Annotated in this window: 122 protein-coding genes and 2 tRNA genes (1 of these 124 running past the window's edge); 65 read left to right on the top strand and 59 right to left on the bottom strand. The window is 57.1% G+C overall.

Annotation, left to right across the window (positions count from 1 at the left end; genetic code table 11):
* Positions 1-528 (top strand): hypothetical protein (locus tag ACR0D7_RS13765; RefSeq protein WP_480679517.1); only part of this gene is annotated, 528 nt, incomplete at its 5' end.
* 167 nt (positions 529-695) lie between these two features.
* Here ACR0D7_RS13765 and ACR0D7_RS13770 read toward each other — a convergent pair.
* From ACR0D7_RS13770 to ACR0D7_RS13795, 6 genes are all read right to left on the bottom strand, one after another.
* Positions 696-772 (bottom strand) — tRNA-Met (locus ACR0D7_RS13770).
* Positions 773-855: 83 nt separating this feature from the next.
* Entirely contained in the window at positions 856-1,824 is a 969-nt protein-coding gene (locus ACR0D7_RS13775) for an alpha/beta fold hydrolase (RefSeq protein ID WP_480679518.1), read from the bottom strand.
* A 1-nt stretch (position 1,825) separates the two neighbouring features.
* Positions 1,826-3,298, bottom strand: coding sequence for a flavin-containing monooxygenase (locus ACR0D7_RS13780; RefSeq protein WP_480679519.1), 1,473 nt, complete (start codon positions 3,296-3,298; stop codon positions 1,826-1,828).
* Positions 3,299-3,440: 142 nt separating this feature from the next.
* Entirely contained in the window at positions 3,441-3,680 is a 240-nt protein-coding gene (locus ACR0D7_RS13785; protein ID WP_480679520.1) for a hypothetical protein, read from the bottom strand.
* Between the two features lie 48 nt (positions 3,681-3,728).
* Complete coding sequence (locus ACR0D7_RS13790) at positions 3,729-4,880, bottom strand: aromatic ring-hydroxylating oxygenase subunit alpha (protein ID WP_480679521.1); 1,152 nt, start codon at positions 4,878-4,880, stop codon at positions 3,729-3,731.
* A gap of 99 nt (positions 4,881-4,979) precedes the next feature.
* The gene (locus ACR0D7_RS13795) at positions 4,980-5,885 is read right to left on the bottom strand and encodes a LysR substrate-binding domain-containing protein (RefSeq protein WP_480679522.1); all 906 of its coding nucleotides are present in this window, start codon (positions 5,883-5,885) and stop codon (positions 4,980-4,982) included.
* 372 nt (positions 5,886-6,257) lie between these two features.
* Between ACR0D7_RS13795 and ACR0D7_RS13800 the strand changes: the two genes are divergently transcribed.
* The 5 genes from ACR0D7_RS13800 to ACR0D7_RS13820 all read left to right on the top strand — a co-directional run bounded on the left by ACR0D7_RS13800 (position 6,258) and on the right by ACR0D7_RS13820 (position 12,444).
* Positions 6,258-8,081, top strand: a complete 1,824-nt coding sequence (locus ACR0D7_RS13800) for a BCCT family transporter (RefSeq protein WP_480679523.1) — start codon at positions 6,258-6,260, stop codon at positions 8,079-8,081.
* Between the two features lie 164 nt (positions 8,082-8,245).
* Complete coding sequence (locus tag ACR0D7_RS13805; RefSeq protein ID WP_480679524.1) at positions 8,246-9,793, top strand: trimethylamine methyltransferase family protein; 1,548 nt, start codon at positions 8,246-8,248, stop codon at positions 9,791-9,793.
* Between the two features lie 73 nt (positions 9,794-9,866).
* A complete protein-coding gene (locus ACR0D7_RS13810; protein WP_480679525.1) occupies positions 9,867-10,970 on the top strand; it encodes a mandelate racemase/muconate lactonizing enzyme family protein in 1,104 nt (367 codons plus the stop codon).
* Positions 10,971-10,981: 11 nt separating this feature from the next.
* Positions 10,982-11,713, top strand: a complete 732-nt coding sequence (locus ACR0D7_RS13815) for an SDR family NAD(P)-dependent oxidoreductase (protein WP_480679526.1) — start codon at positions 10,982-10,984, stop codon at positions 11,711-11,713.
* Complete coding sequence (locus ACR0D7_RS13820; protein ID WP_480679527.1) at positions 11,710-12,444, top strand: SDR family NAD(P)-dependent oxidoreductase; 735 nt, start codon at positions 11,710-11,712, stop codon at positions 12,442-12,444. Before ACR0D7_RS13815 ends, ACR0D7_RS13820 begins: the two co-directional genes overlap by 4 nt.
* Before the next feature lie 9 nt (positions 12,445-12,453).
* Here ACR0D7_RS13820 and ACR0D7_RS13825 read toward each other — a convergent pair whose 3' ends face one another.
* The 4 genes from ACR0D7_RS13825 to ACR0D7_RS13840 are packed head-to-tail and all read right to left on the bottom strand — an operon-like array spanning position 12,454 to position 16,928.
* Complete coding sequence (locus tag ACR0D7_RS13825; RefSeq protein WP_480679528.1) at positions 12,454-13,794, bottom strand: NAD(P)/FAD-dependent oxidoreductase; 1,341 nt, start codon at positions 13,792-13,794, stop codon at positions 12,454-12,456.
* Positions 13,791-15,287, bottom strand: a complete 1,497-nt coding sequence (locus ACR0D7_RS13830; protein ID WP_480679529.1) for an aldehyde dehydrogenase — start codon at positions 15,285-15,287, stop codon at positions 13,791-13,793. The genes ACR0D7_RS13825 and ACR0D7_RS13830 overlap by 4 nt, the downstream gene beginning before the upstream one ends.
* Positions 15,288-15,292: 5 nt before the next feature.
* Positions 15,293-16,210 (bottom strand): dihydrodipicolinate synthase family protein, encoded by a 918-nt coding sequence (locus ACR0D7_RS13835; protein ID WP_480679530.1) that lies wholly within the window; start codon positions 16,208-16,210, stop codon positions 15,293-15,295.
* 7 nt (positions 16,211-16,217) lie between these two features.
* Entirely contained in the window at positions 16,218-16,928 is a 711-nt protein-coding gene (locus tag ACR0D7_RS13840) for a GntR family transcriptional regulator (RefSeq protein WP_480679531.1), read from the bottom strand.
* Positions 16,929-17,065: 137 nt separating this feature from the next.
* Here ACR0D7_RS13840 and ACR0D7_RS13845 point away from each other — a divergent pair, with 137 nt between their 5' ends.
* Both ACR0D7_RS13845 and ACR0D7_RS13850 read left to right on the top strand, forming a co-directional pair.
* The gene (locus ACR0D7_RS13845; protein WP_480679532.1) at positions 17,066-18,016 is read left to right on the top strand and encodes a GlxA family transcriptional regulator; all 951 of its coding nucleotides are present in this window, start codon (positions 17,066-17,068) and stop codon (positions 18,014-18,016) included.
* Positions 18,017-18,426: 410 nt separating this feature from the next.
* Entirely contained in the window at positions 18,427-18,933 is a 507-nt protein-coding gene (locus tag ACR0D7_RS13850) for a hypothetical protein (RefSeq protein ID WP_480679533.1), read from the top strand.
* A gap of 183 nt (positions 18,934-19,116) precedes the next feature.
* Here ACR0D7_RS13850 and ACR0D7_RS13855 read toward each other — a convergent pair whose 3' ends face one another.
* Entirely contained in the window at positions 19,117-19,683 is a 567-nt protein-coding gene (locus ACR0D7_RS13855; protein ID WP_480679534.1) for a cupin domain-containing protein, read from the bottom strand.
* 144 nt (positions 19,684-19,827) lie between these two features.
* On the opposite strand from ACR0D7_RS13855, the gene aptA reads away from it, so the two are divergent.
* The 8 genes from aptA to ACR0D7_RS13895 all read left to right on the top strand — a co-directional run bounded on the left by aptA (position 19,828) and on the right by ACR0D7_RS13895 (position 29,269).
* The gene (gene aptA / locus ACR0D7_RS13860; RefSeq protein ID WP_480679535.1) at positions 19,828-21,150 is read left to right on the top strand and encodes an omega-aminotransferase AptA; all 1,323 of its coding nucleotides are present in this window, start codon (positions 19,828-19,830) and stop codon (positions 21,148-21,150) included.
* A gap of 34 nt (positions 21,151-21,184) precedes the next feature.
* Positions 21,185-22,696, top strand: coding sequence for a CoA-acylating methylmalonate-semialdehyde dehydrogenase (locus ACR0D7_RS13865; RefSeq protein WP_480679536.1), 1,512 nt, complete (start codon positions 21,185-21,187; stop codon positions 22,694-22,696).
* Between the two features lie 25 nt (positions 22,697-22,721).
* On the top strand, positions 22,722-23,831 hold the full coding sequence (gene ald / locus ACR0D7_RS13870) for an alanine dehydrogenase (RefSeq protein ID WP_170387884.1): 1,110 nt from the start codon (positions 22,722-22,724) through the stop codon (positions 23,829-23,831).
* Between the two features lie 72 nt (positions 23,832-23,903).
* Positions 23,904-24,914 (top strand): TRAP transporter substrate-binding protein DctP, encoded by a 1,011-nt coding sequence (gene dctP / locus ACR0D7_RS13875; protein WP_480679537.1) that lies wholly within the window; start codon positions 23,904-23,906, stop codon positions 24,912-24,914.
* Positions 24,915-24,985: 71 nt separating this feature from the next.
* Positions 24,986-25,600 carry a TRAP transporter small permease gene (locus tag ACR0D7_RS13880; protein ID WP_480679538.1) on the top strand — a complete coding sequence of 205 codons (615 nt, stop codon included), beginning with the start codon at positions 24,986-24,988 and terminating at the stop codon, positions 25,598-25,600.
* Entirely contained in the window at positions 25,597-26,889 is a 1,293-nt protein-coding gene (locus ACR0D7_RS13885; protein ID WP_480679539.1) for a TRAP transporter large permease, read from the top strand. Before ACR0D7_RS13880 ends, ACR0D7_RS13885 begins: the two co-directional genes overlap by 4 nt.
* A gap of 144 nt (positions 26,890-27,033) precedes the next feature.
* Entirely contained in the window at positions 27,034-27,444 is a 411-nt protein-coding gene (locus tag ACR0D7_RS13890; protein ID WP_480679540.1) for a universal stress protein, read from the top strand.
* Positions 27,445-27,937: 493 nt separating this feature from the next.
* Positions 27,938-29,269 (top strand): NAD(P)/FAD-dependent oxidoreductase, encoded by a 1,332-nt coding sequence (locus tag ACR0D7_RS13895; RefSeq protein ID WP_480679541.1) that lies wholly within the window; start codon positions 27,938-27,940, stop codon positions 29,267-29,269.
* Positions 29,270-29,367: 98 nt separating this feature from the next.
* Here the strand turns inward: ACR0D7_RS13895 and ACR0D7_RS13900 are convergent.
* Positions 29,368-29,443 (bottom strand) — tRNA-Ala (locus tag ACR0D7_RS13900).
* Between the two features lie 141 nt (positions 29,444-29,584).
* Positions 29,585-29,911, bottom strand: a complete 327-nt coding sequence (locus tag ACR0D7_RS13905; RefSeq protein WP_480679542.1) for a TIGR02300 family protein — start codon at positions 29,909-29,911, stop codon at positions 29,585-29,587.
* A 100-nt stretch (positions 29,912-30,011) separates the two neighbouring features.
* Between ACR0D7_RS13905 and ACR0D7_RS13910 the strand changes: the two genes are divergently transcribed.
* The 3 genes from ACR0D7_RS13910 to ACR0D7_RS13920 all read left to right on the top strand — a co-directional run bounded on the left by ACR0D7_RS13910 (position 30,012) and on the right by ACR0D7_RS13920 (position 32,624).
* Positions 30,012-30,707 carry a M48 family metallopeptidase gene (locus tag ACR0D7_RS13910; protein ID WP_480679543.1) on the top strand — a complete coding sequence of 232 codons (696 nt, stop codon included), beginning with the start codon at positions 30,012-30,014 and terminating at the stop codon, positions 30,705-30,707.
* A 30-nt stretch (positions 30,708-30,737) separates the two neighbouring features.
* The gene (locus tag ACR0D7_RS13915) at positions 30,738-31,385 is read left to right on the top strand and encodes a GntR family transcriptional regulator (RefSeq protein ID WP_170387074.1); all 648 of its coding nucleotides are present in this window, start codon (positions 30,738-30,740) and stop codon (positions 31,383-31,385) included.
* A gap of 111 nt (positions 31,386-31,496) precedes the next feature.
* Positions 31,497-32,624, top strand: coding sequence for a lytic murein transglycosylase (locus tag ACR0D7_RS13920; RefSeq protein WP_480679544.1), 1,128 nt, complete (start codon positions 31,497-31,499; stop codon positions 32,622-32,624).
* Between the two features lie 3 nt (positions 32,625-32,627).
* On the opposite strand, the gene ACR0D7_RS13925 is transcribed toward ACR0D7_RS13920, so the two are convergent.
* Both ACR0D7_RS13925 and ACR0D7_RS13930 read right to left on the bottom strand, forming a co-directional pair.
* On the bottom strand, positions 32,628-33,590 hold the full coding sequence (locus ACR0D7_RS13925) for an acetyl-CoA carboxylase carboxyltransferase subunit alpha (protein ID WP_170575607.1): 963 nt from the start codon (positions 33,588-33,590) through the stop codon (positions 32,628-32,630).
* A 146-nt stretch (positions 33,591-33,736) separates the two neighbouring features.
* The gene (locus ACR0D7_RS13930; protein WP_480679628.1) at positions 33,737-34,333 is read right to left on the bottom strand and encodes a LysE family translocator; all 597 of its coding nucleotides are present in this window, start codon (positions 34,331-34,333) and stop codon (positions 33,737-33,739) included.
* A 73-nt stretch (positions 34,334-34,406) separates the two neighbouring features.
* Between ACR0D7_RS13930 and ACR0D7_RS13935 the strand changes: the two genes are divergently transcribed.
* The gene (locus ACR0D7_RS13935; protein ID WP_480679545.1) at positions 34,407-34,859 is read left to right on the top strand and encodes an Lrp/AsnC family transcriptional regulator; all 453 of its coding nucleotides are present in this window, start codon (positions 34,407-34,409) and stop codon (positions 34,857-34,859) included.
* A 117-nt stretch (positions 34,860-34,976) separates the two neighbouring features.
* On the top strand, positions 34,977-35,555 hold the full coding sequence (locus tag ACR0D7_RS13940) for a PA14 domain-containing protein (RefSeq protein WP_480679546.1): 579 nt from the start codon (positions 34,977-34,979) through the stop codon (positions 35,553-35,555).
* A gap of 33 nt (positions 35,556-35,588) precedes the next feature.
* On the opposite strand, the gene ACR0D7_RS13945 is transcribed toward ACR0D7_RS13940, so the two are convergent.
* Positions 35,589-36,551 carry an L-malyl-CoA/beta-methylmalyl-CoA lyase gene (locus ACR0D7_RS13945; RefSeq protein ID WP_170387085.1) on the bottom strand — a complete coding sequence of 321 codons (963 nt, stop codon included), beginning with the start codon at positions 36,549-36,551 and terminating at the stop codon, positions 35,589-35,591.
* Between the two features lie 295 nt (positions 36,552-36,846).
* Here ACR0D7_RS13945 and dgcN point away from each other — a divergent pair, with 295 nt between their 5' ends.
* The 3 genes from dgcN (at position 36,847) to ACR0D7_RS13960 (ending at position 39,751) form a co-directional block, all read left to right on the top strand.
* Entirely contained in the window at positions 36,847-37,848 is a 1,002-nt protein-coding gene (gene dgcN, locus ACR0D7_RS13950) for an N-acetyltransferase DgcN (protein WP_480679547.1), read from the top strand.
* Positions 37,849-37,913: 65 nt separating this feature from the next.
* Positions 37,914-38,879 carry an N-acetyl-D-Glu racemase DgcA gene (gene dgcA, locus ACR0D7_RS13955; RefSeq protein ID WP_480679548.1) on the top strand — a complete coding sequence of 322 codons (966 nt, stop codon included), beginning with the start codon at positions 37,914-37,916 and terminating at the stop codon, positions 38,877-38,879.
* Between the two features lie 11 nt (positions 38,880-38,890).
* Positions 38,891-39,751, top strand: coding sequence for a D-amino-acid transaminase (locus ACR0D7_RS13960; RefSeq protein ID WP_480679549.1), 861 nt, complete (start codon positions 38,891-38,893; stop codon positions 39,749-39,751).
* A gap of 44 nt (positions 39,752-39,795) precedes the next feature.
* Here ACR0D7_RS13960 and ACR0D7_RS13965 read toward each other — a convergent pair whose 3' ends face one another.
* The 3 genes from ACR0D7_RS13965 to ACR0D7_RS13975 all read right to left on the bottom strand — a co-directional run bounded on the left by ACR0D7_RS13965 (position 39,796) and on the right by ACR0D7_RS13975 (position 41,287).
* The gene (locus ACR0D7_RS13965) at positions 39,796-40,110 is read right to left on the bottom strand and encodes a DUF1244 domain-containing protein (RefSeq protein WP_480679550.1); all 315 of its coding nucleotides are present in this window, start codon (positions 40,108-40,110) and stop codon (positions 39,796-39,798) included.
* A 112-nt stretch (positions 40,111-40,222) separates the two neighbouring features.
* A complete protein-coding gene (locus ACR0D7_RS13970; protein WP_480679551.1) occupies positions 40,223-40,462 on the bottom strand; it encodes a DUF6868 family protein in 240 nt (79 codons plus the stop codon).
* A gap of 87 nt (positions 40,463-40,549) precedes the next feature.
* The gene (locus ACR0D7_RS13975) at positions 40,550-41,287 is read right to left on the bottom strand and encodes an N-formylglutamate amidohydrolase (protein ID WP_480679552.1); all 738 of its coding nucleotides are present in this window, start codon (positions 41,285-41,287) and stop codon (positions 40,550-40,552) included.
* 133 nt (positions 41,288-41,420) lie between these two features.
* Here ACR0D7_RS13975 and pyk point away from each other — a divergent pair, with 133 nt between their 5' ends.
* From pyk to rplT, 5 genes are all read left to right on the top strand, one after another.
* Complete coding sequence (gene pyk / locus ACR0D7_RS13980) at positions 41,421-42,866, top strand: pyruvate kinase (protein WP_170387099.1); 1,446 nt, start codon at positions 41,421-41,423, stop codon at positions 42,864-42,866.
* A 244-nt stretch (positions 42,867-43,110) separates the two neighbouring features.
* A complete protein-coding gene (locus tag ACR0D7_RS13985) occupies positions 43,111-43,548 on the top strand; it encodes a universal stress protein (protein ID WP_480679553.1) in 438 nt (145 codons plus the stop codon).
* A gap of 14 nt (positions 43,549-43,562) precedes the next feature.
* Positions 43,563-45,113, top strand: coding sequence for an alanine/glycine:cation symporter family protein (locus ACR0D7_RS13990; protein WP_170387103.1), 1,551 nt, complete (start codon positions 43,563-43,565; stop codon positions 45,111-45,113).
* 181 nt (positions 45,114-45,294) lie between these two features.
* Positions 45,295-45,495: a 50S ribosomal protein L35 gene (rpmI, locus tag ACR0D7_RS13995; RefSeq protein ID WP_010443552.1), complete on the top strand. Its 201-nt coding sequence runs from the start codon at positions 45,295-45,297 to the stop codon at positions 45,493-45,495.
* Between the two features lie 14 nt (positions 45,496-45,509).
* Complete coding sequence (rplT, locus tag ACR0D7_RS14000) at positions 45,510-45,875, top strand: 50S ribosomal protein L20 (RefSeq protein WP_008756009.1); 366 nt, start codon at positions 45,510-45,512, stop codon at positions 45,873-45,875.
* Between the two features lie 91 nt (positions 45,876-45,966).
* Here rplT and gntH read toward each other — a convergent pair whose 3' ends face one another.
* Together gntH and ACR0D7_RS14010 are read right to left on the bottom strand one after the other, a co-directional pair.
* The gene (gene gntH, locus ACR0D7_RS14005) at positions 45,967-47,310 is read right to left on the bottom strand and encodes a guanitoxin biosynthesis MBL fold metallo-hydrolase GntH (protein WP_480679554.1); all 1,344 of its coding nucleotides are present in this window, start codon (positions 47,308-47,310) and stop codon (positions 45,967-45,969) included.
* Between the two features lie 252 nt (positions 47,311-47,562).
* A complete protein-coding gene (locus tag ACR0D7_RS14010) occupies positions 47,563-48,954 on the bottom strand; it encodes an aminotransferase family protein (RefSeq protein WP_170575585.1) in 1,392 nt (463 codons plus the stop codon).
* Positions 48,955-49,174: 220 nt separating this feature from the next.
* On the opposite strand from ACR0D7_RS14010, the gene ACR0D7_RS14015 reads away from it, so the two are divergent.
* Positions 49,175-50,803, top strand: a complete 1,629-nt coding sequence (locus ACR0D7_RS14015; protein WP_480679555.1) for an acyl-CoA synthetase — start codon at positions 49,175-49,177, stop codon at positions 50,801-50,803.
* Here ACR0D7_RS14015 and ACR0D7_RS14020 read toward each other — a convergent pair.
* From ACR0D7_RS14020 to hmgA, 7 genes are all read right to left on the bottom strand, one after another.
* Positions 50,800-51,141, bottom strand: coding sequence for a DOPA 4,5-dioxygenase family protein (locus ACR0D7_RS14020; RefSeq protein ID WP_480679556.1), 342 nt, complete (start codon positions 51,139-51,141; stop codon positions 50,800-50,802). The genes ACR0D7_RS14015 and ACR0D7_RS14020 overlap by 4 nt on opposite strands.
* Positions 51,142-51,239: 98 nt before the next feature.
* The gene (locus tag ACR0D7_RS14025) at positions 51,240-51,437 is read right to left on the bottom strand and encodes a DUF2783 domain-containing protein (RefSeq protein ID WP_480679557.1); all 198 of its coding nucleotides are present in this window, start codon (positions 51,435-51,437) and stop codon (positions 51,240-51,242) included.
* 5 nt (positions 51,438-51,442) lie between these two features.
* On the bottom strand, positions 51,443-53,053 hold the full coding sequence (locus ACR0D7_RS14030; RefSeq protein WP_480679558.1) for an FAD-dependent oxidoreductase: 1,611 nt from the start codon (positions 53,051-53,053) through the stop codon (positions 51,443-51,445).
* Between the two features lie 133 nt (positions 53,054-53,186).
* Positions 53,187-54,137, bottom strand: a complete 951-nt coding sequence (locus ACR0D7_RS14035) for an MBL fold metallo-hydrolase (RefSeq protein WP_480679559.1) — start codon at positions 54,135-54,137, stop codon at positions 53,187-53,189.
* 10 nt (positions 54,138-54,147) lie between these two features.
* Positions 54,148-55,404 (bottom strand): fumarylacetoacetase, encoded by a 1,257-nt coding sequence (gene fahA, locus ACR0D7_RS14040; protein WP_480679560.1) that lies wholly within the window; start codon positions 55,402-55,404, stop codon positions 54,148-54,150.
* Positions 55,405-55,483: 79 nt separating this feature from the next.
* Positions 55,484-55,651 carry a hypothetical protein gene (locus ACR0D7_RS14045; RefSeq protein WP_480679561.1) on the bottom strand — a complete coding sequence of 56 codons (168 nt, stop codon included), beginning with the start codon at positions 55,649-55,651 and terminating at the stop codon, positions 55,484-55,486.
* Positions 55,651-57,006: a homogentisate 1,2-dioxygenase gene (gene hmgA / locus ACR0D7_RS14050; protein WP_480679562.1), complete on the bottom strand. Its 1,356-nt coding sequence runs from the start codon at positions 57,004-57,006 to the stop codon at positions 55,651-55,653. The genes ACR0D7_RS14045 and hmgA overlap by 1 nt, the downstream gene beginning before the upstream one ends.
* A gap of 57 nt (positions 57,007-57,063) precedes the next feature.
* Here hmgA and ACR0D7_RS14055 point away from each other — a divergent pair, with 57 nt between their 5' ends.
* The 3 genes from ACR0D7_RS14055 to ACR0D7_RS14065 all read left to right on the top strand — a co-directional run bounded on the left by ACR0D7_RS14055 (position 57,064) and on the right by ACR0D7_RS14065 (position 59,928).
* Positions 57,064-57,516: a MarR family winged helix-turn-helix transcriptional regulator gene (locus ACR0D7_RS14055; protein ID WP_480679563.1), complete on the top strand. Its 453-nt coding sequence runs from the start codon at positions 57,064-57,066 to the stop codon at positions 57,514-57,516.
* Between the two features lie 49 nt (positions 57,517-57,565).
* The gene (locus ACR0D7_RS14060) at positions 57,566-58,801 is read left to right on the top strand and encodes an adenylate/guanylate cyclase domain-containing protein (RefSeq protein WP_480679564.1); all 1,236 of its coding nucleotides are present in this window, start codon (positions 57,566-57,568) and stop codon (positions 58,799-58,801) included.
* A gap of 179 nt (positions 58,802-58,980) precedes the next feature.
* Positions 58,981-59,928 carry an AEC family transporter gene (locus ACR0D7_RS14065; RefSeq protein ID WP_170387125.1) on the top strand — a complete coding sequence of 316 codons (948 nt, stop codon included), beginning with the start codon at positions 58,981-58,983 and terminating at the stop codon, positions 59,926-59,928.
* Between the two features lie 19 nt (positions 59,929-59,947).
* Here ACR0D7_RS14065 and ACR0D7_RS14070 read toward each other — a convergent pair whose 3' ends face one another.
* The gene (locus ACR0D7_RS14070; RefSeq protein WP_170387127.1) at positions 59,948-60,757 is read right to left on the bottom strand and encodes a division plane positioning ATPase MipZ; all 810 of its coding nucleotides are present in this window, start codon (positions 60,755-60,757) and stop codon (positions 59,948-59,950) included.
* 217 nt (positions 60,758-60,974) lie between these two features.
* On the opposite strand from ACR0D7_RS14070, the gene ACR0D7_RS14075 reads away from it, so the two are divergent.
* Both ACR0D7_RS14075 and ACR0D7_RS14080 read left to right on the top strand, forming a co-directional pair.
* Entirely contained in the window at positions 60,975-61,862 is an 888-nt protein-coding gene (locus tag ACR0D7_RS14075; RefSeq protein ID WP_480679565.1) for an AEC family transporter, read from the top strand.
* Positions 61,863-61,942: 80 nt separating this feature from the next.
* Positions 61,943-63,538 (top strand): MFS transporter, encoded by a 1,596-nt coding sequence (locus tag ACR0D7_RS14080; RefSeq protein WP_480679566.1) that lies wholly within the window; start codon positions 61,943-61,945, stop codon positions 63,536-63,538.
* Between the two features lie 34 nt (positions 63,539-63,572).
* On the opposite strand, the gene ACR0D7_RS14085 is transcribed toward ACR0D7_RS14080, so the two are convergent.
* The 3 genes from ACR0D7_RS14085 to rplS form a co-directional block, all read right to left on the bottom strand.
* Positions 63,573-63,800 carry a hypothetical protein gene (locus ACR0D7_RS14085; protein WP_170387134.1) on the bottom strand — a complete coding sequence of 76 codons (228 nt, stop codon included), beginning with the start codon at positions 63,798-63,800 and terminating at the stop codon, positions 63,573-63,575.
* A gap of 302 nt (positions 63,801-64,102) precedes the next feature.
* On the bottom strand, positions 64,103-64,324 hold the full coding sequence (rpmE, locus tag ACR0D7_RS14090; RefSeq protein ID WP_480679567.1) for a 50S ribosomal protein L31: 222 nt from the start codon (positions 64,322-64,324) through the stop codon (positions 64,103-64,105).
* An 11-nt stretch (positions 64,325-64,335) separates the two neighbouring features.
* On the bottom strand, positions 64,336-64,719 hold the full coding sequence (rplS, locus tag ACR0D7_RS14095; protein WP_170328369.1) for a 50S ribosomal protein L19: 384 nt from the start codon (positions 64,717-64,719) through the stop codon (positions 64,336-64,338).
* Between the two features lie 379 nt (positions 64,720-65,098).
* Between rplS and ACR0D7_RS14100 the strand changes: the two genes are divergently transcribed.
* Positions 65,099-65,899 carry a glycoside hydrolase family 25 protein gene (locus ACR0D7_RS14100; protein WP_480679568.1) on the top strand — a complete coding sequence of 267 codons (801 nt, stop codon included), beginning with the start codon at positions 65,099-65,101 and terminating at the stop codon, positions 65,897-65,899.
* Here the strand turns inward: ACR0D7_RS14100 and trmD are convergent.
* The 10 genes from trmD to ACR0D7_RS14150 all read right to left on the bottom strand — a co-directional run bounded on the left by trmD (position 65,896) and on the right by ACR0D7_RS14150 (position 72,302).
* Positions 65,896-66,693, bottom strand: a complete 798-nt coding sequence (gene trmD, locus ACR0D7_RS14105; protein WP_480679569.1) for a tRNA (guanosine(37)-N1)-methyltransferase TrmD — start codon at positions 66,691-66,693, stop codon at positions 65,896-65,898. The genes ACR0D7_RS14100 and trmD overlap by 4 nt on opposite strands.
* The gene (locus ACR0D7_RS14110; protein ID WP_480679570.1) at positions 66,690-67,505 is read right to left on the bottom strand and encodes a hypothetical protein; all 816 of its coding nucleotides are present in this window, start codon (positions 67,503-67,505) and stop codon (positions 66,690-66,692) included. Before ACR0D7_RS14110 ends, trmD begins: the two co-directional genes overlap by 4 nt.
* Positions 67,505-68,008, bottom strand: coding sequence for a ribosome maturation factor RimM (rimM, locus tag ACR0D7_RS14115; RefSeq protein WP_480679571.1), 504 nt, complete (start codon positions 68,006-68,008; stop codon positions 67,505-67,507). The genes ACR0D7_RS14110 and rimM overlap by 1 nt, the downstream gene beginning before the upstream one ends.
* On the bottom strand, positions 68,001-68,150 hold the full coding sequence (locus ACR0D7_RS14120) for a hypothetical protein (protein WP_480679572.1): 150 nt from the start codon (positions 68,148-68,150) through the stop codon (positions 68,001-68,003). The genes rimM and ACR0D7_RS14120 overlap by 8 nt, the downstream gene beginning before the upstream one ends.
* Positions 68,151-68,154: 4 nt before the next feature.
* Positions 68,155-68,790, bottom strand: a complete 636-nt coding sequence (bluB, locus tag ACR0D7_RS14125) for a 5,6-dimethylbenzimidazole synthase (protein ID WP_480679573.1) — start codon at positions 68,788-68,790, stop codon at positions 68,155-68,157.
* Between the two features lie 12 nt (positions 68,791-68,802).
* On the bottom strand, positions 68,803-69,192 hold the full coding sequence (gene rpsP, locus ACR0D7_RS14130) for a 30S ribosomal protein S16 (protein WP_170575548.1): 390 nt from the start codon (positions 69,190-69,192) through the stop codon (positions 68,803-68,805).
* A 43-nt stretch (positions 69,193-69,235) separates the two neighbouring features.
* Complete coding sequence (locus tag ACR0D7_RS14135; RefSeq protein ID WP_170387153.1) at positions 69,236-69,532, bottom strand: chorismate mutase; 297 nt, start codon at positions 69,530-69,532, stop codon at positions 69,236-69,238.
* A 34-nt stretch (positions 69,533-69,566) separates the two neighbouring features.
* A complete protein-coding gene (locus tag ACR0D7_RS14140) occupies positions 69,567-70,121 on the bottom strand; it encodes a GNAT family N-acetyltransferase (protein ID WP_480679574.1) in 555 nt (184 codons plus the stop codon).
* Entirely contained in the window at positions 70,118-71,623 is a 1,506-nt protein-coding gene (ffh, locus tag ACR0D7_RS14145) for a signal recognition particle protein (protein WP_480679575.1), read from the bottom strand. The genes ACR0D7_RS14140 and ffh overlap by 4 nt, the downstream gene beginning before the upstream one ends.
* 160 nt (positions 71,624-71,783) lie before the next feature.
* Positions 71,784-72,302: a hypothetical protein gene (locus ACR0D7_RS14150; RefSeq protein ID WP_480679576.1), complete on the bottom strand. Its 519-nt coding sequence runs from the start codon at positions 72,300-72,302 to the stop codon at positions 71,784-71,786.
* An 88-nt stretch (positions 72,303-72,390) separates the two neighbouring features.
* Here ACR0D7_RS14150 and ACR0D7_RS14155 point away from each other — a divergent pair, with 88 nt between their 5' ends.
* Positions 72,391-72,921 carry a prolyl-tRNA synthetase associated domain-containing protein gene (locus ACR0D7_RS14155; RefSeq protein ID WP_480679577.1) on the top strand — a complete coding sequence of 177 codons (531 nt, stop codon included), beginning with the start codon at positions 72,391-72,393 and terminating at the stop codon, positions 72,919-72,921.
* Here ACR0D7_RS14155 and ACR0D7_RS14160 read toward each other — a convergent pair whose 3' ends face one another.
* Both ACR0D7_RS14160 and ACR0D7_RS14165 read right to left on the bottom strand, forming a co-directional pair.
* Positions 72,922-73,662, bottom strand: a complete 741-nt coding sequence (locus tag ACR0D7_RS14160) for an aspartate/glutamate racemase family protein (RefSeq protein ID WP_480679578.1) — start codon at positions 73,660-73,662, stop codon at positions 72,922-72,924.
* A 66-nt stretch (positions 73,663-73,728) separates the two neighbouring features.
* A complete protein-coding gene (locus tag ACR0D7_RS14165) occupies positions 73,729-74,310 on the bottom strand; it encodes an FMN-dependent NADH-azoreductase (RefSeq protein WP_480679579.1) in 582 nt (193 codons plus the stop codon).
* 117 nt (positions 74,311-74,427) lie between these two features.
* On the opposite strand from ACR0D7_RS14165, the gene ACR0D7_RS14170 reads away from it, so the two are divergent.
* The 3 genes from ACR0D7_RS14170 to ACR0D7_RS14180 all read left to right on the top strand — a co-directional run bounded on the left by ACR0D7_RS14170 (position 74,428) and on the right by ACR0D7_RS14180 (position 76,844).
* Entirely contained in the window at positions 74,428-75,306 is an 879-nt protein-coding gene (locus tag ACR0D7_RS14170) for a LysR family transcriptional regulator (protein WP_480679580.1), read from the top strand.
* On the top strand, positions 75,303-76,217 hold the full coding sequence (locus tag ACR0D7_RS14175; protein ID WP_480679581.1) for a DMT family transporter: 915 nt from the start codon (positions 75,303-75,305) through the stop codon (positions 76,215-76,217). Before ACR0D7_RS14170 ends, ACR0D7_RS14175 begins: the two co-directional genes overlap by 4 nt.
* Positions 76,218-76,430: 213 nt before the next feature.
* Complete coding sequence (locus ACR0D7_RS14180; protein ID WP_480679582.1) at positions 76,431-76,844, top strand: universal stress protein; 414 nt, start codon at positions 76,431-76,433, stop codon at positions 76,842-76,844.
* A gap of 6 nt (positions 76,845-76,850) precedes the next feature.
* On the opposite strand, the gene ACR0D7_RS14185 is transcribed toward ACR0D7_RS14180, so the two are convergent.
* Entirely contained in the window at positions 76,851-77,186 is a 336-nt protein-coding gene (locus ACR0D7_RS14185; RefSeq protein ID WP_170387171.1) for an ArsR/SmtB family transcription factor, read from the bottom strand.
* A gap of 231 nt (positions 77,187-77,417) precedes the next feature.
* Here ACR0D7_RS14185 and ACR0D7_RS14190 point away from each other — a divergent pair, with 231 nt between their 5' ends.
* The 5 genes from ACR0D7_RS14190 (at position 77,418) to ACR0D7_RS14210 (ending at position 79,988) form a co-directional block, all read left to right on the top strand.
* A complete protein-coding gene (locus ACR0D7_RS14190) occupies positions 77,418-77,750 on the top strand; it encodes an AtpZ/AtpI family protein (protein ID WP_480430820.1) in 333 nt (110 codons plus the stop codon).
* A gap of 2 nt (positions 77,751-77,752) precedes the next feature.
* Positions 77,753-78,511 carry a F0F1 ATP synthase subunit A gene (locus ACR0D7_RS14195; protein ID WP_170575535.1) on the top strand — a complete coding sequence of 253 codons (759 nt, stop codon included), beginning with the start codon at positions 77,753-77,755 and terminating at the stop codon, positions 78,509-78,511.
* Between the two features lie 48 nt (positions 78,512-78,559).
* Positions 78,560-78,784, top strand: coding sequence for a F0F1 ATP synthase subunit C (locus tag ACR0D7_RS14200; protein WP_005981269.1), 225 nt, complete (start codon positions 78,560-78,562; stop codon positions 78,782-78,784).
* An 86-nt stretch (positions 78,785-78,870) separates the two neighbouring features.
* Positions 78,871-79,422: a F0F1 ATP synthase subunit B' gene (locus tag ACR0D7_RS14205; protein ID WP_480679583.1), complete on the top strand. Its 552-nt coding sequence runs from the start codon at positions 78,871-78,873 to the stop codon at positions 79,420-79,422.
* Positions 79,423-79,427: 5 nt separating this feature from the next.
* Complete coding sequence (locus ACR0D7_RS14210; RefSeq protein WP_480679584.1) at positions 79,428-79,988, top strand: F0F1 ATP synthase subunit B; 561 nt, start codon at positions 79,428-79,430, stop codon at positions 79,986-79,988.
* A gap of 21 nt (positions 79,989-80,009) precedes the next feature.
* Here the strand turns inward: ACR0D7_RS14210 and ACR0D7_RS14215 are convergent, their stop codons facing one another.
* Together ACR0D7_RS14215 and ACR0D7_RS14220 are read right to left on the bottom strand one after the other, a co-directional pair.
* On the bottom strand, positions 80,010-80,510 hold the full coding sequence (locus ACR0D7_RS14215) for a metal-dependent hydrolase (protein ID WP_480679585.1): 501 nt from the start codon (positions 80,508-80,510) through the stop codon (positions 80,010-80,012).
* A complete protein-coding gene (locus tag ACR0D7_RS14220) occupies positions 80,510-81,280 on the bottom strand; it encodes an FCD domain-containing protein (protein WP_480679586.1) in 771 nt (256 codons plus the stop codon). The genes ACR0D7_RS14215 and ACR0D7_RS14220 overlap by 1 nt, the downstream gene beginning before the upstream one ends.
* A 151-nt stretch (positions 81,281-81,431) precedes the next feature.
* Between ACR0D7_RS14220 and ACR0D7_RS14225 the strand changes: the two genes are divergently transcribed.
* The 5 genes from ACR0D7_RS14225 (at position 81,432) to ACR0D7_RS14245 (ending at position 87,672) form a co-directional block, all read left to right on the top strand.
* Positions 81,432-82,631 (top strand): aminotransferase-like domain-containing protein, encoded by a 1,200-nt coding sequence (locus ACR0D7_RS14225; protein WP_480679587.1) that lies wholly within the window; start codon positions 81,432-81,434, stop codon positions 82,629-82,631.
* Between the two features lie 45 nt (positions 82,632-82,676).
* A complete protein-coding gene (locus ACR0D7_RS14230; protein ID WP_480679588.1) occupies positions 82,677-83,087 on the top strand; it encodes a hypothetical protein in 411 nt (136 codons plus the stop codon).
* 140 nt (positions 83,088-83,227) lie between these two features.
* Positions 83,228-86,683 (top strand): chromosome segregation SMC family protein, encoded by a 3,456-nt coding sequence (locus ACR0D7_RS14235; protein ID WP_480679589.1) that lies wholly within the window; start codon positions 83,228-83,230, stop codon positions 86,681-86,683.
* 54 nt (positions 86,684-86,737) lie between these two features.
* Entirely contained in the window at positions 86,738-87,088 is a 351-nt protein-coding gene (locus ACR0D7_RS14240) for a hypothetical protein (protein ID WP_480679590.1), read from the top strand.
* 245 nt (positions 87,089-87,333) lie between these two features.
* Positions 87,334-87,672 (top strand): acyl-CoA thioesterase, encoded by a 339-nt coding sequence (locus tag ACR0D7_RS14245; RefSeq protein WP_254445078.1) that lies wholly within the window; start codon positions 87,334-87,336, stop codon positions 87,670-87,672.
* A 166-nt stretch (positions 87,673-87,838) separates the two neighbouring features.
* Here the strand turns inward: ACR0D7_RS14245 and ACR0D7_RS14250 are convergent, their stop codons facing one another.
* The 4 genes from ACR0D7_RS14250 to cobD form a co-directional block, all read right to left on the bottom strand.
* A complete protein-coding gene (locus ACR0D7_RS14250) occupies positions 87,839-89,608 on the bottom strand; it encodes a TadE/TadG family type IV pilus assembly protein (protein ID WP_480679591.1) in 1,770 nt (589 codons plus the stop codon).
* Positions 89,609-89,880: 272 nt separating this feature from the next.
* Positions 89,881-91,044: a lytic murein transglycosylase gene (locus ACR0D7_RS14255; protein ID WP_480679592.1), complete on the bottom strand. Its 1,164-nt coding sequence runs from the start codon at positions 91,042-91,044 to the stop codon at positions 89,881-89,883.
* An 11-nt stretch (positions 91,045-91,055) separates the two neighbouring features.
* On the bottom strand, positions 91,056-91,976 hold the full coding sequence (gene cbiB, locus ACR0D7_RS14260; RefSeq protein WP_480679593.1) for an adenosylcobinamide-phosphate synthase CbiB: 921 nt from the start codon (positions 91,974-91,976) through the stop codon (positions 91,056-91,058).
* Positions 91,973-92,938: a threonine-phosphate decarboxylase CobD gene (cobD, locus tag ACR0D7_RS14265; RefSeq protein ID WP_480679594.1), complete on the bottom strand. Its 966-nt coding sequence runs from the start codon at positions 92,936-92,938 to the stop codon at positions 91,973-91,975. Before cobD ends, cbiB begins: the two co-directional genes overlap by 4 nt.
* Before the next feature lie 182 nt (positions 92,939-93,120).
* Here cobD and ACR0D7_RS14270 point away from each other — a divergent pair, with 182 nt between their 5' ends.
* Positions 93,121-93,483: a response regulator transcription factor gene (locus tag ACR0D7_RS14270; protein ID WP_170387200.1), complete on the top strand. Its 363-nt coding sequence runs from the start codon at positions 93,121-93,123 to the stop codon at positions 93,481-93,483.
* Here the strand turns inward: ACR0D7_RS14270 and ACR0D7_RS14275 are convergent.
* Positions 93,465-94,454 carry a glutathione S-transferase family protein gene (locus ACR0D7_RS14275; protein WP_480679595.1) on the bottom strand — a complete coding sequence of 330 codons (990 nt, stop codon included), beginning with the start codon at positions 94,452-94,454 and terminating at the stop codon, positions 93,465-93,467. The genes ACR0D7_RS14270 and ACR0D7_RS14275 overlap by 19 nt on opposite strands.
* A 211-nt stretch (positions 94,455-94,665) precedes the next feature.
* Between ACR0D7_RS14275 and ACR0D7_RS14280 the strand changes: the two genes are divergently transcribed.
* On the top strand, positions 94,666-95,019 hold the full coding sequence (locus tag ACR0D7_RS14280; protein ID WP_480679596.1) for a hypothetical protein: 354 nt from the start codon (positions 94,666-94,668) through the stop codon (positions 95,017-95,019).
* A gap of 100 nt (positions 95,020-95,119) precedes the next feature.
* Here the strand turns inward: ACR0D7_RS14280 and ACR0D7_RS14285 are convergent, their stop codons facing one another.
* Positions 95,120-96,292 carry a MalY/PatB family protein gene (locus ACR0D7_RS14285; RefSeq protein ID WP_480679597.1) on the bottom strand — a complete coding sequence of 391 codons (1,173 nt, stop codon included), beginning with the start codon at positions 96,290-96,292 and terminating at the stop codon, positions 95,120-95,122.
* A gap of 94 nt (positions 96,293-96,386) precedes the next feature.
* Between ACR0D7_RS14285 and def (ACR0D7_RS14290) the strand changes: the two genes are divergently transcribed.
* From def (ACR0D7_RS14290) to speB, 6 genes are all read left to right on the top strand, one after another.
* On the top strand, positions 96,387-96,905 hold the full coding sequence (gene def / locus ACR0D7_RS14290) for a peptide deformylase (protein WP_480679598.1): 519 nt from the start codon (positions 96,387-96,389) through the stop codon (positions 96,903-96,905).
* A complete protein-coding gene (def, locus tag ACR0D7_RS14295) occupies positions 96,902-97,396 on the top strand; it encodes a peptide deformylase (protein ID WP_480679599.1) in 495 nt (164 codons plus the stop codon). The genes def (ACR0D7_RS14290) and def (ACR0D7_RS14295) overlap by 4 nt, the downstream gene beginning before the upstream one ends.
* Positions 97,397-97,398: 2 nt before the next feature.
* A complete protein-coding gene (gene fmt, locus ACR0D7_RS14300) occupies positions 97,399-98,313 on the top strand; it encodes a methionyl-tRNA formyltransferase (protein ID WP_480679600.1) in 915 nt (304 codons plus the stop codon).
* A gap of 4 nt (positions 98,314-98,317) precedes the next feature.
* Positions 98,318-98,554, top strand: coding sequence for a hypothetical protein (locus ACR0D7_RS14305; protein WP_170387214.1), 237 nt, complete (start codon positions 98,318-98,320; stop codon positions 98,552-98,554).
* 1 nt (position 98,555) lies between these two features.
* On the top strand, positions 98,556-98,792 hold the full coding sequence (locus ACR0D7_RS14310; protein ID WP_170575501.1) for a GlsB/YeaQ/YmgE family stress response membrane protein: 237 nt from the start codon (positions 98,556-98,558) through the stop codon (positions 98,790-98,792).
* 63 nt (positions 98,793-98,855) lie between these two features.
* Positions 98,856-99,677, top strand: a complete 822-nt coding sequence (gene speB, locus ACR0D7_RS14315; protein ID WP_480679601.1) for an agmatinase — start codon at positions 98,856-98,858, stop codon at positions 99,675-99,677.
* Here speB and ACR0D7_RS14320 read toward each other — a convergent pair.
* The 6 genes from ACR0D7_RS14320 to ACR0D7_RS14345 form a co-directional block, all read right to left on the bottom strand.
* Positions 99,674-100,297 (bottom strand): trimeric intracellular cation channel family protein, encoded by a 624-nt coding sequence (locus tag ACR0D7_RS14320; RefSeq protein ID WP_170387220.1) that lies wholly within the window; start codon positions 100,295-100,297, stop codon positions 99,674-99,676. The two genes, speB and ACR0D7_RS14320, sit on opposite strands and share 4 nt — an antisense overlap.
* Positions 100,294-100,761: a ribonuclease HI gene (gene rnhA, locus ACR0D7_RS14325; protein WP_480679602.1), complete on the bottom strand. Its 468-nt coding sequence runs from the start codon at positions 100,759-100,761 to the stop codon at positions 100,294-100,296. The genes ACR0D7_RS14320 and rnhA overlap by 4 nt, the downstream gene beginning before the upstream one ends.
* Positions 100,754-101,338, bottom strand: a complete 585-nt coding sequence (locus tag ACR0D7_RS14330; protein WP_480679603.1) for a class I SAM-dependent DNA methyltransferase — start codon at positions 101,336-101,338, stop codon at positions 100,754-100,756. The genes rnhA and ACR0D7_RS14330 overlap by 8 nt, the downstream gene beginning before the upstream one ends.
* On the bottom strand, positions 101,335-101,787 hold the full coding sequence (locus tag ACR0D7_RS14335; protein WP_480679604.1) for a DUF3429 domain-containing protein: 453 nt from the start codon (positions 101,785-101,787) through the stop codon (positions 101,335-101,337). The genes ACR0D7_RS14330 and ACR0D7_RS14335 overlap by 4 nt, the downstream gene beginning before the upstream one ends.
* The gene (gene ispH / locus ACR0D7_RS14340; RefSeq protein WP_480679605.1) at positions 101,784-102,734 is read right to left on the bottom strand and encodes a 4-hydroxy-3-methylbut-2-enyl diphosphate reductase; all 951 of its coding nucleotides are present in this window, start codon (positions 102,732-102,734) and stop codon (positions 101,784-101,786) included. The genes ACR0D7_RS14335 and ispH overlap by 4 nt, the downstream gene beginning before the upstream one ends.
* Positions 102,735-102,923: 189 nt before the next feature.
* Entirely contained in the window at positions 102,924-103,496 is a 573-nt protein-coding gene (locus ACR0D7_RS14345; protein WP_170387230.1) for a LabA-like NYN domain-containing protein, read from the bottom strand.
* Positions 103,497-103,635: 139 nt separating this feature from the next.
* Between ACR0D7_RS14345 and folK the strand changes: the two genes are divergently transcribed.
* The 7 genes from folK to acpS form a co-directional block, all read left to right on the top strand.
* A complete protein-coding gene (folK, locus tag ACR0D7_RS14350) occupies positions 103,636-104,205 on the top strand; it encodes a 2-amino-4-hydroxy-6-hydroxymethyldihydropteridine diphosphokinase (protein ID WP_480679606.1) in 570 nt (189 codons plus the stop codon).
* 95 nt (positions 104,206-104,300) lie between these two features.
* Positions 104,301-104,654 carry a DNA-directed RNA polymerase subunit omega gene (rpoZ, locus tag ACR0D7_RS14355; protein ID WP_170333724.1) on the top strand — a complete coding sequence of 118 codons (354 nt, stop codon included), beginning with the start codon at positions 104,301-104,303 and terminating at the stop codon, positions 104,652-104,654.
* A 26-nt stretch (positions 104,655-104,680) separates the two neighbouring features.
* The gene (locus tag ACR0D7_RS14360; protein ID WP_480679607.1) at positions 104,681-106,813 is read left to right on the top strand and encodes a RelA/SpoT family protein; all 2,133 of its coding nucleotides are present in this window, start codon (positions 104,681-104,683) and stop codon (positions 106,811-106,813) included.
* A 16-nt stretch (positions 106,814-106,829) separates the two neighbouring features.
* Positions 106,830-107,528, top strand: coding sequence for a DUF2062 domain-containing protein (locus ACR0D7_RS14365; protein WP_170387237.1), 699 nt, complete (start codon positions 106,830-106,832; stop codon positions 107,526-107,528).
* Complete coding sequence (locus tag ACR0D7_RS14370; protein ID WP_480679608.1) at positions 107,521-108,267, top strand: pyridoxine 5'-phosphate synthase; 747 nt, start codon at positions 107,521-107,523, stop codon at positions 108,265-108,267. Before ACR0D7_RS14365 ends, ACR0D7_RS14370 begins: the two co-directional genes overlap by 8 nt.
* A gap of 3 nt (positions 108,268-108,270) precedes the next feature.
* Entirely contained in the window at positions 108,271-108,747 is a 477-nt protein-coding gene (locus ACR0D7_RS14375; protein ID WP_480679609.1) for a hypothetical protein, read from the top strand.
* A protein-coding gene (acpS, locus tag ACR0D7_RS14380) for a holo-ACP synthase (protein WP_480679610.1) crosses the window boundary here: on the top strand, positions 108,744-108,815 show its start. It continues 348 nt past the right edge of the window; 72 of the gene's 420 nt are visible here — the first part of the coding sequence; it begins with the start codon at positions 108,744-108,746; its stop codon lies beyond the right edge, outside the window. Before ACR0D7_RS14375 ends, acpS begins: the two co-directional genes overlap by 4 nt.

The raw sequence follows: 108,815 nt of genomic DNA on the forward strand, positions 1-108,815 counted from the left end.
GGCGCCTATACCGTTGCCCTGCTGGCGGACGAGGTTTTTGACACCGGCGGCAATGCGGTGGCCGAAGATCCCGCCCTTGCCGGGTTTGCCGCCGATACCGCTGGCCCGCCGCCATCCTTCAGAGTTGAAGCCGAGACTTTTCAGATCGTTAGCGGGTTCAAAATTAAAAATAACAATGTTGCATCCGGCGATCAGTATCTTCAGGCGGGTGGGAACGGCGAACAGAGAGCGTCTTATACCTTTTCTGGTGCCGAAGGGGTGTATGATCTGAACTTGGGATACTTTGATGAAAACGATGGCCAATCACAGATGAGTCTGTTGGTAAATGGGGTCGAGGTCGATAATTTCATCTGGAATGTGGATGCTGGCGGTAAGCTTGCTAACAACACATCTTTCGTGGAGCGTACCATTGCAAATGTATCTCTTTCCAGCGGTGATGAGATCGAAATCGTAGGAACAAAAGACGGTAACGAGCCGCTACGGACAGACTATCTGGATTTCGAATTTGTCGACTGGCTTCTAGTTTGACGACTTCGTCAGCACGACCATCGTATTTTAATGTGGCCAACTGTGGACGTGTCGCGACTTGATCTCGGAGATTGTTGTGTCGCAAACCGAGGAAGACGGCATGCCGGTTGAGATCCAAGGCCACTTCAACGCCTTAGTATCAAGCCGTTCCAAAAAGGTGTGGGTTATGGTAGCGGAGGAGGGACTTGAACCCCCGACACGCGGATTATGATTCCGCTGCTCTAACCAACTGAGCTACTCCGCCATGAGTGAAAGGCGATTTAAGGGAGGGGTTGATGAGGGTCAAGAGGGAAAACACGGTCAAAGTCGGATTCTTTGCTGCACTCGTCAAACCGTTTTGTTGGTTGCGTCGACGCGTGCAGCTTCGGTGATCCGCCGGATGAAGGCGGCGCAGGCATCGGGCGCAGTGATCAGGATCATGTGACCGGCCTGGTCGATGGTGTTGTTGGTCAGGCCAAAGAGTTTCATGGGTTCCCCCTGCTTTTGCGGAGACAGGATTGCGTCCTGAGCGCCGTACAGAATTCCTCCGGGTACGGTTAGCTCAGCGTATCTGGCCATCTGCGCGTCGATGCTTTCGTCGATGCCGACAACATCCTGCGAGCCGGTGATGAAGGCCGAGGGGCGCAGACCAAGTGCGCCACCGGCGCGATCCAGAAAATCGGCCGGTGCGGGTTCGGGGGAGAATGCAACCCCCAATGCATATGGCGCAGTTTTGGCGGCCAGTGGCACGGCAATTGTGTTGCCCATCAAGCTGCGCAGCCATTCGATGCGAATCCCAAGTGGTTTGAAGACCTGTGGTGGGGTAGCCATTTTCTGCGTCAAAGGTGCCAGCAAGGCCAGCGCTTTGGTCTTATCTGGATGCTCCAGCGCCATAGCCAGCGAGACGGCGCCCCCCAACGAGTGACCAACCAGAACTGCGTCAGATATGTCCTTGGTGTCCAGAAACTCCTGTATCATCCGTGCTTGTTCGGGCAGACTGCCCAGATCGGCGCTGTCACGGGTCGAGTATCCGCAGCCTGGCCTGTCGACGGCAATGATGTGGTAGTCATCAGCCAGAATATCGACCAGAGCATAGGTGAAATGCTGCAATTGCCCGGTCAGCCCGTGGATCATAACGATGGTCTGTTTCGACGGGTCACCTTTCTCGACATAATGAATGCTACCGCCCTTCACGGGCATGATGTCTCCAAGTTGCGGCACCCGTTTGAGCCCATCGCGGGTGAGTTTGCGGGTCCACAGGTTCATGCCGACAAAAAATGCGGTGATGAGCAGGACGATGGTCAGAAGAGCGGTCATTTCAGCGGTCTCCGCCTTGTGATGGGGCAGGGGTGTATTGTTCCAGCCCGGATCGAGCCATGCGTTTTTCATATTCCGACACGGTGCCTGGCCACAGGGTTGTGTTGCGACCTTTGGCATCCTGATACCAGGAGGTACAACCGCCCGCTTGCCAGACACTGTCTGAATGGCGGTCCTGTATCTCTTGCGTGAATGCCGTTTGCTTGGCGGCGTCGGCCGTGATGGCCTGTATTCCGTCGCGTTTCATCTGATCCAGTACGCGGCCGATATGGCGGACCTGCGCCTCGATCATCAGTACGACCGAGTTGTGACCCAACCCGGTATGCGGCCCCAAAAGGATAAAGAAGTTCGGGAACCCGGCTATTGCAGTCCCCAAATTGGCTTGCATCCCGTTAGCCCACGCATCACGCAGGGTCAGTCCGTCAATGCCGGTGATGTCGAGGCGCTCGATCACGTCGGTCACGCGAAACCCTGTGCCCCAGATCAGAATATCGGCCTGCGCGTGACTACCGTCTAAAGCTATTACTTGGTTCCCCTTAATCGAGGTTGCCCCGTAGGGGATCACCGACACGTTCTTTCGCGCCAGAGCCGGATACCAGTCGTTTGAACTGAGGATGCGTTTGCAGCCGATCCGGTAGTCGGGTGTCAGACGCTTGCGTTCTTCGGGGTCGGAAATCGCTTTCTCCAACCCTCTACGCCACATTTTCATGGCAAAATTCACCATCCGCTCTTCTCCGCGAAAGACGCGGTGGCGGTATTCGAAAACTATATAAATCAGCTTGCGTCGCAATCGTGGCAGGATCGGGATGAGCCGGTACAACCTGCGAAACCACGGTGCAATCGGGCCGTCAGGACGGGGCAGGACGTACGGTGCGGTACGCTGAAAGATGATGACATGGGCAGCTGTCTTGGCAATCTCGGGCACGAACTGCACGGCCGACGCTCCGGTGCCGAGCACAGCGATGCGTTTTCCTGCAAACTCCGTATCGTGATCCCACTCGGCAGAGTGGAATTTGGGGCCGGGAAAGCTGTCGGTGCCCGGTATATCAGGAATGCTGGGCAGGTGCAGTGCGCCGATGGCCGAGATTAGAAACCGCGCCGACCAACGCTGCCCATCCTCTGTTGCCACCTGCCATCGGGTGCCGTCCCAGTGGGCGGACTTGAATTGCTGGTTGAAGTGGCACAGATCATACAAGCCCTCATCCCGGCAGACTTTTTGCAGATAGGCCTGAATCTCAGGACCTTCGGCATAGGCTCGGCTCCAATCCGGGTTCAGATGTGTGGCCATCGAATACAGGTGCGAGGGGATATCGCAGGCCACGCCGGGATAGGTATTCTCGCGCCAGGTGCCGCCGATATCCCCTGCTTTTTCAAGGATGGCGATATCACGGATGCCGCGCTTGCGGGCCTCGATCGCCATGGTCAGGCCTGAAAACCCGGCGCCGACAATCAGCATGTCCGTGCAATGCTCCATGCACTCGACCCTCCCAAAACGACCGTGACGGTCCGGTTTGAGTATAGTCAGAGAGGCGCATGTGAACAGCCTGCCTTTGGGTCAGGGACTGATCACGGTATGTTCAGGCGAATAGGGGAGGGTATGGATTTCCGGAGCAATCCTAGAACTCTAGCCGATGCGCCCGATCATGAGCGGCCAGCCTGGCGTTCAGCGTGTCTGCTTCGGGCGCGCCAGCTTCCAGCGCAAACACAAAGGCATGGGTCAGATAGAAACAGGTCGCGTCGATGTCCTGAGAGGCTTCGCATTCATCCGCGGCGATGGTGTAATAGCGGATCAGGGCCGCATGGTCGTCTCGATCATGGGCCTCAAGCAGCAGGCGATCCAACTCATCTTTGCCCATTATATCTCTCGTCCGAAGCGGCCAGCCGAGGGGGCTGGCCTGATTTTACTATGCGCGACCGTTTTCGATTTGGGTTGCAACCCAGTGGTGGAAGTTGTGCGTCGGCCCGTCCATTGCCGGCGAAAACCGCCCACCATCAAACAGCACCCCGTGGCGGCCCTTCTGCATGCCTTCGACCACAAATACATCTTCTTCGAACACGGTTTTCCAAAGTTGCGCGTTCGAGGCCCGCAAACCATCATGCTGGGGCGTGTCTTCAACGCTTTGGGCGTAGTACAGCTCGATATGCTCGACGGTATTTTCGTGGTCCACCGGTTCCAAAACGATGGCAAAAGCATGGTCACGCTGCACACCGAGCAGGACATTGGGGTAAAGCGCCACATATTCCGCACCTTCGTCCCACTTGTCGCTTAGCCCGTCGAAATCCGGAAATGTTGCGCCGTCCTGATCGGTAAGCTGACGATAGACCAGTGAGCCCTGACCCGAGTAATGCCCGCGGGCTTCGATGTTATAGTGATCTTCCAGCCGGGAATAGCTGTTCAGGCCAGGATGGACCCAGGGCAGGTGGTAGCTTTCACAGTAATTCTCGACCGCCAGTTTCCAGTTGGTTTTGACCTCCAGCTTGAATGAGGACGTTTCGCCGCCGTGATGCAGGGGCTTGTCGAATTCCTTCCAGCGCTCCAGCAAGGCGCCGTGGGCGTCTTCGAACTCTGGCGCATTGCCATCGACGTTCACAAAGATCACATCACGCCAGACATGCGAGCGGATGCGGACGAGGCCAAGATCGTCGCGGTTTACGTCTTCGTGCTTGTTCTGACCCGGACCGCCGACATGCGGGGTCGCGCGCAACTCACCTTTCAGGCTGTAGCACCAGCTGTGATAGGGGCAGCGAATGGCGCCGCCTATCTTACGTGGCGTGTCGACCAGGATCATTCCGCGATGGCGGCAGGTATTTTGAAACACGCCAATCTCACCATCACGGTCGCGGACGATAAGTAGCGGCATGCCCAGAAAATCGACCGGTTTTGCGTCGCCTTCCTCGGGCACATCCTTGCCAAAGCCAATGCCGGACCAATTGGCATAAAGCACCGATCGTTTTTCCTCGGCAAAAATGACCGGATCAACGTAATGTTCGTTCGGCAGGCCGTTGGCGACAGTCACATCGGCCAATACGGAAGACAGCGTACTGTGCTTGTTCATCGGGCTCTCCTGAAGGTTGCTGGATGCGTTCCTTTTCCTATTGGCGAGTAGCGCCGCCTCTACTCAATATCAGAAATCTTCACCAGAGGGTGATCTGATCTAAACCGAACTGTCATGAACTTCTTGAATGATCCAATCCTTCAGGGCACGAGCGCTGTCCGTAAGCTCCTCGTCCGGGCGGCCAACAAGGTAGAACTGGTTCGGTGCGCTCAGATGATGTGGGCCGATTACTACCAGCTTGCCTGATTGGAGCATTGGTTGGATCAGGCGTTGCCAGCCAAGTGCCAGCCCAGCACCCTTGCGCGCCAGCTGCAGCGCCACCGAATAGCTGTTGACGCGTGATTCAATCGGAATGGAGCCCGTATACCCCAATTGTTGGAACCACTCCGGCCATGTTGTCCAACTGCGATCCTCCGAGGCTAGATGAATTAGCCGCTCTGCCGCTAGTTCCTGCAGGCTGGCACCTGTTAGCCTGTTGGCAACTTCGGGGCTGGCAACCGGAACAAGGTGGTCGCGAAACAAGGACGTGTGAGACAGGGTCGGGTCGCTATCGCGCCCGTAGCGTATAAAGAAATCTACATCTGGGCGATCTCGGAACGGGCGGTCTTGTGATAGCTGATCCACGTTGACGTCCGGCATCTCGCGCCAGAACCGGATCACTGCCGGAGACAGCCACAACGCCGCAACTGCCGTCGTTGACCCGACCGTGACCTTGCCACCTGACTTGCGGTCTCGGATCGAAGACAGCACTTTCGAAATGCGCCCGAAGGAGGATGACAGAGCTTCGTGCAGCGCTGTGCCGTCTTCAGTCAAGGTAACGCCGCGGTGCTTGCGCAGGAACAATGTTGTGTCCAGGTCGCCCTCCAGTGCCTTGATCTGGTGGCTGACCGCACCGGGTGTGACTGAAAGTTCTTCGGCCGCGTTCTTGAAGCTAAGGTGTCGGGCGGCGGCTTCGAACGCAGACAGCGTGGTCAATGGCGGAAGGTTGTAATGACGTCTAGACATGGTTCTTCAGGAATCGCTGCAGGGTTACGGGTGAGCTTGGTTCACTTGAATATTAGGATTTTTGCGGTTGAAAGCCAGCGCTGGTTGCTCAGAAGGTGCATTTGCAAGTAACGTTTCAGGGTTGTGTCGTAAAACAACAAAAACTGTCGGTTTTGGCTGGATGATCGCTGTTCTGCTGGGTTACGCAAACTGACAAAAATCTGTCGCTTTTTAAAGCGGCCTTGGGCTTAGCGCCCAAAAACCTTTCAGTGACCTGCTCCGACGGAGGAATGGTGCGGCGCACCACAGGACCGGGTTGAAGGAAAGATCAGAATTGGGACCTCGCAAGACAGCGAGCTTAACCCAACGCATACCGCCAACACGGAGGACAAGATGTCGGTACCCGAACCATTTACGGATGTTGAGATAGAAACGGCAGACGCCGGTTTCTATGAAAACTACAGCGTTCCCATTGCATTGATCAGTAAGGCCATCATGGTCGGCTTGGTGCTGTGGGCGCTGGTATTTCCTGCCAACGCGAACAGCACGCTGGGCAGCCTGAACGGCCAGTTGCTTGAGGTTTTCAACAGCTTCTACGTTGTTATCGTAGGCCTGTTTTTCTTTTTCCTGGCCATAGTCGCCATCATCCCCGCCACTGGGCGCCGGATCATGGGGGCACCCGGAGAAAAGCCCGAGTTTTCGAATTTCTCCTGGTTCTCGATGATGTTTGGCGCTGGTCTGGGCGTCGGTCTAATGGTTTTTGCCACCGCCGAGCCGTTAGGTTTGTGGGGGTCGAACCCCGTGGTTCTGTCGGGCGATGTTTCTGGTAACGACCCCGAGTCCGTTCAGTCGGCGTATCGGTTCACCTTTCTACACTACGGTTTCCACGCCTGGGCAATCTATGTCGTGACTGGTCTTTCACTGGCCTATTATGCCTATACCCGCGGGATGCCGCTGACCATCCGCTCGGCGCTGACCCCTCTGTTTGGTCGTTTCGTCAATGGCTTCTTCGGCCATGTGGTCGACGTTCTGGGCGTTGTCGCAACGATCCTCGGTGTGTCCGTCACCATTGGCTATGGCGTCAGCCAGTTCATTGATGGGCTCTATGCCATTACCGGGATGGGTTGGGTTATGGATCTGGGTGGCGAAGTTCCAACCCCCAGCAAAGTTGGTCTGATCTCGGGCCTCGTCGTCATCATGGGCCTGTCGATCATTTCGGCGGTTTCTGGTGTTGGCCGTGGTGTTAAGTATCTGTCCAACCTGAACCTGGTGCTATCGATCATTTTGCTGGGCACCTTCGTGGTGTTTGGTTCGTTTGTCTTTGCGTTGACGACTTACGGCACGGCCATGATCGACTATATCCTGCACTTCATCTCGCTTAGCTTTAACGCCTATGGTCCGCTATCGGCCGAAGCCTTCGCGGCGGCTCTGCCGACCGAAGCACAGGCGCATGCCGCTGATCTTATGGGTGGCGCAACCAATGCCTGGGGCAGCTTTGACGGCTTCAAGGGCGGTCTGGAAGGCGCAGCTGCCGAACTGGACGAAGCTACTCTGACCGCGGCCTATGCGGCAGGTGAGCAGGGGCGTCAGTTCGGTTGGCAGGCTGGTTGGACCACGTTCTACTGGGCTTGGTGGATCGCGTTCTCGCCCTTCGTGGGTCTGTTCCTGGCGCGTATCTCCAAGGGTCGTACGGTGCGTGAGTTCATCTTGGGCTGCGTGTTCGCGCCCGCACTGGTCTGCTTTGCCTGGATGACCGTTCTGGGTGGCACCGCGATTGATCTGGAACTGGCCGGTGCTGCCGAAGGCGCGATCATTGGCGCCTCGAACACCAACAAGCTGTTTGTAACGCTGTCCTACATGATTGACGGTGGGCTTCTGTCGATGCTGAACGTCATGTGCGTGATCCTGATCATGACCTTCCTGGTGACTTCGGCGGACTCGGGCATTCTGGTGATGAACACCATCATGTCTGGCGGTAGCCAGGAAACCGGCATCAAGCACCGTATCATCTGGGGTGTAATCCTGACGGCAGTGATCGGCGCGCTGATTCTGGCCGCGGGTGAAAACAACCCGATGGATGCGCTGCGCAATGCCATGATCATCGGAGCCTTGCCCTTTACCATGGTCATGGGGCTTATGATGGTTTCTTTGGCCAAGGCACTGTTCCGTGACAGCCAGCGCGATAAGCACGGCGTTGCGACGCAGGCCGCTGAATAAGCGTTCAGCCTAACTACTACTTCCAAGACATGCGCCGCCCCCAGATCGGGGCGGCGCTTTTTGTTTTGAGTAAAGGGTCGCTTCTTGCAAGCAGATATCGCAATCAGTGAGGCAGCAGTGTTCCGAATCCCCCAATTTGATACTTAAGATTGGAGGATTGCCCCATGAACATCCGAACCGCGTCCCGTGCAGGCGGACGCTCTGCCCGCCGCGCTTTACGCTCGGCCCCGAATTTTGAAATGCTGCCGGGCCTGACCCGCGGCATTCCCTTGTGCGAGGTAATGGACGCTGCACAAGTTGAACGCATCGACAACGCTTCGATGAATATTCTCGAAAATGTTGGTGTCCAGTTCCGCGACCCCATTGCTTTGGAGGACTGGAAACGGGTTGGAGCCAAGGTCGAAGGTGAATTGGTCTATCTGGACCGTGGACTGGTGCGCGAACTGATTGCCACCATTCCAAGCGACTTTACCTATCACGCGCGCGATCCGAAAAAGAATGTGCGACTGGGTGGCAAGCACTCGATCTTCGTGCCGATGACAGGTGCGCCCTTCCTGCGTGATCTGGACGATGTGCGCCGCAACCCGACGCTGGACGATCTGGCGATGTTCCACAAGCTGAGCCACATGATGCCCGCGCTGCATTCTTCGGCGCATCATATCGTAGAACCCTATGATCACCCGATCAGCCAGCGCCACCTGCGCATCACATATTCGTCGATGAAACACTCGGACAAGACGTTCATGGGCATGACCACCAGCCCCAAAAACGCCGAGGACGTGATGGATATGTGTGCGATCCTGTTTGGGGAAGAATTCCTTGAGGATCACCCTGTCACCACAGGCAATTGCAATGGTAACTCGCCCTTGGTGTGGGATGAAACCATGCTGGGCGCGATGCGGGCCTTCTGCCGCCGTAAGCAACCGGTGCTGTGCTCACCCTTTGTGCTGGGTGGTGCCAATACGCCCGCGTCTGTTCCGGCTACTGTGGCACAGCTGAATGCCGAGGCGCTGAGCGCGCTGGCCTATACTCAGGTAATCCGCAAGGGGGCTCCGGCGATCTATGGCCACTACCTTTCGACCGTGTCGATGAAGTCCGGCGCGCCGATGGCGGGCACGCCCGAGATCAGCCTGATGAACTTCATGATTGGTCAAATGGCCCGATATTACGATGTGCCGTGGCGCACGTCGAACACGTTGGGCGGGGCTAAGACGTTTGATGCACAGGCGGGATATGAATCTGCGACCACGCTTCAGGCAGTTGTCCATGCAGGGGCCAACTACATCTGGCACAGCGCGGGGTGGAATGAAGCCGGGATGCATTGTTCTGTCGCCAAGTTCATCGTTGATGCCGAGCAATGCGCCATGGCTTATCGCATGGCCGAGGGGCCGAAATGGCATGACTTCGATCAGGCCATTGCCGCGGTGCCGGATGTCGGGCCGGGCGGGCACTATCTGGGCCACCCGCACACGCAGGACAACTTCCAAAGTGCCTTCTTCATGCCAGAACTGTTCGACAATAACTCGATCGAACAATGGCAGGCCGAGGGCAGTGTCGAGATCACTGAACGCGCCCTGAACCGTGCCCGGTCTTTGCTGGCGGAATACGAGGAACCCAAACTCGATGAAGCCAAGAATGAAGCCTTGCTGGATTACATCGCGCGGCGAGAACGGGAAATTCCTGCAGCTGATGAATTGAATCAGAGCTACTAGAATAAACTCCCCGCAACTCACCCGCCCGGGCTACGGGCGGGCTTTTTCTTTCATAAACTAGCGGAAACGCGCAGTGAAAATCGCAGAAATACACATCTACAGCCACAACCTGCCGGTTCGGAATGGTCCATATACCATGGCACGGGCACAGGTTTGGTCTTTGGACACGACTTTGGTCAAACTGGTGGCTGAAAATGGCCTGATTGGCTGGGGCGAAACCTGCCCTGTTGGTCCAACTTATGCCGAGGCACACGCCACAGGTGCCCGCGCTGCGCTGGCGTTGATGGCACCTGACCTGATCGGGACCGAGTTGTTGCCCGTGACCTTGCATCGTCAGATGGACAGCCTGCTGAACGGCCATAACTATGCCAAGGCCGCCATTGATACTGCTGTGCATGATCTGCTGGGCAAGCAATATGGTGTCAGTGTTTCGAACCTGCTGGGCGGAGCTGTAACGGACAGGGTGCCATCTTATTATGCGACCGGGGTGGGTGCCCCAGACGATATTGCGCGTCTGGCGGCCGAAAAGCTGGCCGAGGGTTACCCTCGTTTGCAGATTAAGGTCGGCGGGCGTCCGGTCGAGATTGACATCGAAACGATCCGTAAGGTCTGGGAGGTCGTGCGCGGATCAGGGATGCGTCTTGCCGTGGACGGCAACCGTGGTTGGACTACGCGGGATGCGCTACGGGTCAGCCGCGAATGCCCGGATATTCCCTTCGTGATGGAGCAGCCCTGCAACACGACCGAAGATTTGCAGAAAATTCGCCCGCAGGTGTCGCATCCGATCTACATGGATGAAAGCAGCACCAGCCTCAATACGGTCATCACCGCCGCAGGCACCGGTCTGGTGGATGGGTTCGGCATGAAGGTCACACGGATTGGCGGGTTGCACCCAATGCGCGCATTTCGCGATCTGTGTGAGGCCCGTAACTTGCCTCATACATGCGATGACAGTTGGGGAGGAGATATCATCGCCGCGGCCTGCACGCATATCGGAGCGACAGTGCGGTCCGATCTGTGTGAGGGCGTCTGGTTGGCCGCGCCTTATATCGAGGGGCATTATGACCTCGAGAACGGAATTCAGATTGAAGGTGGCCACATTCAGGTGCCGACCGGGCCGGGGTTGGGCGTTGTGCCCGACGAAAGCCGTTTCGGCACACCAGTGGCATCTTTTTGATGGGAGATTGCATGAAATTCGAAGGGAAAACAGCGTTGGTCACCGGTGCCGCTGGCGGCATAGGTGCATCTCTGGTGCAGCGTCTGCGAGCGGAGGGTGCCCGTGTGGCCGTCGCAGATCGCTCGGTCGACGGTATTGAGGCGGACGCACATCTGCCGGGGGATCTGCTAGACGCTTCTTATGCGGACGAGTTGCCCCGGGCCGCCGCGGATGCGCTGGGCAGGCTGGATATCGTGGTCAATAACGCCGGGGTCATCTCGCGCGGGGCGGTGACTGAAACGACGGACCAAGATTGGGCGCTGTCGCTAGGCGTGAATGTCGAGGCCCCTTTCCGTATTTGCCGTGCCGCAATCCCGATCATGGCCGAAAACGGTGGGGGCGCCATCGTCAACACAGCCTCTTGCTGGGGTCTGCGGCCCGGTCCGAACCATGCTGTCTATTGCATGACCAAGGCCGCGATTGCTTCGCTAACCCAATGCATGGGTATGGACCACGCCCATCAAGGCATCCGCATCAACGCCGTCTGCCCGAATGAGGTGAACACGCCGATGCTGCGGTCGGGTTTCGCCAAACGCGGGTTTGATCCTGATACGGCGGTGGCGGAACTGGGCCAGACGGTCCCGCTGGGGCGTATTGCTGAGCCCGAGGATATTGCTGAAGTGGTGATGTTTCTTGTGTCGGACGCCTCACGTTATATCTGTGGTGCGTTGCTGGAAGTGAACGGAGGCAAACCTGTCTCATGACCCGATTTGAAGGCAAAACCGCCCTTGTTACCGGAGGGCGAAGCGGTATCGGTCGCGCCATTGCGCAGCGGCTTCGAGATGACGGTGCGCAGGTGTTCACCGCCCAACGCGGAGCAGACCCTGATTTTGATGGGATCGAGGCTGATTTCACCTCTCCCGACAGCCCGCTATCTGTTGTCGATCAGGTTGTCGACCAAGCAGGGCGGCTTGATATCCTGGTCAACAACGCGGGTATGATGCAGGAAGCCTCGGTCGAAGAGATGAGCCTGATAGATTGGCACCGCAACCTGACCGTCAATCTTACTGCGCCATTCCTTTTAATTAAGGCAGCACTGCCTCATCTGCGGCAGGTAGGCGGGTCGATCGTCAATATAGGCTCCATCGAAGGGCTGGGCAGTAATCCCGGCCACGCTGCCTATTGCGCATCGAAGGCCGGGTTGCACGGTCTGACGCGCGCAGTGGCCGTGGATCACGGGGTCGACGGGGTACGCTGCAACGCGGTCGCGCCGGGCTGGATTGATACCGGGCTGAACCTAGATTTCATCGCGTCGATGCCGGACCCACAAGCGTTTCAGGAAGACATCAAACGCATACATCCGATCGCCCGAACCGGCGCACCGGAAGAAGTAGCGGCGTTGGTGGCCTTTCTCGCCTCGGATGATGCCAGCTTCATTACCGGACAGGTCTACACTGTGGATGGAGGCCGCATGGCCAAACTGAGCCTGCCCTGAAGGGCGGGTTCACTCCTTGCCCGAGCGCCACTCTTTCCAGATCAGATAGCTGTTCGCGCCCAGCGACGCGAAAGGTTCGGGTGGAAGGCGCGGCGGCAATGGCTGTGCCAGGAAGTGACTGGCAATATTGGATTCGCCCTGAACCACCAGTTCAGCAACACCCATGCCCTGCAAGGTGCCACGGGCAATGCCCAGACCATTCTGACAGCAGGCCGAAAATACACCATCATCTATTTCGCCGAACGCGGCCGAGCCATTCCTGCTAAGGCACAGCATCCCAGCCCAGCGGTGTTCCATGCGCACGTTTGACAGATGCGGGAACCGCTCGCGGAATTTGCGGTCGTGCACCCAGCCTGCATTGCGCAGGCGCATCGGGCTGGTCTCAATCGTCGGGTGGAAGCTGGAGCATGTACGGATCAGGATGCGATCTCCATAGCTGCCCGAGATGCGTCGGACCGACGTGCCCATGGGGTTTGCGGGGGTCACGGACCAGCGCGACTGACCACCCAGCGTTGTGATTTGTTCGGGCGTCAGCGGTTCAGTCATCGACGCATAGAGACAGATATGCATCAGCCGTCGCTGGTAGAACCCAAAGCTTTCGAGGTGTCCGTTATTGGCCAGAATGATGCGTCCGGTCGTCACCTTGGCCTTGGCCGCCTTGACGACCCATCCGCGCCCCTGACGCTCAAAGCCCGTGACGGGGGAATTTTCGTAGACACCGATATTCTGTTCCATCCGCGACGAGAGGGCCCGGACATAGGCGGCAGGCTGGATCATTACCGTACCCGGCGCATAGAGGCCCGACGTATAATGAGGGCTGCCAGTGATCTCCTGCATTTGCTGCCGATCATACAGCGTGTGCGGCTCGCCCAGTCGGTCGAGATGCGCGGCAAAGTCTCGGTTATGGCGGTCGCCCAAACGCGTCGCGGCGGCGTTGAACTTGCCGCAAGGGTCGAACATCTCTTGCGGCAGATCACATTCCGAAGCGACGTCTGAAGCAAATGCGATGGCTTGGCGGTTCAGCGCAATCGCGGCGCGGTCCGCCTCCAGCCCAGCCCCGGCGTAATTGTCCGAAGACAAATCATGCGGCAGGTCGATCATGAACCCCGAGTTGCGCCCGGCAGAGCTTTCGGCGAACGGCCCGGCCTCCAGCAGGGTGATCTGCAGGTTGGGATCCAATTGCATCAGCCGTCGCGCGGCGGACAGGCCAGCAAAGCCACCGCCGATGATGGTGACATCAGCGGTGTGATCCTCGGTCAGTTCGGGCAGGGCCTGCTGAGGCGGCAGGATGGCGTTCCACCCTGCTGCACCTGTCTGCCGAGGCAGGCGTTTTGCTGTGTAGGCCGTCAATCGACGGCCTCATCGGCGTCGTCGGCGAGGTCGATCCAGATGGTTTTCAGCTGAGTGTACTGGTCGTGGGCGTGGACGGAGTTGTCGCGGCCGCCAAAGCCCGACTGTTTGTAGCCGCCGAAAGGTGTGGTGATGTCGCCCTCGCCAAAGCTGTTGACCGTCACGGTCCCCGCCCGGATGGCGCGGGCGCCGCGGATGGCGCGTTTGGCATTGGCGGTGAAGATCGAGGCACACAGACCATAATCGGTGTCATTGGCGATCCTGATGGCCTCGTCAAAGCCCGAGACTTCGATCACCGACAGGACGGGACCAAAGATTTCCTCTCGTGCCAAGGTGGCGTCGTTGCCGGGGACTTCGACCACAGTGGCCTCGATGAACCCGTTTTCGGCCTTGCCGCCGATCACGACATTCTCGGCCAGATCCAGATAGCTGCAGACCTTGTTATAGTGACCTTCACTGACCAACGCGCCCATGCGGGTTTCCGGGTCCAGCGGATCACCGATGTTCCATTGCTTGGCATGATGGGCGATGCGTTCCAGCAGTTCCGTCTTAACGTCCTTATGCACGATCAGGCGGGACGAGGCCGAGCAGTTCTCGCCCATATTCCAGAACGCGCCATTGACCACATGCGATGCGACGCGGTCTAGGTTCTCGGCATCGTCCATCACGATGGCGGGGTTCTTTCCGCCCATCTCAAGCACGACCTCTTTGGCGTTGCTTTCGGCAGAGTAGGTCAGGAACCGTTTGCCGGTCACCGTCGAGCCGGTGAACGACACCATGTCGATATCAATATGACGCCCGATGGGCTCGCCCACGTCGGCCCCGCCGCCGGGAACGATGTTCAGCACGCCGCGCGGCAGGCCAGCCTCCATCGCTAGTTCGGCCAGGCGCAAGGCTGTCAGCGTGGTCTCCGCCGCCGGTTTCACCACCACCGAACACCCAGCCGCGAGGGCTGGCCCGATCTTCCACGCCAGCATCAGCAGCGGGAAGTTCCACGGCAGCACCAGACCGACAACGCCAATCGGTTCGCGCACCACCATGGCGATGTGTTCATCGCTGGCAGGGCTCACCTGATCATAGATCTTGTCGATCGCCTCGGCGTGCCATTTCAGGCAGTGGATGGTCTCGGGTACGTCCACGGTTTCGCAATCATAGATGGTCTTGCCGCTGTCGATGCTCTCCATCACGGCCAGTTCCCGCGCGTTGCGGGTCATCAGCTTGCACAGCCGGATCAAAACATCCTTGCGGTCCGAAGGGTGCAGTTTCGACCAACGGCCATCGTCAAACGCCTCACGCGCCTTTTCGACGGCAAAGTCCACATCCGCCGCGCCGCAAGCGGCGATATCGGCCAGCTTGTCGCCGGTGGCTGGGTTTACCGTTTCGAACGTCTGACCTGAGATCGTCGGGCGGAACGCGCCGTCAATGAAGGCACCTGTGGGCAGGGTCAGGCCTGCGGCGATGGATTTGTATTCGTCCTGTGTCAGCAGATCCATGTTTCTTACCCTTCCGCCACAATATCTGCGATTGTCTTCTTCAGCACACTCGTCACCTGTTCCAACGCACGCTTGTCGTCCTTGTTCAGACCTTTCAGCGGAGGCCGCATGGCGCCCGCGTCGATCCCATTCATGGTCACGCCATGTTTGATGGTCTGGATGAACTTACCGCCCTGTTCCAGCACCCGCATCAGCGGCATCATCGCGCTCATGATCCGGCGGCCCTTGGCAAAATTGCCTTCGATCACGCAGGCGTTGTACAGCGCCACATGCTCTGCCGGCAGGAAGTTCGACCCGCCGCAAACCCAGAAAGGTGCGCCCCAGGCAAAAAACTCCAGCGCCTGATCGTCCATGCCACAGCCCAGTTGGATATGCGGATAGTCGCGGGCCAGCAGGTGCACCCGGTTGATATCGCCCGAGCTTTCCTTGATGCCGCAGAAGTTGCGGCTGCGACCCACACGATCCAGAAATTCTTCGCCCATCATCGTACCGGTGCGGTGCGGATAGTTGTACAGCATCACCGGCAGATCGGCTGCCTTGTCGATGGCCAGCGCATTCAAGGCATTTTCCCGATCAGTTGGTACCGAATAGGGCGGGCTGGCCAGCAGGATCGCATCCGCGCCGATTTCGCGCGCGCCGGAGGCCAACGCAATCGAGTCCGGCGTAAGCATCGCGCCAGTACCTACAACCAGGGGCAGGCGCCCCTTCAATCGTTCATGAGTGAACTTCGCCAGATCCAGCCGTTCCTCAACGGTCTGGGCATAGTTTTCACCGGTTGAACCGCCTGAGATCAGGCCATGCACGCCATTCTCGATCAGGTATTCGATCACGTCAGACAATGCGTCCCAGTTCACGCTGCCATCGTCATGATGGGGTGTAACCACGGGGGTATAGATTCCCTCAAATCTGAAAATCGGGTTCATTCTGTCCTCATGCGGGTTTCGAAAGGGGCAGGGTGCCCATAGGGACATTCAACGCGTCAGGCATTACGAACAGCTCGATCTGATCGCGTGACAGGTTCCAGTGGTCCTCGGCCAGCTGCGCAGCAGCTGCCTCATCGCCCGCCTCGATGGCAGCAATGATGGCGTCATGCTGAAGGCTGGCTTCGGACAGTTTATCGGCCATCTTCGCCGTTTGCGGATGATAGAAGGTCATGCCGATCCGCGCGTGATCAATCAGTAGCCGATTGAACGACGGCAGAAGGTAGACATTTCCCGACATCTCGCCAGTCACGTCATGGAAGCGATTGTTCGCCAGTGCACGATCCTCGGCTGACCCAGTCCGCAATGCCGCCTTGAACGCCTGTTGCGCGTCTTTCAGGTCATCAATCTGGGCACGCGTAGAGTTCTGTGCCGCCAGCCGCAGAATTGCGCTGTAGACCATCGGCGCAGCCAGAAAGAAATCGCGCAGGGTGGTATAGGACATTTCAGATACCCGCGCGCTGCGGTTGGTGCGCAGGTCCAGATAACCTTCGCCTGCCAACTGACGAAACACTTCACGCAGGGGAGTCCGAGACAAGCCGAAAGCGTCAGAAAGGTGCGCCTCGTCCAAATCGGTGCCGGGTTGCAATCGCAGGGTCAGGATCGACGCCCGCAGGTGATCCCTGAACGCATCTTTGCGGGATTTGGTGTCGTCTTTCATCCTATCTCCTTTGCTGCACTGGCACGAATCGCAAGGGCACCATGCAATCTTTCTGTACGTTAAAAAAATACAACTTGTATACAGTAAAGAATCGTGCAGCATAGATCATCGACCACGCCAAGCTGAATGGGACACCCATGCGCCAACCGCGCCACATTACTTTCATCCTGATCGAGGAATTCTCGCACCTTGCCTTTTCCTGCGCAGTCGAGCCGCTTCGGATTGCAAATCTGGTTAGTGGGGAAGATCTGTATGAGTGGACGTTCCTCTCGGAACATGGCGAGCAGGCAGTGTGTTCGAATGGCTCGATCACCTTGGTGCACGGCGGGTTGGACGCCCTGCCGAAAACCGATCAGTTGTTTGTGCTGTCGGGTATCCATATGCGAAGCCATGTTACGCGGCCGCTGCTTGCCATGTTGCGTCGTGAGCGGGCAAGGGGCACCCCCATCGGTGCGCTGTGCTCGGGTGCATGGCTTTTGGCCGAAGCGGGATTTCTGGTTGGGATGCAGGCCGCGATCCATTGGGAATACCACGACGCTTTCATGGAGGCCTTCCCAGAGGTGAATCTTGTCCGTAGCGTCTTTGTAGCTGATGAAAAACACATCACGGCTTCGGGCGGTACGGCCACAGCCGACCTTATGCTGCACCTGATCGAACGTGATCACGGTGAAGAGCTGGCCATCGCAGTGGCCGATCAGATGGTTTACAACGCTGTGCGCAATGCCACTGCCAAACAGCGAGTATCGCTGCAATCGCGCAATGGGATGCGAAATGCGCATCTGGCCAGCGCGATCCAAATTATGCGGGACTGCATCGAGGCACCCGTATCCCCATCGAAAATCGCTGACGATCTGGGAATATCGACCCGACAGCTGGAGCGGTTGTTTGGCAAATACCTGAACACGTCCCCCAAAAAGTACTTCATGGAGCTGCGCCTGGAGCGCGCCCAAAAGCTGTTATTGCAGACCGAGTCCTCGGTGACCGAAGTTGCGATGGCTTGTGGATTTGAAAGCCCGGGTCATTTTTCGCGGGTGTATCGGTCCAGTTTTGGCGTTACGCCGCACGCGCAAAAAAGCAAGATAGACTGAGTAATAGCGACGGGGGGAGCTGCTCTGAACCTCGGCGAGCCCGGTTGGTCAGGCGCTCACCCCCATATTCCCGCTCGTACCCCCTCGTTAAATTCAAACTCGTAAACTGATCAGCAGGATTAGGTATTGATAGGCGACAAAAGGGGCATAACTTCTGCGAGAACGTGTCAGATATATGTATCTTTTGGTCGAAAACTGTTGGCTTTGCCCTATTTGAGATGGCTCCTAACTGCATCAGATAGGTAAAAATGTATGCTATAGATCGATTATGTTTGCGTTTAATGTAAGTTTGTGGGCTTTTTTGTTGCGCCAATAAAGGACGTTTTCTGCAAAAAAATGGCGCTAAATCGCAACCAAATTTTATTAAGAGTTTCCATGTCCTCATCAGTTGTAAGACTTGGAGGACGGATATGAATTTGGAATCTCACGAAGCCGCAGTCGAATTTGCGCCGCGTGTGATCTCGATCGCCAAGCGTGAGCAGCAGATTTGCCAAGCATCCAAAGCTGCCGAGGCGGCATTCGAGCGAATTTCTTGTATGGCCACGGATAGCCTCCCGGTCCGCGGCGAATTGCAGGGTCGAGTGTTTTCCATTTTCCGCTGGTATTTCCTGTCGGCCTTTTGCACGCGCCTTCTTACCGACGCCGCGCATCGGCTTGAGCATCAGACCCTGCAGGTATCCGTAGACATTTTCAGTGCAGTTAAAATGGTTCTGACAGACAGCGAAATCGAACGGTCAATGGCCTTGGTCGGTGCAGAGCGAACATCTCCTGCGCTGGCGAGAGCGAACGACATTGGGTGCAGGGGGCACACGGTGGGCTGGGTCGCCGCCGGGTTGCACGAAAAGGGCCATGATCTCCCGCCGGAGATTCAGAATGCGCTGGCTGGTGCGCTCGCGGCTTCGGCGAGGATCAACTGATTGGCAAAGTGCAATGCATCTTCGGGGGCTCGCGACAAGCCTCAAGAGTCCGCAATTCCCTTCACTCGAACGCAATCTGCGTCTTTTGCTGGTTGCCAATGGTGGGTTCCGCCCGAAACAGAGGGAAGTTCAGGGCCGCAGGACAGTAAATGATGCACCTTCAGATAGAAATCTCGCGATGCTTCAGAACGACGATGGAGTACATGCGCTTATAACTTTGCAAGGCGTGTCTCCGGCATTCCGAAATCTGTGTGGCAGAATGCTGGAAAAATAATACGCATCTCCGGGGCCCAGCACCCTGGACTGCCCGTCTACGGTAACTTCTAGTCGGCCTTCGACGACAACTGCGCATTCCTCACCTTCGTGAGATAGGTCAGATCGACCTGAGTCGGCACCAACGTCATACTCTTCGATTAACATCTGCAGCTTTCGGTCTCGGCGCTCACCCGCGACAAGCAGGTAGGAAACGCCGGGTGATCCAAGATCACGCATGCTGCTGTGGGGGAAATAGAAGCTATCCTCGTTTTTGAGTTCAAAGCTGAAAAAGAACCCCAGATTGATATCGACCCCCGCGAGAATTTTCTTTAATAATGCAACAGAAGGTTGAGTCGATCCACTTTCAATTTGGGAGATCGTACCGCTACCTACTCCTGCTCGTTTGGCCATCTCGCGCTGACTGAGTCCTTTGGACGTTCGAATCAATCGTAGTCGCCTTGCGGTTTCCAGATCAGATTTTGAAGAGTTGCTCATGGTGATTTCCTGCTTGTGATCGAAAGCACTTTAAGCAGCCACGGACTGTTTTTCAATAACTTACAGATTTCCATAAAGCCGGGTGTGCGTGATGCGCTAACTCTGCAAGTATCTTACATCTAATGAAATTCTGCTTCATGGGGAATGGACGTGCTCGATCAAGCCAACACAATGTCATCTTTCTGGATGCCGTTTTCGGCTAATCGCGATTTCCTTCGTGAACCAAGAATGATTCAGTCGGCTGACGGGATGTACTACACCAGTTCCGATGGCCGCAAGGTCATGGATGGTACGGCCGGGCTGTGGTGCGTCAACGCAGGCCACCGTGACCCGCTTATCGTTGAGGCAGTTCAAAAACAGGTCCATGAACTGGACTACGCACCTAACTTTCAGTTCTCCCACCCTCAGGCGTTTGAGTTGTCGACGAAACTGACAGCGATGATGCCTGAGGGATTAAACCACGCCTTCTTCACCAACTCGGGTTCCGAGTCCGTGGATACGGCACTCAAAATTGCGCTGCATTACCACCGGATGCGCGGTGATGGCGCACGCACACGTCTGATTGGGCGTGAGCGCGGGTACCATGGGACCGGCTTTGGCGGTATCTCCGTCGGTGGCATCGTGAAGAACCGCATGCATTTCGGCACACTTCTGACCGGTGTCGATCATCTCCGCCATACGCATGATCTGGAGAGAAACGCATTCTCACGCGGTTGCCCGAAACACGGTGCCGAGCTGGCAGATGATCTGGAGCGGTTGGTCGCACTGCATGACGCGTCAACCATTGCGGCCGTCATCGTTGAGCCGATGGCCGGGTCTACCGGTGTGCTTCTGCCACCGAAGGGATACCTGCAACGGCTTCGTGAAATCTGCGACCGACATGGCATCCTGCTGATCTTTGACGAGGTTATTACCGCGTTCGGACGTTTGGGTGCGGCGACAGCTTCTGAGTATTTCGAAGTTAAGCCAGACATCATCACAACAGCCAAAGGTCTGACCAACGGGGTTATTCCGATGGGTGCGGTTATTGTGTCCGACGCGATCTATGACTCGGCGATGGAAAACGCCGATGCGCCTATCGAGTTGTTCCATGGATACACATATTCAGCCAACCCGGTGTCGTGTGCTGCGGCCCTGGCGACGCTGGAAAGCTACGAGAAGAACGATCTGTTCCGCCGCGCTGCTTTGCTGTCGCAGCCCTGGGAGGATCAGCTTCACAGCCTCAAAGACCTGCCGAATGTCATCGATATTCGTAATCTGGGCCTGGTGGGCGCAATCGAACTTGCACCGCGTGACGGTGCGCCGGGTGCGCGGGGCTATGACGCGATGAAGCGCGCCTGGGATGCTGGAATAATGATCCGCGTCACCGGCGATATCATCGCCTTGTCGCCGCCGCTGATCATCTCGGAACCAGAAATAAACAAACTATGCCAAACACTTGGAGAGGTACTGGCGGACTTGCCATAACTCTTGACTTACAACTCCTAAAAGGACTGAGATCATGAAAGACGCATCCCCGATCACATTGATCGGTCATTACATCAATGGCCAAATTACCGCTCCTTCCGGCGAAACCACGCAGCCGGTGTACAACCCTGCAACCGGTGCTCAGACCGGCGAGGTTTCTCTGGCAACCGTCGAAACGGTTGACGCTGCAGTGGCCGCTGCTAAAGCAGCATTCCCAAAGTGGTCGAACACTCCCCCAATCCGTCGCGCCCGCCTGATGAACAATTTCCTGGCTCTGGTGCGCGAGCATAAGGACGAATTGGCCCGTGCCATTACCGTCGAGCACGGCAAGGTTTTCACCGACGCTCAGGGCGAAGTTGAGCGCGGTATTGATATCATCGAGTTTGCCTGCGGCATTCCGCAACTCCTCAAGGGCGATTACACGGAACAGGTGTCTACTGGTATGGACAACTGGACTACGCGCCAGGCATTGGGTGTAGTGGCCGGGATCACTCCCTTCAACTTCCCGGTCATGGTTCCGATGTGGATGTTCCCAATCGCCATCGCCGCAGGCAATACCTTTATCCTGAAGCCGTCGCCGACCGATCCGTCTGCTTCGCTGCTGTACGCCGATCTGATGAAAAAGGCTGGCTTCCCCGACGGTGTGTTCAACGTCGTGCAGGGTGACAAGGTTTCCGTGGATGCGCTTTTGGATAACGACGACGTGAAGGCGGTGTCCTTCGTCGGTTCGACCCCGATCGCGAACTACATCTACGAAGTGGGCGCGCGTAACGGTAAACGTGTTCAGGCTCTGGGTGGCGCAAAGAACCACATGCTGGTTATGCCCGATGCGGACATGAACAAAGCAGCGGACGCGCTGATCGGTGCAGCTTATGGTTCGGCTGGCGAGCGCTGCATGGCGATCTCGGTTGCCCTGCTGGTGGGCGATGCCGCTGATAAACTGATCCCGGTTCTGAAAGAGCGTGCCGAAACACTGAAAGTCAAAAACGGTATCGAGCTTGACGCTGAGATGGGCCCGATCGTCACTGCTGCTGCACGCGAGCGGATCAAGGGTTACATCGACTCGGGCGTTGAAGAAGGCGCGGATCTGCTGGTCGATGGCCGTGATTACACGGTCGAAGGACATGAGGAAGGCTTCTTCCTGGGCGGCACCCTGTTTGACAACGTCACCACTGACATGAAGATCTACAAGGAAGAGATCTTTGGCCCGGTTCTGTCCTGCGTTCGCGTTTCGAGCTTCGCTGAGGGCCTGCAGCTGATCAACGATCATGAATTCGGCAACGGCGTGTCCCTGTTCACCCGTGACGGTAACGCTGCACGTGAATTCGGCAAGCAGGTTCAGGTCGGTATGGTCGGTGTGAACGTTCCGATCCCGGTTCCGATGGCTTGGCACGGATTTGGCGGCTGGAAGAAGAGCTTGTTCGGCGACATGCACGCCTATGGCGAAGAGGGTGTTCGTTTCTACACCAAGCAGAAATCCATCATGCAGCGCTGGCCTGAAAGCATCTCGGAAGGTGCCGAGTTCGTCATGCCGACGGCTAAGTGATCATCCTGTCTAAGGAGTGAAGAAAATGTTCATTGGTGTTCCCAAGGAAATCAAGAACCACGAGTACCGCGTTGGCCTGACGCCCGAGAGCGTCGCCGAGCTGGTGTCGCACGGCCACAACGTTCTTGTTGAAACCAATGCCGGTATCGGCATTGGGGCTGATGATGATGCCTATCGTGCCGCTGGTGCCGAGATTGCCGAAACCGCAGCCGACATCTTTGCCAATGCAGAGATGGTAGTGAAGGTGAAGGAACCTCAGGCCGTAGAGCGCGCCATGCTGCGCGAAGGTCAAATCCTCTATACATATCTGCACTTGGCTCCCGATCCAGAGCAGACCAAAGATCTGGTCGACTCGGGCGCGGTTTGCATCGCCTATGAAACTGTGACCGACGACAATGGCGGCCTGCCATTGCTGAAGCCGATGAGCCAGGTTGCAGGACGTATGTCGATCCAGGCTGGTGCGAGCGCTTTGGAAAAAGCCAAAGGCGGTCTAGGTGTGTTGCTTGGCGGCGTACCCGGCGTGAAGCCTGGCAAGGTTGTGGTTATCGGCGGTGGCGTCGTTGGCTTCAACGCAGCCCAAATGGCTGTCGGCTTGCATGCGGACGTGACCATTCTGGATCGCAGCCCTGCAGTTCTGGAAAAGCTGGAAAACCATTTCGAGGCATCGGCTAAGGTTGTCTACTCGACCAAAGCTGCGCTGGAGGAAGAGGTTATCAATGCTGATCTGGTTGTTGGTGCGGTTCTGATCCCGGGTGCTGCTGCGCCCAAGCTGGTCACGCGCGAACTGATCTCAAAAATGAAACCCGGTGCGGTCGTCGTGGATGTGGCGATCGACCAGGGGGGCTGCTTTGAAACATCCAAAGCCACCACTCACGCAGACCCCACTTATGTTGTCGACGATGTAGTTCACTACTGTGTCGCCAACATGCCCGGCGCTGTTGCGCGCACGTCTACCTACGCGCTCAACAACGTCACCCTGCCGCATGCACTGGCCATCGCCAATAATGGCTGGAAGCAGGCGCTTGCGGACAATCGTCACCTTATGAACGGCCTGAACGTGGCCCATGGTAAGGTGACATACAAGGCTGTGGCAGATGATCTCGGATATGAGTTCGTTGCCCCGGAACTTTGCTGACATCAGCAAATAAACGCCCGCTTCAGCATGCTGCTGGGCGGGCGTTACTCGTCAACTAGGAGGAGATACTCGATGAGTTTCAATAAATTTACAACAGGCATGGCAGCTGGCGCACTGAGCGTACTGATGTCGACGGCTGCATTTGCAGAAGACATGACTCTGCGTTTTGCAGGCGTGTTCCCGATCGATCACCAGGGCACCAAAATGATGGAGCAGGTCGCAGCAGACGTTGCAGCTGCTGACGTTGGCCTGAAGATCGAAGTTTTCCCGGCCAACCAGCTGGGTTCGGGCGAGGCGCTGTTCGAAGATGTCGCACGCGGCAACATCGATCTGGCATCGGCCTTTATCTATGCAGACACTGACCCCCGTCTGGAATTCCTGTCGATGCCGTTCCTGCTGGGCGGTTGGGATGACATGGAAAGCACCTTGCTGAACATGGATTCCGAGTTCAACACCATCCTGCAAGAGATCACCGACGAATACGGTGTCCGAGTGATGGCACAGAACCCCGAAGGGTTCATCGGTATCGTTGCTTCGCAAGAGCCAGACAACTGGAACAACTTTGACGACAAAGGCATGAACATTCGTGTTTGGTCGTCCAGCGTTGTGAAGTCGATGGTTGAAGAGCTGGGCTTCCAGGCAACCACCATGGCATGGGGTGACATCTTCCCGGCGCTTCAAGCCGGTATCGTTGATGGCGCGATCTGCTGCACCAAGACCGCAACCTACTCGATCTTCGCCAAGTCGGATGTTGGTACCCACTTCGTCGAGTACAACTCGATCTCGGAACTGACAACCTTCTACGCGTCGCAGCGTACACTGGACAAGCTGAACGAAGAACAGGCTGCCGCACTGCAGGCAGCATTGACCAAAGCTTCGGAAGACTTCTTTGCGTATAACCGCGAGAATGACGAAGTATTCGGTCAGAAACTGCTGGACAAAGGCTACACCATCCTGCGCCTGAATGACGAAGAGCAGGCTGCGATGGCCAAACACGTTCAAGAGACTGTCTGGCCTGCAATGGCCCAAAGCGTTGGTCAGGACATCATCGACCGCCTGCTGGCAGCTAAAGCACAACAATAAGAAATAAGAAAAGGGCCAGCAAATCAGTTGGCCCTTTTTCGATCTTTAGCTCAACAGAGGGAGGGAGAAAGATGTCTAGCTCACCAGCTGAGCACACAGTGGTCATTGAAAGCGCAGAAAACAAAACCTCGCAAAAGATCACTGATGAGCTGCCAGTTGCTATCGGATACCCGTTGAAAGCAGTGGCATTCGTCATGAGACAGATTGTTACGTTTGCCGGTTTCCTGATGGCATTCACATTTGGCGCCGTTGTTGTCATCCGCTATGGATTTGGTGGAGACCTTTTTGCCTACGAAGAATGGCTTCTCGGCATCAGCATCATTGGCTTTTTCGCAGGTGCTGTTCTGGCCTCTGCCCGCAACTTGCACATCAACGCGGATATTCTTGGGATTGTGATTCAAAACCCCCGGCTCATCTGGTGGCGTGGCTTTGTCGTCCTGACAGTTGAGGTGCTTGTGATCCTGTTCCTCATGTACGCGTGCTATGTCTCGCTGCTTGATGACTTCTCATTCCCCCGGCTGCGCGCGACCCCGGTGCTGCGTATTCCATTCGTAACCTGGCGGATTTTCATCATGGTGGCCTTTGGCTTTATGGCTACGTTCACGGCTGCATATTTGTACGTGCATATCCGTAAGGGGCTGGGTCTGCCCCTGAGATCAGAAATGCAAAAAGGAGAAGCCCAATGATCATCGGAGGAAGTCTTCTTATTGTCTGCTTTATGCTGCTGTTGGGCGTTAGCGTCTATGTAGCATTCGGATCGGTTTTGATTTTCATCGCCCTTGTTGGTGATCAATCCATCACCGGCTACTTGCCGACCGGTTCTACCGGAATTCGCTCACTGGTGCTTCTGGCGATTCCGCTCTTCATGATCGCAGGCGGCATCATGGAAAAAGGTAAGATTGCTGCACCACTCGTCTCGCTGGCTGAGATGTTCATTGGACATGTCAAAGGTGGACTGAGCGCTGCGGGCGTCTTGGCCTGCGGTGTGTTCGGCTCCATTTCCGGCAGTGCGAACGCGACACTGACCTGTATTGGCGGCATTATGATGCCTCACCTTAAAAAGGCCAACTATCCGGGTGGGCAATCGGCTGCGCTGATCGTGGCGGCAAGCCCGCTGGGTTTGTTGATCCCGCCAAGCTCGTCGCACATCCTGTATGGCTGGGTTGCGCAACAACACGTGCTGAAATGCTTCTTGTCCACTGTCATTCCCGCGATGATCCTGATCACGCTTTTGATTGTGGTCAATCAGTTCATGCTGCGGAAGTATGACAACATCAACCTGACGGAACGTCCCAAGCCGTTTCTGCCAACCTTCGGTGTACAGGCACGCCTGGCCGGACCGGCGCTGATGATGCCGCTGATCATTCTGGGCGGGATCTATGGCGGCATCATGACGCCAACCGAAGCCGCCGGTATCGCCGTGGTTTACTCGATCCCGATCGCGATCTACTTCTACCGTGGCCTGACCTGGAAGACGCTGGCTCAGACCATCCAGAATTCGGGCGTTACGATTGGTGTGGTCATGGTCATGATCTTCATGGTTCTGATCGTGTCGGACAACCTGATCTCGCAAGGCGCACCTCAGCTGGCCAAAGATATGGTTTACTCGGTGTCGGACAATCCGATTGTGATCCTTCTTATGATCAACGTCGTGATGATCCTGATCGGGATGCTGATGGACGATATTTCGGGTCTGCTGCTGGCAACACCGATCTTGCTGCCCATCGCCCAGAGCACCGGCATGGATCCGATCCATTTCGCGGCCGTAATCGGTGTGAACCTGGGTATGGCGAATATCACACCTCCTACAGCGCCATTGCTGTATCTTGGTGCTCAGGTCTGTGATGAGCCGGTTTCGCGTATGCTGTGGCCAACCTTGGTCTTCATCGTATTCGCTTGGCTTCCGACCCTGATGCTGACCACTTTCGTGCCAGAGCTCGCGCTCTTCCTGCCTGACCTTCTGCTGGGTCGGTAACTGCGCGAAAGTGTAAATACCACGTCTTGTATCGATGGACGCACCCCAAGTTTAGGTTTGGGGTGCGTGTTATCTCCCTTAAAAACAAGGTAGGGGAGACAAGTCTAAAACAGAAATGTGGAAACCTTTAACAAGAGGTTAGAAATGTACAGCAATATCTTAGTAGCGCTCTCTCTTGAGCATGGCATCAGTGAACCTGCTCTTGCGGCAGCGCGCGCCCTGCTCTCGGAAGGCGGAAAAATCACCGCGGCCCATATTCATGAACCTCCAAATAGACAGATCATGTACTACATGGATGAAGGGATCGCTGAAAAATCTCTCGAGAAGGCGAAGGCGAGCTTGGCTGAACGCCTGAAAGACGAAGCCGAAGTCTCTTCTGTCTTGATCGAAAGCCAATCGGCAGGCCGCGCAATTACGGAATACGCCAACAAACACGGCATCGACTGCATTGTACTCGCGTCGCACAAACCCGGAATGAAAGACTTCTTCCTAGGTTCAACAGCCGCTCTCGTCGTGCGCCACGCTCGGTGCTCAGTGCATGTGCTCCGCGTGTAAACCTTACCAACGTATAAAGTTGCCCAAATCGCCCTGTGAATATCTTCTGTGATAGTCACGGGGCTGGCAAACGCCCCAGGAAAATAGCAGCAACCTGTCAATTCAACCTAACTCTTGCGGGTTCTGGAAATATAGGTGAGGCCGTGCCCGCACGGTAATTTTCGTGCTCGCCTGTCACTCGCGACCCTGCGAGGACAATACGCCCGATAGGGTGCCTTCACTCGCTGCACAGCTAGAAGTCGCAAAAACGCCCCTTCGTTGATGTTTCGGCTTTAAAACTCCAATGCTTAGTTCTGAGCGTTCTGCTTTTGGTCCGAATGCTGGCTGGGATTGGCTGACCATTCTGCGCATTGGTTTTACCCGGACTGATGGCAAGTTCTACACCAACCTCCCAGGTTTTATATTGAACGGCAAAGAATGCCTTTGTCGCCGACACTTGTAAGTATAACAGATTATACAGAGATTCTGCGAGCCGAACGGAATGACAGCGACTATGCCACTACATGAATCTGGGGCTGCTCATCCTCAAGATAAAGCCGAAGGGGTGTATTGGCTTCAGGATTTGCCTTCGCCCAGTGCGCGCCCAGAAGTCCCTTTGCAGAAGGTCGATGTCGCCATTGTCGGATCTGGATATACCGGACTGAATGCGGCATTGGTGACGGCCCGGGCGGGAAGATCGACGTTGGTTCTTGATGCAAACGACGTTGGTTGGGGCTGCAGTACAAGAAACGGTGGCCAGATCAGCACCAGTATCAAGCCTGATTTTGAGAAACTCAGCGCGCGTTACGGGCCAGAGAGAGCCAGAGGTATTCGCCAAGAAGGCATTAATGCTCTGAACTGGATTGATGATTTCCTTCGAACTGAGCGGATCAATTGCGGTTTCGTGCGATGCGGACGGTATCACGCGGCTCATACGCCTAAGCATTATGAAGGGCTGGTGCGTCTTGCGGAAAAGCTGAACAAGACCGAAGGTGCGGATGCTTATGCGGTTCCGCGAGACGATCAGCATGGTGAACTGGGCTCGGACGCCTACTTTGGCGGAGTCGTCTACCCGCATCATGCTTCCCTGGATCCTGCGAGGTATCACCGTGGCTTGTTGGAAAAAGCGATAGAGGCTGGTGTACATGTCACAGGCAATTGCCGGGTCGATACGGTAGAGAAAAACCCCAATGGATTCCTTTTGCAAACATCGAAAGGCGTGGTGCAAACACGAGATGTAGTGGTCGCCACTGGCGGCTACAGCGGGCCACTTTGCAAATGGTTGCAGCGCCGCATTATTCCGATCGGCAGCTATATCATTGCAACCGACCCTCTGCCCGCGCACTTGATGGATGAATTGTTGCCAACGAACCGCATCGTCAACGACACCTGCAAGGTTGTCTATTATTACCGAACCTCTCCTGACAGGACGCGTATTCTGTTTGGGGGGCGTGTCTCAGCCAAGGAAACCGACCCATCCGTCAGTGGCCCGAAACTACATGCTGATATGTGCCGGATTTTCCCGCAGCTGGCCTCTTACGGATTCTCAAATTCTTGGACTGGTACTGTGGGATATACCTTTGATGAGTTGCCTCATATCGGGGTTCATGACGGCATGCACTATGCGATGGGGTATTGTGGTACAGGTGTGTCTTTGGCCAGCTACTTGGGTATGCGGGTTGGACAGAAAATTCTTGGCAAGGCTGCGGGTAAAACTGCCTTGGACGGGTTACCCTTTCCCACCCGACCGCTTTATCGCGGTAATCCATGGTTTCTGCCCGCTGCCGTGACCTGGTACAGGTGGATTGATAAAATCCAATACAGGCAAGCCAGCCGCATGAAATGACGGTCGTCGGCAAGCAGTCGGCGTATTTACCCAAACTTCGGCAATATGGAGCCAATCGAGAAGAACGTTCTCTTATAAAGCTTTTGGGAAAGGTGAGATGGTGGAGCCTAGGGGAGTCGAACCCCTGACCTCTTGCATGCCATGCAAGCGCTCTCCCAACTGAGCTAAGGCCCCATCAAGGTACTGCCGAAGCAGTGGACGGACGTTTATGAGACGACGGCGGTTAGTGCAAGTCCAAAAAATGGAAAATGCTAAAAACTTTCCAACCTACGTCCAGGTCGACATGAGGCGGCGGCAAGCCGCCTCTTGCCGGTTTTAGTTTTCGTCTTCCGACGACATGTCAGTGATATCGTCCAACGAGACCTTGTCATTGTCTTCGTCATCATCGTCCAACAGATCATCATCCAGATCGACATCGACATTGTCGTCATCATCCAGAACCAGATCGTCCTCCGACGCGTTCTCACGCGCTTTGGCCGAGGCTGCATCTTCTGCATCCGCAGCGATCATTCGGCTTTTGCCGGTCTCAAGCTCCACGATCTCGCCAGTGTAGGGGCTAACGATCGGGTCCTTGTTCAGGTCATAAAACCGCTTGCCAGTGGTCGGGCAAACGCGCTTTACACCCCATTCTTCCTTGGGCATCTCAAATCCCCTTGATATCAGGTGAGTCGTAGTAATGATTCAGGTCACGTGCCACATGCAGCGGGCACTGTCAAAGCCTTTGAGCAGGAGAAACAGGCATATGGGAGATCACGCACTGCCCGGCAGGCCTCCGGTGGCGCTGACGCTGCGAAAATCGGCGCGGGCACGGCGGATCAGCCTGCGAATTTCGCAATTGGATGGACGGGTTACACTGACTTACCCTCAGGGTGTGCCCGAGGCCGAAGCGCTGAGTTTCGCCCGAACGAAAGAGGGCTGGATACGCCAACACCTGCAGGATCGTCCCGACCCGGCGGTGGTTCAATTCGGTCGGTCCATACCCGTCGAGGGGGTCGAGCGACGAATCGTTCCAGCGCCTGGCCGACGGGTCCAACTGCGTGGCGATGAGATCGCAGTTCCCGAGGGGGCGGAGGCAAGGCGTCTTGCCCGATTTCTTAAAGAGTTGGCGCGGGATCGTTTGACCGGAGCCTGCGACGATTACGCGGCGATGCTGGGTTGGTCTTATTCCAGCCTGACGATCCGCGATACCAGATCCCGCTGGGGATCGTGCAGTTCTGCCGGGGGTCTTATGTTTTCATGGCGGTTGATCCTCGCCCCACCAGAAATCCTGCACTATGTGGCCGCGCATGAGGTGGCACATCTGGTCGAGATGAACCATTCACCGGCCTTTTGGGAACAGGTGGAACGGATATTCGGGGACTACCATACGCAACGGCGCTGGTTGCGCGACAACGGAGCGTTACTGCATCAGTACCGATTTGACGCAGCAGTGAGTTGACCCAGCGCATATTTGTGATCACATGAGAGTATGTTGACTGCACGTCCTTCAGAATCGCAGACTGCCACGCATGACAAGGTCTACCGCGCCTTGCGTTCACGTATCATGCACGGAGAAATGGCACCGGGGCAGGCGTTGACTCTGCGGGGGATTGGCAAGGAATTCGGTGTTTCGATGACCCCCGCGCGTGAGGCCGTACGGCGATTGGCAGCAGAAGGGGCGTTGTTCCTGTCGACCTCGGGCCGTGTCTCAACACCCGAGTTGACCAATGACCGGATCGAGGAACTGGCAGCCCTGCGCGCATTGCTAGAGGTCGAGCTGGCTAGCCGGGCGTTGCCGAGGGCACATATGGCACTGATCGACCGGCTGCAGAGCATCAACATGAACGTGGCCGAGATGGTCACCAAGCGGGATGCTGTCGGCTATATCCGTACCAATCTGGAATTTCACCGCACGCTGTATCTGCGGGCGCAGGCCCCGGCCATGCTGGCGATTGCTGAAACCGTTTGGTTGCAACTTGGCCCCACCATGCGTGCGCTCTACGGGCGATTGCGGCGCACCGATCCGCCGCATAACCACAAGCTGATCATCGCAGCTTTGCAAGCCGGGGACGAACCCGGATTGCGGCTGGCCGTTCGCTCGGACGTGACGCAGGGCCTGCGGCTGCTGGTAAGCTGAGCGGCTTGTTGCCGAAGCCCTGAAATTGCGTCTGAACGGCTTTGTCGTAGTGGCTTGGAGGTTAGGTCTGGGTTACTCTGGACCAAATCACAACAAGAGCAGATTTCAGTCATGATCAATCGACGGACATTTTCCTTAGGGCTCGGGGCGACCCTTTTCTCCGCCTGTTCCACTGGTGCCCCCACAAGCGCCCCAGCCACGCGGATGCGGGCGGTGCCCAATGCAGGATGGGATGCTTGGGTGGCCGGGTTCAAAGGGCGCGCGGCGTCGCAGGGTATTTCGCAGAACACTCTGAATCGCGCCTTTCAGGGGGCAGGGTATTTGCCCGATGTAATCGAGCGCGACCGCAATCAGGTCGAATTCAAACGCTCGCTTGAAGATTACCTGGCGATTGCGGCGTCGGATGAGCGGATCGAGACCGGCAAGCAGATGCTGGTGCGCCACGCAGGTACTCTGTCGCAGATCGAGGCGAAGTATGGCGTCGATAAAGAGGTCGTAGTGGCGGTTTGGGGTCTGGAAAGCCGTTATGGCGCGCGGCGCGGCGATGTGCCGGTGGTTTCGGCCGTATCAACCTTGGCCTATGATGGGCGACGCGGTGCGTTTTTCGAGAAGCAATTGATCGCAGCCCTAAAGATCATTCAAGAGGGCGACACGACGCCCGACAAAATGACCGGCAGCTGGGCCGGAGCGATGGGGCACACCCAGTTCATTCCTACATCATACCTTGCTTATGCGGTGGATTTCACCGGTGACGGGCGTCGCGATATATGGTCGGATGACCCCGCGGATTCCTTGGCGTCAACCGCGGCTTATCTGGCGCGTGCAGGTTGGGTGCGGGGACAGCCTTGGGGTGGAGAGGTGGGAACCGTGTCGGGTACACCTGTCGCGCTGTTGCAACCGCAAAAGCCCGGGCCGCGCATTGCTGTGTTCCGCAATTTTCAGGTGATCAAGCGCTACAATAACTCAGACAGTTACGCGATTGGCGTCGGGCATTTGTCTGATCGAATTGCGGGTGGTGCACCGTTCAAGGCATCCTTCGGACCGGATGCCACGGGTCTGACGCTGGAAGATCGTAAGGAGCTACAGCGTCGTCTGACCTCGGCGGGGTACGACACACAGGGTGCGGATGGGGTGATCGGCAACAACACCAAATCCGCCATCAGCGCCTATCAGCGCGCCAATGGGCTGCCGGTGACCGGTGAACCCTCTGTCGCGCTTTTACGGCAATTGGGTGGCTGACGGTTACGCCGCCAACCCTTTTGAACCGATATCCAGGAATTTCTGACGGCGGTCCTTGATCAGGGCCGCCGCATCTTTGCCATCCAGCTCTTTCAGCATGGCGGTAATTGCCTCGCGGACCGATTCAACCGTAGCAGGACGATCGCGGTGCGCACCGCCTTTGGGCTCGGCGATGATCTGATCGCAAACGCCCAACTTGTGTAGGTCTTGCGCGGTCAGGCGTAGCGCCTCGGCGGCTTCGCGCATCTTCTCGGCATCTTTCCACAGGATCGAGGCGCAGCCTTCGGGCGAGATCACCGAATAGACCGAATGTTCCAGCATCGCGACACGGTTTGCCGTCGCAAAGGCAACGGCCCCACCCGAGCCACCTTCGCCGATGATGACTGACACAAGTGGTACACCAATCTTTAGGCACATCTCGGTTGACCGCGCGATAGCCTCGGACTGGCCGCGTTCCTCGGCCCCTTTGCCGGGATAAGCGCCGGCTGTGTCAATCAGGGTGATCACCGGCAGGCCAAATCGCCCGGCCATCTCCATCAGGCGCACAGCCTTTCGATACCCCTCGGGGCGGGCCATGCCGAAATTGCGCTCAATCCGGGATTTGGTGTCGGATCCCTTTTCGTGGCCGATCACCATCACCGGCTGGTCGTTAAAACGGGCCAGGCCGCCGATAACTGCCAGATCGTCTGCAAAGTTTCGGTCACCGGCCAGTGGGGTGAACTCTGTGAACAGCGCCTCGACATAATCCTGGCAATGGGGGCGTTCAGGATGGCGTGCCACCTGACATTTCCGCCAGGGGGTCAGATCGTCATAAAGCTCTTCCAATAGTTTGGCGGCTTTAGCATCCAGCGCGGCGGCTTCTTCGGCCACGTCCATCTCTTCGTTGGCACGGGCAAGCGCTCGCAATTCCTCGGCTTTGCCTTCGATTTCGGCCAGCGGTTTTTCGAAATCCAGATACTGGGTCATGACGCCTCTCAACGCGGAAGTTCTCTGCTATATGACCTGTGGCCGCCCGGGATGCAACTCAGCATGATTTGCGGATGTGGAATATGACCACCCGAAAGGGCAAAGAGAATGGAAGGATGCCAAAATCAGCCTTCCGCCGAAGCAGCTCAATTTGACAGCAGGACCGGATAAAGCGAGGCGACCAGTAGCGCCGCCATGGTCCAATTGAACATAACCAATCGGCGCGGGTTGGTCAGAATTCGTGCCATTTGCTGCCCTAGCACGGTCCATGTGCTGACCGATGGCAGGTTCACTGCACCGAATACCACAGCCACGATCACAATGGCCTGCAACGTATGGTCTGGCGTATAGACCGTGGTGGCCGTTAGGGCCATTGTCCAGGCCTTGGGGTTGACCCATTGAAAGGCGGCGGCCTGCAAAAAGGTCATGGGGTCGCCTTTGGCCTTCGCGCCCGACGCGGGGGCCGCATGCGCAATCTTCCACGCGAGGTACAGCAGGTAAAGCACCGAGGCTGCCTTCAGAATTGTATGGCTTATCGGATACCGTTCAAACATCTGCGCCAGACCAGCACCGACCAGCAGAACCATGACCGTGAACCCCAGACCGATTCCCAGCATATGCGGGATCGTACGGCGAAATCCAAAATTGGCGCCCGATGCCATCAGCATCAAGTTGTTCGGTCCCGGCGTGATGGACGACACAAAGGCAAAGGCGATCAGGGCCAGAAGAATGTCATAGGTCATGCGGCGCATAATTACCGCGCAAGGGGCAAATGAAATTGCGTTCTGATGCGTAGCTATAGTATTTTCACAATTAATGACGAAGATTGATCAAATAAATCATCAAATATTGCGGGAATTGTCCCGTGATGGCCGTATCAGCAATCTGGAACTGGCAGATCGGGTCGGTTTATCCCCCTCGGCTTGCCTACGTCGGGTGCAAGAGCTGGAGCGTGCAGGTGTGATTTCGGGCTATCGTGCGGTGCTGAATCCCGCTGCGCTGGGGGTGGGTTTTGTCGCTTATATCGGTGTTGGTTTGGGAGAGCACACCAAAGCAGCCCAAGAAGGTTTCGAACGCGCCTTGCAAAATGCATCAGAGGTTGTGGAATGCCACAATATTACCGGCACTATTGAATATCTGTTGCGTGTCGAATGCACGGATCTTACCGCATACAAAACCTTTCATACCGAGGTATTGGGAACTCTGCCGCATGTAACTTCGATCACGTCTTACGTGGTAATGGGATCGCCCAAGGACATGCGCGCCTAATGGTCGAGAATGTGATCGTTTGCCGTCTTGCCCGGTAAATTCTCAGGTCTTACTGTCATCACAAAGGTCAATCAAATGGGGATCAACCCCATCAGGACCAAACTCAGGGAGATGACCATGACATTCATCCGAACCGGAGCGCTTGCCTCAGCCTTGGCGTTGATCGCTGGGGTAGCCATGTCTGCACCGCTGAAACTGCAACCCGCCAACCCGCAACCCAGCCCGCAGGCCGGGTTGAATGTGAAATACTTCGGTACCGGCAATCAGCACAAGAAGATCCGGGACCTGAGCCAGGCAAAAAGCCTACTGTCTCAAGCACAGCCCGGAACACCGTTGCGGGGGCTGGATTACAGGGACACCAGCAAGGGTGAGGATGTTATGACATTCGACGGCGCTTATAATGTTGCCGCTGAAGTCACGGGGTATATGCGTTTTGATTCACCCGGAATTTACGAGCTCGAAACATGGTCGAACGACGGGATAGAAGCTTGGGTTGGGGGACAAGAGATTGGCCGCGTGAACGGTGTTCAGGGTTGTGAAGCCAATCAACGAACCGAGGTGGAAGTGCCGCAAGCCGGGTGGTATCCGTTGAAAATCTATTATTACCAGAAACTCGGAACGTCCTGCCTGATGATGAAGTCGGGCAAACAGGGTGAGCGGTTCACCTGGACACCCAACGACGTTTTCGGCCGGTAAAGCAAAGGCGCCCCGCAGGGCGCCTTTTTAGTGTCAGCCGTTGGCGGCGATCAATTCGGCCTGCGCCACGATGACCTCAGCCTGTTTGATCGAGGCGATATCGACCAGGCGGCCTTTATAAACGGTGGCACCCTCGCCATTGGCTTTGGCCTGTTCCATCGCGGCCAGAATTTCGCGTGCCTCTGATACAGCTTCGTCCGAGGGGGTAAAGACCTGATTGGCCAGCGCGATCTGCTTTGGGTGAATTGCCCATTTGCCAACCATACCCAGCGTGGCCGAGCGTTTGGCTTGTGCGATGTACCCTTCATCATCCGAGAAATCGCCAAATGGCCCGTCGACCGGCAGCACACCATGAGTACGGCAGGCTGCGACGATGGCGGCTTGCGCCCAGTGCCAAGGGTCGGACCAGTGCTTTTCACCTTCGCGCAGCATATAGTAGTTTTCCTGCGTGCCGCCGATACCGGTGGTCTGCATTCCCATCGAGGCTGCAAAGTCTGCTGCACCCAAGCTCATTGCTTGCATCCGTGGCGACGAAGCTGCGATTTCCTCGACATGCGCGATGCCAGCGGCGGATTCGATGATGACCTCGAAGGAAACCGGTTTTGTGCGGCCCTTTGCACGCTCGATGGCAGTCACCAGCGCGTCCACGGCATAGACATCTTCTGCGCAACCGACCTTTGGGATCATGATCTGATCCAGACGGTCTCCGGCTTGTTCAAGCAGATCGACCACGTCACGATACCAATAAGGTGTATCCAGGCCGTTGATCCGCACCGACATGTATTTGCTGCCCCAATCGACCGTATTCAGCGCCTCGATCACATTGGCGCGGGCGACGTCCTTGTCCGAGGGCGCAACCGAGTCTTCAAGATCCAGGTTGATTACATCTGCTGCCGATGCAGCCATTTTCGGGAACAGCTTGGTATTTGACCCCGGCCCGAACAGCTGACAACGGTTGGGGCGCGCAGGGGCGGCGGGTTGAAGGCGAAAGCTCATCTGGACCTCGTGCGAGTAAGGAAATTACAATTTTCTTGCGTGTTGAGGTATTAAATTGCGCAACTATACGCAAGTATCTTTGTGCAGATGCGGCATTGCGTTCGCAGCATCTGCTGCAGGAAGCCTCCAGTTCGGTGATTAAATAATAATCACTGTGAAAACTTGAAAGATAATTGCAGCATTTTGCGATAATGCGGGAAAATTTCCCATTCGTCCGAATGATGTCGGATGAAAACGCGAAGCACTCGTCGGACACGTCCCATAGGCTGGCTCGGAATCAAAGGAGTAAACCGCAATGATCGAGACACCGTACCTGCTGTTTCTGGGCGATGCGCCCGACCAATTGGCGGCCAAAGTGGCCATCGGCATCCGGGATTGGCGTCCTGAAAATGCCGTGGGCCAGTTTCGGATGGAAGGCTGCAAGGCTGACCTGGGCCTGACCGACATGACCCTGGCCGAGGCCAAAGAGGCTGGTGCCAAGACATTGGTCATCGGCGTGGCCAACCGTGGCGGCTTTATCAGTCAAGCCTGGAAAGAGGTTCTGATTGCCGCGCTGGATATGGGGTATGACGTGGCATCGGGCTTGCACAACCTGCTGCGGGACGAAGGTGATCTGGTCGCTGCTGCACAGACGCATGGTGGCACCCTGCACGACGTGCGTGTTCCGACCGTTGGTTACCCGATTGCCAATGGTAAAAAGCGCAGCGGCAAACGCTGTCTGGCCGTCGGAACCGATTGCTCGGCCGGCAAAATGTATACGGCGATGTCCATGGACGCCGAAATGCGCAAGCGTGGCATGAAGTCGACCTTCCGCGCGACAGGCCAGACTGGCATTCTTATTACCGGGCACGGCGTGCCGCTGGACGCGGTGATTGCGGATTTCATGGCGGGATCGATTGAGTACCTGACACCTGACAACGATGCGGATCACTGGGATCACATCGAAGGGCAGGGGTCGCTGTTCCACGTTTCCTATTCTGGTGTAACCATGGCTCTGATCCATGGCGGCCAGCCGGACGCGCTGATCCTGTGCCACGAGCCGACCCGCACGCATATGCGTGGTCTGCCAGAGTTTTCGCTGCCGACCCTCGAGCAGTTGCGTGATACGGCGCTGCCGCTGGCGCGGGTTGCCAACCCGGATTGTCAGGTCGCTGGTATTTCGATCAACACGCAGCATCTGAGCGAGGACGAGGCGAAGGACTATATCGCCAAGGTCGAAGCCGAAATGGGTCTGCCCGCAACCGATCCGTATCGCTTTGGCGCAGGTAAACTGGTCGACGCGCTGGCTGCAATGTGATCAAAGGACCCCGCCGGAGGATGCCTCCGGCGGGAGTATTTTCAAAAAGATGAAGGAGCGGGCGCGTGCAGATTGAAGTCTCTCGTGATGTATTCCGGCTGGCGCAGGTCTTTACCATTTCGCGCGGGTCGCGGACCGAGGCCAAGGTGCTGACCGTGCGTGTGACGGATGGGGCGTATGAGGGCTGGGGCGAATGCGTTCCCTATGCGCGCTATGACGAGACGCTGGAGTCGGTTGAGGCCGAGATTGCTGGGCTGCCCGACACCTTTGATCGTGCTGCTTTGATGGAACTGTTGCCCGCAGGCGCCGCCCGCAATGCGGTGGATTGCGCGTTGTGGGATCTGGAGGCCAAGCGCGCTGGTAAACCCGCTTGGGAACTGGCCGGGCTACCGCTGCCGGGCCCCGAGATCACTGCCTATACCCTATCGCTGGATACGCCCGAGGCGATGCAGGCGCAGGCCGCCGCAAATGCGCATCGTCCGCTGCTGAAGATCAAGCTGGGCACGCCGGATGACATGCCACGTCTGGAAGCCGTCCGGGCCGGAGCGCCCAATTCCAAGATCATCGTTGACGCCAATGAAGGTTGGTCCGCCGAGGTTTACGCAGATCTTGCACCGCATCTGGTGCGATTGGGTGTGGCGCTGGTTGAACAGCCTTTGCCTGCCGGGGAAGATGATGCGCTGATTGGAATGGAGCGCCCGGTGCCGGTGTGTGCCGACGAGTCCTGCCATGACCGCAGCAGCCTGCCCAAGCTGAAAGGCAAGTATGATGTGGTCAACATCAAGCTGGACAAAACCGGCGGTCTGACCGAGGCGCTGGCCCTGCGTGAACAGGCCCTGGCCGAGGGCTATCGCGTGATGGTTGGCTGCATGGTCGGCAGCTCGCTTGCCATGGCACCTGCGACACTTCTGGCGCAAGGCGCGATGGTTACAGACCTTGACGGCCCGCTTCTTCTGGCTGAAGACCGCGACAACCCGCTGATTTTTGATGACGCCGGAGTGCACCCGCCGAAAGCGGAACTCTGGGGCTGAGGAGACAAGACATGACCCGCACCGTATATGTAAATGGCGAATACCTGCCCGAGACCGAAGCCAAGGTTTCTATCTTTGACCGTGGTTTTCTGTTTGCAGACGCTGTCTACGAAGTCACCAGCGTTCTGGATGGCAAGCTGATTGACTTCGAAGGCCATGCTGTGCGCCTGAAACGCTCGCTGGACGAGCTGGAGATGGCTGAGCCCTGCACCAAGGACGAATTGTTGGAAATTCACCGCAAGCTGGTGGAGATGAACGGCATCGTAGAAGGTCTTGTGTACCTTCAGGTGAGCCGTGGCTCGGATGGCGACCGGGACTTTGTGTTCCCTTCGGCCGATACTAAGCCCAGCCTCGTTCTGTTCACACAGAACAAACCGGGCCTCGCCGACAGCCCTGCGGCCAAGAAAGGCGCCAGTGTCATCTCGATCGAGGATATCCGCTGGGGTCGCCGCGACATCAAGACAGTGCAGCTGCTGTACCCGTCGATGGGCAAGATGATGGCCAAGAATGCAGGTTGTGACGATGCGTGGCTGATTGAAGACGGCTATGTGACCGAAGGCACCAGCAACAACGCGTATTTCGTCAAGGACGGTAAGATTGTTACCCGTCCGCTGTCCAGGGACATCCTGCACGGGATCACTCGCAAAGCCGTCCTGCGTATGGCGGCCGAGGCGCAGATGGAAATCGAAGAGCGCCTGTTCACCATTGATGAGGCCAAAGAGGCGGATGAGGCCTTCACGACTTCAGCCAGTGCCTTTGTTATGCCGGTTGTCGAGATTGATGGCGTAACACTGGGCGACGGAACACCCGGCCCGATTGCCAAGCGCCTGCGTGAGATTTATCTGGATGAAAGCCGCAAGGCAGCGATCTAAAGAAAAGGCCCGCCAACTCGGCGGGCCTTTTGCATTTCGGGGCGTCAGTCCTGTTTGCCGACATTTTCTTCAAACGCGACCTTGAAGGCGGCCTGTTTCTCGGGGCTGGCATCGGTCTGATAGTTGGCCTTCCACTCATCCATGGTCATGCCGTAGAAAATCTGACGGGCCTCGTCTTTGCCCATCTCGATGCCTTTTTCATTGGCGGCTTCCTGATACCAGCGGGACAGGCAGTTGCGGCAGAACCCGGCCAGATTCATCATGTCGATGTTTTGAACGTCCGTGCGGTCTTCCATCAGGTGCTTCTGCAACCGGCGGAAAGCGGCGGCCTGAAGTTCGATTTCGGTTTGCTTCTCCATGGTCTGGCTCCGAACGGTTTTCTGGTGTGTAGTGTCTGACCTAACAATCCAATCGTGGTCTTACAACAATCACGAAGGGCCATAAGGCCCTTCGCAGCTTTGGATGTCAGTGTTATGCCAGTTTGAGCGCCAGCCAGGGCATCAGGCAGAACACGATCGTCAGGATCTTGTAGTTGGCAAGATACCTAAAATAGGCCCTTTTCACGTCGGCCCGCTCCATCTGGAACATTCTGCCGTGAATGCCCGCTATCCAGTCCTGCAAGGCAAGGATCATCAGCGTGGTAAAGCCCAAAAGGGCGATGTTCAGGACCGTCATCCAACCGAAGACGGTCGTCAGGAATTCCTGAGTCATGGTCGTCTCCTTTCCTCCAATATATGGGGTGCAAGGAAAACACTCACAATAACGTGAGGCCTGAAAACAACCTCGGATGACCCAACGTCACAAGCCGCTGTCGACCAATGCGTCCCGCAAGATCACGGCAAGCCGCTCGGCCCAGTCGCGCTGTCCCGCGTGATCGGCAATCAGGTCGTTGCGCAGTTCGATCAGGGCATTCGGACGGCCATGAACTGTGCAATGCCGGTCAATCGCGTCGCCCGGCAGCACGCCGGTATACGGTTCGTTGACGCCGACACACAGATCGTCTTCCGCCTCAAGTCGGTCGATGAGTGGGCGCGAGAACCGTTCGTCCGGGGTATGCAGCACACCTATATGCCACGGGCGCGGGTCGCGGCCACGCAATTGGCGCGTAAACGAATGCATTGAAACGATCACCGCATGGGGCAGGCCGGCCAAACGCTCCAGCGCCTCATGATAGGGGCGGTAGCACATGTTCAGACGCCGCTCCCGCTCGGCCGCATCAGCATTGCGATTGCCGGGGATGATCGAACCGTCATAGAGCTTCATCAGCAGGGTCGGGTCATCCTCACCCCGGTTTGGGTCGATCACCAGGCGCGAGAAGTTGGCCGCAATCACGGGGGCGTTCAGGATCTCTCCCAGATGTTTTGACACCTCATAGGCACCCACGTCATAGGCGATGTGACGTTCCATGTCTTCGCGCGGAAGGCCGAGGTCACCGCCATTGATTTCGGGCGGTACTGTATTGGTCGCGTGGTCGCATGTGATCAACCAGCGCGAGGGGCGATCAGCGCCGTGGATAAAAAACGGAGAGTACGTCATAAGCCTGTCATCTAGTTTGTCGCAGGTGTAGGGCAGTTGCTTCGGAAAGGGAATTGCGCAATAAGCGGCTTGAAGCAATGTTTGCGGTAACATTTTTGCGGAACTGAACAGGGACCTGAGGAGAGCGCCACCAATGCGACGCCTGAGAAATGTAAAAATTGTGGCGACGCTGGGACCGGCGTCCAATGATTATGATACAATCCGTGCACTGCACGAGGCAGGTGCGGATGTGTTCCGCCTCAACATGAGCCACGGTAGCCACGACGAAATCCGCGAGCGGCACAGGATCATCCGGCAGGTGGAAAAGGATCTGGACAGTCCGATTGCCATCCTGGCCGATCTGCAGGGCCCAAAGTTGCGGGTGGGTGAGTTCGCCAACGGCGCGGAAGAACTGGAAGAGGGCGCTGCGTTTCGTTTGGATCTTGACGCCGCGCTGGGCGATGGCAGCCGCGTATGCCTACCACATCCTGAAATATTCGCCGCATTGGAACCGGGCGCGCGCCTGTTGGTCAACGATGGTAAAATCCGCCTGATCGTTCAGGACTGTGGTCAGAACTTTGCCAATTGCACTGTCGAGGTTGGTGGAACGATTTCTAACCGTAAGGGGGTGAACGTGCCTGACGTGGTTCTGCCACTGGCGGCGCTGTCGGCCAAGGACCGTGACGATCTGGAATTTGTTTGCCAATTGGGTGTCGATTGGCTGGCACTTAGCTTTGTGCAGCGCGCCAAGGACGTGTTCGAAGCGCGTGCGTTGGCCGACGGGCGTGCCTCGATCCTGTCAAAGATCGAAAAACCTGCGGCGGTTGAGGCATTTGAAGATATCCTGGATGCCTCGGACGGAATCATGGTCGCACGGGGCGATTTGGGTGTTGAGCTGCCCGTTTCTGCCGTGCCACCGATCCAGAAACGGCTGGTACGGAAATGTCGCAGTGCGGCCAAGCCGGTGATCGTGGCAACTCAGATGCTGGAGAGCATGATCGAAAGCCCGATGCCGACACGGGCCGAAGTCTCGGATGTGGCCACTGCGATTTATGAAGGCACTGACGCCATCATGCTCAGCGCGGAATCGGCGGCTGGCTCGTACCCGATCGAGGCCGTGCAAACCATGAACAAGGTTGCAATCGAGGTTGAGGCTGATCCGACCTACACGCAGATCATCGCGGCGTCGCGCACCGCCAAAGGTACAACGATCGCCGATGGTATCGTGGCCGCTGCGCGTGAGATTGCGGAAAAGACCGACATCAAGGCCATCTGTTGCTTCACCCAAAGTGGCACCACGGCGCTGCTTACAGCTCGGGAACGCCCTGGAGTTCCGATCATTGCAATGACGCCTGCGACAGGAACCGCGCGACGCTTGTGCCTGACCTGGGGGTGCCATTGCGTGATGACGCCCGAACTTGAGCGTTTTAAAGGCGCCGTTGTTAACGCCGCCCGCGCTGCTCGCTCTGGTGGGTTCGCCACAGAGACAGACCAGATCGTGGTGACTGCTGGCGTGCCGTTTAACGTGCCCGGAACCACTAATATCCTGCGGATTGCACCCTGTGATGAACGTCTGATCTATAACACCGATCCGGGTTGAACGGGGTGCTGAGATAGATCCGCGCGATACTGCAATCTGGATTTGCCTATATTTTAGGCGGTAAAAGAACAATGAAATCAATGAAAAGCCGGACTTAAGGTTGATTCCGGCAATTTCCCCTCTGTTTTTTGGTGTTTTTCACGGATACTTGCCCGTAGGGGCGGTCTACTCAGAAAGTTCCAAGTTCCGGCCGCTCTGCCGGGGGCACGGGCCTCGGTAAAATCAACGATAACGGAGGGACGTCATGACAACGAAAATTGTCATAGGACTGGACGGGACAAAAACCGGGGAACGCGCAATCGCCTTTGCCAAGGACTTGGCGGGGCGGATCGGATCATGTGAGTTGCTTGTAGTTTATGTGATTGAATGGTCTCCATTTACTTTTCAGACACCTGAAGAAAACGCTTTGCGGCACAAACGGCGCGAGGAAGAGATTGAACTAGCTACCTCACGCATTGTCACCCCGGCAGTGGACGCGCTGAATACCGCTGGTTTTACGGCGAAAGGCATTGTTCGACATGGCGACGTGGCGGAGACACTGAATGCCATCACGGTCGAAAATGATGGAACGCAGATCATCGTCGGTCGCGCCTCGGCAGATGGCTTCAAGAAACGGCTGTTTGGCAGTTCGACCCAGAATTTGGTGATGCATGCCGACGTGCCGGTCACGGTCGTGAACTGAGGGGAGTGATGAAAATGAATATGCTTCAAAAACTATGCCTCGGTACTGTCGCGGCTTTGTTCGCCAATCCGGCAATCGCGCAAGAGGCGCCTGGTCTGGACGACAAGATCAATCAGGCGTTTGCTGATTTCACGGGGCCTTTTGTCAGCTTTATTTTTGCTCCATTTCCGGGCACGGGATTCCCATGGATCGTGGGGTGGCTTGTGATCGCGGCAACAGTTTTCACACTGTATTTTGCCTTTGTGCAGCTTCGTTTCTTTGGGCATTCGATCAGCTTGGTCAAAGGTGATTATTCTGATCCAAACGATGCCGGTGAGGTCAGCCATTTCCAAGCGCTGGCGACGGCGCTTTCCGGCACAGTCGGCCTTGGTAACATTGCCGGTGTGGCCGTGGCTGTCGGGATCGGCGGGCCGGGTGCCACCTTTTGGATGATCGTCGCGGGCCTTCTGGGAATGGCGTCGAAATTCACCGAATGTACGCTGGGCGTTAAATACCGCAATGAGTACGAAGACGGCACCGTTTCCGGTGGTCCGATGTATTACATGTCCAAAGGGTTCGCTGAATTGGGCTTGCCTGGCGGTAAGATTCTGGCCGTTCTGTTCTCGATCTTCTGTATTCTAGGCGCGCTGGGTGGGGGCAATATGTTCCAGGCCAATCAGGCGCATCAGCAAATCGCAGGTATAACCGGAGATTATCCTGGATGGATTACCGGTCTGGTCTTCGCAGGCATTGTCTTTGCGGTGATTGTCGGTGGTCTGAAATCCATCGCGCGCGTGACCGAGAAAGTCGTGCCGTTCATGGGTGTGATGTATGTGGCAGCTGCGCTTGTGATCATCATCATGCATGCAGACCAAATAGGCTGGGCCTTCGGCCAGATATTCGCAGGTGCCTTTACTGGTCTTGGTGTGGCGGGTGGCATGGTCGGTGCGCTGATCCAGGGTTTCCGCCGTGCGGCGTTCTCGAACGAGGCGGGCGTTGGTTCTGCGGCCATTGCACACTCGGCTGTTCGGACCAAAGAACCAATCACCGAGGGCTTTGTCTCGCTGCTGGAACCGTTCATCGACACAGTTGTGATCTGCACCATGACCGCGCTTGTGATCATCATCACCCAGCAGCTGATCATTGACCCGGAAACCGGCAAGTACATGCTGAACGAAGCGGGTAACGCGATTGCCACAGTCGATGGCAACTCGGGCGTCAGCCTGACCTCGGCCGCCTTTGGCAGTGCGTTTGGCTGGTTCCCCTATGTACTGGCGATCGCGGTGGTGCTGTTTGCCTTCTCGACCATGATCAGCTGGTCCTACTATGGCCTCAAGGCTTGGACCTACCTGTTCGGCGAAGGCCACACCAAGGAATTGGTGTTCAAGGTCATCTTCTGCATCTTCGTGGTGATCGGTGCGGCGGCCAACCTTGGTCCGGTTATCGACTTCTCGGATGCGGCGATCTTTGCGATGGCGGTTGTGAACGTCTTTGCATTGTACTTCCTGATGAAGGTTGTGCGTGAAGAACTGGCCAGCTACGCGGCCCGGTTGAAGAGCGGCGAGATTCGCAAGTTCGAGCACTAATCCATCCTATCGGGGCGGCCTGCGCCGCCCCGGTACATGACCACCCTGAGAATCGCGAGATTCTGCTCCAAACCCCCTTGCCAGTATGACAAAACTTGCGTAAACGGCGCTTCTGATCGCGTGACCGGCCGAGATGGCATGCCGAGTCGCGTTTAGTACCGAACCCTGAAAGGAGACGGAAATGCCTAAGATGAAGACCAAGTCGAGCGCCAAGAAGCGCTTTAAGGTGACTGCGACCGGTAAGGTCCTTGCTGGCCAGGCCGGCAAACGGCACGGCATGATCAAGCGGACCAAAAAGTTCATCCGCGACGCCCGTGGCAACACCACCCTGTCCGCCCCCGACGCCAAGATCGTCAAGGGCTACATGCCCTACGACCGCTAAGAGGAGATTAAGAGATGTCCCGCGTTAAAGGTGGAACCGTAACTCACGCCCGTCACAAGAAGGTCATCAAGGCCGCCAAAGGTTACTATGGTCGCCGCAAGAGCACCTTCAAGGTTGCCCGTCAGGCCGTCGACAAGGCCAACCAGTACGCAACCCGCGACCGTAAGAACCGCAAGCGCAACTTCCGCGCGCTGTGGATCCAGCGTATCAACGCTGCTGTGCGTTCGCATGACGAAGCACTGACATATTCCCGCTTCATCAACGGCCTGAACCTGGCCGGTATCGAAGTGGACCGCAAAGTTCTGGCCGACCTGGCCGTGCACGAACCGGAAGCGTTCGGCGCGATCGTCGCCAAAGCTCAGGCCGCTCTGGCAGCCTGATCCTCTTTTAGAGAGACAGTGAACAAGAGGGTCGCTCTGGATAGAGCGACCCTTTTTTGTCAGGGTAGGTGGTGTTTGTTTGATCGCGTGTTTAATCACCCGGATAGGGGAATTCGCGGCCAAGCGCTTCGCTGGCTTGTTCGTAGATTGGCCGCAGCGCATCGTCCACGTCCCATTTTCCCCCCTCTATAAACTCCGAAAAGCCCACGGACTCCACTGGAATACCTTGGTTTTTTGCGAAAGTTTCTCGGTCATTTTCACCCGGTGGTATTGGCGGCTCCGAGAGAGGAGGCGACCAAGTGTGTTCTTCGGTAACGGCCATGCGCACTCGGATATCGTCTTTGGTGACATTCCAAACCATGAAGTCTTCGGCCAAACTTAGCGGTCCATCATAGGTCGTGCGAATGCGCTCTTCGACTCCTCCTGCCGTGTCGAAGTCATTAAAGAAATGGTAAGCTACAGCAATCCGCGGCTTTATTTCTGACATGACTTTACCAAAGGCTTCGGGGGCAGTGTGAATTTGCGTTCCCACTTGAAGTGCTGATTCAGGCGTGAAACCGAGTTTTCCAACAATGTCTGGTACAGTGATGAAGCATTCGTGGATCGCGATATCCGCGTCTTTGGCGTATTCTATGAACCACTTATTCGGGTAAGTGTCGGAGCTGTAGACAAACTTCAACCCATTCCATTCCAGTGAGAAACTGACGGCCCCGTCGATCCCATGAATTGCCGGAAATGTTCGGACAACGACACCGTTCTCGTCGTAGATCACTGCATTTTCTCCTTTGTAGTCGAACTCGGTTACATCCATTTGATACCCACGAGGATCAGTTGCGCCGACCCGCGCACTTAGGTCCCACAGCAACATGTCCTTCATGCTATCCGTGGCTGCTTTTGTACCAAGTTCAGGAACTGAGCCGCTGGGTCCCCAGACGCGAAGGGGTCTGTTTCGCCCCATTAATGCGCCCCCAATGAAGAGTTCGTGTAAGGCCCCGAAATGATCTGTGTGCAGGTGCCCTATGAACACCTTGTCCAGATAATTATAGGGAATCTGAAGTGACGAAATTCGTTCTGAAGACCCCGAGCCGATGTCGAAAAAAAACTTATCCCCATTCCCGAGTTCGACAAGGAAGCAAGCGGCTGCTTGAGCCGCCCGTGTGGTTGGCATACCTGTTCCGCAGGCGACCACGCGCATTTCGTCAGGCGTCAAGTCCTCTGTATTGGGGTAATACGCATCGCGCGGGCGATCCCGAACCGCAGTAGGAGAGATATCGGGTTTGGCCTCCTGAGCGGAAGCTATCTTCGGACCGATGGCGTCGAGGGTATCGCGCAAAGCAGTTTCCGGAGTAGTGCCATTTCGCTCCATCCATGTCCCGGTAACTACACCAATGCCTAGCAAAGATATTATGGCTGTAGTCCTCACCAAACCCTTCATCTGACGTTCCCCTCATTTTTTTTACTTAAGAAAATCCTGTGTGTCTCTGCTCCATTCCCGGCAGTAATATATTCACATCTGAATATAGCATATTTTGGATAATGTCGCGAGGCAGGAACCTTGGGTTACCCGCAGGTATCGCGTCCACAGGTTAACAGGCTCAATCTGGAACGAAAAAAACCGGCGCATCCAATGCGCCGGTTCTTATTGTACTTTCTTCAGCTTTAGTGTGTCGGGTAGGGCTAATACCCTTTAGCCGAAAACACGACCCAGTGCGCCGTCGACTGCGTCGGTGATTTGGTCGATGTCATCCGCCGTCGCAATCAGCGCAGGCGAGAAGCACAGCGTGTTGTTGCGGCTTGGGATCGAGCGGTTGGTCGCGCCGATGATGACGCCCTGCGCCATACAGTCGGCCACAACCGCCTGAACCTTCTTCTCGTCCATCGGCTCTTTGGTTGACCGGTCTGCGACCAGTTCTGCGCCCAGGAACAGGCCCTTGCCGCGGACGTCGCCGATCACTTTGTGCTTTTCCATCAGCGCCTGTAGGTTACCCAGCATACGGTCGCCCATGTCGGTGCAGTTCTGAAGCAGGTTCTCGTCTTCGATGATGCGCATGTTCTCGATAGCCGCTGCCGGACCGGCGGTGCAGCCGCCAAAGGTCGAAATGTCGCGGAAGTAGCCCATCGGATCAGATGCGTCGTCCTTGAACATATCAAAGACTTCTTCGGTGGTGACCATGCAGGCAATCGCCGCATAACCCGAGGCAACGCCTTTGGCCATGGTTACGAAGTCCGGCTTGATGCCGTATTGCTGATAGCCGAACCAGGTGCCGGTACGGCCAACGCCGCAAACCACTTCGTCGATATGCAGCAGCACGTCGTACTTCTTGCAGATTTCCTGCACACGCTGCCAATAGCCCTCGGGTGCTTCGATCACGCCGCCACCTGCGGTTACCGGCTCAAGGCACAGTGCGCCGACGGTCTCGGGGCCTTCGCGCAGGATGACCTCTTCGATCTGATTGGCGGCCCATTCACCAAAGTTCTCAACAGGTGCGCCGTCCAGTTCGTGCTTGCGGTATTCCATGCAGTGCGGCACGCGCACGAAATCCGGCGCGAAGGGGCCGTATTGCGCGGTGCGCTCGTCCTGACCACCTGCCGACATGGTTGCCAGCGTCGAGCCGTGATAGTCGCGATCACGATACAGAATCTTGGTTTTCTTGCCGCCGTATTTCTTGTGCGCGATCTGACGGACAATTTTGAAGGCCTTCTCGTTCGCTTCCGAGCCCGAGTTGGTGTAGTAGACGCGGCTCATGCCCGGCATTTTGTCGATCAGCATTTCAGCAAAGTTCGAACCGGGGATCGAGCCGGCGGAATTGGCGAAATAGCAGATTTTCATCAGCTGGTCGTAAACCGCCTTACAGATCGATTCGCGGCCATAGCCGACGTTGACGGTCCAGACGCCACCCGAAACCGCGTCCAGATGCTCTTTGCCCTTCTGGTCCCAAACGCGCATGCCTTTGCCTTCGACAATGATGCGTGGGTCATTGGTTTCAAACTGTTTATGCTGGATCAGGTGATGCCAGAGATGGGCGCGGTCGGCCTCGACTACGCGGGAAAGATCGTTTTCGTTGAACGTGCCGTCCATGACATGTCCTTTCAGTCAGATGCGGAAGGCGGAATACGGGAATGGTCCCGATCCGACAGATGTTTGTGATAGTGCAGATCACCCAAAATGGCCTGCCAGAGATAGGGCCAGATAGCATTATCCCATATCGCCAGTTCATCCTAACATAGTATTTTTGCGGATTTTCAGGCGCGCATCTTTATGCTCAAGTCTGGCAATCGCGATTTGGGAGGATCGGCGGATGGGAGCCACACAAATTTACGAATATCATCTGGACAAATGCCGGGCGAATTATACGCCCTTGTCCCCGCTGAGTTTCATTGAACGCACGGCGCAGGTTTATCCGGATTACCCGTCGGTCGTATATGGCGAACGCCGTTACAATTGGGCTGAGACCTACGCGCGTTGCCGCCGTTTAGCGGGCGCACTCGCCGGACGCGGTATCGGTTCGGGCGATACTGTCTCAATCATCGCCGCCAATATTCCAGAGATGTATGAGGCGCATTTTGGCATTCCTATGGCCGGGGCTGTTCTGAATGCGATCAACACCCGGTTGGATGCACCGATCATAGCCTTCATCCTGAACCACGCTGAAACCAAAGTGCTTCTGGTTGATCCCGAGTTTGCGGGCGTTGTGAAAGAGGCGCTGAAGGAGGTCGATCATGACCTTCTGGTGATCGACATCGAAGACCCCAGCTTTGACGGCGGCGAAAAGCTGGGCAGCCTGACCTATGATGCGCTGCTGGCTGAGGGCGATCCGGAATACGCATGGTCCTTGCCCGGTGATGAGTGGGACGCGATCACGCTGAACTATACCTCGGGCACCACAGGCAACCCCAAAGGGGTGGTCTATCACCACCGAGGAGCGGCACTGAACGCACAGTCCGACCTGTTGGATTGGGATATGCCCAAACATTCCACTTATCTGTGGACCTTGCCGATGTTCCACTGCAACGGCTGGTGTTTCCCTTGGGCGATGGCCGCCAATGCAGGCGTTTCAGTCTGCCTGCGCGCGGTGCGGGCCGAGCCGATCTATGCCGCCTTCCGCGATGAAAAGGTCACGCATTTTTGTGGTGCACCCATTGTGCTGAACATGCTGGCCCATGCGCCTGACGAGCTGAAGGATTTCGACCATCAGATCAAGGTGATGACCGCCGGCGCCCCGCCACCTGCCGCCGTGATCGAGGCGATGGAGGCGATGGGGGTCGAGGTGACCCACGTGTATGGACTTACTGAGACATACGGCCCCTCCGTCGTCTGTGCATGGAAGGATGAATGGAATGCCAAGGATGCGCAGGAACGCGCCGCGTTGAAGGTGCGGCAAGGGGTACGCTATTCGGCCCTGTCCGGGCTGATGGTGGCTGATCCCGAGACGCTGGAGCCTGTGCCTGCAGATGGTGAAACCATGGGTGAAATCTTTATGCAGGGCAATGTCGTGATGAAAGGCTATCTGAAGAACCCTGATGCGACGGACAAAGCTTTTAATGGCGGCTGGTTCACCTCGGGCGATTTGGGGGTGATGTATCCCGACGGCTATATCGCGCTCAAGGATCGGTCCAAGGACATCATCATCTCGGGCGGCGAGAATATCTCATCCGTCGAGGTTGAGGGAATCCTGTATCAACACCCTGCGGTGATGGAGGCCGCGGTGGTGGCTCGCCCCGATGAGAAATGGGGGGAAACGCCTTGTGCCTTCGTCGAGTTGAAACCCGACGCTACGGCGACCGAGGCGGAATTGATCGCGTTTTGCCGGGACAATATGGCCCACTTCAAGGCGCCAAAGACCGTGGTGTTCGGAACTCTGCCGAAGACATCGACAGGCAAGGTACAGAAGTTCGTACTGCGGGATCAGGCGCGGGTTTTGTCTTAAGAACCGGCCTTGTCGAACATGGAAAGGTTCAGATCCAGCATCTCGCCCATCCAGATGGCCCGGTCGCGATGGTCCTCAAGATGCTGGCCGGTCTCGGGATGGGTGAAGATGGTCAGCCCTTGTCGGTTTAGCATCAGCCAGGGAATGACTTGAGCGAAGGCATCGGCTGCAAAGCCGAGTTGGCAGCTCCAACGGGGGTGCGGGCCAACGGGGCGCGTGTGCATGTGACCCATCGCAACGGGAAAAAGGCGGGCAGCTTCTTCACAGATTTGTTTTGCTGTGTCTTGGGTGTCTGCGTCGAAATAGACATGGGCGTGATAGCCTAAGATTTCTGGCATGGCGTCCTCATTTCTCAGATGAGACCAACCTAAGGCGACCCGACACCCATTCCTACCTGCGGCCACACACAAATTATGTGCGCGGGCTTAGACCTTCTTCAGGTCGAATACCCTGCCGCCGTTTTCACGGCCTCCGACAGTACGTCGGCATCTCCGATATGGTTGGCTAGTACAAGAATCAGCCGCGCGTTCAACGCATCGCTGGCAGGTTTGTCCAACCCATCATACGCAGCCAGCAAACTGGCATAAAAATCATCGGCGTCGTCGAGGTTGGGGGTGAGGATCAGATCGGCCATCTTACTTACTCCTTACCTGTGGCCCGGCGGATCGCCTGCCGGAATGTGTTTTCTTCGTAGCTGTCTCGCCGGGCAGCAACATGTTGGTCGGGGCGGATCAGATAGACTGCACTGGACGCATCGCCCAGATAGCGGCGCTTGAGCTCCAGCGTGAGGTCATCCTTGACCGACAGCGCGAGCCGCGTGGCTTCGACACCGCCCTCTTCGATCCGTTCAGGCGCGTCAGCGTCGATGGTTAACAGGGTAAACTTGCCCGCCAGCTTCGGCAGCAGGAATTCGCCTCCCAGAGGCGCATCAGGGCAGGCTGAACCGGGCCGGGTTATGTTCGGTCCATTCAGCGCGTCGGCCGAGCTTAGCGAGGACCTCTCATAGGTGCACGGTGTGCTCAGCCGTCCGGAATTGACCAGCGGACGCGCGAATTCATGCTTTTCGCTCAGGTCCAGAACAGCGTCCCGCAACAGGCGTGACATTTCGGATTTCGGCGTGATGAAATCGGTCGAGCGGCTGGACTTGGTAATGTTTTCGTCCGCTGCCTGCACCCGCTCTCGACTGTAGCTATCCAGCAGAAGTTCGGGTGCTTTGCCGTCGATCACCAGTTTCAGCTTCCAGCAAAGGTTGTCGGCGTCCTGCATTCCGGCATTCGCACCCAGTGCTCCGAACGGGCTGACCTGATGGGCGCTGTCGCCGGCAAACAGCACACGATCGTAGCGGAAGCGCTCCATCCGGCGGCACTGGAACGTATAGATCGATACCCATTCCAGATCGAACTCAACATCCTCGCCCAGCATCGCCTTGAGGCGCGGAATGACGTTCTCGGGCTGTTTCTCTCGGTCCTTGTCGATGTCCCGGCCCAACTGCAGGTCAATGCGCCAGACGTTGTCGGGTTGTTTGTGCAACAGCGCCGATTGACCACGATTGAAGGGAGGATCAAACCAAAACCAACGCTCCGACGGGAAATCAGCCTCCATCACCACATCGGCGATCAGGAAATTGTCCTCGAACACGCGGCCTTCGAAATCCAGCCCTAGCATCCGGCGGGTCGGAGAACTTGCCCCGTCGCAGGCGATTAACCATTCGGCTTCGACATTATAGGGCCCTTCGGGGGTTTCAACCTCAAGCGTGACATGAGTGTCATGGGTGCCAATGGCTTCGACTTTGTTGCGCCCGCGGATTTCGATGGGCGCGCCGTCAGACTGCAATTCCCGTACGCGGTCGACCAGGGCGTTCTCAAAATAGTATTGTTGCAGATTTATGAAGGCTGGGTTCGCATAGCCAGCGTCGGGCTGAAGATTGAACTCATAGACCTGGCGATCGTTGAAAAAGACCTTGCCCGTGTCCCATTGCACGCCTTTTTCCACCATAGGACGGCTTGCCCCCAGACGGTCGGCGATATCAAGGGTGCGCTGAGAAAAACAAATGGCGCGGCTGCCGAAACTAACCTTGTCATTGTCGTCCAACACCACGACTTCGACCCCTTGCTGCGCCAGATCAATGGCTGTCGCCAGGCCGATTGGTCCAGCACCGATCACGATCACCTTGTGGCGGACGGCGATGGTTGCATCCTGATCCGGGCTGCGCTGATAAGCGTAGAGTGGGATCTCGAAAATCTTGTTCATGATCTCTCCCCGATGTACCGGCGCGGATGTGCGCAGGATTTCGTGCTCCGGGCGTGTGTCCAGAGGCTTGAGACAATGGTTTCACCGAAAAAACCGCGGTAAAACGATCTGGATCAAATGCGACGGTATGTCCCTAACCTTGCAGAGCCGCCCACATGTCCAGATCGCGCTGAGCTGTCCATATGCGCGGAGTGTCAATGCCACGTGCCTCGTCATAGGCACGTGAGACGTTGAACGGCAGGCAGTGCTCATAGATCGCATAGTCGGCGAATTTCGGGTCGCATTCGGCGCGCACCGCGAGCCATGCGTCTTTCAGCGAACCGCCGCGCGCTGCGACCTGGGCCGCCGGACGATAGGTGCTATCGACGAAATCGCGAGTGCTTTTTATCGCGGCGTTCACCATATCCTGCCCGATCAAAGCATCTCCGCGCCCGGGGGCGATGGCGTCCAGGTCAAACCCTTCGATTGCATCCAGGGTACCGCCCCAATCCGCGAAATGGCCATCCCCGCAATAACAGGCCGAGCGGTACTCGACGATGTCACCAGTAAACATCACGTTTTGATCGGGCACGTGGACGACAATATCGCCGGCGGTGTGAGCGCGGCCCAGGTGCATCAAGTCGACCCGGCGATTGCCCAGATAGACCGTCATTCTGTCTCGGAAAGTGGTAGTTGGCCACGTCAGGCCGGGGATGCTTTCGTAGCCTTCGAATAGGCGGGGAAAGCGCTGAAACTCGCTGTCCCAATCTTCTTGCCCGCGTTCTGCTACCATTGCGCGGGCGTTGTCGGACATGATGATCTGTTGCGCGTCATAGGCGCTGGCGCCCAACACCCGAACGGCGTGATAATGGGTCAGAGCAAGATGGGTGATCGGTTTGTCGGTAACCGAGCGCACGCAGTCGATTACCTTTTGGGCCAGACGAGGGGTGGCTTGCGCCTCGACAATCATCACGCTGTCATCGCCGATGATCACGCCGGAATTTGGGTCGCCCTCGGCCGTGAAGGCGTTTAGGCCTTCTCCGATCTCAGTAAAAGCAATGTTCTTCTGTGACGTGTCGCCTTGCGAAGCAAAAGCTTTTGTCATTTCGTACTCCTCACCGGGCGAAAGGGTCTTCGAGAGCAGGCAGAACGGTGCCAGTGCAGTCGCCGAACCCGATAGTATAGCCTTTGCCTTTGGCCGTGCCTTTCAGGGTCAAAGTGTCCCCATCCTCGATGAAACTGCGCGTCTCGCCGCTGTCCAATGTCAGCGGTTCCTTTCCGCCCCAGCTGAGCTCCAGCCACGAGCCGCGTTCGGATTTGTTCGGGCCAGAGATGGTGCCAGAGCCCAGCAGGTCTCCGGTATTCATTGGGCAGCCGGATGTCGCATGATGCGCCAGTTGTTGCGCGGCCGAGAAATACATCTGGTTGTAGTTTGTCCGGGCAATGGTGGTGGCCTGCTTGCCATGTGGTGCCATCGTGATTTCCAGATCAATATCGTACAGCATGGGGCCGCAATCCTTAAGGTGATCCAGCAGCTCGACCTCTCGCGCAGGGGCGTCACAGCGAAACGGCTCCAATGCGGCTTTGGTCACGATCCACGGGCTGATCGAGGTGGCTGTTGCCTTGGATTGGAAGGGGCCCAGCGGTTGATACTCCCACGCCTGAATGTCGCGGGCAGACCAGTCGTTCAGCAGGACATAGCCAAAAATCATGTCGTCCGCCTCTTGTACCGTGACCGGCCCCTCGGAGGGCGTTCCGACGATTGCGCCCATTTCAAGTTCGATGTCGAACCGGCGGCTGGGCAGGAAGGCAGGCCGGTCGTGATCGGGTGATTTCAGCTGCCCCCAAGGACGGCGAATTTCAGTGCCTGACACAACAACCGACGACGCCCGGCCATTATAGCCAATGGGAATATGCAGCCAGTTGGGCGGCAGGGCGTTTTCCGGACCTCGAAACATGGTGCCGACATTCTGGGCATGGTGACGGCCCGAGTAGAAATCGGTGTATTCACTGACCGCAAAGGGCAGGTGCATTTCCGCGTCATCCTGCGCGACCATAAGGGGTTCGACCGCGTCCCGCTCCTGCGTCCCTTCGGCCAACAGAGATGTCAGCCGATCGCGCAGGGCGGCCCAGACAGCGGGGCCTTGTTCCATCAGCGGGTTCCAGAAGGGCAGGTCGAAAAGGGGTTCGTCACCCAGATCGATCACCCCATCGGCCTCGGCCAAGGTGACGTCCAGAATCATGTCACCAATCGCTACACCACAGTGCGGTTCGGACCCGTCGACCGAAAAGACACCATAAGGCAGGTTGTTCAGCGGAAACGGGTGTTCGGTGGAATTGGCCGAGGCCACCCAGGATTTCGAAAGTGTCATTGGTGTTCCTTGTCGCCTTTGTCGTCGTAGCGAATGTGGCACCGGGAAAGGACGTGCCGCATGGTCCTGTTTCCGTCTTTTAGTCGCCGCCGGGATCGGCCCCGCTGGAAGAACCCTCCTGGCGATGGCCGGGCATTGGATTGTGCTTGTAGTGGTCGCGTTTGCCATTCCAATGCCCGCGCCGCGCCCATATCGACATGCCGATTATGCCCAAGAACACGGCAATGACTATGTAGCCAGCATCCATCACTTTTTCCCCGGTGTTCCGTCGAACTTTTTCTCAAGCGAGATCCAGCAGTCAATGTAATCGTCCTGCAAAGGGGCCTCATTGGCCGCAAATGGTGTCAGATGCTGCGGAAAACGGGTTTCGAACATGAAGGACATGGTGTTGTCCAGCTTGTCTGGGCCGAGATTTGCGTTCGAGGCTTTGTCGAACGCCTCACGATCCGGCCCGTGCGGCAGCATCATATTGTGCAGGCTCATGCCGCCCGGAACAAATCCCTGCGGTTTCGCGTCATACTGGCCGTAAATGTTGCCCATCAGCTCGGACATGATGTTCTTGTGGTACCAGGGCGGACGGAATGTATCCTCGGCCACCATCCAGCGTTCACGGAACAGGACAAAGTCGATATTGGCCGTGCCGGGCTGACCCGAGGGTGCCGTAAGCACGGTAAAGATCGACGGGTCCGGGTGATCGAACAGAATTGCTCCCACAGGGCAATAGGTGCGCAGATCGTATTTGTAGGGCGCATAATTGCCGTGCCACGCAACCACATCCAGCGGGCTTTGGCCAATCTTGGTGGTGTGAAACTGGCCGCACCATTTGACGGTGACGGTCGAGGGCACCTCACGATCCTCAAACGCCGCCACGGGGGCTTTGAAATCACGCGGGTTGGCCATGCAGTTGGCGCCGATCGGACCACGACCCGGCAATTCGAATTTCTGGCCGTAGTTCTCGCAGACGAACCCGCGGGCGGGACCTTCCAGTACCTCGACCCGATAAACCAGCCCACGCGGAATGATGGCTATTTCCTTGGGCTCGAGGTCGATGATGCCCAGTTCAGTCGTAAAACGCAGGCGGCCTTCTTGCGGAACCACGAGCATCTCGGAATCGGCCGAGAAGAAATAGTCATCCACCATCGACTCGGTGACAAGATAGATATGGCTGGCCATGCCTACCTGCGTGTTCACGTCACCTGCTGTGGTCATCGTCCGCATACCCGTTAACCACGTCAGCCCTTCTTCAGAATGCGGCACTGCATCCCAGCGATACTGGCCCAGACTGATCACGTCCGGATCAATGCAAGGCGCAGACTTCCAGCAGGGAAGGTCGATTTTATCATAACGATGCGAATGCTTTACCGACGGTCGGATACGATAACACCAGGTCCGTTCGGGCGGGTTCGCGGTAAAGGCTGTGCCGCTAAGCTGTTCGCCATACAGTCCATAATTACAGCGCTGCGGGCTGTTCATGCCCTGTGGCAATGCGCCGGGTAGTGCCTCGGTTTCGAAATCATTGCCAAAGCCGGGCATATAGCCTTTGTGCGTGCCAACAGGGCTGCTGGCTTGCGTCAGTGTGTGCGGATCGGTCGGACGGTTCATCCTGTGTTCCTCCGTTTGTTACTTGAGAAATAATAGTTGATTTTGTAACTAACAAGGATGACGGACGGTGATTTCAGTGAAAGTGAAGGTTTTGATCTGCGGGATTTCCTGCCCTATCTGTTAAACCGTGCGGCCGAGGAAATCTCGTTAGAGTTTCAGCAGATCTACAAGGATCGCTATGGCATGTTGCGCACGGAATGGCGGGTTTTGTTCCATCTGGGAAACTACGGTGAAATGACCGCAAAACAGATCGGAGAGCTTGCAAGGATACACAAAACCAAGATCAGCCGCGCAGTGCACAGGTTAGAAACCCGCCGGTATCTTTCGCGCAGTCGCAGTGAGGCGGATCGCAGAGTCGAAAATCTGACCCTGACCCCAATGGGGCAATCCGTTTACAGAGAATTAAGTGCTATTGCAGAGCAGTACGACACAAAGCTGGCCGCCCAGTTCAGGGCAGAAGAGGTGGTGGTGTTGCGGAAACTGCTGCGACGGCTGGCGCATATGGGGTGAACAGTGGTAGATTTACCCTCTGGCACTTCAGAGCGGACACTGAAAACTAATGGTCAACCCGAACGCTGTAGCGGCGACATCAACCGATCTTATCAACTGGCTTGTGACACGTGGTCTGGAAGGCGCCACGAAAGAAGACCTGCTGGACGGCTATTGCAACAAATTGTTGGAGCTGGGCGTGCCGCTCATGCGTTTCCACGCAGCACAGTCGGCCTTGCATCCGGTTTACGGCGGAACCGGGTTCAGCTGGTATCAAGGACAGGGCGGTGCGTCTGAAACATTTGAGTATTCCGAACAACCCAGCGAGCAGTGGCAGCAAAGCCCGCTGTTTGCGATCCTCAATGACAATTTGAAAGAAATCCGCGAACGTTTGGTCGATCAGAATGAGGCGAGCCGGTATCCTTTGTTGAACGATCTGCGTCAGATTGGGGCCACGGATTACTACGCCACCGGAGTCAGCTTTGACGTGCCGACCCATAACGCACCGAAGGATGCCAAAAAGGCGGTGGACGGCGTATTGTTGTCCTGGGCCTCGAATGCGCCGCAAGGATTTGAAGATAGAGACTTGGAGTTGATCAATATCGCGCTGCCACATCTGGGGTTGGCGCTGAAATCGGCTGCAAGTGCGCGGATTTCCAAGGACCTGATGCGGGTTTATCTGGGTCGCGACGCGGGGCGGCGTGTTTTGTCCGGTGAAATCCGGCGCGGTTCGCTTCAGCAGATTGATGCCGTGATATGGAACTTTGACCTTGAAGGTTTCACCAGCCTGTCAGAAGAGCTGCCGGGCAACGAAATCATCGACATGCTCAATGATTATCTGGCTGTGGCCGTTGGCGTTGTGCATGACAATCGCGGCAATATCCTGAAATTTATGGGCGATGGGCTGATGGCGATGTTCGACGTCGGCGAGATTGATGAAGACGCGCGCGCCGCATTGAAAGCCGTGCCGGAGTTACAAGAGCGGATGGGCGCGCTGAACGCCCGCCGAGAGGCAGAGGGGTTGCCGGTTGCCAACTTTACTCTTGCCCTTCATGCCGGAGAAATCCTCTATGGCAACATCGGGTCTGAAACCCGACTGGATTTTACGGTTATCGGCCCGGCTGTGAATCAGACTGCCCGGATTGCCGGAATGCACCGATCCCTCGGGCAGCGGATTCTGATTTCGGACGACGTGGCAAAGGCGGCACAGCCTTGCGGACAGGATCTGATCTCGGTCGGGCGCTATATGCTGCGCGGTGTAACTGAGCCGAAGGAGTTGTTCACGATCTACAAAGCGCCTCTCTAGTTGGGCTTGGCCGCCGAGAAAAACCGGTGCCAACTACTGTCCTTTAAGTAATATTCAACCCATGACAACTGTCTGTTTCTGAACGATTTTGACGGATCAGACTTCTGTTGTATGATCCACTCTCATGTTCGAAGGCCGTCAAGTATAACTGGTTACGCAAGAATGGAGTCGAGTAGACCGTGCAATTCGATACTCTCTTCGACGCTTTTGTTGTGATGTTGGCGCTGGTTGGGTCTGCGGTCTGGTTTCGGCGCAGAAATGTCATTCAAGACCGAGAACAAGGTGTGTTCGCCCGTCTGGTGACGGATTTCGCGTTGCCAGCCCTAATTTTCGCGAATCTCAGCAGTGAGCCCTTCCGAATTCAGAATTTCGAATTGGCACTGGTTCTATTTCTTTCCATCGCCACAGTTATGGTCACAGCCTGGTTGGCCGGGCGTTGGATGCGGCTGGAACGGCCAGTGCTGGGCTCGGTGATCCTTGTGTCCGGGGTCGGTAGCACCTCGACGCTGGGTTATTCCCTGCTTCAGAACATCTATGGCGACAATGCGGAAATCATGAGCCAGCTTGTCGTTATGGGCGAGATCGGAGTGATACTGCCTCTGTTCACCGTCGGTGTCGCCATCGCCAGTTATTTTGGCGAAAACGATGGGCAGGGGCCCACGGTTGGCGATGCGTTCCTGACCTTTCTGCGATCCCCTATTTTTCTGGCCTTTGTGCTGGGGGTGCTTGCGTCGGCCATCGGTTTGCCAAAAGACAACAGGGTCGTGGCGTTGTTGGACGATTTTCTCGGGATCGCCAGCGCCTCACTGACATTCCTTGTGGCTTTTACCATCGGTCTGATGTTGCGACCAATCGCGATTGGTCAGTTGGCGGGGCTGGTTTTGCTTGTCTGCGCGCTCAAGTTGATCCTCGAGCCGGTGGTTGCAGGGAGCTTTGCTTTTGCGCTGGGGTTGGCAGATTTTCAGCACGACATTCTGGTGGTCGAAGCTGCGATGCCGTCCGGGGCGCTGGCGGCTGTGATTGCTGCACGGTACGGCTGCGATTCAGCGATTGCGTCAGCCTTGCTTGTCGCTACTTTCGTGCTCAGTCTGTTTGCATTGCCACTGATCGGCTATCTTGCGCTGTAACTTGTGTGACACTGTTTCGTTAGAAGTCGATCTCGACGCCCGGCAGGTTTAGTTCCTTCATCATGTCGCGCAGCTCTTGCCTTGCGGCGATGTTCGAGATGTTCAATTGCTTGACCCCGATATCCTTGAGATCCAACAAGGTCAGCCCGCGCGGAAACAGTTCGCGGAAGATCACTCGCTCGGAAAACCCTGCTGCAACGCGGAAGCCGATGCGCTGTGACAGCATCTCGATTGCGCGCTGCATCTTTTCCTTGTTGACCATGCGCTGGGTACCAACGCGGTTGCGTACGACAACCCAGTCGATGGGTTTCAGCCCGGCCTGTGCCCGCAACTGACGTGCGTTCCAGACCATCTCGGAATAGACCGACGGCCCAAGGATTTTCTCACCCTTCGAGTCGATGCGCGCCAACAGGTCAAAATCGATGAAACTGTCGTTCAGCGGAGTGACCAGCGTATCGGCCAGCGAATGCGCCACTTGGCTTAGGCGGGTATGAGAGCCGGGGCAGTCGATCAGGATAAAGTCGCTATCGCTTTCCAATTCGGACACGGCGGCGGAAAGGCGGTGATCGTAGATGTTCTCGCCGGGTTTCAGCGTGGTGGCGTCGATCTCGGGCAGGTCATGGTGGCGCGGGCTGGGTAGGTTCAGCTCTGCGTTTTTCATGAAGTTGTCGCGGTTCTCGAAATAGCGCCCTAGGCTGCGCTGTCGCAGGTCCAGATCAAGCGTGCTGACCTTGTGCCCCAACCGTGCCAGCGCGGTGGCCACATGCATCGACACGGTCGATTTACCCGCGCCACCCTTCTCGTTCCCCACTACGATGATATGTGCCATGCCTGTATTCCCATGTCCCGCCGTGCTTACCCACACGTTGTTGCGACCCACTATATGTTGTGTAAGGTTGGAAGGGAAGAACCCCAAGCTTGTTGCGGCGCGATATTAGGCTCTAAATTGGAAAAGAGCGGCTTGCGGGTGGGTTGGGCTGCGTACTTGCCAAATATAACGCTGTGTTTCACTGTCCGGTATAGAGATTTGCGCATAGGGGCGGTCGTTGGAGAGCCTGTTTCTTAACGTTCTGGACGTGGTCTTGCCTGTGCTGATCTGCGCGGGAATCGGGTATTGCCTGGCGCTGATCAAGGCGCCTTTTGACAATAAAGTGATCGGGGGAGTTGTCTCGCGGGTCGGTTATCCCACGCTGATTATCTCGCACTTATCCACCACCAAGATTGCCGTTGGCACATTTCTTGACGTGATGGCCGCCGCCGCATTGGCAATTGCGGGGTTTGGCGTCTTGGGTTTCGTTGCGCTGAAGAGCATGCGTTTGCCGGTACGTGCGTTGCTAACGCCGCTGATGCATGGCAATGTGGGTAATATCGGGTTGCCGATTACCCTGCTCGCCTTGGGCGACGCGGGTATGGCCTATACCATGGCTTTCGTTGTCGTCGTACTGATCAGTATTTTCACTTTGGGCATGTGGATTCCTGCCGGAGAATTCTCTCCCAAAAAGCTTGCCTCATCGCCGATCATTTATGCAGTTATCCTGTCGCTGGTCCTGATGGCGACCGGATATAGCCTGCCGCAACCCGTGGCCAAATCCTTTGACATTCTTGGTGGGCTTTCGATCCCGGTGATGTTGCTGACGCTGGGGCATACCCTCGCGACGCTGCGAATCAAAAGCCTTGGTCGCGCAGTGTTGTTGACCCTGCTTCACCTGGTAATGGCTATCGTGATTGCGGCGGCGTTAGTCTGGGCCTTCGGTTTCACAGGGGCCGAGCGCGGGGCAGTTATCCTGTGCTGTCTGATGCCCGCTTCAGTCGCGACCTATTTATTCATCGACCAGCACGTGCCGGAATATGGACCAGACGTGGCAGGGTTTATTCTGGTCTCGACGCTTACAACAATCGTCGTGCTGCCGGTTGCGCTGGCCTACTGGATCTGAAGGCTGCCCTAGGCGAAGAGGAGAAAATCGCTAAACTGCTGATTAATTGCATTAAAGATTCATAGTTTGAGGGCACGTTGATGACGAGTAAGACCTCGGCAGAAGTAACCCCGCAGGCCCGCGCACGAGTGGTTCTTGCGATGACTGCAATCTGCATGATGGTCGTAGGGTTCAACACCACAGCCGTCGCTACCATCCTGCCCAACCTGAAGGCTGAGTTCGACCTGACACCATCTGGCCTGCAATGGGTTATGGCAACCTACACCGTGGCCAGCGCGACACTTGTCACCATCGTCAGCCGCCTCGGCGATATTACTGGGAAAATGGGTGTGTTTTTCTTTGGCATGATTGTCTTTTCAATCGGGTCAGCTTTGGCCTTGTTTGCGCAGGATGGAGGGATGCTGTTGTTTGGCCGTGGCGCGCAGGGCGCGGGCGCGGCGGCGTTGTTCGGGACCTCTCTGTCCTTGCTGACGGCGGCTACGCCCGAGGAGCAACGCGCCAGCGCTACGGGTGCCTGGGGGGCGATTGTGGGGCTGGCGATTGGCCTAGGGCCAATTGTGGGTGGCGCTTTTGGGCACTATGTCAGTTGGCGAGCGGTATTTGCGATCGACATTGTTTTACTGGCCACGGCCTTTGCTATCGGATTGCATGTCAGTAAACGGAATTACGTGCCGGATACCCGCCTCGCCGGGGCGAAATTCGATTATCCGGGGGCGGTCGCCATCCTTTTCTTTTTGGGGCCGCTGTCCTTTGCGCTCAGCAACGGTGAAAGCGGAGGGTGGGCCACTCCCTTGACGCTGCTGCCTCTGGCTGTAGCTGCCGCTGCCGCCATTGTATTGGTGAGAGTTTCCCGTCATAGCGACGATCCACTGATCGAGCTGCGATACTTCCGCCATCCGCGCTATTTTATGGCCGGAGCAGGGATGTTCTGTACCGGATTCACGCTGTTCTGCTTCTTTGTCTATTTTAACACCTTCGTGCAGTCGCCCGATGCCTTTGGGTATTCCTCCATCGGGGCGGGGCTGGCGATCATGCCACTCAGCCTCAGCATGTTTGTCATATCTGTCACAGCCCCCCGGTTCCTCGCCCCCTACAGTTTTCAATGGCCAGTTGCGATTGGCCTTGGGGCGATGGCCTGCGGGTTCCTGCTGATGATGACGACGACGAACACCACGCAATATGCCGAGATCTGGTGGAAATTGCTGATTATCGGTGTCGGGCTGGGTATCTGTTTCTCACTGCTGCCCCGTCTGGGCTTGCGCTTACTGCCCGACGAGCACGTGGGGCAAGGGTCCGGCGTGATCAATGCCTGCCTCTATTTTGGTGCAACTCTGGGGGCTGTGGTCGGTGGACTGGCCGAGGCTATCACCACCCGCAGGGGTCTGTCCGAAGTGATCGACGCGCTGCCCGCAGGCTCAACTCAGCGCGAGGATCTGGCCCATGCGTTGACCCACGGTACGCCGAGCCAGATACAGCAGCTGATTGCAGAGATGGACCCGACGGCCAGCGCCGCTCTGGCCAAAGCGCTGCGGGACCTGCAGGATAATTCTTTTGACAGCGCGATGGTGGTTGCCGCTGTTGCCGCGCTTATTGGCATGACGCTTGCGCTGATCCTGTTGCGAGGACCGGTGCCGCCGGTTCACAGCGCAGCGGAACTGACGCGAAATCCGCGATAGTAGGACTAATTTCAACCAGTTGGTTTATGCGGCTTTAGCCGCCAAGGTATACCCCACCCTTAGGGCGATAAAAGACCTTCTGATCGTGTAGTTTTCCAAGAAGATCATGAATCCGCCGCAGGGTGTTTTCGCGGTCCGCACTGCCGTCTTTCCCATCTTCCAGTGCTGCCTGTGACAAGGAGGCGGCGGAGCCGCGCAAAGCCGTTTCGATCAGATCCATATCCTCGACCGATAGCTCGATCATATCGTTGTATTGGGGCATTTTCCGGGTCTCCGTGGTCACTCAGCCTCTGTCGCAGCCCATTGTATCATTTACCGGCCTTCGACGAAATTGGCCTGCGTCGAGGCAGTTTGCTGCACAAAGCACACGAACCGACGGAGGATGGATTGGTGTCTCGGGTGCTTGGAGAACCAGACCTTGCCAGATGGTGCGTAAATTGAGTTGCGTTTGATGAAATGAAGCCCCGTGCCTGACGTGATCTGGAGGCAATGTTGAACTTCGGCGCCTCTAAAACAAAAAGGCCGCCCCAAAGGACGGCCTTTCGCATCTCAAACGGGTCAGGCTTAGAAGCCCAGACCTTCGTATTTTTTCTTGAACTTCGACACACGGCCGCCGGCGTCCATCAGGCGCGACGAACCACCGGTCCATGCGGGGTGCACGGAGGGGTCGATTTCCAAGGCCAACTGGTCGCCTTCGCTGCCCCAGGTGGATTTCATCTGAACCACGGTGCCATCGGTCATTTTGACGTCGATGAAGTGGTAGTCGGGATGGATGTCTTTTTTCATCTTTCCGCTCCTTACGCCTCGGCGCCAGCCTTGGGCTTGTAGTTGGTGACTTCTGCGATACGCGCGGATTTACCACGGCGCGAGCGCAGGTAGTACAGTTTGGCGCGACGAACGCGGCCACGGCGGACAACGGTGATGCTGTCGATGTTGGTCGAATGCAGCGGGAACACACGCTCAACGCCTTCGCCAAACGAAATTTTCCGGACGGTGAACGAACCGGCGATGCCGCTGCCACCTTTGCGCGCGATGCAGACACCTTCGTAGTTCTGAACACGGGTACGCGACCCTTCGGTCACTTTAAAGCCGACACGGATGGTGTCACCGGCTTTGAAATCGGGGATGTCTTTCCCCAGGGCGGCAATCTGTTCCGCCTCAAGCTGTGCGATCAGGTCCATCGCAGTTTCTCCTATCTGCTCGTGGTTGGTCCACGAAGTTTGGGCACGGCCTGAGAGCTCTTGGTCTTCATCGGGTCCTGCGTACAGCCCGCCAGAGGTCAGATCGAATGTTCCTTTGGTCCGGTCTGCCCTGACACGCCGTGGCTGAAGAAAGCCGAGCGTTGCGCCATAATGCAAACCCAAACGCCGGAGTCGCGAAGTTGCGGCACCGGATTGCGGTCTCTTATATACTTTTTAGGCAGGCAGCAAGAAAAAATGCCCATATTTTTTGCGGTATGAGCGCTTGTGTGCCGTATATAAGTTTCGCTGTTGATTTGTAAGTTCGATCAGGCATGCTGGAGGTAATTATAAGAGCAGTCATTTAAAACAGGAACCGATCATGCGCATTGCGTTGATGCTGGCCGTCCTGGCCTTTGCGACCCTATCCTGCGGTCGCAGCACCCCTCCGCCCCAACAGGTCGAGGCCAAAGCTTTTCTGAGCACAACCTCGCCTTCGGTCATTTACCCGGCCTTTGGTGATGCAGACCCGCATGACTGGGATGGGCGGCACCCGGGTCATTACCCGGTACACGGGCTGGATGTGTCGCGCTGGCAGGGGACAATTGACTGGCGACGGGCCAAGGCGTCGGGCGTCAGCTTCGTGTTCATCAAGGCGACAGAGGGCGGCGACGTGGCCGACCCCATGTTCGACGATCACCGGCGCGGCGCACAGGCGGCGGGCGTGCCGTGGGGCGCGTATCACTATTATTATTTTTGCCGCCCGGCGCATGAACAGGCTCGGTGGTTCATCAAGAATGTGCCAAAGGGGGCTGACCTGCCGCATGTGCTGGATATGGAGTGGACACCACATTCCAGAACCTGCAGATTACGTCCCGACGGCGCCACTGTCCGGGCCGAGGCCAAGCGGTTCCTAGATATTCTTGAACGCCATTATGGTCGTCGCCCGATTGTCTATACCACTGTGGATTTCCACGCTGACACAGGTATCGACCGATTGCGCGGAACCGAATTCTGGCTGCGGTCCGTTGCCGGGCATCCGCACAAGGTATACCCCAAGTCCTCCTGGCGGTTTTGGCAGTATACTGGCACCGGGCTGGTTCCGGGAGTGCAGGGTAAGGTGGACATCAACACCTTCAATGGCCACCCCGAGACTTGGGCGCGTTGGAAGGCAGGGGGTTAATCCCGCTCCTTTTTGTAGGTCTCCCACAGATCGGGTCGTCGTTCGCGGGTGATCTGTTCGGACATCTCGTGCCGCCACTCGGCAATGCGCCCGTGGTGACCGGACATCAGGATGTCAGGGATCGGGCGGCCTTTCCATTCGGCGGGGCGGGTGTATTGCGGATGTTCCAGCAGGCCCGATGAAAAGCTTTCTTCCTCGGCTGAGGCCTGATTGCCCAGCACACCGGGGATCAGCCGAACTGTCGCGTCAATCAACGCCTGCGCTGCGATCTCGCCGCCAGTCATGACGAAATCACCTAACGAGACTTCTTGCACGCCGTAATGCTCCAGCACCCGTTCGTCGACACCTTCGAACCGGCCACATAACAAAGTCATCCCATCGCAGCGGGCAAGGTTCTGCATCATGTTCTGATCCATCCGGCGACCGCGTGGGCTGAGGTAGATCAGGGGCCAATTGCCCCGAATGCCCGCCATCGTGTGCTCGATGGCCTCGCCCAGCACATCGGCGCGCAGTACCATGCCGGCACCACCGCCTGCGGGTGTGTCATCCACATTGCGGTGCTTGCCGATGCCAAACTGGCGCAGATCGACGGTTTCCAGCTGCCACAACCCTTCTTGCAGGGCTTTGCCGGTCAGGCTTTCGCCCAAAACACCGGGAAAGGCGGAAGGAAACAGCGTGATGATCTTTGCCTTCCATACACCATGCAGATCGGGCGTGGGCGTCATCAACTCACGCGGTTTCAGGGTGGGTCGGATCGCTTTGCGACCGTGGGATTTGCTAGGCTTGTCAGTCATGTCGTGCCGATCAAAGCGCCTTTCGCGCGTTCAATAATCGCTTTCTTCTGTTCGATCAGAGCAGCCTCGTCCAAGCGCGAGCGGTTCAGGTCCAGCAATTCGACCAGCACGTCCTCGGGCAGGCGACTGTTGACCTTGGTGGGCTGCACCAGCAGCTTGGCCTTGTCACGGGGCAGGTCCAGATACTCGGCAAACGGGGTGCCGGGGCCATAGCGGCGCAACTGCAGTTCCTCAAGCCATTCGGCGGTAACGGTGACCGATGGCAGCCTGTCCCGGATCTGATCCACGGTATCCTGCAAGGGTGGCAGGTGATCCATGTTCGATCGATAGGCTTCGTAATCATGCACCTGGCGGATGCGCTCCAGATCATGCGCCCAAAGGCTGCGCAGCCAGCCGCCGCGTTGGCGCAGCGACAGGTAGATGCTAATTTCGACCTCTTGCCCGGAGAAACGATGGCGGATGGCATCCACCAGACAGGCCGCAAGCTCTGGCGCGGTTGCATAGCCGTTTTCGATGTTACGGCTGGGGCGCAAACCGGCGAAGTTTTCCTCGCTGACGATCAGGCCGCGTTTGTCGCCAAAATCGATCGAGTCCAAAAAGTCGCTCACTTGCGTGCCAAATTCGGACAGCGTACCGACGGTTCCATAGACCGAGTGGTTGGTCGCCGCCCGCGACAGGCCGGATTTGCGCGTACGATAGGGCAGCACCAGCGCGAAATGCGGCCAGATCAGCTCGCGATTGTCATAGAGGAAAGACTGTGCCGCTGTGGTTCCTGTCTTGTGCAGGCCCAGATGCAGCAGGACGCGGCGCATCAGATAAGCCCTTCGGGCGGGTCAGCGATGATGCGGCCCTTGTCCAGATCAACCGTCGGCACAGATTCCATTGTAAAAGGCAGCAGGACTGTGGATTTCAGGCCCGGCCCGTGCAGTTCCAGAAGGTCGGCTGCGCCGTGGTTCTGCACCGATTTCACCCGGCCCAGCAGGGTGCCGCCCGTGTCATAAACCTCAAGCCCGATCAGGTCGGTGTGGTAGAATTCGTCATCGGGCAACGACGGCAACTGATCGCGGCGGGCATAGAGGCGCAGGCCGTTGATCGCGTCTGCCTGTTCCTTGGTTTCAACGCCGCCCAGACGTGCGGCAAACCCGTTCTTGATAGCGCGCGTAAGCACCAGCGGGAACCGTTCCTTGCCCTCTTCGTCGGTTAGTGGAGAGTAGGTTTCGATGTCTTCAGGCACGGCGCAAAAGCTTTTCAGGCGCACCTCACCGCGAACGCCGTATGCGCCCGCAACACTGCCCACGCAGATCAGATCACTCATTTGGCCCTTCCACAGTCACACATAGCCCGTCTTGCCAATTGCCGCGCGCCTCGCAAGCTTCGCGCTGGTTACCACGTTCAAAAAACACGCCGACAATAAAGGCGATCAGCAACAGGATGGGAAGACGTATCAATCCGAACATCTGCTTATCGTACCTCGATCGGCAGAGTGTCGTAACGAGATTCCCAGCCGACGCGTTCCAGTTCGGGTGTGTCCAATTGTTCTTCCGGCCAGCCGACGCAGAAATACCCGATCAGGCGCCAGCCATCCGGGACGTTCAGGTCACGGGTCATTTTGTCGGGGTCCAGAATGGACACCCAGCCCAGGCCCAACCCGTGGGTGCGCAAGGCCAGCCAGAACAGCGTGATCGCAGAAACGACGGAATAGCGCCGCGCTTCGGGCATAGTTCCCGCGCCCAGACCTTGCCCTTTGTCGGTGGCATCGTCGCAGAACACAGCCAATTGCACCGGGGCTTCCTGCATCCCCGACAGCTTAAGCCCACTGTAAATTTGCGCTTTCTCACCGGAATACCCGGCCAGAGACTCGGCATTGGCAGTCTGGAAATTCTCAAGCGCCGCTTTGCGCGCGGCCTTACTTTCGACGCGAATAACGCGCCAAGGTTCGCTCAGCCCGACCGAAGGGGCCAGCCGAAACGCGTCGAGGCAGCGCGTCAGCACTGCCTCGTCTATAACGTCGGTGCGGAACCGGCGCACATCGCGCCGGAGCCGCATCAACAGATCGAACTGCGTGCGAAAATCGTCACTGAAAGTCTGATCCTGCACGCGCCCGCCTGCTTATTCTTCTGCTGCAGCTTCTTCAGCCGGTGCAGCCGCCGCTTCGGCAGCTTCAGCAGCCTTTGCAGCTTTCTCTTCCGCGCGCTCCTGAGCTTTCTTGCCAGGGGTACCCTTGTTCGGGTTGTTACGCTCGGCCTTGTCGCGGGTGCCAGCTGCTTCCAGCATACGTGCGATACGATCGGTGGGCTGTGCGCCTTGATCCAGCCAATACTGAACACGTTCCATGTCCATTTTCACGCGCTCTTCGCTGTCTTTCGGCAGCAGCGGGTTGTAGGTGCCCAGCTTTTCGATGAAACGACCGTCGCGCGGCATGCGGCTGTCAGCAGCCACGATGCGGTAGAAGGGACGCTTTTTCGAGCCGCCGCGGGCGAGACGAATTTTCATTGCCATGGTGGAATCTCCTTTGGATGGCGTTTACCGGGATCGTTTCCGGTTAATTCTGGTGTTTCTTGTGGTGTCGGATGACTTCCTGAATGATGAAATTCAGAAAAGCCTTGGCAAAGTCGGGGTCCAGATCGGCCTCTTTCGCCAGGTCTTCTAATCGTGCGATCTGCGTAGCCTCACGCGTGGGATCGGACGGGGGAAGTTCGTGTTCAGCCTTGAGCTTGCCAACGGCCTGCGTGTGCTTAAACCGCTCGCCCAGCGTATAGACAAGGATCGCGTCCAGCCGGTCGATGCTTTCGCGGTGGTCTTTCAACAGCGCAGCAGCCTGTGTTACGGGGTTGGTCATTGGCCGGTCCTCTCAGAGGTCAAAGCTATGCGGGTCATGCGTAGGCCTCCATGCCGCCATTCACCAGATCGGCGGGGGCGGGGTGGCGCCAGATTTCGGTCGTGCCGAATTTCGGGTGCTCAAAATGATAGTCGAGTTCAGCGCCCATGCGCTTGGCCACTGCCTTGCTGGCATGGTTTTCTGGGTCGATCAGCGAGATTGCTGTGTCCCAGCCCAAAATATCATAGGCATGGGTGCGCGCGGCCAAAGCGGCTTCGGTCGCGTATCCCTTCCCGGTGGCACCGTTCATAAGTGTCCAGCCAATTTCGGGTTCAGGCCAGCCTTCGGGGAACCACAGTCCGACCCGCCCGACATAGATGCCGGTGTCTTTTTCCTCGACACCCCAGAATCCATAGCCACGCAGGGTCCAATGGCCCAACAGCATGGCGATTAAACGCCAGGTTTCGCTTCGATTTTTTTGCCCGCCAACGAAATCCGCCGCCGGGCTGGCATAGAACTCAGCGTCCGCGTCCAGATCAGCCTCGGACGGCGCGCGCAGGATTAGGCGCTCGGTCTCAAGCCGGGGGATATGTTGGGCGATCAGGTTCACTTTTTCTTACCGAACCCGCTGAGACCCGGAGGCAGGGCCATGCCGCCGCCCATTCCGGGCATTCCACCGGGCATCTTTCCCATGGCCTTGGCCGCCTGTTCCAGCGCCTTGGGGTCCATGCCTGCCGCCATTTCCTCGGGGCTGGGGCCGCCTTTGCCGAACATGCCCTTCATGGCCTGTTTCAGCATTTTGCCTTTGCCCATCTTGCCCATTTTCTTCATCATGTCCGACATCTGCCGGTGCATCTTGAGCAGCTTGTTGAGGTCGCTGACCTCCATCCCCGAACCGGCTGCAATCCGTTTCTTGCGGCTGGCTTGCAGCAGTTGCGGGTTGGCGCGCTCGCGTTTGGTCATCGACTGGATCATGGCGATCTGCTGGCGCAGAATCTTGTCGTCCAGACCGGCCTGATCCATCTGCTTGGCCATCTTGCCCATGCCCGGCATCATGCCCATCATGCCCTGCATGCCGCCCATTTGGATCATCTGTTCCAGCTGCATTTTAAGGTCGTTCATGTTGAACTGACCTTTGACCATGCGCTTCATCATGCGCTCGGTCTGTTCCATCTCCATCGTTTCCTGGGCCTTTTCGACCAGAGCAACGATGTCGCCCATACCCAGAATACGTCCGGCGATCCGGTCCGGTTCGAAGGTTTCGAGCGCATCCATCTTCTCGCCTAGACCGACAAAGCGGATCGGCTTGCCAGTGACCGCGCGCATCGACAGCGCTGCACCACCGCGCCCGTCGCCGTCCATCCGTGTCAGAACCACGCCCGAGATACCGACCTTAGCATCGAACTCTTCGGCCACTTCCACGGCGACCTGACCGGTCAGACCGTCGACCACCAGAAGCGTCTCTCGCGGGTCGACCACGTTGCGGACCTGCTCGACCTCGTCCATCAGGACTTCGTCAATATGCAGACGGCCCGCAGTGTCGAGCATATAGACGTCGTAGCCGCCCAGCGTTGCCTGCTGCTTGGCACGCTTGGCAATATCAACCGGCGTCTGGCCCGGCACGATCGGCAGCGTATCCACGCCGACCTGCGTGCCCAGAACCGCAAGCTGATCCATCGCCGCCGGACGATAGACGTCGAGCGAGGCCATCAGGACCTTCTTGCCCTCTTTCTCTTTCAGCCGCTTCGCGAGCTTACCGGTGGTGGTCGTCTTACCCGAGCCCTGCAGGCCGACCATCAGGATCGGGGCAGGCGGGTTGTCGATCTTCAGCTTGCCGGGGTCTTCCTCGCCACGCAGGGTATCAACCAGCGCATCATGCACGATCTTGACGACCTGCTGGCCGGGAGTGATCGACTTGGTGACCGCCTGACCGGTCGCTTGTTCCTGCACCTTCTTGACGAACGCGCGCGCCACCGGCAGCGAGACGTCGGCCTCAAGCAGGGCAACGCGGACTTCGCGCAGGGCGGTTTTTACGTCTTCTTCGGACAGCGCGCCCTGTTTGGTCAGCCGGTCAAAGACGCCGGAAAGGCGTTCGGATAGATTTTCAAACATGCCTTCGGCCTCCTTAGCCGGTTATCTGGTGGCGCCTCTTAGATAAGAAGCACCGGTTAAATGCACAATTGCCCCCACGGGCGAAACTCGCTGGTGGGGGGCGATCCCTGAACGACTCAAGGGACCGGAAGATCAGATGCTTCCGGATGTTTGCGGCGATTTAGGCCGATTGGCTGTCAGAGTCAACCTTGTGCGCCGGAAGCCATTCATTGACTGCATCGACCAGCCGGTGTGACCCTGATCCATTGGAATAAGCCTCGACAATCGGATGGCGTCCTGCGCTCATGCCTTTGTTCAAAACGAGAACGGGGCGATAAAGAGTCGATGAGCCCTTGTTACTGCGCGACGTCGTGGATTCAATTTCGGCGTGGGATAGGTTCGAAAGCACATGCTCAACTGCCTCATAGCCGAAAACAGACTGCCTGCGGATTACGATGCTGTCTTTGGTGCGGTCCAATATGACCTGCACACGGCGAACAAAGGCGCAAAAGGCGCCGAAGCCCAATCCGCCCCCGCCAAGTGCGAAGATAAGGCCGAACCAGATGCCTTCACCGCCTTCGCTCATTAGGAGCAGGCCAGGACCAACAAAGGCAAGAATGAAGAAGACCAACATGATGCCTATAAACCAAGGTGTGTCGGACAGGATCAGTTGGTTCGGGTCATTGCGTGTCACTTTCATGGCGGCACGCTAGCATCGAATTCCGCCTCTGTCGTGGCTTGAATTTGCCCTCAGGTTGCGCGATGAGCGCGACAGACAGGAGGTTCCCATGGACGCATCATCCGCTTTTCAGGATACACTACCACTCAGCTCGGATGCGCTGTTGGCGCAGTTGGATGGCTGGGGCCTGACCTATCGCTTGCACACGCACGTACCATTGCGCACGGTTGAAGACGCCAAAGCGGTCGAGGATCAGTTCATGGTGCCGGGTGAGAACTCTTTGCGGCTCAAGAATCTCTATCTGCGCGACAAGAAAAAGCGGAACTACCTGGTGACGCTAGAGCAGAGCCGAGAGATTGACCTCAAAGCGCTGGGGGCTGAATTGGGAGTGGGGAACCTGTCGTTTGGCTCGGCAGATCGCCTTATGCAGAACCTTGGAATTCGTCCCGGCGCGGTCAGTCCGCTGGCGATGATAAATGGGGTGCAGAATAACGTTCGCTTCTTCATGGATGGCGCTGGGCAAGAAGCGGATGTCATCTATATGCACCCGCTGGTCAATGACCGGACCGTGGTTCTGGCGCGGGCAGACCTGCTGGCGTTTTTCGACAAGATCGGCTGTGACGTGATCTGGCTGCCCTGATCAGCCTTCCAGCGCCTCTTTCAGTGCGGCAGCCACATGCGCAGCCGATGGATTTATGAACAGATGCCCCTCTGCCTCGAACACCGGATCGTCCAGATGATCGGGGAAGGCCAGTGGCAATTCCGTGCAAGCCAGCAGGATGGCCGTGCCGGGTGCGGCGTGCTTGTTGCAAAAGGCCAGCAACCGTGCGCGGGCGGTATCGGAAGCGCCACCGTAGAAATCGCTGTCGATCATGGCCTGCATTTCCGTGATTTCAGGATTGGGCAAGTGGTTGTTGGCGGTGATGCCCTCTTGGGCCAGCCGGTCGGCGTAGTCGGTTGCTTGCATGGTGACCGAGGTGCCCAAGATCAGGGCCTTTGACGCGCCTGTGGCTGCTGTGACTTCGGCGGTGGCGTCAAAAATACTCAGGATGGGCATGGAAACACCCTGCCGGATCGCATGCAGCCGCGCGTGCGGCGTGTTCGAGGCGATGATCCCGAAATCGCAACCAGCATTTTCCAGCGTTAGCAATGCCTCGCGAAAAACAGCGTCAAAACCGGCCCAACTGGCCTCATCCCCGGCCACGCCACGCAAAGCGCGTGTTTTGGCCTGCGTGACGGACTCGATAGTCATTGGCGGGATCGGCAGCGGAGAGCCGTAACCGCGTTCGGCAAAATACCGGCCCGCGCCTTGGGCAATCGCCCGGTAGTAATCCACGGTCGAGGCCCAGCCTACACCACCCAGAATGCCGATTTTCTTCATATGCAAGCGCCCAGCCTGTTGTTCGGGAACAGACTGGACGTTTCATCAGGCAAGGACCAGAGCCGATCAGGCGGCTAGTTCGGTTACGGCTTTGTGGGCGTTGCTAAGGGCCGCTTCGGCGTCCAGCGCCATCTTGTCGGCGGCGACAACATCGACATCTGTGATGCCGATAAAGCCCAGCACGTGGCGTACATAGTTAGTGGCGAAGTCGATTTCGGACCCGACAGCAGTGCCACCCGAGGCGATGGCCAGAACTACGCGTTTGCTGTCCAGCAGACCCTTGGGGCCGTTCTCGGTGTACGAGAATGTCAGACCCGCGCGGGCGACAAGATCGATCCAGGCTTTGAAGGCGGCCGGAACCGAGAAGTTGTAAATCGGCAAACCGATGACGATGGTGTCGGCGTCCTGCAGTTCGGTCACCAGTGTATCCGACAGTGCCAGCTGATCGCGCTGAACCTCGGTTCGTTGATCTGCGGGCGTAAAGTTGGCATTGATCCAGCCTTCAGTCAGCAAGGGCAGGGGAGTTGCAAGATCTCGGCGAATGATGCGGGCCGCGCCCAAATGTTTGACGATGCGGTCAGACAGGTCTCGAGTGGCAGAACCCTCGCGGCGGGCAGAGGCGTCGATATGCAGGATGGTTTTGGTCATTTCACTTGGTCCTTCCAGTAGGAAATTTTGTCTGCCCCGAATATGGATGTTGCGCCTGTGAACAAAACTCGGATATATCAACATTGACTGTTGGAAATTGCACATAAGATGGTTGCCATGGACAATTGGGATGAAGTGAGAACCGCCTATCAGGTCGCCCGAATGGGAACGGTCAGCGGGGCAGCCGATGTTTTGGGTGTTCATCATGCAACTGTGATCCGCCACATTGACGCGATCGAGGCGCGATTGGGCGTCAAGCTATTCCAGCGCCACGCGCGGGGTTACACGCCCACAGAGGCCGGAGAGGATCTTTTACGCGTCGCGCAAGCGACTGAAGATCAGTTCAATCAATTGGTCGGTCGCATGAAGGGCCGGGGTGATGATGTCGCGGGAGAGCTCGTTGTCACCTCACTGGCATCACTCGCACCGCTTGTGGTGCCTATTCTCAGTGAGTTTCAACAGCTCCATCCCGGCGTTATCGTACGCTACCTGACCGGCGATCGGTTGTTCCGCCTTGAGTATGGCGAGGCCCATGTGGCGATCCGGGCTGGTTCTGTGCCGGATCAACCCGACAATGTGGTGCAACCCTTTTGGACCCAGGAGATGGGGTTGTACGCCAGCAAGGATTATGTCGCGCGGCACGGCGTTCCATCGGGGATTGAGGACTTTGCCAATCACTCCTTTGTTGGCAATGATGACGAAAATAGTCGCGCACCATTCTCGCAATGGCTTCGGGAGAATGCGCCGCCCGAGGCCATCACCTTCCGGTGTTCGAATAATTTCACTATGCGTCAGGCGGTGCTGTCAGGGGCCGGGATCGGTTTTATGTCGCGATGGGAGGCCGCAAGAAACCCTGAATTGCAGGAGGTGATGACCAACCTGCCCGAATGGTCCGGCAAGCTTTGGCTGGTAACCCATGTGGATCTGCATCGCACGACCAAGGTGCAGGCGTTCCTGACCTTTCTAAAAGACCGTATGAAAGAGTGGAAGGCGTGACGTCGCAAGCGCAGGGCCATTTGGCAATGCTGACCTTTTCGGCATTGGTGGCTGGCAGTTTTTCACTGGGATCGCTGATTGCCAATGAAATTGCCCCCGAAGCGATTACGGCGGCGCGCTTTTTGATTGCCTCTGTGCTGATTGGGGTCGTTGCGCTTTTGACCACTGGTTTGCCGCGCAGCGCGGCGCAGGCACCGTGGCGCTATCTGGTGCTCGGCGGGCTGTTCGCCGCCTATTTCGTGCTAATGTTTCATGGCTTGAAAACTGCACCGCCCGTTAGCGCGGCAGCAGTATTCACGCTCACCCCGGTGATGTCAGCCGTGGCCGGGTGGGTATTGCTGCGACAGATCACAACACCAAGAATGGCTCTGGCGCTTTCGGTGGGCGCCGTAGGTGCATTGTGGGTCATATTCCGCGCGGACTGGCAGGCTTTCAAAGCCTTTGAGATCGATCGTGGCGAAGTCATCTATTTCTTTGGCTGTGTGGCGCATGCGATCTATACACCAATGGTGCGTAAGTTGAACCGGGGTGAGCCGGCAGTGGTGTTTTCCTTTGGCACTCTGGTCGCGGGCTGCCTCTTGCTTACGCTTTACGGCTGGTCCGAAATTCGCTCGACAGACTGGGTCAACCTGCCGCTGATCGTTTGGGTTGGGCTGTTATATGTGTCGATTTTTGCGACGGCAGCCAGCTTTGTTCTCGTGCAGTTTTCTACCCTGCGGCTGCCTTCGGCCAAGGTCATGGCCTACACCTACCTGATCCCCAGTTGGGTGATCTTGTGGGAAATGGCGTTGGGCCAGCAGCCACCTGCGTTATTGGTGTTGGTCGGAGCGATCCTGACAGTCGTTGCGCTTGTGCTGTTGCTGAAATCTGAAGAACAGCCCGGAAGTTCGACCAAGCCGGTGACTGAGTGAGGGTTGGTTTCAGATTGGATTGTGCCAGCGTTGACAGGAAACACGCACAGGCAATTGATTTAGAAGCCAGCATTTATCTGATCGCAGCGGCAGGTTTGTCAGTCCGCAATTAGGAAGGGTGGTCGCCGTATTCGTGGCTAAGCCGACCGTTGAGGTAGATCAAAGTTTATATATGCGAATATCTCTATTCTTTTGGCGGAGGAGGACGTCGTTATGTACACCCACATCATGTTTCCTGTTGACCTGCACCTGCCGCCAGAAGTCCGCAAGGCTGCCGATGTCGCGGCTGAAGTTGCCAAATGGCAACAAGCAAAGATTACAGTTGTCAGTGTGACCGGAACCCAGCCCGGTGATCCTGTTCAGACGGACGCCACGACCAACGAAGAGCTGCGCGCTTTCGCTGATCAACTGGCCAAAAACAGCGAGACAGAAGTTGCGTTTCGCAATATTCACTCGGTCGATGTTGCGGCTGAGGTTGACGGCGACTTAAAAGGCGCTGCCGAAGAAATCGGCGCTGATTTGATTATTGTCGGCACCCATGCACCGCGGATAACCGACTATATCTTTTCCAGCCATGCAGGATATTTGGCCAATCACGCCAATGTTTCCGTCTTTGTGGTCCGTTAGATCGGACTAGGGATCTTCGGACGCGGGCAGTTCGATTTCTAGAAACCGTTCGAACGCATCTAAATTGACAGGTTCGAACTGTCCGAACCCCTGCATCCAGACTGAGGCATCGCGCAGAGCATCCGGTTCCAGCTTGCACCATTTTACCCGACCGCGTTTTTCTTGGCTGATCAACCCGGCCTTTGTCAGTATGACCAAGTGCTTTGAGATCGCGGCCAATGACATGTCGAACGGTTCGGCAACGTCGGTCACGGCCATATCATCTTCTAGCAGCATCGCCAGGATGGAGCGGCGCGTAGGGTCAGCAAGGGCTGCGAATACGGTATCGAGATCGTTGGACATGACTTCGCTGAACCACAGCCATGGGGATTGGTCAACCATTTGGTTGAATATGCGATATCTGTCCTTTTGGTCTGCAGGAAGGTGATGCATCAAGTATTGCGAAGATGTGGTTCGGGTAAAAAATACTGAAAAACAACAGCTTAACATGCGTCAATTGGGGCACTCAACGCCGTTGACTCTGTGCCTCTTGCCGCTTAGCACCGTGCCCAAGACTGTACGAGGGAAACGCCCGTGACCGATGACGACCAAAAGCAGCGTATGGCGCAGCTTGAGGCCAAGATCGAAGCGGCGAAAAAGGCCAAAGCGCCGAAGCCCCGCGCAGATGCTGACGTGTCCGGAGGCGAACTTGCCTGGAGGATGGTCATAGAAATGGTATCCGGTCTGGGGATCGGATTTGGCATCGGATACGGGCTAGACAGCCTGCTCGGGACAATCCCGATCTTTCTGGTGCTGTTTACATTACTGGGCCTTGTCGCCGGAGTGAAGGTTATGCTCCGCAGCGCCAAAGAGGTTCAAGAGAAACAAGCGGCAGCTGAGGCGGCCGAAAAGGACGAGAGGGACTGAACGTGGCAACTGAGACCACCGCAGCAGAAGGCAGCAGCCTGGTTTTCCACCCGATGGATCAGTTCATCGTTAAACCGTTGTTCGGTGACGGCGGCATTGCATGGTACACGCCAACCAACGTGACCCTGTGGCTGTTCCTCGCAATTGCGGCGATCTTTGGCCTGCTGGTTCTTAGCACCTCGAAGCGCGCGATTGTTCCGACCCGGATGCAGTCGATTGCTGAATTGGCATATGGCTTTATCTACAAGATGCTGGAAGACATCTGCGGCAAGGAAGGCGTCAAGTATTTCCCCTATGTCATGACCCTGTTCATGTTCATTGTCTGCGCAAACTTCCTGGGCATGATCCCCATGTCCTTCACCACCACATCGCATTTCGCCGTGACCATCCCGCTGGCGCTGTCGGTCTTCCTAACCGTGACCGTGCTGGGCTTTGTCAAGAACGGTGCCGCCTTCCTGGGCTTGTTCTGGGTCTCCAGCGCACCGTTGGCGCTGCGCCCGGTTCTGGCGATCATCGAGCTGATCTCGTACTTCGTGCGTCCGGTCAGCCACTCCATTCGTCTTGCTGGTAACGTCATGGCAGGCCACGCCGTGATCAAGGTATTCGCAGGCTTCGCCGCGATTGCCGCGATCTCGCCTGTGTCCGTGCTGGCGATCACCGCAATGTATGGCCTCGAGGTCCTCGTGTCCTTCATCCAGGCCTACGTTTTCACCATTCTGACCTGTGTTTATCTGAAAGATGCGCTGCATCCTTCGCACTAAGGTCCGATACCCAAACATCGAAACTTCCAATTCGTAAGGAGAAACATCATGGAAGGCGATCTCGCACACATCGGCGCAGGCCTGGCAGCAATCGGTTCCGGCGCAGCCGCAATCGGGGTGGGCAACGTTGCAGGCAACTTCCTGGCCGGCGCCCTGCGCAACCCTTCTGCGGCTGCTTCGCAGACCGCAACCCTGTTCATCGGTATCGCATTCGCAGAAGCGCTGGGCATCTTCGCATTCCTGGTCTCGCTGCTGCTGATGTTCGCCGTCTAATCTGCGGAACCTGATCCTTACGCGCAGGTGGGCCCAAGCCATAGCGGCCCACCTGTTGTAAAGACAACGTTCCGACGGAGGACATCATGGCGACTGAACCCATTAGCGAAGAAGTAGTTGGCTCGTGCATCGACTCGCATGGCTCTGCCATCGGGATGCCGCAGCTCTGCTTCGATTGGTTCCCCAACCAGATTTTCTGGCTGGTCATTACGCTGGTCGTCATCTTTCTGGTCCTGTCTCGCGTGGCTCTGCCCCGCATCGCGGCAATCCTGGCTGAGCGTCAGGGGACCATTACAAATGACCTGGCTGCGGCCGAAGATCTGAAGGCCAAGGCGGTCGAGGCCGAAGAGGCCTATAACAAGGCGCTGGCCGATGCCCGTGCCGAAGCGCAGCGTATCGCTGCCGAAGCCCGAGCAGAAATCCAGGCTGGCCTGGACGACGCGATTGCCCAGGCGGACGCAGAAATCGCTGCAAAGGCGGCTGAATCGGAAAAGGCAATTGCCGAAATCCGTGCCAGTGCGCTGGATAGCATTCAAGTGGTTGCCAAGGATACGGCGGCTGAACTGGTCACAGCTCTGGGCGGCGAGGCAGATGCCAAAGCTATTGACAGTGCCGTTGACGCGCAAGTGAAAGGATAAGTGACATGCGGAATACTCTTGCCCTTATCCTGACCCTTGGCGCAGCCAGCCCCGCGCTGGCCGCAAGCGGCCCGTTCTTCTCGCTTGGCAACACCGACTTTGTCGTGACGTTGGGCTTCCTCGTCTTCATCGCGGTCCTGTTCTACTTCAAAGTACCGGGCATGATTGGCGGTGCGCTGGACAACCGTGCCGAAGGCATCAAGTCCGAGCTGGACGAAGCCCGTGCCCTGCACGAAGAAGCCCGCAGCCTGCTGGCCTCGTATGAGCGCAAGCAGCGCGAAGTGCAGACACAGGCAGACGCGATCGTTGCGGCTGCGAAAGACGACGCGGCTCTGGCGGCTGAGCAGGCCAAGGCCGATCTGGAGAAATCCATCGCACGCCGTTTGGCTGCTGCGCAAGATCAGATCGCATCGGCCGAAGCTTCGGCTGTCAAAGAGGTCCGTGATCAAGCCATCACCGTCGCTGTTTCGGCAGCCAACGCGGTATTGGCTAAGCAGATGACTGCGACTCAGGCGAACAAACTGATCGACGCTGCCATTGCAGATGTTGGTGAGAAGCTTCACTAAATCTGGTCACATGACCTGAATTTAAGACCCGAGAGCCTCTGGTTCTCGGGTTTTTCTTTGCCTGTACCAAAAGACAAATGCAGCGAGCAGTGTGATCCCGATCTCAACCATGAAGGTCCAGTGGTTCAGGAAGGAAAGGATCCAGTGTGAATGCGTGGCTTGGACCGTCACCAGGGGATAAGCGGCATCGCTGAACGGCCACGCCCAGGAAACGCTGCCCACGATCGAATCCAGCACCATGTGAACCGAGCCTCCGGCGCCGAACCCGGCAATGATGCTGCCGACCCGATCGGACCATTTACGAAGGATCAAGCCGAGGATCAGAAAACCCAGCCATACGATCGGTCGATGGGTGAGGTATTCGTGATGGTGATGACTGCGATTGTCGACAAAGTAGAACCACAGCATGTCGATATCTGGTGCCACCGCTCCGATCATGGCTGCTGCAAATGCAACGGGGCTGAGTTTTGGCGTGGCGGTACGAAAGAACAGGTAGGCTCCGGGCAGGTGTCCGATGAACATCAGGTTTGCTCGGTCTCATGCGCAAGCCTCTGCTGCGCGATCTCTTCATTGCGCAGGGCCTTCTGATGGTCTTCCATGCAGCGCTGCACAAAGCTCAGGTGCTGGTGAACCGCGTTGCGCGCGCTCTTTGGGTCGCGCTCTTGTATGGCCGCATTGATGGCGCGATGCTGGTCAAGAATTGCGCCACGCGTGGTGCTTTGCTGGAACATCATCTGTCGATTGTAGAACACGCCTTGCTGCAACAGGTCATACATTGAGCGCATCATGTGCAACATCAGGACGTTATGGCTGGCTTCAATGATGGCCATGTGAAACTGCGCGTCCAGCTCGGATTCTTCCTCGGTTGCATTGCGGGCGTGCGCAGCTTCCATTTTGTCGAATATCGCCTGCACCACTTTCAGATCGCTGCTTGATCCCATACGGGCAGCACGCTCGGCGGCCAGCCCTTCCAGATCCTGGCGAAAGGACAGAAAATCAAACACGGCTTCATTATGGCTGCTGAAGAGCCGAACCAGCGCCGGAGAAAAGGCCGAGCCCAGAACCTCGGCGACGTAAATGCCAGACCCTGCCTTGGCGGTCAGCAATCCTTGATCCTGCAAGTCCGATATCGCTTCGCGCAATGAAGGGCGTGAAACGCCCAATCGCTCTGCCAATTCGCGTTCCGCCGGAAGCCGCTCTCCTGGGCGTAAGATACCGCGCAGGATCAGCAGTTCGATCTGTCTCACAACCGCGAGGGATAGCTTTTCAGTCTGAATTTTGTGAAAGGGCATACGTGCTTTCCAAAATTGGTCAAATCATATGACCACGGTTTTCTTGAGGGTTCAAGAACGCGCATCCCTAGTTTTTTGTTACACTAGGTCAGAACTGTTGACATTGTTGAGTCAATGCCTAGGCTGCCCGACGTGAATGCGGAGGAAGCCCATGTCGACCAAAGATCTGTTTGCAACGCGAATGTCGCGGATGAAGGCGTCTGAGATACGCGAATTGCTCAAGCTTCTTGACCAACCTGGCATCATTTCCTTTGCAGGCGGCATTCCTGACCCAGCGCTGTTCCCAGCGGAAGCATTTGCTGATGCCTTTCAGACCGCGTTGGGGGCTGAGAGGCAGGCGCAGGCGCTGCAATATTCGGTTAGCGAGGGGTACGCGCCGTTGCGCGAATGGTTGGTCGATCACATGCGTCAGATCGGGATTGAGTGTGGGTTAGACAACATTCTGATCACTTCGGGATCGCAACAAGCTCTGGATTATCTCGGTAAGCTATACCTCTCTCCGGGTGACACGGCGCTGGTGGGGTGGCCCACTTATCTGGGTGCGCTGGCAGCGTTCAACGCCTATGAGCCGCGTTTTGACAAGCTCAGCATCAATGGCAATCGCGGAGCGGCTGAATATGCCGCGGCAGCAGGCGAAGGTTTGGTGAAATTCGCTTATCTTTCGCCCGACTTTGCCAATCCAACTGGCGAGACCGTGGACCTTCGTGGCCGGGAAGCGTTGTTGGATTTGGCCGAGGACCTGAACTGCGCTGTGATCGAAGACGGTGCCTATCAGGCCCTCCGCTATGAAGGAGAGCCCGTCCCCCCGGTTCTGGCGCTGGAACTTGCGCGTAAGGGCTCGATTGAGGACTGTCGGACAATCTATTGCGGCAGCTTCTCGAAAACCTTGTCTCCGGGTTTGCGGGTGGGTTGGGTTGTGGCTGCCAAACAGGTGATTTCGCAACTTGTGCTGATGAAACAGGCAGCCGATTTGCATTCCGCAACGATTAATCAGATGGCTATCAATGACGTCGCGCGGGCCTGTTTCGATACGCATATCCCCATGCTGCGGCGTGTTTACGGAGCGCGCCGTGACGCAATGCTGGATGCGCTGGTTGAACATATGCCGAAAGGTGTGGAATGGACCAAACCCGAGGGCGGCATGTTTGTCTGGGTAACCTTGCCAAAGGGCATTGTCGGGTCTGATCTATTGGCCCGAGCGCTTGATACGGTGAAAGTGGCCTTTGTGCCGGGGCAGGCATTCTTTCCGGACGGTAGCGGGGCCAACACGATCCGACTGAGTTTTTCAAATTCCGACGAAGCGACGATCCAAGAGGGTGTCCGCCGGTTGGGAGAAGTCCTGCGCGCCTGAGTGTCGGCAAGATTTTGTTAACCTTGTGGCGGCAAAACTGGACGTATGATCCGGTATCTATACCTCCTATTGGTGTTGGTCGCCTGTTCGGCCGGCACGCCTTATTTTCGCGATATACCCGCAACTCGTGTGGCGGTGAACGGCAGCATCTTTGATGTGCGCATACGCGGAGACATAGCTGAGGCCGTTCGGGTAAATGCTCAATACGCACCGCGTCTGGGGCCGATCCGGGACTGGGCCGGGCTGGCGATGGCGCAGGTCTCAGGTTGCCCGGTTCTGGACGTACTGGGCGATGCGGCGGTGACGGTTGGCGTGCTGGGCTGCGACCGCGAAGCAGGAGAGCGTTTGTTGCTGACTTCTATCTCGACCCCGAACTATGAATGTGTGGATTACGGGGTCTACGAAGATGTTGGTAATGGCTACGGATATCAGGTGTTCGAGTGTACGCCTTACTGAAATACGCGCTTTCCTGCGCATTTCGGCAAGATATTGTGGATAAGTCGGGTTGATATCCCATATCCTGCGCAACCTCGTTGACTCAAGCCCAATCCGTTGCGCAGACTTCAAAGACGTAGGAATCATGGGACCCGCCGCCTTTGCGCTTTAGCAAACTCAAACTCACCGGCTTCAAAAGCTTTGTTGATCCGACCGATTTGATTATCGCGGATGGGTTGACCGGTGTGGTGGGTCCAAATGGTTGCGGCAAGTCCAACCTACTGGAAGCCTTGCGCTGGGTGATGGGGGAAAACCGCCCTAAATCCATGCGAGGCGGCGCGATGGAAGACGTGATATTTGCCGGTGCAGCCACACGTCCAGCCCGCAACTTTGCCGAGGTTGTCCTGACCATGGACAACTCGGAACGGCTGGCCCCTTCGGGGTTTAATGACAATGATCAATTGGAGATCGTCCGTCGCATCACCCGCGATGTTGGCAGCGCCTATAAAACCAACGGTAAAGATGTCCGTGCGCGTGATGTGCAGATGCTATTTGCCGACGCTTCGACGGGTGCGCATTCGCCTGCGCTGGTGGGACAGAACCGAATTGCCGAGCTTATCAATGCCAAGCCGCGCGCGCGCCGCCGGATCTTGGAAGAGGCCGCCGGAATCTCGGGCCTCTATCAACGTCGGCACGAGGCCGAGCTGAAACTGAAAGGCACCGAGACAAACCTGACCCGTGTCGATGACGTGTTGGAGCAGTTGGGTGCACAGTTGGCGCAACTCGCGCGTCAGGCCCGTCAGGCCGCGCGCTATCGCGAGATTGGCGAACAGCTAAGGCAGGCCGAAGGGATGTTGCTGTATCGTCGCTGGAAAGAGGCTGACATGGCCCGCCAGCAGGCGGAAGAGAAGCTGCGCGAACGGATCACCGAAGCCTCCCGTGCCGAGGCCGAGGCACGCGCGGCTGCCGCAAAACGCGCCGAGATTGAAGAGACGCTGCCGCCGTTGCGCGAAGAAGAGGCTATCGCTGCCGCGGTCCTGCAACGTCAGCAAGTGCAGCGTGACCAATTGGCGGATCAAGAGACACGCGCCCGCCAGACCATCGAAACCTTGACCAATCGTATTCAGCAGTTGGGCAATGACATCGAACGCGAGGCAGGTCTGAACCGCGATGCGGGTCAGATGATTGAGCGCTTGGAATGGGAAGCACGTGAACTGGCCAAAGCGGCTGAGGGACACGACGACAAGGTGGCTGAGGCTGCCGAAATCGCCCGCGAAGCGGCCTCCGTGCTGCAGGATCGTGAAGATCATCTTTCGCAGGAAACCGAGGATATGGCCCGTCTGGTTGCCCGTCACCAATCGGCGCAACGACTGGTCGAGGATAGCCGTAAGACACTGGCCAGGTCTGAAGCAGAAGAAGAAAAAGCACGTGCTGCCGTGGATGAAGCCAAAACGGCGCTAACCCGCGCTAGCGAGGCTTTCGAGGCTGCTCAGGAAGGGGAAGAGGAGGCTCGTGAAGCTGCCGAAGCCGCCGAAGAGGCTCTGGCCGCTGCGGATGAGCTGCGCAATGATACGCAGGCACGAGAGGCCGAAGCCCGGGCGCAGCGATCCGAAGCCGAAGGTGAGCTGGGTGCAATTCGTGCTGAAACCTCTGCACTGGCCAAGTTGGTCGAACGCGATACCGCCGAGGGCGGTCAGGTGCTCGATTTGCTGCGTGTCGCGCCGGGTTATGAAAAAGCATTGGGTGCAGCACTGGCTGATGACCTTCGCGCGCCGCTGGTCGAAGGGGACGGTCCTTCGGGGTGGGTGCAGGTCACGGCCTACGACACGGACCAGCCCATGCCAGATGGTGTTGAACCATTGGCGTTGCACGTATCAGGCCCGGATCGACTGAGCCGTCGGATCGCGCAGATCGGTTTGGTCGACGCAGATCAGGGCGCGCGGTTGCAGGCGTCGCTGAAACCCGGACAACGGTTGGTGTCTCGATCTGGTGATCTGTGGCGCTGGGACGGGTTCCGCGCCTGGGCCGAAGATGCGCCAAGTGCGGCGGCCCTGAGGCTGGAGCAACTCAACAAGCTTGAGGCGCTGAAACAGGAGCTTGCCCGGGCTGAGGCGCAGGCCGATGGCGCACGCGCCGCGCATGAGGCGCTGTCGCAGCAACTGGCCGACGTGACCGAGGCTGACCGCCGCGCGCGCGAGGCGCGCCGTGCCGCTGACCAACGCATGGCCGAAACTGCACGGCAGCTCAGCCGAGCCGAAGCAGATCGAAATCTGGCGCAGGGCAAGCTGGAAACCCTGGCTCTTGCAGTAGACCGCCACAAAGAAGATGCCATGTCCGCCCGTGCGCAACTGCGCGAGGCCGAGAGTGGGCTGGCTGGTCTGGGAGACCTCGACAATGCCCGCGCACAGGTTGAGGACATCAAGCAGACGGTCGAGGCCGCGCGGATCACCATGCTGACGCACCGCTCGACCCATGATGAGTTGCGGCGTGAGGGCGAGGCTCGGACGCGGCGCTCGCAAGAAGTGACAAAGGACCTGAGTGGTTGGCGGCACCGGCTGGACAGCGCAGAAAAGCGGATATCTGAACTGGCCGAGCGCAAGGAAAGCTCGGAAGAAGAATTGGCCGAAGCCATGGCGGCCCCGGGTGAAATCGCCGAGGCGCGTGAAGAGCTGAATGAACTGATCGACGCCGCCGAAGCCCGCCGCGCTGAGGCGGCCGACAAGTTGGCCGAGGCGGAAACACAGCAGCGCGAAGTGGTGATGGCCGAGCGGGACGCGGAACGCCTGGCCTCGGAAGCACGCGAAAGCCGGGCTGCGGCCGAGGCCCGCTGTGATGCGGCGAAGGAGAGCGTGACTGCAGCCGCCGAACGCATTGCCGAAGATCAGCAGCTGACCCCGAACCAATTGCTGAACCAGCTGGATGTGAACCCTGATCAAATGCCGGCAGCGGATGCTTTGGAAGCCGAAGTGAACCGCCATAAGCGTCAGCGCGATGCGATGGGGGCGGTGAATCTACGCGCCGAAGAAGATGCGAAAGAGGTTCAGGAAGAGTTTGATACTCTCAACGGTGAAAAAGCCGATCTGGAGGAGGCGATCAAAGCTCTGCGCAGCGGTATTGCCAGCCTCAATCGCGAGGGCCGCGAGCGGCTGTTGACCGCTTTCGAACAGGTGAACTCGAACTTCGCGATGCTGTTCAAGCATTTGTTCGGTGGCGGCGAGGCCAATCTGGTGATGGTCGAAAGCGATGACCCGTTGGATGCCGGGCTTGAGATCATGTGCCAGCCGCCGGGAAAGAAGCTCTCGACCCTCAGCCTGTTGTCGGGGGGGGAGCAGACCCTTACCGCAACAGCACTGATCTTTGGCGTCTTCCTCGCCAATCCGGCCCCGATCTGTGTTCTGGACGAAGTCGACGCGCCTTTGGACGACGCCAACGTTACTCGGTTCTGCGATCTGCTGGACGAGATGTGCCGCCAGACCGACACGCGGTTCCTCATCATCACTCACCACGCGGTGACGATGGCGCGAATGGATCGTCTGTTTGGCGTAACCATGCAGGAACAGGGTGTCAGTCAGTTGGTCTCGGTCGATCTGAAGAAGGCCGAGCAGATGGTGGCCTGATCCCTCACCGCAACGTTATAAGCCATTTGCAGTGCAACCGTCTAAGGTGGCCGCATGAGCCGAATTTTAATCCTTGGGGTGTTGGCCGCAAGCCCGGTTTGGGCCGCTGAATGGCGCATGAAACCCGGTGATGTACCGCTGACGCCCGCAGAATTGGACGCGTTGGCCGGACGCACGCTGACGTTTTACGATGATGGGCAGTCCAAATATTCGGCAGGCGGTGCTTATTCCTATACCTATGCTAGCGGGGAATCTGCGTTTGGCACTTATTCGATAGCCGAGGATGGCAGCGTTTGCATCCAATACCGCAACGGTTTTAGTCGCTGCGATCTGTATGTGTTTAGCGGCGAGCGGTTGATCCTGATTGATCAAAAGGGCGACCGTTACCCGGTACGCCCCGAGTGAAATTTCAGACACCTGATCTGGTTTCGCACCGAAGGACTGTGCCTGACGCAGACCAGCTTTGTATTTCAGATAATTGCCCAAGAAACTAAGGTCGGGAAAGCCCGACACGCCAAGCCAGATATACAAGCCACCAAAGGAGCAACCAAGTGACCGACGAAACAGAAAAATACCTGGCCCTTGGAAAACAGCGCGGGTCACACGGTCGCCAACAGGATGAGGGCGTTCTTGTGATCCGCACCGTAGCAATGCCTGCGGATACAAACCCTTCGGGCGATATTTTCGGAGGGTGGTTGATGTCCCAGATGGACCTTGCAGCGGGGAATATGGCCGGTCGGGTCTCGCAAGGGCGCGGGGCCACGGTTTCGGTAGAAGCGATGCAGTTCCTGCGCCCGGTCAAGGTGGGGGACGAGGTGACCTTGTATGCCACCCTGCGCAAAGTGGGGCGCACGTCGATGCGCATTCACGTGGATGCCTGGGCGCGTGCTCGATTTTCCGAAAAAGGTCATAAGGTTACGGATGCGGATTTCGTGTTTGTCGCGCTGGATGACGAAGGCGCGCCCCGGCCTGTTTTTGAAGACAACTGAAAAGTTGGCTTGCATTCGCTAAGCAGTGCAGAGGTCACAGCTTTCCAAAAATGAAAATCGCCGCTGCGACTTGTTTGTGCGCAGCGGCGAAGGGCTGATCAAGATTGTTGTATTTGGGGACGCTATCCAGTCAGACCGGACCGAGCAGCCACGTCACCCGGCTGGATTATTGGATCAGCCTCAGGTTCTGGATCGCACCGGCGATCGATACGAAGGTTTCGATGACTTCTTCGCCAGTTGTTTCGTAATAGTGCGATTCAGTCGAGGCACAGGCTCTGAGCTCTGCCGCGGCTGCACTAGAGGCTTCGAACGCGACGGCAAAGATGGTAACACCCTTCGCCTTTGCCATGGCACATTGGTCAAGGAACAACTGAAGGTTGGTTGTGTGCGATGACGTAATGATGGTGTCGTCGTCCGGGCGAACAATCAGCTCGGTGGTTCCGTTTTCCGCTTCCAATTCATCGGTTGGCCGAACCTGCGGGCTGGTTGCTCCGTCAGTCATGATGACGATGTACTTCGCAACGTCTTCTGCTTCCCAATCCAACGGACGGTCAGCAAATTCATTTGGGATTTCGCCTTCGTCAGCGAGATGAGCAAAGGCATCTCGGGCCGCGGGGTCCAGCAGGGCCAGCGCATATTTCAGGCTGTAATTGGTGCCGGTTCCATCGAACAACCGCAAGCCGTCGATGAAGGTATGCAAGGCGGCTTCATCGTTCTGGGCATATTGGATGCTCATTTCATCATCCGGGCACCAGCCCCAGTTCTGGGTCGTTGCATCATATTCCCAGTTCACGAAATAAGGTACCTGATCAATCGATCCGGATGGCAGATTGGAATTCAGGAAGTCCGAATAGGTCATTTCCAAGCACGATGAGGTGTTGTTCGGGATCGTATCAACATATGTCTCAAAATCGCTGTATTCGATTGTAAGGTCCGTATTGTTGAACTTCGTTGATCCAACGATGTGATCCCCGGCTATGCTGAAGAACTCAGTCTGCTGTTTGCCGCCTTTGATCGAGGCCCCAACCAGCACGGCATCCTCAGGCACATCCAAGGAGTTTTGGATGATATAGTCTCTGACATAGTGGTAGTAAGTATCCACGTCGTCTTTGACAAATACATCAGTCGTGCTGTCCGGAAAGTTGTCGACCTTGACGGAAAAGTCGACCTCATTATCGCCATCTGTATCAAACCAGAACACAACGTTTGAGATGTCCTGCTCCCACTTGGGGAAGTAGTCCTCGTCCGTGGTCGTCCCAAACCGTTCGCCGCCCAGATAAGTGAACATCGTGGCACCGGGGTTGGTTTGGCCCGCGAATGGGATCGTGCTGATTGAGGTTTGGCATACGGTTTCCTCGCCGGTGTCCGGGTCAGTATTCCGCTCGAAAGTTTCTGATACGAATGCCTTGGCTGCTTTCTGCATCAGAGCAAGGCGGTCGTTTTCCCCCATGCTTCCTGAGATATCCAAGGCCATGGAAATCTCGGTGCAAGGCGCCGCTTCGTGGGCGGCTGCAAACACACCCATTGGAATGGTGTCGACACCACTCAGCCGCATGAAGTGGGTATTAAAATTCATGTCTAGGCCCGCACTGACTGTCCGGTCCAGATAGGCGTCGTCAACCACGACATTGTCATCGTACCCAGAAAGACCTTGGGTGGCCAAATATGCGCTCACCACCTCTTTGGGTGGCAATTCTTGTTCAAGATCGGCAGCGGCCAATACGGCGTTGTCGAGGGTCCATTGCAGCTTGGCCCGGTCGCGCTCGTAATTCATCATGTCGACGCCAATGCCCGTCATGGCCAGAATGACTATAAAGCCAAGCAGAACAAAGATTGTAAAAGATCCGTCTTCCTCGGCCGCAAAAAGCTTGGCCTTATTCAAGCTTTTGTAATTGCGTGCAGAGTTCGAAACCTTCGGTGGCAGCAGGTTGCTCATGGTAGTCTCCGCGATATGCATAAATCGGATTAACCATGGCGTAGGATGTAGGCGTATTTAGGCCACAAATTTGCTGTTTAAATTACTCAAAATGAATATAATGTTAACGCAATATGAACGAGGGACTTCCAAATTTGGATGCCGTGCAGGGCCTTATGCTGTGGAAAAGTCATAAAGCATAGATGTTTCAGATATTTATATCTTTCCTGTGCGCTGGCCTGACATCTAAGCAGTTGAGTTCTTCTGTAGATAAAATGTGGCGAAGGATAGATTCACAGCCTGTTCAGCAGCTCGGCCGTCGGCCATGCGTCTGCAGGTAACTCAAGGCGGTTCTGCTCGGCTTGAACAGCGGCTCGTGTTCCCGCCCCCAAAATGCCATCAATTCTACCGACGTCATGGCCACGTGCCTGAAGTTTGCTTTGCAGTTGTTTCATCTGCGCGCCTGACAGCCCAGGCTCTGGCTTGCCCGCATTGTAAATCTGGGCGCCCTCCAGTCTGGTTCCGAAATAAGCAGCGGTCAGGACGTAAACAAAGCTCTGGTTCCATTCGAAATAAACATCGAAATTCGGATAGGCCAAAAAGGCCGGCCCCTTGTGCCCCTGTGGCAGGATCAGCGAAGCGGGCAGGTCTGACAAAGTACCGTTGCGCGCCTGCACGCCCATCGCTTGCCAGTCGGCCACCGAGCGTGGTTTGCCGGGGCCGGACAGTGACCAGTCCATCTGCGCGGGCACCGTTACCTCTTGCAACCAAGGCTGTCCCGGTTGCCAGCCCAGATGCGACAGCATCTTTGCCCCTGACATTAGCGCATCAGGAGCAGAGGTTTTTAGCAAAACTTTACCATCGCCATCGCCGTCGACCCCGTTTTCCAGAATGTCGCGAGGCAGCATCTGGACCATTCCTATCTCTCCGGCCCAAGCACCGGTTGTGCGAACGGGGTCGAAATTCCCTTGGCTATAAAGTTCGATAGCCGCGAAAATTTGCGGTCTGAACAGCTCAGGTCGGCGGCAGTCGTGAGCCAGCGTCACCAGCGCGTTGCGGGTGTTGAAGTCTCCCTGAAACGCGCCGTAATCGGTTTCGAACGCCCAGAAGGCCAGAAGAACCCCGCGTGAAACGCCGTATTCTGCCTCGATCCGATCAAACACCGCGTCGTATTTGCGCGACATCGCCTGACCACGCTCGATCCGGTTTTGTGAGATCAGATGCCGGGAAAAGTCGATGAACGGTTTCTGAAACACGCCTTGCGCGCGGTCGGCCCTGAGCACAGCACCATCTTTTTGCACGCCTTTGAAGAAAGCGTTAACAGTGGCATTGTCGAACCCATGTTGCACGGCCTCTGTTTTCAATCCTTTGACAAAGGAATTGAACCCACCGCCACATTGGGCCAGAGCGGGTGAGGCGAACAGGGTGGCGGCGACTAGGCCAAAAAGAAAGCGCATGAGACGGTCCGTCAGAGAATAAAGCTGACCCCAACCCACACTGACAGAAGGCCAAGCGCAAGCCCCCAAACGGCCCACAGCATGCGGCATGCGCGGAAAACTTCCGGCGCACCGATTTCGCGGGGAGCATCCCCATTTACCCAGGCCAGATCACGGACCTGCCCGTCATAGCTGCGCGGTCCGGCCAGCGCCACGTTCAGGGCCTGGGCCATGGCGGCCTCGGGCCAGCCAGCATTAGGTGAGATATGGCGCCTCGCATCTGTTACCATTTCGGGCCAGCGCGCCCATTGGCCGGATAGCAATACAATCATGGCGCAGGTCAGGCGCGCAGGGATCAGGTTCAGAACATCGTCCAGACGCGCAGCAGCCCAGCCGAACTCGCGGTATTTTTCTGTGCGGTAGCCGATCATGCTGTCGGCTGTATTGATGGCCTTGTAGACGATCAATCCCGGCAGCCCGGCGACCAGAAACCAAAATGCTGGTGCGATGATTCCATCGCTGAGATTTTCAGCCGCGCTTTCAATTGCGGACCGGGCGACCTGTGCATCGGTCATGTCGCGCGTGTCGCGAGAAACAATCATCGCTACCTTGGCACGCCCCTCAGTCAACGAAATTTGCAACCCGTTGCCCACGTCGCGCACATGTGTCACCAGCGATTTTTGTGCCAGCAGGATGGAGCAGATAATGATCTCGATCACCGGACCCAGCAGTGACAGCACGCGCCCGATGATCAATGAACCGACCACCAACAACAGCACTACGACAACACCTTTCAAGCGTCGCTGTGCATTGCGGTTAAGGCGTTTGTCCAGCCAGCCAATTAGGTTGCCTATCATCACGGCCGGGTGGCGGACCCGAGACCACAGCCATTCAGGTTCTCCCAAAACCGCGTCCAGACACATGGCGCAGATCAACAGGAAAGCGGTGTTCACAGAGCGGCCTCTAACCTGTTCCACCCATTTGAGGGCGGCAGACCCAGTCGTAGAAAGGTTTGTGAGTAAGGGAAGACCCGGCTCCAAATATGGGCGCGGGCCAGACGGTCTTGCCACGTGGCGGCATCATCAACCTCATACAGCCGGAACAGGGTGGTTCCGCCCGCAAGACGCGCACCTTTGGTAGTTAGCATATTGTCTAACCGGTCGGCTTCCATACTTAAGCGCTGTCGCGTGGCGTTCGCCCAGCCTGTGTTCCGTAAGGCTTTTTCCCCAACCCGCAATGCAGGGCCGGATACAGCCCATGGCCCCGTAAGATCGTTAAGCCGTGCAATCAGGTCGGGATGACCGATTGCAAAACCCAATCTCAGGCCAGCGAGCCCCCAGAATTTTCCAAAGCTTTTCAGAACGACCACACCGGGTTGTTCGGCTAAGTGGATCAGTGATGCCTCGGGGGTGACATCACAAAAGCTCTCGTCGATTACGGTCAGAGGGGCATTCACGTCTGCCTCGGTCCAGACCCGTCCGTCGGGGTTGTTCGGGTGCACAATGACGCGGGCGTCGGCGGGGCCGTCGGGCTGAACACTCCAACCCTGAGCGGTGAAGGCGGCGGCGTGTTCGTTATACGTCGGCGCCGTGATTTGAACTCGGCCCGCTGCGGCAAGCGCGGGAATGCGGGCGATTACTGCCGAGGCGCCCGGGGCAGGTAGAATGGCGGCGCGGTCGGGAACAGACCAGAATTGGCGGGCGGCGTCTGCAAGGCGCTCGAACGCACCATGATCGGGCAATTCGGTCCAGTCCGAAGAGGACAGATCCGAAATCCCATACGGATGTGGGTTGATCCCGGTGGACAGATCGATCCAGTCTGCGCGCGCTCCGCCATAGGTGGAAACGGCCCCGTCCAACCCGCCGCCATGATCGCGTTGGGCGCGCGGGTTCAAGTTTTCGTTAGGGCTCGTCATGGGAATCTCGTCAGAATTGCCTGTTTCGGCCCGTTTCAAGCGGATTTTTGCCGTCTACACAAGCAAATCTGCATGAGGCGTGGCCGTGAAAGATCGCATTAACACTTTGTTAAGGAAATGGCGGGATCACAACTTACGGGGATCGGCATCACTAACGCTTCTTAGTGCCGAGGTTGTTGGAAATGAATGTCTTGATTGTTGAGAGTAACCCCGATCTTGGTCGGGTCTGGAAAAGGCATCTGGAACGGCACGGCGCCGAAGTGACGCTGGTTGCCGGGCAAGAGGCCGCGATTCTGGCGCTGTATGGTCAGGATTTCGAGATCATCGTGTTGGACCTTGTGCTTGAAACCGGCAGCGCGCTGGCCGTGGCGGACTTTGCCAGCTACCGCCGCCCTGAGGCGCGGGTGATCTTTGTCACCAACACTACCTTTTTCTCGGATGGCTCGATCTTTGCCCACAGCCCTAACGCATGTGCCTATGTTCAAAGTGAAACGCCGCCAGAGGATCTGGCGGCGATGGTCGAACATTACGCGGCGGGCCGTTGATTGCGTCCGTGCGGCTCCAGGTAATCCAGCACTGGGTTCACGGGAATAATCCGGTTCGGGTTAATGGTGTCATGACTGTAGTGATAATGGCGAACGATGTGGTTCATGTTCACTGTCTGCGCAACGCCCGGCCACTGATATAATTCGCGGGTGTAAGCCCAGAGATTGGGGTAATCGACCAGCCGTCGTTTGTTGCACTTGAAATGCAGGTGATAGACCGGGTCGAAACGGATCAGTGTCGTGAACAAGCGCCAGTCTGCCTCGATCACACGATCTCCCATCAGATAACGGTTGCTGCTCAGGCGGTCTTCTAGCCAGTCCAGTGTTTCGAACAGGGGGTGAATGGCGGTGTCATAGGCCTCTTGAGTGGTGGCAAAACCGCATTTGTAGACGCCGTTATTGACGTTGGAATAGACGTGGGCGTTGACCTCTTCGATCTCTCCCCGCATGGCCTCGGGCCAGTAATCGTCAGTATTGCCGGTGATCCCGTCAAAGGCCGAATTGAACATTCGGATGATTTCGGAGCTTTCGTTCGAGACAATGGTCTCTTTTTGCTTGTCCCATAGGATCGGCACGGTGACGCGCCCGGAATACTGGGGGTCAGCCTTGGTATAGATTTGATGGGCGTAGCTCAGGCCATACAATTCGTCGCCCGTTGCGCCGTGGTTATCGGTTTCAAAGGTCCATCCCTTGTCCAGCATATCGGGATGCACCACCGAGACTGAGATCAAGTCGCGCAGCCCCTTAAGTTCGCGGAAGATCAGCGTGCGATGGGCCCAGGGGCATGCATTACTGACATAAAGGTGATAGCGCCCAGGTTCGGCTTTGAATCCGGCCTTTCCGGACGGGCCAGCGTTGCCATCGGCGGTCAGCCAATTGCGAAACTGCGCGGCACTGCGTTTGAAAGCGCCACCGGTAGATTTGGTGTCATACCAGGTGTCTTGCCATTTGCCTTCGACCAACAGGCCCATTGGAAATCCTCCGCATTGCGTTTCAGCAAAGATAGGTTGGAGGTTGGGCCGTTCCTATGCCAAGGCGCGCGCAACGAGCCTGCATCTGCGCACAGATTTTGGAGGGATTTCCGCGCAACAAGCTGAATTCGAACGGTTCTGTGTGTGCACCTTCACTGGATTTTTACGAATTGGCCTTCACAATAGTAGATGTCGCGCGGGGAGTATTGATATGAGTACCTATGTTTCAAAGGAAATTAGCGCCGAATTGGATGCGGCGCGAATCGCCGGGTTAAAGAAAGCCAGTCGCCTTCGTGTCGAGTTTGGCGACAATACATTCAAAATCCTCAGATTGTGGAAAGATGGCTTTACGGTGGAAGCTGCCACGACGCCCCAATTGCGTGGGCTTGTCGATATCTACGACGGCGCCCGTCATCTGTACCAGTGCTTGATAATTGCCGATGACGAACAATCGGGCGAGATGCGCTATGAATTCAAGCGCAGTACAGCCGCAGCCGACAAGGCTCCGCTGGATTTCTACCGCGCGCCCGACGCGCCGATCGCCCTGTTGGGGCATGATGAGTAGGGGCTGAAAATTTGAAGAATAGGCTCTCGGTATAGAGAGCCTTTTGAGTTCTTCATGATCGCCAAAACAGGGTATGCCCCACGGGTTTGGATTCCTCTGACTACTGCAAATCCGAGAATGCGCGTTTCAGCCGGGCACAGGCTTCTTCGACCCGCGCGCGTTGAGTGGCTAGGTTAAACCGCTCGAAAGTTTCTCCGCCCGTTCCAAATCCGGGGCCTGATGAAGTGGCAATCCTAGCGTCTTCCCGCAGGCGCCGAACGAACTCATAGTGATCCATCCCCGCGCCTGAGAAGTCGACCCAGGCAAGATAGGTGGCTTGCAGCGGCATTGACCACAGACCCGGTATTTCGGCGATGGTTGCATCGAACAGCTTGCGATTGCCATCCAGATGAGCGACCTGCGCGTCCACCCATGCCGCGCCTTCAGATGAATATGCGGCCGTGATCATCTCAACGCTTAATGCGCTGGGCGCATAGTCCAGTGTTTTCAGCCGATGCCGCATCTGGCCCCGCAGCTTGGCATCGGGAATAATCATGTTGCCGGTCCGCTGACCCGCGATGTTGAAGGTCTTGGAGGCTGCGGTCAGGGTCACCGTCCAGGGGCGCGCCTCGGGTGCGGCCTTGTCCATCGGTACGAATGTATGACCGGGATAAACCAAATCCTGATGAACTTCGTCCGAGACAAGGATTAGCCCGTTACGCTCGGCAAATGCGGCCACAGCTCGCAGTTCTTCGGGCGCCCAGACACGGCCCGACGGGTTTTGTGGCGAACACCACATCAACAGCTTTTCTGATCCGTCCAGCCGCGACTGTGCGTCCTCAAGATCGATGCCATAGCTGTCGCCCTCCCGCATCAGAGGGCATTCGACCACGCGCCGTCCGGCGGTGTTAATCTTATACGCGAACTCGTGATAAACCGGGGTAAAGATGACAACGCCATCCCCGGGTTCAGTCCAAACATCCAGACACAGGGCGATCGCGTTGCCCAAACCCTGTGAGGTCAGAACCCAATCGGTTTCGATTGCCCAATCGTGTCGGTTCTGCATCCACCATTGAACCGCAGACAGGTACTGACGGTGTTCCCAGGAGTACCCGAACGCACCGTGATCAGCAGCGTTCCGTACCGCTTCGATCACACACGGCGCGGTGGCATAGTCGGAATCGGCTGTCCACATGGCCAGCCCATCCTGTGGTGAAACGCCAAACAGTTTCTCCATCTTGTCCCATTTTGAACTGTTGGTACCCCGGCGGTCGATCAGGTCGTTGAAAGTCATGTCTGCTCCATCTGTCCGGACGAAAGCTAGCCACAATTGCAGCAGGTGCAAGGGGGGCGTTGCGGCGGGGGGCGGGATGCCCTAAATCAAGCCCATGAAACGCAAGATCCTGATCCATCCCGACCCTCGTCTGAAAAAGGTCTGCGCCCCGGTGGCCGACCTGTCGGACGAGCTGCGCAAACTGGCCGACGACATGCTTGAGACGATGTATGACGCCCCCGGTATCGGGCTGGCCGCGCCGCAGATCGGTGTGTTGGAACGACTGATCGTGATGGACTGCATCAAGGAAGAAGGCGAGGCGCCGCGCCCGCTGGTCATGTTCAATCCCGAGGTCATTGCATCCTCGGACGAAGCCAACGTCTACGAAGAAGGCTGCCTGTCGATCCCCGAACAATTCGCTGAAGTGACGCGCCCCAAAGTGGTCGACGTCACGTGGATGGACCGTGATGGCAACCTGCAGCAAGAGACATTCGATGGGCTCTGGGCAACCTGCGTGCAACACGAGATCGACCATCTGAACGGCAAGCTGTTCATTGACTATCTCAAGCCGCTGAAACGCCAAATGATCACCCGCAAGATGCAGAAGCTGAAGCGCGAGCAGGCCCGCGCATGACCGTTCGCACCTGCCTGCCTTGGCCCGATAAACGCCTGCGGACTAAGGCCGAAGAGGTGCCCGAGGTCACCGATGAGATCCGGGCCATCTGGGACGACATGATCGACACGATGGAGGCAATGCCTGGCGTTGGTCTCGCAGGCCCGCAGATAGGTGTGATGCTGCGCTTGGCAGTTGTTGATGGGGCGACCGAACGGGGCCGTGCAGTCCGTCTGGCGAACCCTGAAATCCTTCACAGCTCGATTGAACTGCGTGAACATGAAGAGGCCAGCCCAAACCTGCCGGGTGTGTCGGCCAAGGTGAAACGCCCGCGCGCGGTGACGGTAAAGTTTTTGAACGAACAGGGCATGATCGACCGCCGCGATTTCGTCGGGATCGAGGCCACCAGTGTGCAGCATCAGATCGATCATCTGGACGGCAAGTTGTATTTTGATCGGCTCAGCAAGGTGAAACGCGATATGTTACTGCGCAAAGCCAAGAAACAGGGGTAAAGATGCGCGTTGTCTTCATGGGGACGCCCGATTTTTCGGTGCCGGTGCTGGACGCGTTGGTCGAAGCCGGGCACGAAATTGCCGCTGTCTATTGCCAGCCACCGCGCCCTGCGGGTCGAGGCAAGAAAGACCGCCCGACTCCGGTTCATGCGCGGTCTGAGGCGCTGGGCCTGGAAGTCCGTCATCCGGTTTCGTTCAAATCACCTGAGGAGCAGACCGCGTTTGCCGATCTGAATGCTGATGTGGCTGTGGTTGTGGCCTATGGTCTGCTGTTGCCCCAACCCATACTGGATGCGCCCACGCATGGCTGCCTGAACATCCACGCCAGCCTGCTGCCGCGCTGGCGCGGGGCCGCGCCGATCCATCGCGCGATCATGGCGGGGGATGCGCAGACCGGTATCTGCATCATGCAGATGGAGGCCGGGTTGGACACCGGCCCCGTTCTGTTGCGTCAGGCGACCGATATCGAACCGCAGGAAACCACAGCGCAACTGCATGATCGCCTCGCCCCCATGGGCGCGAGACTGATCGTCGAGGCCTTGAACCGCCTACCGGATCTGACGCCCGAACCGCAACCCGAAGACGGCGTGACCTATGCCTCAAAAATAGACAAGGCCGAGGCGCGGGTGGACTGGACCCGCCCTGCAATCGAGGTTGATCGCTTGATCCGCGGTTTGTCGCCCTTTCCGGGTGCGTGGACCGAAATTGGGGATAGCCGGGTCAAGCTGTTGGCCTCGAAGCTGGCCGAGGGGCAGGGCGCGCCAGGAGAGGTATTGAATGATACGCTCCGCGTGGCCTGTGGTGAAGGTGCGATTGACCTACTGCGCCTGCAACGGGCAGGCAAAGGTGCACAGGATATGGAAACCTTTCTGCGGGGCTGGCCAGTTGCGGCTGGAACCCGCCTGAGTTCGGAGTAAGCCGATGTTCATGGTCTTGATGGGCACCGTCGTGATAGCCGGGATCGTCGGATACCTGTCCGAGAAAACTGGGTTTACTCACAATGGATACCTGCCCTCGATCATCATTTGCGTGGGCGGTGCCTTCCTGTTCTACTTTGTCCGCATCATGTTTGGGATCAGCTTTGGCCCGCCCGGTCTGAATGCGGTTCTGTCGTCTATCGGCGCTTTGATCATCGTGCCGACACATTGGAGGAAATAACGTGCCTGTCATTGCCTTGATCGTCATCGGAGCCGCCGCCGGATTTCTGGCCACTCGGTTTATGCGGATCGAGGCGGATATCCCCACGACCATGCTGATCGGTATCGTGGGTGCGTTGGTGGGTGGGTTTCTGTTGCGGACCTTGATTGCCGTGGCAGGCTGGCTATCGGGTTTTGTCGGCGCGGTGCTTGGGGCCTTGCTGGTGATCTGGATTTGGCAGACCTACCTGCGTCGCTAACCTCTTGACCTTTTGGCGAGTTACCGGCCAGATCGCCGGAATATCCAGCGCAAAAGGTGCCCCATGTCCCACAATCTGAACCCCGGTGACGTTGCCCTGATGGGGGTGCCGTTGGATTTGCATTCGTCCTTTTTACAAGGCCCAGCTTTCGCGCCGGGCCGCATCCGTGAGGCGTTGCATTCAGGTGCGGCCAACCTGACTGCTGAGGATGGCACCGACCTTGGCGCGACCGACCGGTTCAAGGACACAGGTGATCTGGACGTATTCGAGATGATGGGGCAGGAGCCCCTCGACCGGATCGAAGCCGGAGCCAAAGATCGTATTGCAAGTGGTGCGCGGTTGTTGTCTTTGGGGGGTGATCACTCGGTGGCCTATCCGCTGATCAAGGCACATGCGGATCGGTATGAGGGGTTGAACATCCTGCATATCGACTCGCACCCGGATCTTTATGACAGTCAGCAGATCGGTCCGCTGGGCCATGGTTGCCCGTTTGCCCGAGTGATGGAAACCTGCAAGATCAACCGTTTGGTGCAGGTGGGCATCCGCACCATGAACAAGCACCAGCAGGAGCAGGCCAACAAGTTTGGTGTCGAGGTGATCGACATGCGCAACTGGCGCCCTGATCTTGAGATCAGCTTTGACGGCCCGGTCTATCTGTCACTGGATCTGGACGCGCTGGACCCGGCATTTGCCCCCGGTGTTTCGCACCACGAACCCGGTGGGCTCAGTACGCGCGAGGTGATTAACCTGGTCCATCGGTTCGAAGGTCAACTTGTTGGTGCAGATATTGTTGAGCTGAACCCCCATCGTGATCCTTACGGCATGACCGCGATGGTTGCGGCGAAATTCGTCAAGGAAATCGGCGCGCGGTTACTGACACGTTAATGGCGCGGTGGGCGGCTTTTGTAGACGGGCAGTTGCCAGCCAAAGAACAGCGATCCTGCGCGCAAGGCCCAGCACGTCAACGCGCAGCCCCCCAGCGTGACAAGTTCGTCGAACCCAATCCGGTGCGCGATTACGGCGGTCACGGCGCCCGCAAAGGCGCAGGAGACGTAGAGTTCCCCTTGTTTCAGAACCAGCGGCACCTCGTTGCAGACAACATCGCGCATCAACCCGCCCAGACAGCCGGTGCAGATACCCATCAGCACGACGATTGTGCCGGAATGTCCAAGCGACATTGCCGCGCCCGTCCCGGCGGCGACGGATATGGACAACGCGAAGCTGTCCAGCCAGACAAGCCAGTTGTACCGGCTTTCGACCCGATGTGCGGTAAAGAAGACAAACACGGCCGCCGCGGTGCCAATCAGGATATAGGTGGGTTCGCCAACCCAGAATATCGGATGCCGGTCCAGCAGAAGATCGCGCACAGTACCTCCGCCGACTGCCGTCAGGCAGGCGATGAAGGCAAACCCGACCAAATCAAGCTGCGCCCGGCTGGCCACCAGCGCTCCTGTCAGAGCAAAGACCAGAACCGACGCGTAGTCTAGCAGGGCCAGTCCGTTCATGCCTGCGTCTTCTTAGGCTTAAAGGGGGCCATCCCGGCGCGGGCCAGTTCGTCAGCCTTTTCGTTTTCTGGATGACCAGCGTGGCCCTTGACCCACTCCCAGGTCACATCGTGGCGGGTCTGCGCCTCATCCAACCGTTGCCACAGGTCGACATTCTTGACCGGCTTCTTGTTCGAGGTCTTCCAGCCGTTCCGCTTCCACCCGAATATCCATCCCGTCACACCGTTTTTGACATAGGCGCTGTCGGTGACGACAGTGATCTTCGAGGCCCGCTCTAGCGTCTCCAACGCGCTAATCGCCGCCAACAGTTCCATGCGGTTATTGGTGGTCTCAGCTTCGCCGCCTTTCAGTTCACGCTCTTTCAGGACGGTCTCGCCATCCATCGCGCGCAGCAGTACGCCCCAGCCGCCGGGGCCGGGATTGCCGGAACAGGCACCATCGGTATAGGCAAACAGTTCAGGCATGAGCCAGCACCAGAATGAACCCGTCATACGACCCGGCCAGACCCGTTCCCATGCCGGTGGTGATGCGGTCGATGGTGAACCCGGCCTGGGTCAGAGCTTCTTCGATCTCGGTCTGCGAGAAATAGGTGTAATACCGGTCCAGATCATCGCGATGGTCACCAGTGCCCAGTTTCAGGCCGAGGAAAAAGACGCCCTCGGGTTTCAGCGCGCGGTAAATGGCGGTCAGATGACGTGGAAACTCTGCGCGAGGGGCGTGCAGCAGGGAAAAGCTGGCGTAGATGCCGTCGTACTCTGCCTCTTCAGTGACATCATCAAATGTACCGAGATGGGCATCGACGCCGTTTTCCCGCGCATATTCCACAAAGGCCGGGGTGGCGTCCAGCGCCCGTACCGTCAGGCCCTCGCGCATGAAAAAGGCGCTGTCCGATCCGGGGCCAGAACCCAGATCCAGAACGTGACCCGTGCCGACGGCCTCGGCAAAGGCCATGCGGGCTTCAATCTGCTCCGGTGGCAACGGGATTTGCAGATACTCCGCCACGCGGGTCGCATAAGCGTTGATCGTTCTTTCGTCGGTCATAGGTACACTCCCACCGCCAGACAGGCGATCACGATGGCCGTCAGCGTCACGCGCAATCGCAGCCACCAGATTGGGGTCAGTCGCCAATAGGCAAAGATTGCATCCAGCACCAGCAGTCCGGCAAAGCCATACATCAGGTTTATACCAGCGCTAATTGGTCCTCCGCCGGTTTTCAAAAATGCCCAGAGCGCAGGCAGAACGGATAGCGTATAGAAGGTCGCTGCCTTGCTGCCCGAGGTCTTGGTGGCGAAGCCCCATAGGACGCCGGACATAAAGCTGAGGATCACCGAGCCGTAAAACAGTTGGACATATGGCCCGACAAAGCGCGAACCAAATGTATGGGTGCCCCATGCGTGCAGATCATCGCTCAGATAAGTCAACGCGCCCCAGATAAACGGGATCAGCCCTGCCAACCCGAGGATCAGCGGAGCTCTTGGAACTCCGTTCATGCGGGCTCTCTCAGGACGCGCGGGACTTTGAACTCGACGTTTTCGACGGCGGTTTCCACCAGATCGACGGTGACGTCGAAATGATCGCGGAACGCGTCGATTACTTCGTTGACCAGGACCTCGGGGGCCGATGCTCCGGCTGTGATGGCAACAGACGAGATACCTTTCAACGCCCGCCAGTCAATCTCGGTCGCGCGTTGCACTAGTTGCGCATAGTTGCACCCGGCGCGCGAGGCGACTTCGACAAGGCGGCGTGAGTTTGAGGAATTCGGCGCACCAACGACCAGCAAAGCATCTGACCGTGGCGCTACCGCTTTGACTGCCTCTTGCCGGTTGGTGGTGGCGTAACAGATGTCTTCCTTGTGCGGGCCTACGATTGCAGGAAAACGTGTCTCAAGCGCAGCGATAATGTCCTTGGTGTCGTCCACCGACAGCGTGGTCTGGGTGACAAAAGCCAGTTTCTCTGGGTCACGTACTTGCACCGCGGCAACATCCTCGACGGTTTCGACCAACAAAACTTCGCCATCGGGCAGTTGACCCATGGTGCCGACGGTTTCGGGATGGCCCTTGTGGCCGATCATGATCATTTGCAGACCCGCATCGGCGTGGCGCTGCGCCTCGACATGAACCTTGGAGACCAGCGGGCAGGTGGCGTCGACATAGATCATTTCGCGCTGGGCGGCCGTGGCGGGCACGGATTTCGGCACACCGTGGGCCGAGAAAATCACCGGCCGGTCATCGGGGCATTCGTCCAGTTCTTCGACAAAGACCGCGCCCATCGCGCGCAGGCCGTCGACGACGAATTTATTGTGCACGATCTCATGACGTACATAGACAGGGGCGCCCCATTTCTGCAGCGCCATTTCGACGATCTTGATGGCGCGGTCGACACCGGCGCAAAAGCCACGTGGGGCAGCAAGGTAAAGAGTCAGGGGCGGCTTGGTCATGTCTTGGTCTCCATAGGCCACAGGTAAGTCTTTTCCCGGCCATGGTCCAGACGCGACCTTGTCATTTAGCTGACATGAATCGGTGCTATTCGAAGGGTGTTTAAGTATCAGTTCATAGTTAAAAAGGCGCGGTCCGGACTTCGGTCCAAACCGCGCCAATTATTCCCCGGTTTGGTGAGATCCCGGGTTTTATTCGCCAGCAGTCGCGACGCTGCGCGGCTCCATTGGCATTTCACGCGGGGGGCGTCCGATGACGTCACGCAGATCTTCAAGCTCGATAAAGTTGTCGGCTTGACGACGCAGTTCGTCCGAGATCATTGGCGGCTGGCTGCGAATGGTCGAAACCACCGAGACACGCACGCCCTGACGTTGCAGGCTTGCAATCAGCGGGCGGAAATCCCCATCGCCCGAGAACAGCACGATATGATCGACCCGCGGTGCCAGTTCCATGGCATCTACGGTCAACTCAATATCCATGTTTCCTTTGACTTTCCGACGCCCCATGCTGTCGGTGTATTCTTTTGCCGGTTTGGTCACCATGGTGAAGCCGTTGTAGTGCAGCCAGTCGACCAAGGGACGGATCGGCGAATACTCGTCGTTTTCAAGTAGCGCTGTGTAGTAGAATGCTCGTAGCATTTTGCCGCGGCGCATGAACTCCTGGCGCAGCAATTTGTAGTCGATATCAAACCCCAGTGCTTTTGCGGCTGCATAAAGATTCGAGCCATCGATGAACAGCGCTAGCCGTTCGTCTTTATAAAACATAAATAGTTCCTTCCGGTACAATCCAGCAACGCCGAGTGTTAGGTGAGTGAGCTAGAAATAAGCAGCGCGCTGATAGCACTATAATTAGGGGTTTTAATGTGTATCGCAAGCATGCAATTCGCCGAATATAGGGAGTAAGATGAGCAATTCTTCGTTAAAAGCGGTGATTGCACTGGGTGCAAATCTCAGTATGAGAGAGTCGGGGCCCAAGGTGACACTTCAAAAGGGTATTGACGCGATTTCGCGTCATGGGGTGGTGATTCGCGCTGTCAGTCGCTTTTTTGAGACTCCATGCTTCCCTCCTGGTGCTGGGCCGGATTACGTGAATGCGGCTGCTTTGATCGAAACTGACAAAAACCCGCTCGAAGTTTTGCAACTGCTCCACGAGGTCGAGCATGAATACGGCCGCGAACGGATGCAGAGGTGGGGGATGCGCACGCTTGATCTGGATCTGATCTGCTATGGCGATCTTGTTTTGCCAGATCGTGCGGAATTTGCGCGTTGGCTGAACCTGCCGCCCGAGGTGCAAAAACAGCAAGCGCCCGAGGAGTTGATCCTGCCGCATCCACGCTTGCAGGATCGGGCTTTTGTGCTGGTGCCGATGGCGGATGTGGCCCCGGATTGGCGCCATCCGGTGCTGGGGCGGACGGTCATCGAAATGCTTGCAGACCTGCCTGTCGATGACATTGAGGCCGTCACCCCTCTGTGATTGGTGCGATCGGCGCTATTTCTTGCTTGTCAAGGCAGGGAATCGCGCTTAGATAAACGGCTTCCTGATATAGATTCAGTAACGGAGAGCGCCCCATGGCCCGCGTGACGGTTGAAGATTGCGTAGACAAGGTTCCAAACCGGTTTGAACTGGTGATGCTTGCCGCCCATCGTGCGCGCGAAATTTCCGCCGGTGCGTCGATCACCGTCGACCGTGACAACGACAAGAACCCAGTCGTTTCTCTGCGCGAAATCGCGGATGAGACCCAGAGCGCCGATGAGCTGCGCGAGCGTCTGATCGAAGCCAATCAGACCCAGATTGAGGTTGATGAGCCGGAAGAAGATCAGATGGCTCTGCTGATGGGTGCGGAATCCGATAAGCCTGCGGATGACGATATGTCCGAAGAGAAGCTGCTGCGCGCTCTGATGGAGGCTCAAGGCCAGGGGTAATCCCCAAACACGAAGGTGCGGACCGGATGATTTCTGCTGACGATTTGATTGCGCTGGTCCGCAATTATAACCCCAAAACCAATGCTGATCGCATCGCCCGGGCCTATGAGTTCGGGATGCAGATGCATGAGGGGCAGTTCCGCCACTCTGGCGAACCTTATTTCACCCACCCCGTTGCTGTTGCCGCCATCCTGACCGAACAACGTCTGGATGATGCGACCATCATCACGGCGCTGTTGCACGACACGATCGAAGACACCAAGGCCAATTACGGCAAGGTGTCCGAGTTGTTCGGCGATGAGGTCGCCAAGCTGGTCGATGGCGTCACCAAGCTGACCAACCTGCAGCTTTCCAGCCGTGAAACCAAGCAGGCCGAAAACTTCCGCAAGCTGTTCATGGCCATGTCCAAGGACCTGAGGGTCATTCTGGTCAAACTGGCCGACCGTCTGCACAACATGCGAACGATCAAGGCGATGCGCCCCGAAAAGCAGATTGTCAAAGCGCGTGAGACGATGGATATCTACGCGCCGCTGGCAGGCCGCATGGGTATGCAATGGATGCGGGAAGAGTTGGAAGACCTTGCTTTCCGCGTGCTCAACCCTGAAGGTCGCCAGTCGATCATCCGCCGCTTTATCACGCTGCAACGCGAAACCGGCGATGTGATCCATCGCATCACCGGCGACATGCGCCACGAGCTGGAAAAAGCCGGGATTGACGCCGAGGTGTTTGGCCGAGCCAAGAAACCCTATTCGATCTGGCGCAAGATGCAGGAAAAGGATCAGGGCTTTTCGCGCCTATCCGACATCTATGGGTTCCGCATCATCACCCAGACCGAAGAAGACTGCTATCGCACTTTAGGCGCGATCCATCAACGCTGGCGCGCGGTGCCGGGGCGTTTCAAGGACTATATCAGCCAGCCGAAATCGAATGGGTATCGTTCGATCCACACCACCGTCTCGGGTCGTGACGGTAAACGGGTCGAGGTTCAGATCCGCACCCGTCAGATGCACGACGTGGCCGAAACCGGTGTTGCGGCGCATTGGTCTTATCGCGATGGAGTGCGCTCGGAAAACCCGTTCGCTGTCGATCCGGCCAAGTGGATTGCCAACCTGACCGAGCAGTTCGACAGCGAGGATGATCACGAGGATTTCCTCGAGGCTGTCAAGCTTGAGATGTATTCGGACCAGGTGTTCTGCTTTACGCCCAAGGGCGATGTGGTGAAACTGCCGCGTGGTGCAACGCCGATCGACTTTGCCTATGCTATCCATACACGGATCGGACATGCCTGCGTCGGGGCCAAAGTCGACGGCATCCGCGTGCCGCTGTGGACCCGGATCAAGAATGGTCAATCGGTGGATATTATTACTGCTGATGGGCAGACCCCTCAGGTCACATGGCTTGAGATCGCGGTTACAGGCAAGGCTCGCACCGCCATTCGCCGCGCACTGCGCGAAGTGGATCGTGAGCGGTTCATCAAGCTAGGCAAAGAACTGGCGCGTTCCGGGTTCGATCACGTGGGCCGCAAGGCTACTGACAAGGCTCTGGACACCGCTGCGAAACACCTGCGTTTGAAAGATCGGCACGAGCTGCTGGCCCGTCTGGGCAGTGCCGAGCTGACGGCACATGATGTGGTCAGCGCGGTCTACCCCGAACTGACACAGGACGAAGGCGATGCCATTTCCCCGCGCCGTGCAGTGATCGGTCTGGAGCCTGGACAGAAATTCGATCGCGCGCCCTGTTGCCAACCGCTGCCGGGCGAGCGCATCGTCGGTATCACCTATCGTGGCAAGGGCGTGGTTGTGCATGCCATCGACTGTGATCGCTTGTCTGATTACGAAGGCGAACCCGACCGTTGGGTCGACCTGCACTGGCATTCGGGCACCCATCCGGCCGTCTACGGGGTTACGCTGGATTTGACCATCGGCAATGACGCCGGGGTTCTGGGGCGCATTTGCACATTGATTGGCGAGAAAAAGGCCAATATCTCGAACCTGGAGTTCGTTGATCGCAAACCGGATTTTTACCGTCTTCTGATCAGTGTCGAACTGCGCGATCTGGAACAGTTGCACTCGCTGATGCTGATGCTTGAGGCAGAAAGCGATGTGGCCGCGGTCGAGCGCTACAGAGACAGGGAAAAAGCCGCGGTTGCGGCTGGCTGAGAAGGGGTGATCAGGAGTGGTTTTCAAGCGCCGAGACCGACGCTCGCCCATTCGGATCGCTTCGGAATTTGTCTATCCGCGCGGCGGCTGGACGCGTGCCTTTCACTACGTAAAACATCGCATCCGGCGGCTGCCAGATACGCCTGAGCGTATTGCGCGTGGGGTCGGGGTCGGGGTGTTCACGGCATTCACGCCATTTTATGGTTTGCATTTCGTGGTTGCCGCTGTGCTTAGCCGGATCTTCAATGGCAACCTGCTGGCGTCGCTCAGCGGTACATTCTTCGGTAACCCGCTAACCTATGTCCCTATCGGTGTTGTCTGTCTGCAGATAGGCCATTTCATTCTCGGCGACGATTTTGAAGAAGGTGAGACCCACGGCCTGATGGACAGTTTTGTCCAGGCGTTAGGCGATTTGAAAAACAATTTTGTCGCCATGTTCACGGACCATGTAGCTGACTGGAGCGGGCTGAGCATTTTCTATGACGAAGTGTTTTTCCCCTGGCTGATCGGAGGTATCTTTCCGGGGATTATCGGGGGCTTCATTTGCTACTACCTCAGTCTTCCTTTGGTGCGGACTTATCAGCAGCGCCGCCGCGCCCGGATCAAAGCGAAATTCGATGAAATCAAACGTTTGGCCGAAACCAAGGCTGCCGTTCCGGTAACAAAACCTCTAGGCTCGGACCGGAATTCGGGAAAGGAATCAAGCGATGTCTGACAACCACCTGCGTCTAGGCGTGAATATCGACCACGTGGCCACCGTGCGTAACGCGCGTGGCGGTGCCTATCCCGATCCGCTGCGGGCCGCTAAGCTGGCCGAAGAGGCGGGTGCCGATGGCATAACCGCCCACCTGCGCGAAGACCGTCGCCATATCTCGGACGCTGATATTGACGGGCTGATGGAAGTCCTCTCGGTCCCGCTGAACTTTGAAATGGCCGCCACACCCGAGATGCAGAAGATCGCCCTGCGCCACAAGCCACATGCGGTTTGCATCGTTCCCGAAAAGCGTGAGGAGCGCACCACCGAAGGCGGCCTTGAAGTCGCGCGCGAGGAAAACAAACTGGCCCATTTCATCGCCCCTCTGCGAGAGGCCGGGTGCCGCGTGTCGATCTTCATAGCTGCTGATCAGCGCCAGATCGAAGCCGCCCACCGCATCGGGGCCGAAGTGATCGAACTGCACACCGGCGCCTATTGCGACGCCCATGCCGAAGGACGCATGGACGAGGCTGTGCGAGAGTTGGAAAGCTTGCGTGAAATGTCTGCATTCGCACATTCGCTCGGGTTGGAAGTCCACGCTGGTCACGGCCTGACCTATGACACGGTGCAACCTATTGCGGCTTTCCCCGAGGTGCGCGAGTTGAACATTGGCCACTTCCTGATCGGTGAGTCAATTTTTCGCGGACTTACCCCGGCCATCGCTGAAATGCGGCGGCTGATGGATGAGGCGCGGCTCTAGGTAATGATTTGTGTTGCACAATCTGACAAAACGCTGCTGTTCCATCGGATACGATTTGCAGTGTTCTTCGTCACCGGATTGTTTGTTTCTTTTGGGGTGCCTTTCGTGGAAAGATTTGTGGGAACAGCGCCGCAATACCTGTTTCCGGTCAGGGTTCTAATTTGTCCTTTGTTTTTTGCCGCCCTTATCGAGTTCACACCGGTGTTTAAACAGGCAAAGGAAAAGATATCTAGGCCAACGCTTTGGTTTAACGCGATTTACATTGTCGGAATCGGTATGGCAGTTTTGTGGATCGCTCAGGTTGCATCTTTGCTATTTGGGGCGCGAAACTTGGCGAACGTAAACTTCGCGGCCATGTTGAATGCAAATTTTGTGCTATTGTTATGGGCGGTGTTAGCCGTTGTTTTGTGCCGTGTTGTGTTGGGCAGAATGGCTGGATTATTCGCGGGCGATCTATTGATGAGAGGGCGGAAAAAATGATCCTCGGCATTGGCACAGACCTCGCAAATATCGACCGCATTCAGGGAACGCTCGATCGCTTCGGCGAC

The sequence above is a fragment of the Ruegeria sp. BB7 genome (assembly GCF_056539365.1).

Coding starts and splice junctions, on each gene's coding strand:
- ACR0D7_RS13775 (WP_480679518.1), bottom strand. CDS start 1,824: ATGACCGCTCTTCTGACCATCGTCCTGCTCATCACCGCATTTTTTGTC.
- ACR0D7_RS13780 (WP_480679519.1), bottom strand. CDS start 3,298: ATGGAGCATTGCACGGACATGCTGATTGTCGGCGCCGGGTTTTCAGGC.
- ACR0D7_RS13785 (WP_480679520.1), bottom strand. CDS start 3,680: ATGGGCAAAGATGAGTTGGATCGCCTGCTGCTTGAGGCCCATGATCGA.
- ACR0D7_RS13790 (WP_480679521.1), bottom strand. CDS start 4,880: ATGAACAAGCACAGTACGCTGTCTTCCGTATTGGCCGATGTGACTGTC.
- ACR0D7_RS13795 (WP_480679522.1), bottom strand. CDS start 5,885: ATGTCTAGACGTCATTACAACCTTCCGCCATTGACCACGCTGTCTGCG.
- ACR0D7_RS13800 (WP_480679523.1), top strand. CDS start 6,258: ATGTCGGTACCCGAACCATTTACGGATGTTGAGATAGAAACGGCAGAC.
- ACR0D7_RS13805 (WP_480679524.1), top strand. CDS start 8,246: ATGAACATCCGAACCGCGTCCCGTGCAGGCGGACGCTCTGCCCGCCGC.
- ACR0D7_RS13815 (WP_480679526.1), top strand. CDS start 10,982: ATGAAATTCGAAGGGAAAACAGCGTTGGTCACCGGTGCCGCTGGCGGC.
- ACR0D7_RS13820 (WP_480679527.1), top strand. CDS start 11,710: ATGACCCGATTTGAAGGCAAAACCGCCCTTGTTACCGGAGGGCGAAGC.
- ACR0D7_RS13830 (WP_480679529.1), bottom strand. CDS start 15,287: ATGGATCTGCTGACACAGGACGAATACAAATCCATCGCCGCAGGCCTG.
- ACR0D7_RS13835 (WP_480679530.1), bottom strand. CDS start 16,210: ATGAACCCGATTTTCAGATTTGAGGGAATCTATACCCCCGTGGTTACA.
- ACR0D7_RS13840 (WP_480679531.1), bottom strand. CDS start 16,928: ATGAAAGACGACACCAAATCCCGCAAAGATGCGTTCAGGGATCACCTG.
- ACR0D7_RS13845 (WP_480679532.1), top strand. CDS start 17,066: ATGCGCCAACCGCGCCACATTACTTTCATCCTGATCGAGGAATTCTCG.
- ACR0D7_RS13850 (WP_480679533.1), top strand. CDS start 18,427: ATGAATTTGGAATCTCACGAAGCCGCAGTCGAATTTGCGCCGCGTGTG.
- ACR0D7_RS13855 (WP_480679534.1), bottom strand. CDS start 19,683: ATGAGCAACTCTTCAAAATCTGATCTGGAAACCGCAAGGCGACTACGA.
- aptA (WP_480679535.1), top strand. CDS start 19,828: ATGGACGTGCTCGATCAAGCCAACACAATGTCATCTTTCTGGATGCCG.
- ACR0D7_RS13865 (WP_480679536.1), top strand. CDS start 21,185: ATGAAAGACGCATCCCCGATCACATTGATCGGTCATTACATCAATGGC.
- ald (WP_170387884.1), top strand. CDS start 22,722: ATGTTCATTGGTGTTCCCAAGGAAATCAAGAACCACGAGTACCGCGTT.
- dctP (WP_480679537.1), top strand. CDS start 23,904: ATGAGTTTCAATAAATTTACAACAGGCATGGCAGCTGGCGCACTGAGC.
- ACR0D7_RS13880 (WP_480679538.1), top strand. CDS start 24,986: ATGTCTAGCTCACCAGCTGAGCACACAGTGGTCATTGAAAGCGCAGAA.
- ACR0D7_RS13885 (WP_480679539.1), top strand. CDS start 25,597: ATGATCATCGGAGGAAGTCTTCTTATTGTCTGCTTTATGCTGCTGTTG.
- ACR0D7_RS13890 (WP_480679540.1), top strand. CDS start 27,034: ATGTACAGCAATATCTTAGTAGCGCTCTCTCTTGAGCATGGCATCAGT.
- ACR0D7_RS13895 (WP_480679541.1), top strand. CDS start 27,938: ATGCCACTACATGAATCTGGGGCTGCTCATCCTCAAGATAAAGCCGAA.
- ACR0D7_RS13905 (WP_480679542.1), bottom strand. CDS start 29,911: ATGCCCAAGGAAGAATGGGGTGTAAAGCGCGTTTGCCCGACCACTGGC.
- ACR0D7_RS13910 (WP_480679543.1), top strand. CDS start 30,012: ATGGGAGATCACGCACTGCCCGGCAGGCCTCCGGTGGCGCTGACGCTG.
- ACR0D7_RS13915 (WP_170387074.1), top strand. CDS start 30,738: ATGTTGACTGCACGTCCTTCAGAATCGCAGACTGCCACGCATGACAAG.
- ACR0D7_RS13920 (WP_480679544.1), top strand. CDS start 31,497: ATGATCAATCGACGGACATTTTCCTTAGGGCTCGGGGCGACCCTTTTC.
- ACR0D7_RS13925 (WP_170575607.1), bottom strand. CDS start 33,590: ATGACCCAGTATCTGGATTTCGAAAAACCGCTGGCCGAAATCGAAGGC.
- ACR0D7_RS13930 (WP_480679628.1), bottom strand. CDS start 34,333: ATGACCTATGACATTCTTCTGGCCCTGATCGCCTTTGCCTTTGTGTCG.
- ACR0D7_RS13935 (WP_480679545.1), top strand. CDS start 34,407: ATGACGAAGATTGATCAAATAAATCATCAAATATTGCGGGAATTGTCC.
- ACR0D7_RS13940 (WP_480679546.1), top strand. CDS start 34,977: ATGACATTCATCCGAACCGGAGCGCTTGCCTCAGCCTTGGCGTTGATC.
- ACR0D7_RS13945 (WP_170387085.1), bottom strand. CDS start 36,551: ATGAGCTTTCGCCTTCAACCCGCCGCCCCTGCGCGCCCCAACCGTTGT.
- dgcN (WP_480679547.1), top strand. CDS start 36,847: ATGATCGAGACACCGTACCTGCTGTTTCTGGGCGATGCGCCCGACCAA.
- ACR0D7_RS13960 (WP_480679549.1), top strand. CDS start 38,891: ATGACCCGCACCGTATATGTAAATGGCGAATACCTGCCCGAGACCGAA.
- ACR0D7_RS13965 (WP_480679550.1), bottom strand. CDS start 40,110: ATGGAGAAGCAAACCGAAATCGAACTTCAGGCCGCCGCTTTCCGCCGG.
- ACR0D7_RS13970 (WP_480679551.1), bottom strand. CDS start 40,462: ATGACTCAGGAATTCCTGACGACCGTCTTCGGTTGGATGACGGTCCTG.
- ACR0D7_RS13975 (WP_480679552.1), bottom strand. CDS start 41,287: ATGACGTACTCTCCGTTTTTTATCCACGGCGCTGATCGCCCCTCGCGC.
- pyk (WP_170387099.1), top strand. CDS start 41,421: ATGCGACGCCTGAGAAATGTAAAAATTGTGGCGACGCTGGGACCGGCG.
- ACR0D7_RS13985 (WP_480679553.1), top strand. CDS start 43,111: ATGACAACGAAAATTGTCATAGGACTGGACGGGACAAAAACCGGGGAA.
- ACR0D7_RS13990 (WP_170387103.1), top strand. CDS start 43,563: ATGAATATGCTTCAAAAACTATGCCTCGGTACTGTCGCGGCTTTGTTC.
- rpmI (WP_010443552.1), top strand. CDS start 45,295: ATGCCTAAGATGAAGACCAAGTCGAGCGCCAAGAAGCGCTTTAAGGTG.
- rplT (WP_008756009.1), top strand. CDS start 45,510: ATGTCCCGCGTTAAAGGTGGAACCGTAACTCACGCCCGTCACAAGAAG.
- gntH (WP_480679554.1), bottom strand. CDS start 47,310: ATGAAGGGTTTGGTGAGGACTACAGCCATAATATCTTTGCTAGGCATT.
- ACR0D7_RS14010 (WP_170575585.1), bottom strand. CDS start 48,954: ATGGACGGCACGTTCAACGAAAACGATCTTTCCCGCGTAGTCGAGGCC.
- ACR0D7_RS14015 (WP_480679555.1), top strand. CDS start 49,175: ATGGGAGCCACACAAATTTACGAATATCATCTGGACAAATGCCGGGCG.
- ACR0D7_RS14020 (WP_480679556.1), bottom strand. CDS start 51,141: ATGCCAGAAATCTTAGGCTATCACGCCCATGTCTATTTCGACGCAGAC.
- ACR0D7_RS14025 (WP_480679557.1), bottom strand. CDS start 51,437: ATGGCCGATCTGATCCTCACCCCCAACCTCGACGACGCCGATGATTTT.
- ACR0D7_RS14030 (WP_480679558.1), bottom strand. CDS start 53,053: ATGAACAAGATTTTCGAGATCCCACTCTACGCTTATCAGCGCAGCCCG.
- ACR0D7_RS14035 (WP_480679559.1), bottom strand. CDS start 54,137: ATGACAAAAGCTTTTGCTTCGCAAGGCGACACGTCACAGAAGAACATT.
- fahA (WP_480679560.1), bottom strand. CDS start 55,404: ATGACACTTTCGAAATCCTGGGTGGCCTCGGCCAATTCCACCGAACAC.
- ACR0D7_RS14045 (WP_480679561.1), bottom strand. CDS start 55,651: ATGGATGCTGGCTACATAGTCATTGCCGTGTTCTTGGGCATAATCGGC.
- hmgA (WP_480679562.1), bottom strand. CDS start 57,006: ATGAACCGTCCGACCGATCCGCACACACTGACGCAAGCCAGCAGCCCT.
- ACR0D7_RS14055 (WP_480679563.1), top strand. CDS start 57,064: ATGACGGACGGTGATTTCAGTGAAAGTGAAGGTTTTGATCTGCGGGAT.
- ACR0D7_RS14060 (WP_480679564.1), top strand. CDS start 57,566: ATGGTCAACCCGAACGCTGTAGCGGCGACATCAACCGATCTTATCAAC.
- ACR0D7_RS14070 (WP_170387127.1), bottom strand. CDS start 60,757: ATGGCACATATCATCGTAGTGGGGAACGAGAAGGGTGGCGCGGGTAAA.
- ACR0D7_RS14080 (WP_480679566.1), top strand. CDS start 61,943: ATGACGAGTAAGACCTCGGCAGAAGTAACCCCGCAGGCCCGCGCACGA.
- ACR0D7_RS14085 (WP_170387134.1), bottom strand. CDS start 63,800: ATGCCCCAATACAACGATATGATCGAGCTATCGGTCGAGGATATGGAT.
- rpmE (WP_480679567.1), bottom strand. CDS start 64,324: ATGAAAAAAGACATCCATCCCGACTACCACTTCATCGACGTCAAAATG.
- rplS (WP_170328369.1), bottom strand. CDS start 64,719: ATGGACCTGATCGCACAGCTTGAGGCGGAACAGATTGCCGCCCTGGGG.
- ACR0D7_RS14100 (WP_480679568.1), top strand. CDS start 65,099: ATGCGCATTGCGTTGATGCTGGCCGTCCTGGCCTTTGCGACCCTATCC.
- trmD (WP_480679569.1), bottom strand. CDS start 66,693: ATGACTGACAAGCCTAGCAAATCCCACGGTCGCAAAGCGATCCGACCC.
- ACR0D7_RS14110 (WP_480679570.1), bottom strand. CDS start 67,505: ATGCGCCGCGTCCTGCTGCATCTGGGCCTGCACAAGACAGGAACCACA.
- rimM (WP_480679571.1), bottom strand. CDS start 68,008: ATGAGTGATCTGATCTGCGTGGGCAGTGTTGCGGGCGCATACGGCGTT.
- ACR0D7_RS14120 (WP_480679572.1), bottom strand. CDS start 68,150: ATGTTCGGATTGATACGTCTTCCCATCCTGTTGCTGATCGCCTTTATT.
- rpsP (WP_170575548.1), bottom strand. CDS start 69,192: ATGGCAATGAAAATTCGTCTCGCCCGCGGCGGCTCGAAAAAGCGTCCC.
- ACR0D7_RS14135 (WP_170387153.1), bottom strand. CDS start 69,532: ATGACCAACCCCGTAACACAGGCTGCTGCGCTGTTGAAAGACCACCGC.
- ffh (WP_480679575.1), bottom strand. CDS start 71,623: ATGTTTGAAAATCTATCCGAACGCCTTTCCGGCGTCTTTGACCGGCTG.
- ACR0D7_RS14150 (WP_480679576.1), bottom strand. CDS start 72,302: ATGAAAGTGACACGCAATGACCCGAACCAACTGATCCTGTCCGACACA.
- ACR0D7_RS14155 (WP_480679577.1), top strand. CDS start 72,391: ATGGACGCATCATCCGCTTTTCAGGATACACTACCACTCAGCTCGGAT.
- ACR0D7_RS14160 (WP_480679578.1), bottom strand. CDS start 73,662: ATGAAGAAAATCGGCATTCTGGGTGGTGTAGGCTGGGCCTCGACCGTG.
- ACR0D7_RS14165 (WP_480679579.1), bottom strand. CDS start 74,310: ATGACCAAAACCATCCTGCATATCGACGCCTCTGCCCGCCGCGAGGGT.
- ACR0D7_RS14170 (WP_480679580.1), top strand. CDS start 74,428: ATGGACAATTGGGATGAAGTGAGAACCGCCTATCAGGTCGCCCGAATG.
- ACR0D7_RS14180 (WP_480679582.1), top strand. CDS start 76,431: ATGTACACCCACATCATGTTTCCTGTTGACCTGCACCTGCCGCCAGAA.
- ACR0D7_RS14185 (WP_170387171.1), bottom strand. CDS start 77,186: ATGTCCAACGATCTCGATACCGTATTCGCAGCCCTTGCTGACCCTACG.
- ACR0D7_RS14200 (WP_005981269.1), top strand. CDS start 78,560: ATGGAAGGCGATCTCGCACACATCGGCGCAGGCCTGGCAGCAATCGGT.
- ACR0D7_RS14205 (WP_480679583.1), top strand. CDS start 78,871: ATGGCGACTGAACCCATTAGCGAAGAAGTAGTTGGCTCGTGCATCGAC.
- ACR0D7_RS14210 (WP_480679584.1), top strand. CDS start 79,428: ATGCGGAATACTCTTGCCCTTATCCTGACCCTTGGCGCAGCCAGCCCC.
- ACR0D7_RS14215 (WP_480679585.1), bottom strand. CDS start 80,510: ATGTTCATCGGACACCTGCCCGGAGCCTACCTGTTCTTTCGTACCGCC.
- ACR0D7_RS14220 (WP_480679586.1), bottom strand. CDS start 81,280: ATGCCCTTTCACAAAATTCAGACTGAAAAGCTATCCCTCGCGGTTGTG.
- ACR0D7_RS14225 (WP_480679587.1), top strand. CDS start 81,432: ATGTCGACCAAAGATCTGTTTGCAACGCGAATGTCGCGGATGAAGGCG.
- ACR0D7_RS14230 (WP_480679588.1), top strand. CDS start 82,677: ATGATCCGGTATCTATACCTCCTATTGGTGTTGGTCGCCTGTTCGGCC.
- ACR0D7_RS14240 (WP_480679590.1), top strand. CDS start 86,738: ATGAGCCGAATTTTAATCCTTGGGGTGTTGGCCGCAAGCCCGGTTTGG.
- ACR0D7_RS14245 (WP_254445078.1), top strand. CDS start 87,334: ATGCCTGCGGATACAAACCCTTCGGGCGATATTTTCGGAGGGTGGTTG.
- ACR0D7_RS14250 (WP_480679591.1), bottom strand. CDS start 89,608: ATGAGCAACCTGCTGCCACCGAAGGTTTCGAACTCTGCACGCAATTAC.
- ACR0D7_RS14255 (WP_480679592.1), bottom strand. CDS start 91,044: ATGCGCTTTCTTTTTGGCCTAGTCGCCGCCACCCTGTTCGCCTCACCC.
- cobD (WP_480679594.1), bottom strand. CDS start 92,938: ATGACGAGCCCTAACGAAAACTTGAACCCGCGCGCCCAACGCGATCAT.
- ACR0D7_RS14270 (WP_170387200.1), top strand. CDS start 93,121: ATGAATGTCTTGATTGTTGAGAGTAACCCCGATCTTGGTCGGGTCTGG.
- ACR0D7_RS14275 (WP_480679595.1), bottom strand. CDS start 94,454: ATGGGCCTGTTGGTCGAAGGCAAATGGCAAGACACCTGGTATGACACC.
- ACR0D7_RS14280 (WP_480679596.1), top strand. CDS start 94,666: ATGAGTACCTATGTTTCAAAGGAAATTAGCGCCGAATTGGATGCGGCG.
- ACR0D7_RS14285 (WP_480679597.1), bottom strand. CDS start 96,292: ATGACTTTCAACGACCTGATCGACCGCCGGGGTACCAACAGTTCAAAA.
- def (WP_480679598.1), top strand. CDS start 96,387: ATGAAACGCAAGATCCTGATCCATCCCGACCCTCGTCTGAAAAAGGTC.
- def (WP_480679599.1), top strand. CDS start 96,902: ATGACCGTTCGCACCTGCCTGCCTTGGCCCGATAAACGCCTGCGGACT.
- fmt (WP_480679600.1), top strand. CDS start 97,399: ATGCGCGTTGTCTTCATGGGGACGCCCGATTTTTCGGTGCCGGTGCTG.
- ACR0D7_RS14305 (WP_170387214.1), top strand. CDS start 98,318: ATGTTCATGGTCTTGATGGGCACCGTCGTGATAGCCGGGATCGTCGGA.
- speB (WP_480679601.1), top strand. CDS start 98,856: ATGTCCCACAATCTGAACCCCGGTGACGTTGCCCTGATGGGGGTGCCG.
- ACR0D7_RS14320 (WP_170387220.1), bottom strand. CDS start 100,297: ATGAACGGACTGGCCCTGCTAGACTACGCGTCGGTTCTGGTCTTTGCT.
- rnhA (WP_480679602.1), bottom strand. CDS start 100,761: ATGCCTGAACTGTTTGCCTATACCGATGGTGCCTGTTCCGGCAATCCC.
- ACR0D7_RS14330 (WP_480679603.1), bottom strand. CDS start 101,338: ATGACCGACGAAAGAACGATCAACGCTTATGCGACCCGCGTGGCGGAG.
- ACR0D7_RS14335 (WP_480679604.1), bottom strand. CDS start 101,787: ATGAACGGAGTTCCAAGAGCTCCGCTGATCCTCGGGTTGGCAGGGCTG.
- ispH (WP_480679605.1), bottom strand. CDS start 102,734: ATGACCAAGCCGCCCCTGACTCTTTACCTTGCTGCCCCACGTGGCTTT.
- ACR0D7_RS14345 (WP_170387230.1), bottom strand. CDS start 103,496: ATGTTTTATAAAGACGAACGGCTAGCGCTGTTCATCGATGGCTCGAAT.
- folK (WP_480679606.1), top strand. CDS start 103,636: ATGAGCAATTCTTCGTTAAAAGCGGTGATTGCACTGGGTGCAAATCTC.
- rpoZ (WP_170333724.1), top strand. CDS start 104,301: ATGGCCCGCGTGACGGTTGAAGATTGCGTAGACAAGGTTCCAAACCGG.
- ACR0D7_RS14360 (WP_480679607.1), top strand. CDS start 104,681: ATGATTTCTGCTGACGATTTGATTGCGCTGGTCCGCAATTATAACCCC.
- ACR0D7_RS14370 (WP_480679608.1), top strand. CDS start 107,521: ATGTCTGACAACCACCTGCGTCTAGGCGTGAATATCGACCACGTGGCC.
- ACR0D7_RS14375 (WP_480679609.1), top strand. CDS start 108,271: ATGATTTGTGTTGCACAATCTGACAAAACGCTGCTGTTCCATCGGATA.